A 115,343-nucleotide genomic window follows, 5' to 3' on the forward strand; every position below is an offset into this window, starting at 1 on the left:
CTGTACCTGGACACCGAGGCCGGCTCCGCGGCGGAAGAGTTCTACCGCGCCTTGGGCTATACCCGGGTCGGCGAACTGCCCAACTACTGCCAGAGCCCGGACGGCACCTATACCGCCACCGCCATCTACTTCAAGACCCTGGGACAACCCCTATGATTCCTGGCCAATACCAGATCCAGCCCGGCGAGATCGAACTCAACGCCGGGCGCCGCACCCTGCGCCTGAACGTATCCAACAGCGGCGACCGGCCAATCCAGGTCGGCTCCCACTACCACTTCTTCGAAACCAACGACGCCTTGACCTTCGACCGAGCCGCCAGCCGCGGCATGCGCCTGAACATCGCCGCCGGCACCGCGGTGCGCTTCGAACCGGGCCAGACCCGGGAAGTGGAACTGGTGGAACTGGCCGGCAAGCGCCGGGTATTCGGCTTCGCCGGGCGGATCATGGGCGACCTCTGATCCCTCGACCCTACGCACGTAGGAGCCAGCTTGCCGGCGAATGCGGTCTTTCGGGCCCCTTCGCCGGCAAGCCGGCTCCTGCAAGACCTGTTTTTGTAAGGAGCTGCGATGAAGATTTCCCGTGAAGCCTACGCCGACATGTTCGGCCCCACCGTGGGCGACAAGGTGCGGCTGGCCGACACCGAGCTGTGGATCGAAGTGGAGAAGGATTTCACCACCTACGGTGAAGAAGTGAAGTTCGGCGGCGGCAAGGTGATCCGTGACGGTATGGGCCAGAGCCAGTTGCTGGCCGCCGAGGTGGTGGACACCCTGATCACCAACGCCCTGATCATCGACCACTGGGGCATCGTCAAGGCCGACGTCGGCCTCAAGGACGGGCGCATCGCCGCCATCGGCAAGGCCGGCAATCCGGACATCCAGCCCGACGTGAACATCGCCATCGGCGCCAGCACCGAGGTCATCGCCGGTGAGGGCATGATCCTCACCGCCGGCGGCATCGACACCCATATCCACTTCATCTGCCCGCAGCAGATCGAAGAGGCGCTGATGAGCGGCGTCACCACCATGATCGGTGGCGGCACGGGACCTGCCACCGGGACCAACGCCACCACCTGCACCTCCGGACCCTGGCACATGGCGCGCATGCTCCAGGCGGCGGACGCCTTCGCCATGAACATCGGCTTTACCGGCAAGGGCAACGCCAGCCTGCCCGAGCCGCTGATCGAACAGGTCAAGGCCGGGGCCATCGGCCTCAAGCTGCACGAGGACTGGGGCAGCACCCCGGCCAGCATCGACAACTGCCTGAGCGTGGCCGATGAGTACGACGTGCAGGTGGCGATCCACACCGACACCCTCAATGAATCGGGCTTCGTCGAAACCACCCTGGGCGCCTTCAAGGGCCGCACCATCCACACCTACCACACCGAAGGCGCCGGCGGCGGCCATGCCCCGGACATCATCAAGGCCTGCGGCCTGGCCAACGTGCTGCCCAGCTCCACCAACCCGACCCGCCCCTTCACCCGCAACACCATCGACGAACACCTGGACATGCTGATGGTCTGCCATCACCTGGACCCGAGCATCGCCGAGGACGTGGCCTTCGCCGAAAGCCGCATCCGCCGGGAGACCATTGCCGCCGAGGACATCCTCCACGACCTCGGGGCCTTCTCCATGATCAGCTCCGACAGCCAGGCCATGGGCCGGGTCGGCGAAGTGGTGACCCGCACCTGGCAGACCGCCGACAAGATGCACAAGCAGCGCGGCCCGCTGCCGGGGGATGGCCCGGGCAACAGCAACTTCCGGGTCAAGCGCTACATTGCCAAGTACACCATCAACCCGGCGATCACCCACGGCATCAGCCATGAGGTGGGCTCCGTCGAAGTGGGCAAGTGGGCCGACCTGGTGCTCTGGCGCCCGGCGTTCTTCGGGGTCAAGCCGAGCCTGATCCTCAAGGGCGGGGCCATTGCCGCCAGCCTGATGGGCGACGCCAACGCCTCGATCCCGACCCCGCAGCCGGTGCACTACCGGCCGATGTTCGCCAGCTTCGGCGGTAGCCGTCACGCCACCAGCCTGACCTTCATCAGCCAGGCCGCACTGGAGGCCGGGGTGCCGGAGCAGTTGGGGCTGAAAAAACGCATCGCCGTGGTCAAGGGCTGTCGCAACGTGCAGAAAACCGACCTGATCCACAACGACTACCTGCCGGATATCGAAGTCGACCCGCAGACCTATCAGGTCAAGGCTGATGGCGTTCTGCTGTGGTGCGAACCGGCGGACGTGCTGCCCATGGCCCAGCGCTACTTCCTGTTCTAGGACCGGCCCACCACTGGGCAGAGTGGCTGCTGAAATGTTCGATTAGGCGCTAAGATGCGTCTCGGTTTTCCACTCACTGCCCAGTAAGGTGCCCGGCTATGCGCCTGTCCGATTTTATCGTGCAGCACGTTGATCGAATCGTTGATGAATGGGAACAATTTGCCAGGAGCCTCGCCCAGGACTCCCTGACCCGCACGGACCTGCGTGACCACGCGCGCTCCATCCTGCTGGCCGCCGCTCGGGATATGTGCACTGCCCAGAGCCCCGGGGAACAACGGGCCAAGGCCAAGGGCGAAGGCCCGGAAAAAACCCCCAGCCTGGATGCCGCGGCCGCCAGCCATGGCGAGCTGCGCCATCACGTGGGTTTTGACCTGGTGCAGATGACCTCGGAATTCCGCCACCTGCGAGCCTGCGTGATCCGCCTGTGGGTGGCCAGCCTGCAGACACCGGACCTGGCCTACCTGCAGGACATGATCCGTTTCAACGAAGCCATTGATGAAGCCCTGGCCGAGTCCACCGCGGCCTATGCCGAACAGGTCAGCCGCTCGCGGGATATCTTCCTGGCAATTCTTGGCCACGACCTGCGGGCGCCGTTGCAGGCAGTGAGCATGTCCACTGAAATGCTGGCACGCAAAGTCGCCCTGGACGGCGACGCCCAGGCCTTCGTTTCACGTATCAAGAGCGGCACCCGGCACATGGGCGCCATGGTCAGCGACCTGCTGGAGTTCGTGCGCAGCCGCCTGGGCAGCAGCCTGCCCATCGAACCTGCGCCCATGGACCTGGCCAGCGCGGCCAAGGCGGCCATGGACGAAGCCTGCGCCGGGCAGCCCGATTGCACCCCGCTGATGAGCTTCGAGGGCGACAGCCATGGCATCTGGGACCGCGGGCGCATCGAGCAGATGCTGCAGAACCTGATCGGCAACGCCCTGCAGCACGGCAACAACCGCCGCACCGTGACCGTGACCATCACCGGTGGCGCGGAACAGGTGCTGTTGACCGTGCACAACTACGGCACGCCGATCCCCCCGGAGGCCCTGGGCACCCTGTTCGACCCGTTGGTGCGCAGCGTCGACGAAGAACTGGGCAACCCCAGCACCAGCCTTGGCCTGGGGTTGTTCATCGTCAAGGAAGTGGTGGTTGCCCACCAGGGCAGCATCGAAGTCAGCTCCAACGCCAGCGATGGCACCACCTTCACCGTGGTCCTGCCGCGCGTCTCCCGCGCCAGTGCCTGAGGCGCTTTGTAACCGCTGGTGCGTTTGTATCGTTTGTGCCGTTTGTATCGTTTTGTAGCCGCTGCTGAGCGCCAGCGAAGCTGCGAACGAGGACGCAGTCCTCGCAACCCGCATTTTCCTGACACACCGCAGTCGCCTGTTTATACGGGCGCTGCGCGCCCGGTCGCTGCCTCGCTAGCGCTCGGCAGCGGCTACAGGCCCACCCTCAGTCCACCAGCAGGCGGCCCAGGCGCTGCTTGAGCATCTGGTTCTCGGCGCGCAGTTGCCGCACTTCGTCCAGCAGGTCCAGGGCCAGGGCCACGCCTTCCCATTCCAGGTCCAGGTCGCGGCGCAACTTCGCCGCGCGCTTGGCCAGGGACAGCTCATAGTCGTTGAAACGCCAGTCCTTGGGCGCCCGGCCCTGAGGTTCGAGGATGCCGTGCTCGACGATTTCGATCACGTAGGCCGCCGACAGGTCGGCCACTTCACAGAACTCTTCCATGTCCAGCTGAACGATCAGGGTGCTCATGATCAGCGCCTCCTAGTGTCGAATCAGAAATTTTCCCGGGGGTCGAACGCCGCCTTCTTCGCCAGCTCCTGCCACAAGGCCTTGACGTCGTCGCCCGCCTGCTTGGGCATGACCGCCTTGAGTTGCACGAACAGGTAGCCGCGCTGGCCGGCCTTGTTCAGCAGGCCATGGCCCTTGGCGCGCATGCGCTGGCCATTCTGGCTGCCGGCCGGAACCTTGAGGTTGATCTTGCCGGTCAGGGTCGGTACCGCGACCTCGGTCCCCAGCGCCAGCTCCCAGGGGGCCAGTGGCAGGGTGATGATCAGGTTCTCGCCTTCGACATCGAACTTGGGATGCGGCGCGAAGCGAATGGTCAGGTACAGGTCGCCATTCGCGCCGCCGCCCACGCCCGGCGCGCCCTGGCCCTTGAGGCGGATGCGCTCGCCGTCGGTGACACCTGCCGGAATCTTCACGTTCAGGCTCTTGCTGGTGTTGCTGACGTGTTGTCCATTGGCGTTGTACTGCGGCACCTGGAAGCTGATCTTCTTCGACTCGGTGGACAGGGTTTCTTCAAGAAAGATCGGCAGTTCCATTTCCACATCCTGTCCACGACGACCGCTGCTGCGGCGCTGCTCCGGGCCGCCGAATCCTGGCCCCCGGTTACCAAAGATCGAACTGAAGAAGTCCGAGAAATCGCCACCGTTCTCGCCGCCGCCAAAACCGCCACGGCTCTGCCAGCCCGGCGGGCCCTGGAAGGGCTGGCCATGCTGGCCGTACTTGCGCAGGTCATCGTACTCGGCGCGCTTGTCGGCGCTTTTCAGCGCTTCATAGGCTTCCGAGGCGTCCTTGAACTTGGCCTCGGCATCCTTTTCCTTACTGACGTCGGGGTGGTACTTGCGCGCCAGCTTGCGATAGGCGGCCTTGATCGCCTTGTCGTCCGCTGTCGGCTCCACACCGAGAATCTTGTAATAGTCTTTGAAGTCCATCGAGGGAATCACCATCCGTTATCAAAGTCGCGCGGCGTGCAGCACAGCATGCTCGGTCTGGCAGCATGAGAATTGATCAATCTCAATTCTCTGACTGAACGGCGCATCAGAAGTTTATCGGCAGCCTCGGGCGGATCTTGTGACCCCAGGTGGCTGCGCGGCCCATGCCTGCAAGTTTGGGGGTCAAGGATAGTCTTTCAAGGCACGACAGGGGGTGATTTAGCAGATAGTCGGCCTTTGCAAGGCGCGAGGACTGGCGTACGCTGCGCGGCCGTTTTTTTCACCGGATCCAAAGACATGAACAACGCCACCCCGGCCCGTGCCTGCGGCATTGACTTCGGTACCTCCAACTCCACCGTCGGCTGGCTGCGCCCCGGCGAGGAGACGCTGATCACCCTGGAGGACGACAAGATCACCCTGCCTTCGGTGGTGTTCTTCAATATCGAGGAACGCCGTCCGGTGTACGGCCGCCTGGCGCTGCACGAATACCTGGAAGGCTACGAAGGCCGGCTGATGCGCTCGCTGAAAAGCCTGCTGGGTTCCAAGCTGATCAAGCACGACACCAGCGTGCTGGGTACTGCCATGCCGTTCAAGGACCTCTTGGGGCTGTTCATCGGCCAGCTGAAGAGCCGCGCCGAAGCCGCCGCCGGTCGGGAATTCGAAGAAGTGGTGCTGGGGCGCCCGGTGTTCTTCGTCGATGACGACGCCGCCGCCGACCAGGAAGCCGAAGACACCCTGGTGGAAGTGGCCCGCAAGATCGGCTTCAAGCACGTGTCCTTCCAGTACGAACCCATCGCCGCGGCCTTCGACTACGAATCCACCATCGAGCGCGAAGAGCTGGTGCTGATCGTCGACATCGGCGGTGGTACCTCGGACTTCTCCCTGGTGCGCCTGTCCCCCGAGCGCCGTGGCGTCGATAACCGGCATGACGACATCCTCGCCACCGGCGGCGTGCACGTCGGCGGTACCGACTTCGACAAGCAACTGAGCCTCCAGGGCGTGATGCCGCTGTTCGGCTACGGCAGCCGGATGAAGAGCGGCGCCTACATGCCCACCAGCCACCACATGAACCTGGCGACCTGGCACACCATCAACTCGGTGTACTCGCAGAAATCCCAGCTGGCCCTGGGCAGCATGCGCTATGACATCGAGGACACCGGCGGCATCGACCGCCTGTTCAAGCTGATCGAACAGCGCGCCGGGCACTGGCTGGCCATGGAAGTGGAAGAGACCAAGATCCAGCTGACCCACGCAGAGAACCGCCTGGTGGCCCTGGACCGGATCGAGCGCGACCTCAGCGTGGACCTGAGCCGAGCCCTGTTCGAATCCTCCATCGACGGTTTGCTGGAGCGCATCCGCACCAGCGTCACCCAGTTGCTGAGCGACGCCAATGTCGGTGTGGGCCAGGTCGATACGGTGTTCTTCACCGGTGGTTCCAGCGGCATTCCGGCGCTGCGCCAGAGCGTGGCGGCGATGCTGCCCAATGCCCGGCATGTGGAAGGCAATATCTTCGGCAGCATCGGCAGCGGCCTGGCCATCGAGGCCAAGAAGCGTTACGGCTGAAACAACTTCGCCGGCCCGCCGGCTCCTACAAGGTTCTGTAGGAGCCCACGGGCCGGCGAACAAGATTCACACCAATCCCGCCAGCTTCAACTCGCTCTTCAGGTACGCGTAATAGATCGGCCCCGCCACCACCCCGGGCAGGCCGAAGGCGGCCTCGAACACCAGCATCGCCAGCAGCAGCTCCCAGGACTTGGCACTGATCTGCCCGCCAACGATCCGCGCGTTGAGGAAGTATTCCAGCTTGTGGATAAAGATCAGGTAGCCCAGCGCCGCCACCGCCACCCAGATCGACAGCGACAGGCCGACGATGGTGATCAGTGTGTTGGAAATCAGGTTGCCGATCACCGGCAGCAGGCCCAACAGGAAGGTCAGCACGATCAGGGTCTTGGTCAGCGGCAGCTTGACCCCGAACAGCGGCAGGATCAGCGCCAGGAAGATCCCGGTGAAGAAGGTGTTGAGCAGGGAGATCTTGATCTGGGCGAAGACGATGTTGCGAAACGCCTGGACCAGCAGGTGCAGACGGTCGAACAGCGCCGCCGCCAGAGGCTTGCGCTTGGTCAGGTCGGGGACCCGCTGCAGGGCAATGATCGCCCCCAGGACCATGCCGATCAGCAGGGTCACGAACATGTGCGCCGCGTCCTTGCCCACCAGTTGCAACTCGCTCAGGTGCTTGCTGGCCCAGGCGCCGATGGCGGCCTGGAACTCGGCGGCGCTGGCCGGCAGGTAGGAATCGAGGAACGGCGGCAACTGGCCCCGGGCCTTGTCCACCACCACCATGAACTTGCCCAGCGAGGCGCCCGGGTTCTCCGCTTCATGCAACAGGAAGCTGATGGCCCCGGCGAACAGTAGGGTCAGCAGGCTGACCACCAGGGTGCCCAGCAGGGCCACCGCCAGCCAGCGCGCACGCCGGCCTTCGATCAGCCGCTGCAGTTGCGGGGTGAGCATGTTGACCAGCTCGAACACCAGCAGACCGGCCAGCAGGCTGGGCAGCAGACGCAGGGGCAAGGCCAGCAACAGGCCACCGAAGATGATGATCCAACTGATGAACAACAGATGACGCTGTGAAAACGCTGGCATATAGCCTCAAGACAGACAGCGGGGAAAAGACCGGCAGTCTGCCAGCCTTCACCCCTGAGGAATAGTGGCAGGCGCCGTGAGGACGCGGACTTACAGGGTACTGGAGTGTTGTGACAGGCGAAGGTTCAGTCGGCTTTGGCCCCGGCCGGCGGGGCCGAAAGGTCGGGCAGCGGCACGTCGTAGCCGCAGTAGTGCAAGCGGGTCAGGGTCAGGCGCTTGTCGGGGTAGTCGCTGCCCCAGGCACTTCCCCGGTCATAACGAGCCTTGCCGCGGGCACAAGCAGCCTGGAGCCGGTTTTGTGCCTGAGCCAGAGCCGAAGGTGCCAGACGCTTGATCTGCAAGCTGGCAAAGAACGGCAGGATAAAGGTCCGATCCAGATCGTAACCCTTGGCGCCCAAAGCCAGACGTTGCCCGGCATGTACATAGAACGGTTGAGTAAGGCCGCTTTCCCCTTCCCAGCACCAATACCTGACCTCATCCTCCCAGAGCCCCACTGCAGCCCCCTGCCAGTGCTCATAGAAGCGCAGGCACTGGTAGCCACCCCGGGTGACCCAATCCACTTCACGGGGTTTGGCACCACTGCCGGGCAAAGCCAATGCAGCCAGCTTGCCCTGGAGAAAGGCGTCGTGGGGATACATCAGCCCATAACCCTCACCGTCGAGAAAACTGCTGACCTTCATGTACAGCGAAGACGCCGATACCTGGACATCGCCATAGGCGAAGGTCCCCTCGGTAGCGACAGACAGGCTGTCGCTGATTCTGTCGTAGTAGAAACCGCCCATGAGCGTACCGCATTCTGTGTGCCGGAACGGTTCAGGCAGGTCGAAGGAGAAACGCTGGGGCAAGGTCACCCGCTTGGCCCCTTCGCTACACAACATGCGCTGCTCGGTGCGTCGCTCCTGCGGCTTGGCGGGGAGGTTCAGGCATCCCCCGAGCAGCAATGCCAGCCCCACCACCACACTTGGACTCCCCCTCATCTGCGGATAGTGTCCTTGCCATTGGCATCGATGAACGTAGGTTCAATGTACCGGGGATTCTTCTTGAACTGGTCCTGCAGCGCATTGGGCGCATCACCGCACATGCCCTTGGCAACACACAGGTAGTTCGAGTGCGGGCTATCCACCCCCATCAACGAGGTGCTGGTCGCCAGCGAACCGAAGAAACGAGCCACCGGGTCGGACGAGTGCGTGAAGTTCTGCCCCAGCAGATCCGACACGGTATCGGTGACCGGCAACATGCCGAAAAAGGTCTTCGACCCCGGACGGTTGACCTGGAAGAAGGCGCCGTTGCCGATATCGAATCCGGCGGCATCGGCGGCTTCAAAGAAGCTCTTGGAACCCACTGGGGCGCCCGACAACTGGATGCTCCCGACCTGGCCATTGAGGTTGAAATCCAGGCCGGAAATCGCCCGGTAGGTCAACAGACCGCCCTGGCTGTGGCCGGCAACGTCCAGCTTGTACTCATCCTTGATCCCGGCCTGGAAGAAATCGTGCAGCTGCTGGGCGTTACCAGAGCGTACCGTCCCGCCCAGCGCCACATCCCACAGCGACTCGACCAAGTCGCCGAGAATCCCGTGCTCGGGGTTGTAGGCCTGCATGAAGGAATCGGAGCCGGTCTGCATCGCACCGTTGACCAATGCCGCCATCAGCGAGTTCTGGATGCCGTTGGTGAACACTGCACCATCACCATCGGGACGCTCGATCTCCATCAGCTTCTGCACGTTCTCGATCATCGGTTTGCCGGACAACGGGTCCACCTTGATGGTCTTGCCGTCGGACTCGTACTGGTACTTGGTCTCAACCCGATAGAAGCGCATGTCACCCGTGATCAAGGCCGGCACCTGGGTGATCAGGCCACCATGGTTCTCGACGCCGGGCATGATGCCACCGGTGTACTTGCCAGCCTTGTCGAGCACGGTTTCCAGGAGCCCGGGAATCCAGGCCAGCGGCAGCAACGACGGGTTGTCGGCCACCACCTGGTCCGCCGCCTTACTCAGGTCGCCAAACTGGGTGAAGATACCCGAGGCATTCTTGCCATAGTTCTTCATCCCCTCCTTCCACTGGTTCAGGGTCTGAATCGGGTGGTTCACCGACTCCAGGGACGACTGCGAGACATACAGGTCGGTACGCTTTTCCTTGTCCTTGGTGATTTCATAGGCCAGGGACACATCGCGGTTCAGGCCCGCAGTGGAGTCGGCGCCAGTCTTGGCGTCGTTGCGCACGGTGATGGTGCCCGCGCCCACTGTGGCGCGCACTTCCTGCTCACGCTCCTTGCGGTAGTCATAGCCGCTGACGCTCCAGCCGGACGCCCCGGTCTTGCCCTTGCCTTCCTGGCTCTTGTCCGTGGTGAAAGCCACGTCCTTGCCGCCGGTGGCCTTGGCGCCATCGCCGCCGCCCCAGCCAAAGGTGCCGCCCGCATTGACGTAGTAGCTGTGCTCCTTGTCCTGGCCGGAGATATCGCGGAAGCCCAGGGTGCCGGTGTCCAGCTTGAGGTTGCCGTTGTCGGCGGCGACCAGCGCGCCGTCGAGCTGGGTGTGGTTCTCGGTGCGGATGTCCACCCCGTTCTTGCCGGTGATGCTGGTCTGCTCCTGGACCCAGTTGGTCTTGCCGGTGGTCTTGCCCATGCCCAGGGAACCGCTGACACTGCCACCGCCGCCCAGGCCGATGCTCACGGTGACACTGGCATCCATTTCCTTACCGCTGACCTTGCCGGTGTCCGGCACCGAGGACACGGTCAGGTCACCGCCAACCCGGCCGATGACCTCACCGCCGCGCAGGGTGGCGCCGGCGATGGTGGTGTCCTTGCCACTGCTGAAGCGCAGCTGGTCGCCGGCTACCAGATTGGCGTTCTGTTGCCGCTGGTTGTCCCGGTCCAACTGGCCCTTGCCCATGTCGACGCTGGCGTAGACCGAGATGAAGTCCTTGCCGCCCACGGCCAGGCCCACTTCACCACCGCCGCTGTGGCGGTTGGACTCGCTGCTGGAATCGTTCTGCGCGGCGCGGATGGTCAGGTCGTTACCGGCGCCCAGGTCGATATCGCGCCCGGCCTGGACCTGGGTTCCGATCAGGGTCAGGTTGTTGCGCGCCTCAAGGCTGACATCACGCCCGGCGAGGAATACCGACGGGGTGTTGGTGCCCTGGTTCATCTGCTCGCTGGCCACACCGTTGCTGCCGCCGATACCGGCACGGGCGCTGCCACCGCCGCTCTGGCCATTGATGCCGCCCTGGCTGCGGGCGGTCTTGCTCTCTTCGGAAACCGAACCGCGGGCCACATCCACATTGATGTCACGGCCCACCAGGGTGATGTCGCGCCCGGCGTCGAACTGCCCACCGCGAATGTTGATGTCATTGCCGGCCACGGCGCTGATATCCCGCCCGGCTCCCAGGCTGGCAGGGCTGTTGCTGTGCACTTCCTGGCGCGAGCTGCTGGACTGGCTGGCCGTACCGAAATGGGTCGCGGCGGTCGGGCCCGAGGTGAACTGGTTGATCGCATCCACGGTGCTCAGCACGCTGGAGGCCTTGCTGGTGTTGTCCTCGCCTTTGCCGGTGCCCTTGAGGGCGTCCATGGTGTTGCCGTAGTTGTGGCTGACATTGACCGTCAGGCCATTGCGGTCACGGCTTTTGCTACGTTCCTCGATCGAGGTTTCCTTGCCCGCGTCGATGCTGATATCGCGCCCGGCCTGCAGGTTGATATCACGCCCGGCATCCACTCGCGAGCCTTCCAGGGTCAGGTCACGTCCGGCCTTGATGGTTGCATCCTGCCCGGCCAGCAACTGGCTCGGCGCCACGGTCTGCTCGGCATTGCGCGATTTCTGCTTGAGGCCTTCGCTGCCCAGGAACGCGGTGACGCCATTGCGATCGCTCTCCAGGGACAGCCCCACATGCTTCTCGGACTTCCAGTTGCTCTGGTCCGAGCTATTGCTGCCGGCCAGGACGTTGATGTCGCGTCCCGCCCCCACATTCAGGTTGCGCTCGGCCGCGGCCGTGCTGCCGATCATGTTGACGTCACGAGATGCCTGCAGGGTGGTGTCACGCCCGCCACTGACCACGCTGCCGACACTCTGGGATTGAATGTTTTCCTGGCCGGATTTCTTCGAGGAGGCAATCGAAGTGAAACTGCCGGAACTGGAGAACCCCACCTTGCTCTTGTACTTGTCGCTCTGGCTGCTGGAGGTGTTGGCCGCGTCCATCAGGTTGATGTCGCCGTTCTTGTCGATCAGCCCGGCGCGCACTTCGGCATCGCGCTTGGCTTCGATGGAACTGGCCGAGAGGTTGACGTTGGTCCCGGATATCACCACGGCGTCATTGCCGGCACTCAGCTCGCTGCCCACCTGGGTGGTGGTGCTGGAGGTGCGGCTGTTGCCGCTCTTGCTCAGGCCGAAGCTGCCTTTCTTCTTCTGGCTGTAGGCGCTGTCCTGCTGCTCCTGGGCAGAGACCAGGCTGACGTCCCGGGTAGCGCCCACCAGCAGGTCGTTGCCGGCCTTGAGCTGGCTGCCGACCACGGTGACGTCGCGTCCGCCGTTGAGGCTGATACGGCCGTCCTTGTCCTGGCTGACGTTGACCATCAGGTCGTGCCCGGCGCTGATCTCGGAGGCCACGTTGGTGGTGGAGGAATCGGCGCTGCGGGTGGTCTTGCTCTTGCCCCAGGAACCCTTCTTCTTCTGGTAGAAGGTCGAGGACTGCTCGTCCTGGGCCGAAGCGATGACGATGTCGCGCTTGGCATTGAGGGACAGGTCGTTGCCGGCGCTGACCTGGCTCGCTACCACCGCCAGGTCGCGCCCGGCATTGAGTTCCAGGTTGCCGCCGGTGGTCACGCTGGAGCCAAGGGTCTGCACCGTGTCGTTGGTCACCAGGCCGCGACGGATCGCGCTCTGGGTGAAGGTGTGGTCCTGCACCGCCAGCAGGTCGATGTCGCGACCGGCGCTGAGCTTGGCATCGCCGGCACTGGCGAGCTGGCCGAGGTTGGTCAGGTCGCGACCGGCGCTGAGGTCCAGCTGCTGGCGCGCGGTGATCTGGCTGCCCTGGTCGAGGATGGTGCGATTGCCCGAGCCGTAGCCGACGGCCACTGCGGTGCGGTCGTTGATGATGTCGCCCTTGATCGAGGTGACGCTGACCTGGTTGCCGCGGATTTCCCCGGCCAGGGCGTTGCGCACGCTGTCCTGGGCCATCAGGCTGACCCGCTCGTTGGCCTCGATCAGGCCGCCCTGGTAGAGGCTGCCGCCAGCATTCACGCTCAGGTCGTTGCTGGCCCGCAGGGTACCGACGTTGGTCAGGTCGCCGCCGGCGATCAGGGTCATGTCGCGCCCCTGTATCAGGCTGCCGCCGCGCAGGTTGCGGGTTTCCGCCTGGGCCAGGTAGAGCACCGGCACCAGCACTTTCTCACCCTGCACTTCGCGGGTTTCCATCCACACGATGTCATGGGTCAGCGAGGCCACCTGGGCCGGGGTCAGGGACACGCCGATGCTCAGGTTCAACTGGTCCTTGGAAGCGATGGCGTTGTCCATCAGGTAGCGGTACTGGTCGTAGTCGCTGGTCAGCCCGGCCGCCAGGAAGCGCTGGCCGGTCTGGGCCAGCACCGCGTCGCGAATCAGCCGGGTCTCGTACAGGCCGTCGCCCAGGCGGCGCCAGGTCTGGTCGGTGTTGTAGTTGAGGTTGCCGAGCATGTAGTCCGAGCTCATGAAGCGCGACAGGTCGGTGAAGGTCGGGTTGGTCTCGATCAGGTAGCGGCCCTGGGGGTTCTGGCTCTTGACGAACAGGCCGTACTCGCCCTGAGGCACGCGGAAGCTCGACAGCGAGGTCGGGTCCACGGCGGCGAACGGCACGCCGGAGAAATCCACCGGGACGAAGCTGACCTGGGTGGTGCCGTCGGCACCGACCTTCTCGATGCGTTGCACATCCTTGGCCACCTGGTTGGCCGCCGCGGAGCTCTGGGCATTGACCGTGATCACCTGGCCGCCCACCTGGGCCAGGTTGTTCTGCAGCGTCTGCCCGGTGAGCTGGGCGCGGCTCTGTTCGCTCTGCACGCCGTTTTCAAGGGTGCCGCTGACCTGCAGGTGCAGGCGCTGGCCGGCCTGCAGGGTGGAGGCGTAGGCAGTCTGGGAGCCCGGGGTGATCACCGTGTGGCTGGCGGGTTCGTAGATCGGGTACTGGGTCACCACGGTCGGCAGCGGGTCCTGCTGGCCCGGCGCGCGATTGGCGTTGGCGGCGTTCCAGGCGATGGTGGCGCGCTCGGCGGCGCGGAACGCGCCCTTGGAAACCCCGTGCAGGAAATAGCTGATGCTCTCGACCCGCTTGTTCAGGGTCAGGCCCCGGTTGTACAGGTTGTTGGCGGTGATGGTGACATCACGGTTGGCGGCGATCAGGCTCTGGTCGTTTTCCACCGTATCGGCATTGATGGTCAGGTCACGGTTGGACACCAGGCGGGCGCCAGCGGAGTGCTCGCCCATGGTGCCTTCGTAGGTGGTGTTAACGATGTAAGTGGCGGTGTGGTAATCGCCGGAACAGTCGGTGCAGTTGATCACGATATTGCGCTGGGTGATGGTTTCGCCGACCTGGTACTGGTCCATGGCGTTTTGCAGCAACGCCACGTTGAGGTTCATGTCGCCCTCGCTTTCGATGGTTCCGGAGCGGTTGCTCAGCAGGGCCGCGCGGCCCCCGTCGAGGGCGGCGAAGCTGAGGTTGCCGGCGCTGTAGATATCGCCGTAGCTGTTGGCCAGGCCGTTGCCCCGCAGGAGCATGTCGCCGCCGCTGTAGATCAGGGTGTCGGCCGAGGTGGTGATGCCGTTGCTGGAGCGCAGCTGCAACTGCCCCAGGGCGCCCAGGGTGCCGCGGTTGTTGATCTGCCCCGCCGACACGTAGAGGTTCTGGCTGGCGATCAGCCGGCCCAGGTTGTCCAGGGTGCCGCGCAGGTTCAGCTCAGTGTCGCCGCCGCTGGCGATACGACCGCCGTTCTGGTTGAGGTCGCTGGCGCCCACCGTGAGCTTGCCCCGGGACGACAGCAGGCCGCTGTTGTTCAGGTTGCCCCCCAGGTCCAGGGTCAGGTAGCCGTCACTGGCCAGTTCCCCGGCGTTGTTCAGGGTTGCGGCGCCCACCCGCAGGCCGCTGGCGCTGGCGATACGGTCGCCGGCACTGAGGTTGAGATCGCCGCCGGTGCTCAGGTCCAGGGCGCCGTTGAGCTGCATCAGCCCGCTGCGGTCCACCCAGCCGATGTCCCAGTCGCCACGGCCCAGGCCGGTGATGCGCCCCTGGAGGCCCGAGAGCCCGCCCAGGTCGAGTTTGAACAGGCCGTTGCCAGCGTGCTCGATGCTGCCGCCGACGTTGTTCAGGTTGCCCGCATTCAGGCTGAAGGCGTTGGAGCCCAGGGCCAGGCTACCGCCCTGGTTGTACAGGCTGCCGCCCAGGCTGATCCGGCTTTGCTCCCCGCCTACGGCGCGGATCCGCCCGCCGGCGCTGTTGTCCAGGTTGCCGCCCACCAGCAGCAGCGAACCGGCCGACTCCACCAGGCCGCCCTGGTTGTAGAGGTTGGCCGCGGTGGTCAGGTCCAACTGCTGGGCGCTGATTTCGCCGCCCCAGCGGTTGTCCAGGGTCTGTCCGGAAGCGCTGAGCAGGCCGTTGGCGTAGAGCTTGCCTGCCTGGTTGGTGAGGCGGTCCACCACCAGCTTCAGGTTGCCGGCCTGGCTGCTGATCAAGCCGGCCTTGCCGTTCAGGGCACTGTTATCCACAGCCCCGGCCGTCACCGCCAGGGTCGCGCCCTGCAGGGTGCCGCCACGGTTGTCCAGGCTGCCCTGGCCCAGGGTGACTTCACCATGGCCGCCCTGGGCCAGGATCATCCCTTCGGCGTTGTTCAGGCCCCCGGCCACCAGGTTCAGGCCGTCGCTGCCAGCGAGCAGTTGCCCCTGGCGGTTGTCCAGCGCGCCGCCATCGACCTCCAGGCGCTTGCCCTTGAGGGTGCCGCCCTGGTTGTCGAGACGGGCCAGCTGGGTGACCTTGAGTGCCTGGTCACCGGCGTCGATGACCCCGGCGCTGTTGTTCAATACGCCGTTGTTTAGGGCCACATGCAGCCCCCCGGCCTTGGCCACCACTGCGCCCCTGGCGCTGTTGTCCAGGCCCGCGGCGTTGATCCCGACGCTCTCGCCGAGGATCACCCCGCCACTGTTGTTCAGTTGGCCGCCGTTGACTTGCAGATGCCCGTCGCTTTGCAGGCGCCCCTGGCTGTTGAGCAACTGCCCCGGGGTGGCGCCGTCGGCAGTCAAGGTCAGCAGCAAGCCGTCGCTGCCCGCCGCCAGCAAGCCTGCGCCCTGGTTGTCCAGGCGCTGGGTGCTCAGGCTCAGGCGGTCGCCCACCAGTTGCCCGCCACGGTTGTCCAAAAGGCCGTTGTTGGTCAGCAGCAATTGATTGCCCACCACCACGCCGCCCTGGTTGTTCAGGCTGCCGGAGCCGATCTGCACATCGCCGTTCTTGGCCTGCAAATGGCCCAGGGCGTTGTTCAGATGCTGCTTGACCGTCAGGGTCAGCTGGCCGGCTTCGGCGCTGAGTACCCCGCCCTGGTTCTGGCTGAGGCTGTCGAGGTTGGCGGTCAGTACGTTGCCGATCACCTGGCCCTGGTTGTTGGCCAGGTCCCGGGCTTCCAGCAGCAGGTTGTCCTTGCCTTGCAGCAGGCCGCCCTGGTTGTCGATGTCCGCGGTGTGCAGCTCAAGCCCGGTGGCATCCACCGTGCCGCCCTGGTTGTCGAGCTTGCCACTGCTGGTGAGGGTCAGCTGCGGAGCAACCAGGGTGCCAGCGCGGTTATCCACGCTGGCGGACTTGAGGCTGAGCAGCGATGTGGCCTGGAGCTTGCCACCCGCATTGATCAGGTCCTGGGCGAGGTTCACGTGCAACTCGCCCTTCTCGGCGCTGACCAGGCCCTTCTGGCTGTTGTCCAGGCGCGTGCCAGTGATCTTGATCTGGTCGGCCAGCAGCTTGCCGCCCTGGTTGAGCAACTCTGCGCCCTTGGTTTCCAGCAGGGTCTGGGCCTGGAGCTGGCCACCGTTGTTGTTCAACTGCTCGCTGACCTTGAAGGTGGCGCTGCCCTGGCTGGCCCCGATCAGGCCCTGCTGGTTGTCCAGCCGCCCGGCGCTGATCTCTACCCGGTCGGCAATCATCGAGCCTTTCTGGTTGCTCACTTCGCGGGCCTTGAGGGTCAGGTCGGCGCCCGCCACTTCCAGGCGCCCGCCGTTGTTATTCAGGCTATCCAGAGTGAGGGTTGCGGCCTGCTGCTCGCCAAAGCGGATCAGGCCGCCCAGGTTGGCGATGGCCGGGGTGGTCAGCACCAGCTCGTGCTGTGCCAGCACCCGGGCCTGTGCGCCCTGGTTGACCAGGCGCGCGGTCTTGACCTCGACCTTGGGCCCCTGAATCACCCCGTTCTGGTTGTTCAGGGCCTGGCGCGCGGTCAGCTCCAGGTTGCGGCTGGCCAGTACGTTGCCGCGGTTCTCCAGGGTGTCGGCGGTCAGCTTGACCTCGCCGTGATCGTTGCGGCTGTTGTCGGTGTTGACTCCGGCTTCGATGATGCCGTGGTTGACCAATTGCGCGGCGTCCACCACCTGGACCCGGTCCCGGGCCGCCAGGCTGGTCTGCACCTGGATCTGCTCGGCGGCCTGCAGGGTCGCTTCGGTGCCGGCGTAGGCCTTGCCCTTGAGCTCGATGCTCTGGGCCTTGATGGCGATGGCCTGGTTGGCGCCCATGCCGGCGACCGTAACCTTGCCGTTGGCGTCGATCTGGATATCACCGGTGCTGGCCGCCATTTCCCCGGACATGTTCACCCCCACGCCCTTTTCCGTGCCCACCAGGCGGATCGCCCCGGCGTACATGCCGCCCAGGGCCGAGCTGTCGATGGCCAGTTCCGGCTTGGCGCTGGCGTCGGCATCCCGGGCCGTGACACTCAGGTCATCGGCCTTGACGTCGTTGCGCCCGGTGATGACGTTGAGCTTCTTGGCGTACAGGTCGGCATTGAGCTTGGTACTGCGGGTGATCAGGTCGAACTGGTCGATGTTGCTGGCGTTGAGGCCGGCGCCTTCGATGCTGATGTCGCCGCCATCGACCTGGAAGCGATCGAGTTTCTGCCCTTCGATCACCGGCTTGCCGGTGGTCAGGGTGGCCCGTGGGGTGTTGATGAAGCCGCAGCCGTTGCAGGTGATGCCATGGGGGTTGGCGACGATCACCCGGGCCGACTGCCCGGCCACTTCGGTATAGCCCGCCAGCTTGCTGCGATTGCTGCCGGTGACTTCGTTGAGAATGACCTGGGCCGCCTGCCCCTTGAGGTTGGGGTTGCCCATGATGTAGCCGCCCAGCTGAGTGTTCTGGGTCGAGCCGGTACCGTTATTGAGGATCAGGCCGTTGCTGCCGACGTTGTATTCGCTGAACTTGTTGTGGGACAAGCCGGCGCCGTTGGCGGCGTTGATGTTGACGATGGGTACGCCATTGCCGGCCGCGCCGATGGTGGCGTTGCCCCCCGCGGCCGGGTCCAGGGCCAGGCCTGCGGCCACGCTGACGATCGGGTTGAGAAACAGGATCCCCGACAACGACAGGGCAATGCATTGGGCAAAAGGCTTGCGTACGTCCATGTGCGAATCATCCATTCAATAACGTTGCGGGCGAGTCAGAAGAACAGGTCTACCCGGAAGTACACCGGGTGCTCTCGCCTCTCGATAATTGCCGGTCGCTCCAGGGAGCGTGCGAAGCTGACGGATGCAGCCAGGTACTGGCCGCGGGCATTGAGTTCCAGGGCATTGCCGCTCATGCGGCCGCGGGCATCGTGGTTGTAGCGATCGCCCTTGATCACCCCCACGTCATACGCAAAGGCCATGCCGTATTCCTGGACAAAAGGCTGCAACGCCGGCCAGGTCACCGCACGGCGCCAGCGCAGTTGGTTGCGCCAGTAGCCGCCGCTGTTGCCGGACAGGGTCTGGTCCTGGAAGCCACGCACCGAGTTGAGGCCGCCGAGGCTGATGCGCTGGGGGCTGAAGAGCACGTCCTCGCTGCGCTGCCCGGTGGCCAGGCTGTCGAAGCTGAAGTTTTCGTTCCACAGGCGAAAGGGCTGCAGGTAGCTCAGGGTCAGGCTGTATTTGTTGTAACGGGCCACCGGCTCGCTGCCATGGGGATTGCCGCTGCCCTGGGCATCCAGGGCGCCGATGCCCTGCTGCCAGCCAATGTCGGCGTTGACCAGGGCATTGCCGATGCGCCGCCCATGGTTGAAGCCCAGCTGGCTTTCGGTGATGCGGTTGCTGGACACGTCGATCAGGTTGTCATCGATGTAGTTGCGCGTGCGCAACTGGCTCAGGCCCAGGCTCATGCCGGTCTTGCTCAGGTTGTCGCGGTGCAGCACCCGTTCGGCGCGCAACTGCTGGTTCTTGCTTTCGCCGTCCATGGTGAAGTCGAAGCCGGTGCTGTCATTGCGGGTGCGGTAGTAGCTCTGGCTGTAGGAATAACTGAGGGTCCACCAGCCCCAGGGCAGGCTGTAGAACAGGCTCTGGTTGTCGGAGTGGCGCCAGCGGTCGCTGACCGTGTCCTGGTTGGCCCGCAGGCTGAGCTGGTCTGCCAGGCCCAGGGGGCTGTCCCAGTCCAGGCCGAGGCCGGCCTGCTGCTCGCCGGTGCTCTTGTCGCCGCTGTTGTTGCGGGTGGCCGATACCCGCCAGGGTTTCAGACGCTGGCCCTTGAGCCCGACACGGCTGTCGCCCAGTTTCTCTCCCGGGGCCAGTTCCAGTTCCACCTGGCGCGAAGGCAGGCGAGTCAGCTGGTCCACCAGTTGCTCCAGCTCCCGCAGGTTGAGCACCTCGCCGGTGGTGCCGGGAAAGGCCATGGCCAGTTCCCGCGAGCTGGCCAGGGCGGAACTGTCCAGGCTCTCCAGGCGGCCTTCGACCACCACGATGGTCAGTTGCCCCGAGGCCAGTTCCTGGGCCGGCAGGTAGGCCCGGGTGGTGACATAGCCCTGCTGCAGGTAGTGATGGGTGATGGCCTTGAGCAGGGTGTTGATCTGCGTCACCGACAGGCACTGGTCGCGATAGGGCGCCACCAGGCGCTCGCGATCGGCGGCGGAAAGATGATCGGCACCCTTGAGAATCACGGTCTTGATGGTGAAGCAGCGCTGCTCGCCCGGTTGCGGGGCAGGCTCGGGGGGCAAGGTCTTGCCGGGGAGTTGCTGGAGTTCGTCGAGGCGCTTCTGCTGCTCTTGCAGCAACTGCTGCTGGCGATCCCGAATCAGGTCGCGATCACCCGGCGTCTGCAGCGGCGCGGCACTGAGCGCGAGCGAAGCAGACAAAGCACAAAACGCTACTACAGGCCTGAACAAGCCAAAACGCGACATGCTTTCCATTCCCTAGAATCACGGATTTTGGCTGGCCAAACGTCCGCGTGGTGCGTCCCGGCACCTGTTTTCGAAGGGAATAAAGTGTAAATGTAAAAAAATTTACATAATAAAAAAGCGACGAGCGGTAGCTTCCAGACCTATCTCATTGAAAGCTAATGGTTTATGTGCTGCGAAACTCTGAAAAACCGATGCAGGCCAAGGTCCTGTAGTGCGCGCGATACCTCGGCCCCATCGATTCAGGCTCATTTCTTCTTCAGGCAATCACTCATGAACGCCTTGCGCGCATCGCCCTTGAGCGCCTGGGTGGTGGCCGTGGCGTTGCAGGTCTTCATTCTTTCCTGAGGCGTGGACGGGGTAGCCGCAGCTGCCGGGGCCGCCTTGAGGCAAGTGCTCATGAAGGCTTTGCGCTCATCGCCCTTTAGGGTCTTGGCGGTGGCCTCGGCATTGCAGGTGGTCATCTTGTTCTGCTGGGCGGTGGCGGCAAAACCCTGGGAGCACAGCAGCAGGCCCACCATCAACAACGGAATACGCAACATCTTCATGGAGTTTTCTCCTTGTCACCGCACCGACGGGCACGGCCTCCAGCGCAGTGTAGACAAAGCCTGTTACACCTTCACCTGTTCTGCAGGCCGGCCCGGCGATACTGCTCCGGCGTGCTGCCAGCCTGGCGCTGGAACATCGCGATAAACGCCGAGGCGCTGCTGTAGCCCATGTCGAAGGCGATTTCCTGGATGCTGCGCGAGCTCTCCAGGGCCTCGATGGAGGCCAGGAAACGCTGGCGCTGGCGCCATTCGCCAAAACTCATGCCCAATTCGCGCACGAACTGCCGGGCCAGGGTCCGCTCGCTGACATGGGCCAGCCCCGCCCAGTGGGCCAAAGGCTGGTTGTTGCCCGGTTCGGCCTGCAGGGCCTGGAGCACCCGCAGCAGGTCGGGGCTGCTGGCGTAGGGCAGGTAACAGGTATGCACCGGCGCCTGGCGCAACTGGTCCAGCAGCACCTGGGCCAGGCGCTGGTCGGCCTCACCCTCGGGGATCTGCACGTCACGGGCGGCGAAGTCCTTGAGGATCGCCTTGAGGATCTCGCTGATGGCCAGGGTACTGCCCCCGGCCGGCAACTCGGCACACAGCTCCGGGGCCAGCAGTACGGCGCGGTAGTTGATCGGCTGCGCGGTGTAGAAACTGTGGGGCGTCTGTGGCGGCACCCACACCGCATATTGCGGCGGCGACATGAAACGCTGGCCGGCAATCTCCATGTGCATCACGCCGTGGGCCGAATACTCCAGGCAGCCCCAGGGGTGGCGATGCTCCAGGGCATGGCTGTGGGCGGCGAAGTCGGCATAGCGGAAGTACACCGGCGCGGGCAGCCCGTGGAAATCCAGGAGATCGATGTGTTTTTTGCTCATGCTGTCCGGATGTCGGGGCGGGTTGTCCGGTTCGCAGTATAGGCATTGATCCGGACAAGAGGATAATCAGCCTTCATCAACTGTCTGGTTGTCTCCATGCAATACGCTTATCCACTGCTGGCCATCTTTATCTGGGCCGGCAATACCGTGATCAACAAACTCGCCGTGGGCGCGATCTTTCCCGCGGAGATCGGCTTCTATCGCTGGTTGCTGGCGGGCCTGCTGTTCACCCCCTTCATGCTCAAGCCAGTGATCAAGCACTGGCCAGAGGTCCGCCCCAACCTCTGGCGCATCGCCATTCTCGGCGTGCTGGGCATGGCGGTGTACCAGAGCCTGGCCTACTTCGCCGCCAGCCTGACCTCGGCCACCAACATGGGCATCATCCTTTCGCTGATGCCGCTGATGTCCCTGGCCATGGCCATCGCGGCCCTGGGCCAGCGCCTGACTGCCGGAGCCCTGGTGGGCGCCGTGCTGTCCTTCGCCGGAGTGCTGGTGGTGGTGTCCTCCGGCAGCCTGGCCGCGCTGCTGCAACACGGGGTCAACCTGGGGGACGCGATGATGCTGGTGGCCACCCTGGCCTACGCCATCTACAGCACCCTGCTGAAGAAATGGCAGCTGCGCCTGCCGCCGCTGGTGCTGTTGTATCTGCAGGTGCTGGTGGCGGTCGTGGTGCTGCTACCGTTGTTCCTGGCTTCGCCGAAGGTAGGCCCGACTCTGCAGAACATTCCGCTGGTGCTCTATGCCTGCCTGCTGGCTTCGATGCTCGCGCCCTTGGCCTGGATGCAGGCGGTGGTGCGCCTGGGGCCAAGCCGGACCACGCTATTTTTCAATCTGCTGCCGTTGATCACGGCGCTGATTGCGGCAGTGGTGCTGCATGAGCAGTTGGCCTGGTTCCATTTGGTGGGTGGCTTGCTGACCTTGGGCGGGGTGATTCTCTCGGAACGCTGGACCACCGTGCTGGGACCGCTCGCCGGCAAGCCGGCTTCTGCCGGGCAACGCTGAGATCAGAGGCCGGCGGCCTTGAGGCGCCGGGCATGTTCGACGAACAGGCGGATCGGCTCCGCGCCCTTGCCCACCAGCCCCAGGGACTGATTGACGATATCGAAATGGTCCAGCGGGTAATCATCGCCAATGACCTGCCCCAGGTGCGAGCTGTAGCGCCCCACCATGCCGTCGCACTGGCCGGCTTCACGGACGAAGGTGCGGGCGAACAGCCGGCAACTGCGGTTGGTGCCGTCGAACAGGTTACGCCCGCGGTTGGTCTTGCCCGGCTGCAAAATGCCGGACCAGGAGTAGTAGTGCACACCGTCGACCTGCGCCGCCCCTTGCCCACCCCATTCCTGCGGCAACCCCTGGGGGTACTGGCGGTTGAACAGGGCCACGCCCTCGGTGGTCAGGGACTGGTGCGAAGCATGGATATCCACCGGCTGCTTCGGTCCGCGATAGCCGGTTTCCAGCAACCGCATCAGGCTTGAAATCCCCCTTAGCAGCAGGCTCAGCACTCGCCCCCGCAGGCTATGGGCGGGTGAATGCCGTTGCAGATAATCCGCCAGCTCGGAGCCATGGTTGGGCCCCGCCACCGACGTTACCGAGGCCACCCAGTCCGGGCGCTTGGCGGCGGCATAACGCGCGGTGAGCGCGCCCTGGCTGTGGCCGATCAGGTTGACTCGGGCGGCGCCGGTCTCGGCCATGATCCGCTGGATCTGCGCCAGCAACTGCTCACCGCGCACCTCGCTGGAATTGAGCGGCGAGACCTGCACCGCGATCACCTGCGCCCCGCCCCGGCGCAAGGCCGGAATGATCCCGTACCAGTAGGGGTACAGCAGCAGGCGGACAAAGCCGAGCATGCCGGGCACCAGGACCAGGGGGTAACGGGTGGCAAGCTCTTGGGACATGCGGCGACATCCTTGTGCGAAGGCAGCGGGGCTGGCTGAAAGCTAGACCATAACCGGGGCCGTCGTCAGCCCCCATGACGCTTTGGCGACAAACCGGTGACAGCCCGTTTCTCCCGGCAGCTACTTCAGCCCGGCCACCCCCGCCACGATCAGCCCCACCGACACCAGCTTGACCGCCGTCAGGCTTTCTCCCAGCAGCAGGCAGCCCAGCAGCACCGTACCCAGGGAACCGATGGCAGTCCAGATCGGGTAGGCCACGCTCACCGGCAACTCGCGCATGGCCAGGGTCAGGAAATAGATCCCGCCCACCGCCGCGACCACCGTCAGCAGCGACGGCCAGGGCCGGGTAAAGCCCTCGGCGTACTTCATGCCCATGGCGAACGTGACCTCGAAGGCCGCCGCCAGCAGCAGGAACATCCAGGCCATGGCGCCGCCCCTCAGAAACTCTGCGCCAGGGCCAGCAGGCGCTGCTGGGCTTCGCCACAGGACTGCGCGAAACGCTCGGGCGCCGACTCCTCGCCTTCCGCCGCAACCACGGTGACGTCTTCGATACCGATAAAACCCAGGGCCGTGCGCAACCAGCGGTCCGCGTGGTTCATCGCTTCATGCTCGCCCCCCGGGCCAAAGCCGCCCCCGCCGCGGCTGGTAACGATCAACACCTTCTTGCCCTGCACCAGGGGCTGGTACTGGGCCACGCCGTTGTCCTGCTGGGTGTTGAAGGTCAGCCCCAGGCGCACGATGTGATCGACCCAGGCCTTGATCCCGCTGGGCACGCTGAAGTTGTGCATTGGCGCCGAGATCACCAGGCGCTGATGGCCAAGCAACTCCGCCACCAGTTCGTCGCTCAGGGCCAGGTCGGCCTGCATCGACAGAGGCCGCGCCTCGGGCTGTGGATAAAACGCGGCGGCGATAAAGGCTTCGCTGACGTGGGGCAAGGCACCCCGGCCAACCTCGCGCCGGGTCAACCGCCCCTGGGGATTGGCCGCTTGCCAGGCCTGGAGGAAGGCGTCGGCCAAGCGCCGGCTGTGAGAGCGCTCGCCCCGTGGGCTACCGTGGATCGCAAGAACTGTACTCATCTCATCTGCCTCAGACGGGTTGCTGATGGAGGCCTTGAAACCAAGGCCGGTCCGCGCTAAAGCTAAGAGCACAGCCGCACTGCAACAAATGAACAGAATTTCTTCCAGATGAATTTATCTCAGCCATGGAGCACTCGATGTTCGCCCACCTGCCCCTCACCTCCCTGCGCACATTCGAGTCCGCCGCGCGCCTGCTGAGTTTCAAGGCCGCCGCCGAGGACCTGTCGGTGACGCCCACCGCGGTGTCGCACCAGATCCGCAGCCTGGAGCACTGGCTGGGGGTGGCGCTGTTCGAACGACTGCCGCGCCAGGTGCGCCTGACCGAGCCCGGCCAGCGCTTGTTTCACAGCTTGCACGGTGCTCTTTTGGAAGTGACCCAGAGTGTCGATACGCTGCGGCCCACGCCCAGCAATGCCCAACTGACCGTTTCCACCACCGCGGCCTTTGCCGCCCTGTGGCTGGTGCCGCGGCTGGGGCGCTTCTATGCCCGGCACCCCGGCATCAGCCTGCGCCTGGATACCCAGTGCGAGGTGGTGGACCTGCAACAGGACGCCAGCATCGACGTGGCGATCCGCTATAGCCAGGAGGGCTACCTGGACCTGCACGGCCTGTGCCTGTTCGACGAACGTTTCGCAGTCTACGGCTCGCCCCAGCAGGTGGCCCTGGCCCGCCAGCAGGCGCCGACCCTGATCAGCGTGCACTGGCGCAACTCCCGGCTGTATGCCGACGGTTGGCAGGCCTGGTGCGCCCAGGCCGGGGAAAGCTGGTTCGATGACGCGCCGCTGATCCGCTCCTACGACGAGGAACAGTACGCCCTGCAAGCGGCCATTGCCGGCCAGGGCCTGGTACTGGCCAGCGACATCCTGGTGTCCCAGAGCGTGGCCAGCGGCCTGCTGCAACCCTACCGACCCGAAGTCCAGGTGGACGGCGCCGGCTACAGCGCCCTGTGCGTGCCCGGCCGCGAGCGCCATCCGCCGGTGCGCGCCTTTCTTCAATGGCTGCAGCAGGAATCATTGCTGGCCGGGCACCCGCCCCTGGCACGCAGTTGACCGCCGGGCACATCCGATAAAACTTTTTGCCGCCGCCGCGACTCACAACCAAGGTAGCGATCAGGCCAACAGAGCCTGGCGTAAATCGGATTAGCCTCCAGGAGATCGAGATGAGCGACATGCATTTGTCTGATGTGAACACCCTGCGCGAACGGGCCCGCCAACACGTGGAAAACGGAGCCGTGACCGAGGGCTACAACGCCGATCGCGAGGAGATACTGCGCCTGCTCAACGAGTCGCTGGCCACCGAGCTGGTCTGTGTGTTGCGCTACAAGCGCCACTACTTCATGGCCAACGGGATCAAGGCCAGCGTCGCCGCCAGCGAGTTCCTCGAGCACGCCACCCAGGAAGCCGAGCACGCCGACAAACTGGCCGAGCGCATCGTCCAGCTCGGTGGCGAACCGGAGTTCAACCCCGACCTGCTGTCCAAGCACTCCCATGCCCAGTACGTGGCCGGCAACACCTTGAAGGAAATGGTCTACGAGGACCTGGTGGCGGAGCGCATCGCGGTCGACAGCTACCGCGAGATCATCCAGTACATCGGTGACAAGGACCCCACCACTCGCCGCCTGTTCGAAGAGATCCTGGCCCAGGAAGAAGAACACGCCGACGACATGGCTGACATCCTCAACGACCTGTAACGCCCTCTCCCCCAAGCCCGCCCTGCCTGCAGCGGCGGGCTTTTTTCTGGCCGCGCGCACTGGCCCTTAATGAGTCGGTTTCACCGTCACCGGTGCCTTGCCCGAGCGCATCTGCTGCAACAGTGGCGCGCACTGGTTGGGCTCATCGCCGCTGGGCGCCACCAGCGCCAGCAGGCCCGCCGCCGGCCCGGCGATCACCCCCAGGGCCACCATGCCGGCACCGCGCAGTACCAGGGGCACGGCCTTGACCCCGGCACTGGGCTGGATGAACTTGCCCTGTACATAAAGCGGCGAGCGCAGGGAGAACAGGCGCAGGCCCTTGGATTCCGGAGTGATGGTCAGGTCCAGTTGCTCGCTGGCCATATTGGCGGTGCCATCGATGTAGATGATGGCGTTCTCGGTGTCGAAGACGAACAGCCGGGAAGTCGCCAGGCCGCTCTTGATGCCGAAGTCGGCCGCCGCGCAATTGATCTTCACTTCCTTGTCGCCAAACATCTTGCCGACCACATAGTTGCCGACGTTGAGCCCGGCGATTTCCATCAGGCTGCGGCTGATGGCGCCATCGTTGATCAGCATCTTCAGGTCACCGTTGGCGCTGCCCAGCAGGGCCGCCACCGAGTTGCCGCGACCGGCGATGTCGGCATCGCCATTGAGCTCGCCAAAGCTGGTCTTCATCGGTTCGAAGGTGGGGAACAGTTGCTTGAGCTTGAAATTGCGCGCCGTCAGCCTGGCCCGGCCCTCCAGCGGCGTGGTGTGGCCGTTGAGGCGGATCTGGGCGTCGAGCTTGCCGCCGGCCACGCCGAAGCGCAGGGGCTCCAGGCTGAGCTGGCCGTCGTTGAGCACCAGGTGGGTGTACAGATCGGTGAACGGCAGCTCGGCGCTGTGGACGATGCGCTTGCCGGTGAATTCCACATCGGCGTCCATGTCCCGCCAGCGCTCGGTGCGGAACTCTTCCACCGGCAGTACCTTGTCCGCCGGCTGCTTGCTCTCGCCGCCCCGGGCCTTCTGCTTGGCGTTGGAGTCGGCGCCGATCAGCGGCGCCAGGTCGCTCATCAGCAACTGGTTGGACACCAGCGCGCCACTGAGCTTGGGCCGTGGCTGGCTGGCCACGTAGGTCAGGTTGCCGTGGATGTCGCTGTCGCCGATCTTGCCGTTGAAGTCCTGGTAACTGAAGGTCGCGCCCGCCGGATCGTGCAGCTTGGCGGTCAGGTGGCCGTCGGTGGAATAGGGCGGCGAATCCGGCAGGGTCACCCCGGTCAGCGGGTAGAGGTTGCCCAGGCTGGTGCCCGCCAGCTTCAGGCGCAGGTCCAGGGCGCCGAGGTTCAGCGGGTCGGTCAGGCTGCCGCGCAGCTCCACCTTGGTGTCGCCGATCTGCGCCTGGGCCTGCAGCGGAAACGGCTTGCGGGAATCCTGCAAGGCCAGCAGGCCGCCGATCTTGCCGGTGCCGGCGAGCTTCTGCCCGTGATACTGGCCCTTGACCTTGAGGGCGAAGGCATAGGCCTGGGCCTCGGCGCCTTTCTCGGCCACCTTCTTCGCTTCACTTTCACCGACGATATCGCTGAACGGGATCGGCTTGCCGAGCAATTCCACCTGCAGATCCAGCTGGGTCTTCAGGCTCTGGTCATCGAGGGTCACGTGGCCCTTGTCGAAACCGATGGCACCGATGTCCACCGTCCAGTTGGACGGTTCGGCGTTCGGGTCCTTGGGGTCGAACTTGAAAGTCCAGTTGGCGCGCCCATCGGCCAGGCGCTGCAACGCGGCGGCGGGCTCGGTGAGGTCGATGCGCGGAATGCTCACTCGTTGCGCCAGCAGGGCCAGAGGCGAAATGCGCAGCTCAACCCGCTTGAGGCTGACCATCTGCGGCGCCTTGGACCAGTCCGGGTTGCCCAGGGTCAGGTCCTGGGCCACCACGTGAGGCCAGGGCACCCAGGCCCGCCAGCCACCTTCGTCAGGTTCGCGTTGCCAGACCACCGACAAATCGCCATTGATCGCGAAGGGCCGGTGCAACTCCTCGGAGACCTTGGCATTGAGCGTGGGTTTGATCCGGTTCCAATCGAAGAACGCGATCACCAGTACCAGCACCGCCAGTAGCAGGATCAGGCCAGTGATGGACCAGGCGAGAATTTTACGAGTGCGCGTCATTGCACGAGGCTCCTGAAGACAACTGAGCGCCCAACCACGACGCATCGATGAACTGCCGATGGAAAAATCACCGGCCATGAAAACTACGACTGACAAAGCCCGCGCAGGTTTAATCCGGCTACCCGATCCGCTGAAAAAACCTGCTTTCCTGATCACTCGGACAGCTTTGTGTTACCTCGAGCTGCCCCTCCCTGAAGCGGCAGTGAGTCGAAAATACCCACCCCGGTGCAAAAGCAATCGGCGTTAACGCCCGAGCTAGAGCCTTCGCGGCAAACAATCAATTCCGTTGATTATTACCATTGTGTTTATGAACTTTTATATCGATTTAGCGGCGGTAACATTAGCTCCGTACCCAATTTATCGCCCTACCAAGGAGCAACCCATCATGAAACGCCAACTTTTACTGAGCCTCGCCTTATCTGTTCTGGCTGCCAACGCCTTCGCCCTGCCAGCCGCTGAACAAGCCACCCCACAGGTCAAGGCCAGCCACAGCGTGTTCACCCAGACCCTGGCCGAAGGCGGTTCGGATCGCCTGATCGAACGCAACAAAGTCGCTGCCGACGGTTATGACCGTACTCCACAAGGCCAGAGCGTTGCCGAAGACGGCTATGATCGCACCCCTCAAGGCCAGAACGTTGCCGAAGATGGCTACGACCGTACACCTCAAGGCCAGAACGTCGCCGAAGATGGCTACGACCGCACCCCACAAGGTCAAAACGTAGCTGAAGGCGGCCGTGATCGCCTGGAAGAGAAAGGCCTGGTGGAAGATGGCTACAGCCGTACGCCTCAAGGTCAGACCGTTGCCGAAGGCGGTGCTGATCGCCTGGCCGAACGTCATCAAGCTGCGAGCTGAGGCCATGGTGGCCCTGGAAAAAAGCCCGATCCCTGGATCGGGCTTTGACTTTTATAGCAGCTGCATTTTTCCCCCTGCCTCTCCCTCCTGTCTCTGACAGCAGTTCGACTCCGGCAAAGTGGATTTGCTAGAGTGCGCCGCTCCCATTGAGCAAAGAACGCCCCGCCGATGCTGCCCCGCGCCGAACAGAAGCAACAGACCCGCAACGCCCTGATGGATGCCGCCCGGCACCTGATGGAGTGTGGCCGTGGGTTTGGCAGCCTGAGCCTGCGGGAAGTGGCGAAAGCCGCGGGTATCGTGCCCACCGGGTTCTACCGGCACTTCAGCGACATGGACCAACTGGGCCTGGAACTGGTCAGCGAAGTCGGCCAGACCTTTCGCGAAACCATCCGCTTGGTGCGCCACAATGAATTCGTCATGGGCGGCATCATCGATGCCTCGGTACGCATCTTCCTCGATGTGGTGGAAGCCAAGCGCTCGCAGTTCCTGTTTCTGGCCCGAGAGCAGTACGGCGGCTCGCTGCCGGTTCGCCAGGCCATCGCCACCTTGCGCGAGAACATCAGTTCGGACCTCGCCGCCGACCTCACCCTGATGCCCAAGCTCCAGCACCTGGACGCCGCCGATCTCAGCGTCATGGCCGATCTGATCGTCAAAAGCGTGTTCGCCACCCTGCCCGACATCATCGATCCCCCGGCCCAGGCCCTGCCCGAACACCTCACGCCCCAGGCCAAGATCACCCAGCAACTGCGCTTCATCTTCATCGGCCTCAAGCACTGGCAAGGCCTGGGCAGCACCGAGTAACTCGCCCGCACCACTCCCCCTTCACACTATGCGCCCCGCTCTGGGCTGCGCGTTTGCGCCTGCCCGCCCGCCGGGCACCGGATTGCAGCAAAAACATTTCCCGCGCACCAACTCAGTGCTATAAATCAGCTCAGTGCATCAATTTGTAACAAGATGAAACAAGGTTTTGCCCCTTTTTCAGGCGCAGTTCCGGCATCGAGAAAGGGTTTTCCCTCTCCACCGAGTGATTGGCAAGGCCCTTGCTCTGGCTTGTGCATCGCTCATAGCTGGAAGCTTTCCGATGCTGGTGATCCACCGCAGAACCGCCCCCCAAGCCACCTGGTCCGCCGAACTGCACCTGACTTACGAGGCCCGCAGCAAAAGCCGCCTGCGCTGTTTCAGTGCCGCCGGTGAAGACGTCGGCCTGTTTCTGGAGCGGGGCCAGCCACCGCTGCACGATGGGGAGTTCCTGGAGGCCGAGGACGGGCGCATCGTCAAGGTCTGCGCCCGCCCGGAAGCCCTGCTGCACGTCACCTGCCGCAACGCCTTCGAACTGACCCGCGCCGCCTATCACCTGGGCAACCGCCACGTGGCCCTGCAGGTGGGTGACGGCTGGCTGCGCCTGCTGGACGACTATGTGCTCAAGGCCATGCTCGAACAGCTGGGGGCCAGCACCGCGCCCCTTGAGGCACCGTTCCAGCCCGAGCATGGCGCCTATGGCGGCGGCCACCATCATTCGCGCCACGGCGATGAAGACTTCAACTATCCGCCGCGCCTGCACCAGTTCGGCGTCCGCCCATGAACCCAGCCTGGGCCCTGCTGCGCCTGGCCAGCCCGCAGTTGCCGATTGGCGGCTACAGCTATTCCCAGGGCCTGGAAATGGCCGTGGAGCAGCAGCGGGTGAATGATCAGGCCAGCGCCCGCCGCTGGATCAGCGATCAACTGCTGCTGAACCTGGCACGCTTCGAAGCACCGCTGCTGCTCGCCCACTGCCAGGCCGCAGCCGACCAGGACTGGGCCCGCTTGCAGCAGTTGAGCGAGGAACATCGGGCCAGCCGCGAAACCCGCGAGCTTTACCAGGAAAGCCGGCAGATGGGTTATTCCCTCAAGCAACTGCTGGAGGGTTTGCCGGAACTGGACAGCGATGCCAGGGAACTGCTGACGCACCAGAACGAACCACACCTGGCCCTGGGCTGGGCCCTGGCGGCACGGGCCTGGGGCATCAGCCCGGCGGACGCCCTGGCCGCCTGGCTGTGGAGCTGGCTGGAGAACCAGCTGGCGGTGCTGATGAAGACCCTGCCCCTGGGCCAGCAGGCCGCCCAGCGCCTGACCAGCGAGCTGCTGCCACTGTTGCAGCAAGCCCAGCACCACGCTGCGAACCTTGACCCCAACCATCATGGCAGCGCCGCTTTCGGCCTGTCCCTGGCGAGCATGGCCCACGAGCGCCAGTACAGCCGCCTGTTCCGTTCCTAGGAGAAACTCATGAACGCACAACCTCTGCGCGTCGGCATCGGCGGCCCGGTGGGCTCCGGTAAAACCGCCCTGACCCTGGCCCTGTGCCTGGCCCTGCGCGAGCGCTACAACCTGGCGGTGGTGACCAACGATATCTATACCCGCGAAGACGCCGACTTCCTGGTACGCAATGAGGCCCTGGCGCCGGAACGGATCATCGGCGTGGAAACCGGCGGCTGCCCGCACACCGCGATCCGCGAAGACGCCTCGATCAATCTGGAAGCGGTGGACCAGTTGAACCGGCGCTTTCCCGGGCTCGACCTGATCCTGGTGGAGTCAGGCGGCGACAACCTCTCGGCCACCTTCAGCCCCGAACTCTCCGATCTGACCATCTATGTGATCGACGTTTCCGCCGGTGACAAGCTGCCGCGCAAGGGCGGTCCGGGCATCTGCAAATCCGACCTGCTGGTGATCAACAAGATCGACCTGGCGCCGCTGGTGGGGGCCTCCCTGGAGATGATGAACAGCGATACCCAGCGCATGCGCGGCGGCAAGCCGTTCGTCTTCAGCAACCAGAAAACCGGCCAGGGCCTGGCGGACATCATCGCCTTCATCGAACGCCAGGGCCTGCTCACCGCGGCCTGATCCCCGAACCCAATCCGCTCAACAAGGAAAGCCACTCCATGACCCTAAAACGCATCCTCGGGGCCCTGGCCCTGCTGCTGACCCCGGCCCTGGCCTTCGCCCACCCGGGCCATGGCGACAACGGCCTGATGGCCGGTATCAGCCACCCCATCAGCGGCCTCGACCACCTGCTGGCCATGCTCGCTGTCGGCCTGTGGGCCGCCCAGCAGCAAGGCGCCGCGCGCTGGGCGCTGCCTTGCACCTTCGTCGGCACCATGCTGATCGGTGGCGTGCTGGGCTTCGAGGGCCTGGAGTTGCCGGCCCTGGAAAGCGGCATCGCCGCTTCGGTATTGGCCCTGGGCCTGGCCGTGGCCCTGGCCGTGCGCCCGCCCCTGAGCCTGGCGATTGCCGCCACCGCGCTGTTTGCCCTGTTCCATGGCGTGGCCCACGGCCTGGAACTGCCGGACATGTCCAGCCCCTGGGCCTATGCCATGGGTTTCGTGGCCGCTACCGCTGCCTTGCATGCCGCCGGTTATGCCGTGGTACGGGTACTGCCTCAGGCGGCAGCGCCGCTGGTGCGTCTGGCCGGTGCGGCCTCGGCCGCTACGGGCGTCTGGTTGCTGGCAGGCTGATCCCTGCTTCATCTGCAGGAGCCGGCGTGCCGGCGAAGGCGGTCCTGCGGGCCGCCTTCGCTGGCAAGCCAGTTCCTGCCAGCAGGTCGTGCTCGGCGGGCAAGCCGCCTTGTGGGGCTTCTCTGGTAACATGTCGCGCATTCAAAACTGCCGTGACGACGCCAGCCAATGCCTGATGTATCCCGTTCCGCCGCCTCGCCTGAATCGAGCGCTCTGTTCAACGCCATGCAGCAGCATTTCCACAAGGTGATAGTGCCGCTATGGCAGGGCCCGGGCTGGAACCCGCAGTTGGCGTTGCCCTATGAGGCGCTGGACGCCGAGCATCGGCCGCTGCCACCGCAGCGCTATCGGGCCATGGCTTGCGCCCGGCAGTTGTATCTGTTCTCCCAATTGATCGGCGATGCCGCCGCGCCCTTCGCCCAGGAGCGCGCCGCCGCACTGTTCCGCTCGCTGCAGCGGCACTTTCACGACGCCGAGCACGGCGGCTGGTTCTACAGCATCGACCCCGAAGGCGCGCCGCTGGATAGGCGCAAGGACCTCTACACCCACGCCTTCATCCTCTTCGCCTGCGCTCACTACTGGGCCAAGGTCCGCGAGCCGCTGGTGGAGTCGGTGCTCAACGCCGCCCTGGAAGTGGTAGCCCAGCGCTTCGCCCGCGGCGACGGGCTCTACGAAGCCAGCCTCGCCGAGGACTGGTGCATATTGGGTTCGGGGCCGCTGCAGAATCCACTGATGCACCTGGCCGAAGCCTTTCTCGCGATCCTGGCCGTACGCGAGGACGCTGCGGTCCAAGCCGCGTTGCTGGAACTGTGCCAGGCCATGCAGCAGCAGTTCATCGACCCCCAGCACGGGGTGATGATGGAGAAGCCCCTGGGAGCTGTGGATAACTGGTTCGAGCCGGGGCACCAGTTCGAGTGGTACTTCCTGCTGGCCTCATCACAGTTACTGCGCGGCAGCGCCCTGCACGCTTGCGTGGAACGAGCCTTCGCCTTTACCGAGCAACTGGGTGTCGAGCCCGAGAGCGGCGCCGTGTGCGCCATGCTCGAACTGCCGCCCCGAGCCGGCGTCAAGGACGCCACCCAGCGCATCTGGGCCCAGGCCGAATACCTGCGTGCCCTGACCTTGCGCCCGGCCGGCCAGGCGCCCTTGCTGCGTCAGCTAAAGGCGCTGCAAGCGCATTTCCTGCATGCAGGGGGCTGGAATGAATGCCTGGATGCCAGCGGCGCGGTCAGCCGGCGGGATATGCCCTCGACCACGCCTTATCACCTGGCGACCTGCTATCGCGGGTTGGCGGAATATTTTGCCTGAGGCCCTTGGCCGGCAAGCCGGCTCCTACGCGGTGTTGTAGGAGCCGGCTTGCCGGCGAAACAGGCGCCGCCCCTCAAGCGATCCACTTGCGGTCCCCGGTAAAGCTGATGGTCAGCCAGCGCGCTGCGTCGGCCTCTCCCAACTGGCTGGAAATCTCCTCGCGCAAGCGGTCCAGAGTCGCCACATCCTGCAGCGGATAGTGCGCCGGCAGGACGATATGGATCTCGATGAACCGCGCCCGACCGTGCTTCTGCACGTAGCTGATGTAGTCGTCGAAACCATGGGCGGCCTTGGCCTGCTCCATCACGTTGCGGACCTTTTCGTCCAACTGGTCCGGGGCGATCCCCAGCACATCACGCAGGGCCGGGCGCAGGATCTTCAGCGCCGGCGGCAACATGCTCAGGGCCAGCAGGATCAGGATCGCCGGGTCGACATACACCGCCCACTGGCCGTGCCCGTACTGCTTGAGCAGCAAGGCGATGATGAAGCTCACCAGCAGCCCCACCGATAGCATCGCGTCCACCAGCCAGCTGATGTTGTCGAACTGGATCAGCGACGACTTGAGCTTGCGGTTACGCCGGCGCACGTAGAAGAAGTAGGCGAACTCCGCCACGGCGAAAAACGCCGCATAGAAAATCACCAGCCCCAGCTCGACCTCGCGGCCACCATTGATGATGCCGAACACCCCATTGAGGAAGGCGTAGATGGCGATGAGCATCAGGAAGCTGCCTTCGATCAGCAGCACCATGGGTTCCAGGTGCCAGAAGCCGAACTGGAAACGGTGGTTGCTTTCCTTGGCGATCAGCTTGGCGGTGATCAGCATCAGGACCTTGATGAAGGTGGCGATCAGCGAAAAAAATCCATCGAACAGGATGGATTGGGCGCCAGAAACAAAACCCGTGACGATACCGGCGATCGCCACGGCGAACATCAGTACGGTCGATTGTTTGAGCAGAGCCTGCTCACCTCGGTTACTCACAATTCCTCCTATCGAACTTCAAAAACGCCGCCTCGTGTGAGGCAGCGGCGAAATTTCCGGCGGGAATTCTAACCTGTCAGGGCTGACCACAAGCTGAAACGAATCAGCTTATGTGTATCCGAGTACAACTGTAGCCGCTGCCGAGCGATGGCGAGGCTGCGACCGCCTCCGCAAGAGGCGCAAGATCTTGCGGGCGCCGGAGGGCACTACGGCCCTGTCGCAGCCTGCGGCAGCGGCTACAGGAGACTCATGACTTGGCATTGCGTTCGATGGCGAAACCGGCCCAGGTCTGGCTCACAGGCATCAGCTCCAGGCTGTTGATGTTGACGTGTGCCGGGGTATTGAGCACCCAGAAAATGGTGTCGGCGATGTCCTCGGGCTGGATCGGCTCGGCCCCGGCGTAGGTGGCGTCGTAGCGTGCCTGGTCACCGGCGAAGCGCACCAGGGAGAACTCGCTTTCGCACAGCCCCGGCTCGATGTTGGTGACGCGCACGCCGGTGCCCTGCAGGTCGCAGCGCAGGTTCAGGGAGAACTGCTTGACGAAGGCCTTGCTCGCGCCATAGACGTGGCTGCCCGGGTACGGGTAGTTACCGGCGATGGAGCCCAGGTTGACGATGCCTGCGCCGCGACCGTGGGCGATCAACCGTGGCAGCAGCAGGCGGGTGCTGTACATCAGGCCCTTGATGTTGGTGTCGACCATGGTGTCCCAGTCATCCAGGTCGCACTTGGGCGCCGGGTCCACGCCCAGGGCCAGGCCGGCGTTGTTGATCAGCCCGCGCAGCTTGCTGAACGAGGGCGGTAACTGGGCGATGGCCTCTTCCATGGCCTTGCGGTCGCGCACATCGAGCACCAGGCCATGCACCTCGGTCTGTTTGGACAGCTCCGCGCACAGGGCGCTGAGGCGCTCCTCGCGGCGCCCGGTCAGTACCAGGGACCAGCCGGCTGCGGCAAAGCGCCGGGCGCAGGCTTCGCCAAAACCGGAAGTCGCGCCCGTAATGAACAGTGTGGAAGTCATGGTGTTCTCCTTGCTGGGTGGCGAGCCGCCGTTTCGATAAAAAACGCTTCGCAGCATGCCCGGGCCGGCTCCTACCGGCAACCGCGCCGTTGGCCGTAAAGAGCCGCAAGCGGTGAGCGCGCCCGACGCTCGCTGTACAAAAAACACTCACCTGGCGCCAAGCCGCGGGTTACGTGGCCTGCAGCCATGTGCACGCACCTTATCCACAGGCCGGTCCACAGTCTTTGGGGGCAAGTGCAAAGGGCTGAAAGCCGCTATCCACAGGGCTTGCGTGGGTTCAGCAGAAGTTTTTTGCTTGACCCGGACCGCGGGTCCATGCAGCCGGCCCGGGCAAAGATGACCGCACGGTCAAGGTTGACAAGGCCAGAGGCCAGTAACTACGCCGCTCAGAGCCGTCTTTCCAGAGTTTAATCACAGACTTATCCACAGGCTTATCCCGACCCTTTTCCAGGTACGGCTGCGACAATAAAAAGGTTGACAAGCGCACCTTCAGCTCCCACAAAAAGCACCGATCAAAAAACAACCAATCGCCTGCAAGCCACGTGGTTAAAGGCCTGCAGCCAGCTACACCCACGTTACCCACAGCCCGCTCCACAGCAAACGGGGACAAGTCAAAACAGTGGAAAAACAACTGTTTGCAGCGTCTTTATGCCGCGTTAAAGCAGCTTGCCAGGAATGTTTTCCACAATTACCGGACACAGGCTTGGTGCAGGCGCAAAGCGCCAGTCGGCGCTCGGTGAAATCAGAAAGGCGGTCAGGCGGCCCCCTTCGCTGGCAAGCCAGCGCCTACAGGGGAAGACGGGATGGGGTGGGCATAACAATGCCCCGGCGGCGCGGGCCGGCGGGGCATGCTTTATCACAGAGCGGACGGTCAGTGGCCGCCCAGGTAAGCGTTGCGCACCTCCTCGTTGACCAGCAGTTCCTTGCCGGTGCCGCTCAAGCGGATCTCGCCGTTGACCATCACGTAGGCGCGGTCCGAGAGCTTCAGCGCGTGGTTGGCGTTCTGCTCCACCAGGAAGATGGTCATGCCGGTGGCCGCCAACTCCCTCAGGGTGGCGAAGATCTGCTTCACCACGATCGGCGCCAGGCCCAGGCTCGGCTCATCCAGCAGCAGCAACTTGGGCCGGCTCATCAATGCCCGGGCAATGGCCAGCATCTGCTGCTCGCCGCCAGACATGGTCATGGCCCGCTGGGTACGCCGTTCCTTGAGCCTGGGAAACAGCTCGAACATGCGCTGCATGTCCTCATTGGCGTACTTGTCGCCAATGGGGATGGTGCCCATCAGCAGGTTTTCCTCCACGGTCATGTCGGGGAACACCCGGCGCCCTTCCGGGGACTGGGCGATGCCGTTGGAGGCGATGTAGTGGGACGATTTGTGGGTGATGTCCACACCGCGATAGAGAATCTGCCCGGACTCCGCCCGGGGCTGGCCGAAGATCGACATCAGCAGGGTCGACTTGCCGGCGCCGTTGGAGCCGATCAGGCTCACGGTTTCCCCTTCGTTGATGTGCAGCGAGACTTTCTTCAGGGCCTGGATCGGGCCGTAGTACACGTCCAGGTCCTTGAGTTCGAGGATAGGTTGAGTCATGCCAGCTCCTCTTCGTCGGCACCCAGGTAGGCGGCAATCACTTTCGGATCATTGCGGATCGCCTCCGGCCCGCCCTCGGCGATCACGTTGCCGTGGTCGAGCACCACGATGTGGTCGGAAATACTCATCACCATGCCCATGTCGTGTTCGATCAGCACCACAGTCAGGTCGTGCTCGTCGCGCAGCAGCCGGATCATTGCGCTCAGCGCCTCGGTTTCCTGGGGGTTGAGGCCGGCGGCCGGTTCGTCGAGGCAGATGATCTGCGGCCGGGTGCACATGGCCCGGGCGATCTCCAGGCGTCGTTGCTGGCCGTAGGACAACTCGCCGGCTAGGCGGTTGGCGCAGTCCACCAGGTCCACCACTTCCAGCCAGTAGAAAGCATGGTCCAGGGCGGCGCTTTCCGCCTTGCGGTAGCCCTTGGTGTTGAGGATGCCGGCCAGCAGGTTGCGGTTGACCCACATGTGCTGGGCCACCAGCAGGTTTTCCACCACGGACATTTCCTTGAACAGGCGAATGTTCTGGAAGGTCCGCGCCAGCCCGGCGCGGTTCACCAGGTGGGTGCCGCCGAACATCTTGTAGTACAGGCGGCTGGCGAAGCTTTTCGGCGAGACGAAGTCGGTGGCGCGAAAGGGCTCGCCCAGGAGCTTGATGACGTTGGTCTGCCGGCCCCGGGTATTGAGCTCGATGCGCCCGCCGGAGGCCTTGTAGAAGCCGGTCAGGCAGTTGAACACCGTGGTCTTGCCGGCGCCGTTGGGGCCGATCAGGGCGAAGATCGAGTTGCGCTTGACCTTCAGGCTGACGTCGCTGAGGGCCTTGATGCCACCGAAGTGCATCATCAGGTTTTCGACCGAAAGAATGTATTCGCTCATGGCGCGTTCCCCTCAGTCAGAGCACCTTTGCGTGGAGTGACGCCGGTGCGGCTGATGCGGATCAGCCCTCGCGGTCGCCAGATCATCATCAACACCATGAGAATGCCGAACAGCAGCACCCGGTACTCGGAGAAACTGCGCAGCAGCTCCGGAGCCACGGTCAGCACGAAGGCTGCGATCACCACGCCGACAGTCGAGCCCATGCCGCCCAGGACCACGATGGCGAGGATCAGCGCCGACTCGAAGAAGGTGAACGAGGACGGGTTGACGAAGCCCTGGTAGCTGGCGAAGAACACCCCGGCCAGGCCCGCGGTGGAGGCACCGATGGTGAAGGCCGAGAGTTTGACCAGCACATGGTTCAGGCCCATGGCGCGGCAGGCGATCTCGTCTTCACGCAGGGCTTCCCAGGCCCGCCCCACGGGCATGCGGGTCAGCCGGTGCTTGATGTAGAGCACCAGCAGCACCACCAGGAACAGCACGATGTAGATGAACAGGAATTTCAGGTTGGGGTTGTATTCCAGGCCGAAGAACTCATGAAACGGCACCCCGCCGTCCTTGGCCTTGCGGCCGAACTCCAGGCCCAGGAAAGTCGGCGACGGCACCGGCATGCCGTTGGGGCCACCGGTGAAGGACAGCCAGTTATTGAGCACCAGGCGGATGATCTCGCCGAAGCCCAGGGTCACGATGGCCAGGTAGTCGCCGTGCATCCTCAGCACCGGGAAGCCCAATATGCACCCCGCCAGGGCCGCGGCAATCGCCGCCAGGGGCAGCACGGTCCAGAAGCCCAAGCCCAGGTACTGGTAGCCCAGGGCCAGGCCGTAGGCGCCGATGGCGTAGAACGCCACGTAACCCAGGTCCAGCAGGCCCGCCAGCCCCACCACGATGTTCAGCCCCAGGCCCAGCAGTACGTAGATCAACCCGAGAATGACCACGGTCAGCAGGTACTTGTTGGCGAAGAACGGAAACACGATGGCGATCACGATCAGGGCCGGGATGATCCAGCGCAGCCGCGACTTGTAGTCCGGCGCCAGCACATGCACGCCGGAGCCGGTGCTTTCAAAGCCCTGGAGAATCTTCAGGCCCTTGGGGGTTTGCAGGAACAGGCTCAGGGCCAGCCGGCCGGCCATGACAATGGCTACCAGCCAGGCCACGCGAGTCGGCTGCAGGTTGAAACTGTAGCCATCGAGCACCACACCCACGATGGGGCCAAACACGATCAGCGAGATCAGCCCGGCCAGCACGGCGTCGATGACGCTCTTTTTGATATCAATCGGTTTATTGGCAGCAGACATACTTACACCTTCGCCACGAGTGGGCGACCCAGCAGGCCTTGGGGACGGAAGATCAGGATCAGCACCAGCAGCGAGAAACTGAACACGTCTTTGTAGTCGGAGTTGATCAAGCCGGAGAACAGCGACTCGGAGATGCCGAGGATGATCCCGCCGAGCATCGCCCCAGGCAGCGAGCCGATGCCGCCGAGTACCGCCGCGGTGAACGCCTTGATGCCGATGACGAAGCCGGCATAGAAGTCGAACGTGCCGTAGTTCATGGTGATCAGCACCCCGGCCAGGGCCGCCATGGCCGCGCCGATGACGAACACGTAGGAGATCACCCGGTCGGTGTTGATGCCGAGGATCGAGGCCATCTTGCGGTCTTGCTGGGTGGCCCGGCACATACGCCCGAGCTTGGTGTACTTGATGATGTAGGTGAGCAGTGCCATGCCGGCGAACGCCGCCACCAGGATGAAGATCTTGGTGTAGGTGAGCTGCACGAAGCCTGTGCCGATATCGACTTTCCAGGCCCCGGCCAGCAGGGTCGGAACCCCTTGCTGCTTGGCACCCTGGCTGATCTGCGCGTAGTTCTGCAGGATCAGCGAAATGCCGATGGCGCTGATCAGCGGCGCCAGGCGGGTGGAGTTGCGCAGGGGTTTGTAGGCCACGCGCTCGATGACCCAGCCATAGATCCCCGTCACCACGACGGTGAAGATCAGCGTGCCGAGAATGAGTAGCGGGAAGGATTCAATGCCGAAATAGGCCAGCAGAGCCAGACTGATTGCCGCGAGGTAGGCGGAAATCATGTAAACCTCGCCGTGGGCGAAGTTGATCATGCCGATGATGCCATAGACCATTGTGTAGCCGATGGCGATCAGACCGTAGACGGACCCGAGGGTCAGCCCATTGATCAGTTGCTGCAGGAAAATACCATCCATAACGCAATCTCACGGACTTGAGAGACTGCACAGGCCGTCGACGCCGGACAGGGATCACCCGTCTGCGCAACACGTCCGTTGTGCAGCTCTACGAGAAAAGGCAAGTACTGCACGAGCAGGGACCGGTACCAGGGGGTGGTACCGGCCCGTTCGGACTCATGTCACTTCTGTTTTTCCAGCTGGTGGTACTTGCCGTCCTTGTCCCACTGATAGACCACGTAGTCGGAAACCTTGAGGTCACCCTTGGCGTCCCAGGACTTCTCGCCCATCACGGTTTTCACCGGATTGGCCTTGAGCCATTTGGCCGCATCTTCGCCCTTGTTGGACTTGGCGCCGCCGAAGCCGGCCGCCAGGGCCTGGATCGAGGCATAAGCGTACAGGGTATAGCCCTCTGGCTCGGTGCCGGCCTTGCGGAAGGCATCCACCACGGCCTTGCTGTCTGGCAGCAGGCGCGGGTCGGCGCCGAAGGTCATGTACACGCCGTCAACGTATTGCGGGCCACCGGCGGTGGTCACCAATTCGTCGGTAACGATGCCGTCGTCGGACATGAACTTGACGTCCTTCAGGCCCTGCTCGCGCAGTTGGCGTACCAGCGGACCGGCTTCCGGATGCAGGCCGCCGAAGTACACCACGTCGGCGCCGGCGGCGCGGATCTTGGTCACCACGGCGCTGAAGTCTTTCTCGCCACGGGTCAGGCCCTCGTACAGCACCGGGGTCACGCCGCGCTTGGTCAACTGTGCCTTGGTGGCATCCGCCAGGCCCTGGCCGTAGGTGTCCTTGTCGTGCAGCACCACGACTTTCTTGCCCTTGAGCACATCGATGATGTAGTCACCGGCGACGATGCCCTGCTGGTCGTCACGCCCGCACATGCGGAACATCGCGGAGAGGCCACGCTCGGTGACCTGGGGGTTGGTGGAGCCCGGGGTGATGGCAATCACACCGGCGTCGCTGTACACCTCGGAAGCCGGAATGGTCGACGAGGAGCAGAAGTGCCCGACCACGCCGGCCACCTTGTCCTGGTCCACCAGGCGGTTGGCCACTGCCACCGCCTGCTTGGGTTCACAGGCGTCATCGCCCTTGACCAGGACGATCTTCTCGCCGTTGACCCCGCCCTTGGCGTTGATCTCGTCAGCCGCTGCCTGTGCACCCTTCATGTACTGCTCGCCAAATGCCGCGTTGGCGCCTGTCATGGGACCCGCTACACCGATCTTCAGGTCGGCTTGAGCAAACGCAGAAACACCCAGCGCAGTTGCCACTGCGAGGGCCAGAAAGCCTTTCTTGTAAAACGTCTGGGACATGAGGTGGTGCTCCAAGGTTTTTTTAGTTGGCACTGCGACTTCACTAAGGTTGCTCAGAGCAAGCGCCGTGCCAGTGGTTTTTTATTCTGAAAAAAGTCGCTGTCTTATTGTTATTTCGACTGTTTCGAGCCCTTTTTTATTGGGCGTGCAACCGTCTAAACCGCGGAAGGTAAAACCCTGCTTTTTAATGGGCGCAACCCATGCGTGCCATCATTGCAACCGCGACACAATTCAACGTGCAACCCTGCTGTAACAGCTCGCGTCACCGAACTGCACACTGCTGGTGCGAGACTGCTACGAGCCGCACCATTACAGGCTAGTCGCTGCATCGAAAAGCGTCGTCGGCCGCCCACTATTTCCTTGTTCAGATCACAATTCGCAGGCACTGGCCCGCGTGGTAGAGGGAGAAGCCGGCTTCGTACAGGCAACTGCGCAAGCCCACGCCGGCCAGGGGCTGCATGGCTGCGAAGGGGATCGGCAGGGCCTGGGGGTCGCCGTTGCACAGGTAGTCGGCGAAGGCCTTGCCCACCACGGTTCCGGTGGTCACGCCACGGCCGTTGTAACCGGTGACAGCCACCAGGCCCGGGGCCGGCTCGAACAGGCGCATCAGGTGGTCGGGGGTGAAGGCGATGCAGCCGGTCCAGGTGCATTCCCACTCCACCGGCTTGAGGTACGGGAAGTAATGCTGCTGTACGCGGTCGGCCCAGGCCTTGAGGAACCACAAGGGCTTCTGGCTGCCATTGCCCAGGCTGCCCAGCAACAGGCGGCCCTCGGCATCCCGGCGGATGCTGCTGAGCACCTGTCGGGTATCCCAGGAGCCCTGGCCCCCGGGCAGGATCTGCCGGGCCGCTTCTTCGGTCAGGGGCGCGGAAGCCACCTGGTAGTAGTAGCCGGGGAAGAAGTTGCGCCGCAGCTCGGTCCAGTCGCCTTCGGTGTAGGCGTTGGAGGCGATCACCACCTGCTCGGCCAGCACCGAGCCCTGTTCGGTCTGCACCGACCAGCGCTGGCCCTGGCGCTCCAGGCGGGTGACCGGGGAATGGTCGAACAGACGCCCGCCCAATTCCGTCGCCGCCCTGGCCAGGCCGCTGACGTAAGCCATGGGGTTGAGGGTTCCCGCCCGCCGGTCGAGCAGGGCCGCGGCAATCTTGCGAGTGCCGGTGGCCGCCTCGCACGCCGCGCCGGTCAGCAGCTCCACGGGGGCCCCGCGACGTTTCCACTGTTCTTCACGGCTGCGCAGATCAGCCTCGCCCCGGGCGTTGTGGGCCATGTGCAAAGTGCCTTCGCGGCGCAGCTGGCAATCGATGTGGTACTTGTCCACCAGGCTGAACACCAATGACGGCGCCGCGCCGAGCATGCGGTTGAGCTGGCTGCCCACCTGCTCGCCGAAACCGGCCTCGATCTCGTCCGGCGGGATCCACATGCCGGCGTTCACCAGCCCGACGTTGCGCCCTGAACCGCCGTGCCCCGCGCGGTGGGCTTCGACCACACAGACCCGCTTGCCCTGCTCCAGCAAATGCACGGCGGCCGACAGCCCGGTGAAGCCGGCGCCGATGATGCACACATCCGCCGTCAGCTCGCCCTTGAGCGGCGCCCTGTCAGGCCGTAGCGGAGTGAGTGTTTCCCACAGACATTGTTCTTGTAGCGCCATTGCCAGACTCCGAAATCAACGAACCACAGACGCTGAAACGCACTTGCCGCTGTTCGCCAGCAAGCTGGCTCCTACAAACCTCCCCGTAGGAGCGAGCGTGCTCGCGAAAAGACTCAATCGAAGGTGATGCCCTGGGCCAGCGGCAGTTCCCGGGAGTAGTTGACGGTGTTGGTCTGGCGCCGCATGTAGCCGCGCCAGGCATCGGAGCCGGATTCGCGACCGCCGCCGGTTTCCTTCTCGCCGCCGAAGGCGCCGCCGATCTCTGCGCCGCTGGGGCCGATGTTGACGTTGGCGATGCCGCAGTCGCTGCCCACCGCCGACATGAACTGCTCGGCCTCACGCACGTCGGTGGTGAAGATGCAGGACGACAGGCCCTGAGGCACGGCGTTGTTCAGGCGCAGCGCTTCTTCGAAGTCGTTGTAGCCGATCACATAGAGGATCGGCGCGAAGGTTTCGCTGCACACCACCTCGCTCTGCTCGGGCATTTCGACGATGGCCGGCGACACGTAGTAGGCGTTGGGGAACTGGTCCTGCAACTGGCGCTGGCCGCCGAAGACCCGGCCGCCCTCGCTCAGGGCCTGCTCCAGGGCATCCTGCATGGCCTCGAAACTGTGCTTGTCGATCAGCGGGCCGATCAGGTTGCCTTCCAGCGGGTGGCCGATGCGCACCTTGGAATAGGCCGTCTTGAGGCGGCTGATGATTTCCTCTTTCACCGACTCGTGGGCAATCAGGCGACGCAGGGTGGTGCAACGCTGGCCGGCGGTACCCACGGCGCTGAACAGGATGGCGCGCACCGCCATGTCCAGGTCGGCGCTGGGGCCGAGGATCATGGCATTGTTGCCCCCCAGTTCGAGGATGCTGCGGGCAAAGCGCGCGGCCACTTTCGGCGCCACTTCGCGGCCCATGCGGGTGCTGCCGGTGGCACTGATCAGGGCCACCCGCGGATCGTCCACCAGGGCGGCGCCGGCATCACGGCCGCCGATGATCACCTGGCTCAGGTATTCGGGAGCATCCTGGAAGTTCTTCAACACGCGCTCCAGCAGCGCCTGGCAGGCCAGGGCGGTGAGCGGGGTCTTTTCCGAGGGTTTCCAGATCACCGGGTTGCCGCAGACCAGCGCCAGGGTGGTGTTCCAGGCCCAGACCGCTACCGGGAAGTTGAAGGCGCTGATCACCCCGACAACCCCCAGGGGATGCCAGGTTTCACGCATGTGGTGGCCCGGGCGCTCGGAGGCGATGGTCAGGCCGTAGAGCTGGCGCGACAGGCCGACAGCGAAGTCGCAGATGTCGATCATTTCCTGCACTTCCCCCAGGCCTTCCTGGGTGATCTTGCCAGCTTCCCAGGACACCAGCTCCCCCAGGTCGGCCTTGTACTCGCGCAGCACCTCGCCGAATTGCCGCACCAGCTCGCCGCGACGGGGTGCCGGCACCTTGCGCCACAGGGCGAATGCATGCTCTGCGCGACTGACCTGCTGCTCCACCTCGGCGGCGCCCTGCCAGTTCACCGCGGCGATCCGGCTGCCGTCGATGGGCGAATGCACAGGCTGGGTGCCCGACTGGTACAGGGCCGGGTTGACACCCAGACGATCAAGCAATGCGGCAACCATGGGGTTACTCCTTACAGATGAAAGCGAAAGAACCAGGCCGCTGCGACGGCCATCAAGGCTAGTAGTTGTAGCTGGCCCGAGACTTGCCAACAAACGACCTTTAAGCGAGATATCATTCCGTTTATTCATGCTGAGCCGCTCGCTGGCACCCATAAGAACAAGGAACACCCATGCTCAACAAACGCTACTTGCCGTCGATCACCGCCCTGCAGTGCTTCGAGGCCGTGACCCGGCACCTGAGCTTCACCCGTGCGGCCGAAGAGCTCAACCTGACCCAGAGCGCGGTGAGCAAGCAAGTGGCGCAACTGGAAGAGCTGCTGCAACACCTGCTGTTTCGTCGGGTACGGCGGCGCCTGCAACTGACTCCGGCCGGCGACCTGTACCTGGTGGAGGTGCGCAAGATCCTCACCCAGGTGGAGATGTCTACCCATTACCTGCGTTCCTACGGCGGCGAGACCGAAGTCCTACGAGTCTCCACGCCCTACACTTTTGGCGCCCGCTGGCTGGTGCCGCGCCTCAAGGGCTGGCGACTGCGCCACCCGCACATCCACCTGGACCTGTGCAATGAGCAAGAGCCTGACGAACTGCTCCAGGGCCATGCCGACCTGGCCTTCTACTTTGGCCAGGGCTCACGCCCCGGCACCGAGAGCCTGAAGCTGTTCAGCGAAGAGCTGGTGGCGGTCTGCGCCCCTGACAGCCTGCCCGCCGAGCCCTTGACCGACCCCAGGCAACTCACTGAACTGGTGCTGTTGCAAAACGCTTCACGGCCCCAGGGCTGGCACGAATGGTTCGACCAACAGGGCTACCAGACCGAGCACAGCTACCACGGCCCACGCTTCGAAACCTTCTATATGTGCATCCGTGCGGCCCAGGTCGGCTGCGGGGTCGCCCTGCTGCCACGTTTTCTGGTGGAAGAAGAACTGGCTGAAGGCAAGCTGGTGATCGCCTGGGAATACGCCATGCCCAGCCAGGACGCCTATTACCTGGCCTACCCCGAACACTCGGCGGAAGTGCCCAAGGTCCGGGACTTCGTGCGCTGGATGCTCGAACACAACGACTCGCCCCTGCCGTAGGAACCGGCTTGCCGGCGATGGGGCCCTTGAGCCCTGCTCAAGACTGAAGATCCGTTCGCTGGCAAGCCAGCTCCTACGGCCGGAGAATGGCCCGCCACAAAAAACACTGGCAAAGCGCTGCGCGTCTATGCGCCACTAGCGCCTTCATTGAAAGAGCTGAATGCCGCACTTGTCCGTCGCGGCCAGCATGGAGATTCCCGTTATGAGCGAGAGTGTATTTGCCGATCGCATCGTGCAGAACCTGCTCGACACCGACTTCTACAAACTGACCATGATGCAGGCGGTGCTGCACAACTACCCCAACGTCGAGGTGGAATGGGAGTTTCGTTGCCGTAACAGCGAGGACCTGCGGCCCTATCTGGCAGAGATCCGCTACCAGTTCGAGCGCCTGGCGGAACTGAGCCTGAGCGCCGACCAGTTGGGCTTTCTCGAACGGATCAGCTTCCTCAAGCCGGATTTCCTGCGCTTTCTCGGGCTGTTTCGCTTCAACCTGCGCTACGTGCATACCGGCATCGAGGACGGCGAGCTGTTTATCCGCCTGCGCGGCCCCTGGCTGCACGTGATCCTGTTCGAAGTGCCGATGCTGGCCATCATCAGCGAGGTGCGCAACCGCTACCGCTATCGCGAGATCCAGCTGGTCCAGGCCCGCGAGCAGCTGTACCGCAAGTTCGACTGGCTGACCGCCAACGCCAGCAGCGAAGAACTTTCCGAGCTGCAAGTGGCGGATTTCGGCACCCGCCGACGCTTTTCCTACCGGGTCCAGGAAGAAGTAGTGAACGTGCTCAAGCACGATTTCCCCGGACGTTTTGTCGGCACCAGCAACGTGCACCTGTCCCGGGAACTGAACATGAAACCCCTGGGCACCATGGCCCACGAATGGATCATGGCCCACCAGCAACTGGGGCCGCGGCTGATCGACAGCCAGATCGCCGCCCTCGACTGCTGGGTCCGCGAATACCGTGGCTTGCTGGGCATCGCTCTGACGGATTGCATCACCACCGATGCCTTCCTCGGCGATTTCGACCTGTTCTTCGCCAAGCTGTTCGACGGCCTGCGCCACGACTCCGGCGACCCGATCCTCTGGGCGGAAAAGGCCATCGCCCACTACCACAAGCTGGGCATCGATCCGATGAGCAAGACCCTGGTGTTCTCCGACAGCCTGAGCCTGCCGCGCGCCCTGGAAATATTCCGTGCGCTGCGGGGGCGGATCAATGTCAGCTTCGGCATCGGCACCAACCTGACCTGTGACATTCCCGGTGTCGAGCCGATGAGCATCGTGCTTAAAATGGCTGCCTGCAATGGCCAGCCCGTCGCCAAGATCTCCGATGAAGCGGGCAAGACCCATTGCAAGGATCCGAACTTCGTCGCTTACTTGCGCCACGTTTTCCAAGTACCTGCCCAACCTGGCAAGGAGTGAATCATGCAAGCCGTACAGCGTGAGATTGCGCAGCAGCTCAAGGTCCAAGCACCTTTTCCCGACCACGCCGCCCTTGAGGCAGAAATCGCCCGGCGCATCCGCTTCATCCAGGACTGCCTGGTCAATTCCGGGCTCAAGTCCCTGGTCCTGGGCATCAGCGGCGGCGTCGACTCCCTGACCGCCGGCCTGCTGGCCCAACGGGCGATGCGTGAATTGCGCGAACGCAGCGGGGACGATGGCTACCGCTTCATTGCCGTGCGCCTGCCCTATGAGACCCAGTTCGACGAACACGATGCCCAGGCCTCGGTGGACTTCATCAACCCTGACGAACGCCACACCGTGAACATCGGCCCGGCGGTCAGGGCCCTGGCCAACGAAGTCGCGGCCTTCGAGGGGCAGCACGCGGTGTCCCGGGATTTCGTCCTCGGCAACACCAAGGCGCGGATGCGCATGGTGGCCCAGTACACCATCGCCGGCGCCGCCCATGGCCTGGTGATAGGTACCGACCACGCCGCCGAAGCGGTGATGGGTTTCTTTACCAAGTTCGGTGACGGCGCCTGCGACCTGGCGCCCCTGAGCGGCCTGGTGAAAAACCAGGTGCGCTCCATTGCCCGCTATTTCGGCGCGCCGGAGTCCCTGGTGGAAAAAGTCCCTACCGCCGACCTCGAAGACCTGTCGCCGGGCAAGCCGGACGAAGCGTCCCACGGCGTCACCTACGCCGAGATCGACGCCTTCCTGCATGGCCAGCCGGTACGTGAGGAAGCCTTCAAGATCATCTGCGACACCTACCGCAAGACCCATCACAAACGCGTCATGCCCTTCGCCCCATGACCCGCCTCGCTCTGTAGGTGCCGGCTTGCCGGCGAAAGGGCCGCTTGTACTGCACAAGGCTCGAGGGCCTCTTCGCGGGCAAGCCCGCTCCTACGGATGCACACAAAAAAAGCGCCCCTGGGGGCGCTTTCTTGTTGCAGCCGGGCCTGATGCTTACTTCAGGACCACAGCGCCTTTCATCATCGAGTTGTGGCCCGGGAACGAGCAGAAGAACTGGTAGCTTTCGCCAGCGGTCAGCTTCGATACGTCGAAGGTCACCGAATCTTTCTCGCCGGCACCGATGATCTTGGTGTGGGCGATGACGCGGGTGTCGCCTTCCTTCAGGTAGCTCTTGTCGATGCCGGCGGCCATGCCGTCGGTGGCGATGCCAGCCATGTCTGCGGTCTTGCTCAGTACCCAGTTGTGGCCCATGACGTTCTTCGGCAGGCTGCCGGAGTGGGTCAGGTTCACGGTGAAGGTCTTGCAGCTCTTGTCGATGGTGATTTCCTTAGTGTTGAAGGACATCTGGTCGGTAGAGTCGACATCGACCTTGCATTCGGCGGCCATCAGTTGGCTGCTGGCCAGTGTCAACAGGGATACCGCAACGAGTTTGGCAAACATGGTGAATCTCCAAGGCAGGGTTAACAAAATCCATCTGAATCCATGGGACGGAAGACTGCCTGAATTTCTCGCAAGTTCCTATGATTTGCATCAAAAAATTGTATACAACTCTCTGCTATCGACCTGATCAAGACAATCAACCGGCCAGCGGCATGGCACGCTTCTAGAATCACGCCATCGTCCCTGATCGGAGTCACCCTCATGCCGTTGAACAGCCTGTTTCGCAGCTTGCTCGCCGCCTACGCCTGTGGCGCCAGCGGTACCCATGAAACCCCGCAACGGGAGGTTTAATACTTGGAGCGAGGCCGGCGAGCCTTTACTCTGAGGCCATCAATGACCTCGGAGTAAGTCATGTCGTTAACTTCTGTCTGTGTATTCTGTGGCGCCAGCACCGGCGCCAACCCTCTCTATCGTGAAGCCGCCCAGGCCCTGGGCCGGGCCATCGCCGAGCGCAAGCTGACCCTGGTGTATGGCGGCGGCGCGGTAGGGCTGATGGGCATCGTCGCCGACGCGGCCCTGGCGGCCGGGGGCGAAGTCATCGGGATCATTCCGCAAAGCCTGAAGGACAAGGAAATCGGCCATCGCGGCCTGACCCGCCTGGAAGTGGTGGACGGCATGCACGCCCGCAAGGCGCGCATGGCCGAGCTCAGCGACGCCTTCATCGCCCTGCCCGGCGGCCTGGGAACCCTGGAAGAACTGTTCGAAGTCTGGACCTGGGGCCAGTTGGGCTACCACCACAAGCCGCTCGGCCTGCTGGAAGTGAATGGCTTCTACGAAAAACTCAGCGGTTTTCTCGATCATATCGTCGGCGAAGGCTTCGTCCGTGCCCCGCACCGTGACATGCTGCAAATGAGCGAGTCGCCGGCCGGCCTGCTGGATGCGCTGGACGCCTGGCAACCGACGGTCCCGGACAAATGGGCCGAAGGCAAACCCAGTTAACCACCCGGCCCCGATAACAGGCAGAATACGCGCCGCTCAACCTCACCTTCGACCCCAGAGGATCGCCCATGGCCAAACCCAACTACTCCTTCGCCAAACGTCAACGTGACTTGGCCAAGGAACAGAAGAAAGAGGAAAAGCTGCAACGCAAGAAAGCCGCCGCTGAAGAAACCAGCGCACTGAACCCGGATGCAGAAGGTGAAGTGAGCGTCGACGACGCCGAGCCCGAGGCCCCCCAGGCCTGACCTGCCCCGTAGGAGCTGGCTGGCCAGCGAAAGCGCTCTCCAGCCCTACGCAATATCCGCCGGCCCCATCGCTGGCAAGCCGGCTCCTGCAAGGTCGGAGATGGCCGTGTCATGCCAGGGGCATGACGGTGACCCGAACATCCGGGTCATGGCTGCCCCCTCCCAGAATCACCCCACGCAACGGCGACACATCGGAAAAATCCCGGCCCCAGGCCAGGGTGATGTGCTCCAGCGCCGGCTGCACGTTGTTGGTCGGGTCGAAATCCACCCAGCCCAGCACCGGGCAAAACACTGAAACCCAGGCATGGGAAGCATCGGCGCCGATCAGCCGCGGCTGCCCCGGCGGTGGCTGGGTCAGCAAGTAGCCACTGACATAGCGCGCCGCCAGCCCTCGCGAGCGCAGGCAGGCCAGCATCAGGTGGGCGAAGTCCTGGCACACCCCGCGCCGACGTTCCAGCACCTCCACCAGCGGCGTCGCCACCTGGGTGGCTTCGGCGTCGAAAGTGAACTCACTGAAGATCTTCTCCATCAACGCCTGGGCGCCCTGCAACAGCGGCCGCCCCGGTACGAAGCAACTGGCGCAGAACTCGACAAAACTCTGCTTCAGATGCACATAAGGCGATTCGAAACGGTAGCGACAGGCTTCCAGCAACGCCTCGGGCAAGGGCTGGCCGCTGTAGGTCAGGGCGCCGCGGGCGGCATCCCAGGGCAGTGACGCGGCAAAATCCAGCGCCGGCCGCTCCAGCACCTCGACACTGAGCTGGGCATTGACCAGCAATTCGTCATGGGGGCGCTCGAAGGCCAGGCGGGTCAGCGGGTTGCCGAATACATCCTTCTCGTCACGACGGCTGGTAGGGTCGGGGCTGATCAGCAATTGCCGCTCGCTGCACAGTTGCCAGGCACAGGCCCGAGGCCACAGGTGCGCCAGTTGCTGGGCCAGGGATACCGGGCTGTCGTAGCGGTAGTGGGTGTCGTGGAACACCTGGTAGCGCGCGCTCATCAGACCGACACCGTTTGCTGGCTGACATCATCCACATGGGCGAAATGCCGCAGCGCCAGGCGGTCCGAAACCTGCCCGCTGACCTCGGCGATCTCCTGCAGCAGGTCCGCCAGGCCCTCCACTGCGGCGTGCACACTGGCCTCGCCGAACAGCGAGTTCTCCAGGCAGCCCAGGTCGAAATGCGCCAGGCGCTCCACCAGCCGCGGCAGCGCCAGCTCGCGGGGCACGCCGAAATCATCGTTGAGGCGCTTGAGGGTGCGGGTCACCAGCTTGAGCTGGAACAACACGGCGTGGGGGTTCTGTTCATCCAGCAGCAACAGGTCGAGGACCGGAATCAACTGCGCCACCGCCAGGTAGCGCGACCGGTAGGTGATGCTGCTGTTACCCAGCTCCAGCAGCCAGTCCAGGCCGGCCTGGTCGAAGGCCGCGGTGCCCCGCAGGAAGGCCGCGAGGCTGCTGCTGAGGAACTGCAGGCGCTCGATGCGCCGGCCAATCATCAGGAAGCGCCAGCCTTCGTCGCGGGTCATGTCGTCTAGGGCGAAGCCGGAGAGCGCCGCCAGGGACATCACCAGGCGGTTGAGAAAATCCAGCAGTTCGGCGAAATCCGGCTCCGGAGTGTCCAGCTCCTGGGCCTCGCGCTGCAGCTCCACCAGGGCCTGCCAGTTTTCCCGGGACAGCTTGCCGCGTACCTGGGAAGCCGCCCACTGCAAGCGTTGCAGGTTGGAGCGCAAGCTGAAGGACCAGTCCTCACCCAACAGGGCCGCCAGCAGGCGCTCGGGCAGCTCGCCCTCATCCGGCAGCAGCATCAGGCTTTCTCCCAGGTCCACCGCGGCCAGCAAGGCTTGCGGGTCATCGCCGTCGACATAGCGCGCCAGCATGATCCGCAGCAGCCGCGCACTGTCGTCACAGCGCTCGCAATAACGGCCGAACCAGAACAGGTTTTCCACCACCCGCGACGGCAGGTAGGGATCGCGGCGCACCAGGTCATATACGCCGATGGTGCGCTGGGCCTTCCACTGCTCGCCGCTGGGCGCCCGCTCACCCAGCACCCAGGTGTCCTTGCTGGCGCCACCGCGCTGCATCGACACCACTTCGGCACCGGCCTGGGCAGCGACCCGGGTCAGTCCTCCGGGCAGCACCCGGTAGCCGTCCTCGCTGGCCACCGCATACACCCGCATGCCGATGGCACGGGGCTGCAACTGCCCGTTCTCGGCCTGCCAGACCGGCGCCTGGGACAGTTGCGGCAATTCCTGGGCGACATAGGCATAGGGCCGCGCCCGCATGCGCTCAGCCAATCGCCGGCGTTGCTCGGCGTTCAGATCGCGGCCCAGCACCGGGGTGAAGCTCTGGGAAGCGAAGGCCGGCTTGACCAGCAGATCCGGGAGTTTTTCCAGGGCCTGCTGCAGCACCGGGGCCTCGCCGCACCACCAGGTAGCGATGGACGGCAGAAGCAGTTCCTCGCCCAGCAGAAACTGGCTGATCTTCGGCAGGAAGCCCAGCAGGCCGGGGGATTCCAGCACCCCGCTGCCCAGGGCGTTGGCCACCAGCACCCGGCCCTGGCGCACCGCGTCCAGCAGCCCGGGAACCCCCAGGGCCGAGTCGGTGCGCAACTCCAGCGGATCGCAGAAATCGTCGTCCAGGCGACGCATGATGGCGTGCACCCGGCGCAGGCCGCTGAGAGTTTTGAGGTACACCGTGGCATCACGCACGGTCAGGTCGCCGCCCTCCACCAGCGGGTAGCCAAGCTGTCGCGCCAGGTACAGGTGCTCGAAATAGCTCTCGTTGAACCGCCCTGGCGTCAGCAGCACCACCAGTGGCGCTTCGCTGTCCCGGGGTGCCTGGCGGGCCAGGGTTTCCTGCAGGGTGCGGAAGAACCCGGCCAGGTGCTGCACTTGCAGGTCGCGGTACAGGTCGGGGAACGCCCGGGACACGCTCATGCGGTTCTCCAGGGCATAGCCGGCCCCGGAGGGCGCCTGGGTACGGTCGGCGGTGACCCACCAACGCCCGTCCGGGCTGCGGGCCAGGTCCACGGCATACAGGTGCAGGAAGGTCTGTTCCGGCGGGCAGATGCCCTGGCATGGCCAGAGGAAATTGTTGTGGCCGAACACCAGTTCCGCCGGCAACAGCCCTTCGCGGATCAACCGCTGCGGGCCATACAGGTCCGCCAGCACGGCATTGAGCAGGCGAGCGCGCTGGGCGATTCCGGTGGACAGCAACTGCCATTCATCCGCCGCGATCACATGGGGCAACAGGTCCAGTTCCCAGGGCCGGTCGGCGCCCTTGGGGTCGGCATAGACGTTGTAGGTGACGCCGTTCTCGTGGATCTGCCGGGTCAGCAGCGCCTGGCGCTGGGCCAGTTGACCGGGGCTGCTGCGCTGCAACTGTTCCAGCAGCCGCTGCCAGTGCGCCCGGACCTGGCCCTGGTCATCCAGCAACTCGTGGTAGGTACCCGCCGTCAGCGGGTAACGGTCTAGCAAGTCAGGCATGGAACACTCGGCAGACGGCAGGGAAAGTCAGATTAACGCACCGCCATGACGCCCGGATATGGCTATCTCACAGGCGTCGCAGGTGGATTAGAAACGTCGTAAATCCAGGGTCAGCGGCAGCTCGGCATTGATCACCACTGGCGGCACCTCCAGGCTTCCCGGGCTATGGCCCAGGCGGAAGAAGCGCGCCATGCGCCGGCTTTCCGCCTCGTTGGCATTCACCGGCAGGCTGTCGTAATTGCGCCCGCCGGGGTGGGCCACATGGTATTGGCAGCCGCCCAGGGAGCGCTGCATCCAGGTATCCAGCAGGTCGAACACCAAAGGTGCATGCACCGGGATAGTGGGTTGCAGGCAATTGGCCGGCTGCCAGGCGCGGTAACGTACCCCGGCGACAAACTCGCCGACCCGCCCGGTGGGATGCAGGGGCAGCGCCACGCCATTGCAGGTCAACACATGGCGCTCGGGTACCAGGCCGCCGACCTTGACCTGCAGGCGCTCCAGGGAAGAGTCGACATAACGCACCGTGCCACCCGCCGCGCCCTCCTCCCCCAGCACATGCCAGGGCTCCAGGGCCTGGCGCAGTTCCAGCTCGATGCCACTGACGGCGTAATCGCCGACCTTGGGAAAGCGGAACTCCAGGTGCGCGGCAAACCATTCGGCCCGCAGCGGGTAGCCGGCGGCATTCAGCTCCACCAATACATCAGCGAAATCCTGTTCGATAAAGTGCGGCAACAGAAAACGATCGTGCAGTTCGGTGCCCCAGCGCGCCAACCGGGCCGGCGCGTAAGGCTCGCGCCAGAAGCGCGCCACCAGCGCCCGCAGCAGCAACTGCTGGGCCAGGCTCATGCGCGCATGGGGCGGCATTTCAAAGGCCCGCAGCTCCAGCAGGCCAAGGCGCCCGGTGGCGCCATCCGGCGAATACAGCTTATCGATGCAGAACTCGGCGCGATGGGTGTTGCCGGTGACATCGATCAGCAGGTTGCGCAGCAGGCGGTCCACCAACCAGGGCGCGCACTCCTGGCCGGGAGCCGGCATCTGCGCGAAGGCAATCTCCAGCTCGTACAGCGCGTCATTGCGTGCCTCGTCGACCCTCGGTGCCTGGGACGTGGGGCCGATGAACAACCCGGAAAACAGGTAGGACAGCGACGGGTGGTTGTGCCAGTAACTGATCAGGCTGCGCAGCAGGTCGGGGCGCCGCAGGAACGGCGAGTCGGCCGGGGTGGCTCCGCCAAGGACAAAATGGTTGCCGCCACCGGTGCCGGTGTGGCGCCCATCGATCATGAACTTCTCGCTGGTCAGGCGCGTCTGCCGGGCCTGCTCATAGAGAAACTCGGTGCGCTCCACCAACTCGTCCCAACTGACCGAGGGCTGCACGTTGACTTCAATCACCCCCGGGTCCGGGGTCACCCGGAAGTTGCACAGGCGCGGGTCCGCCGGCGGCTCGTAGCCCTCCAGCAAGACCGGGCAGCGCAGCTCCTCGGCCGTGGCCTCGATCACGCTGACCAGTTGCAGGTAATCCTCCAGACGCTCCAGGGGCGGCATGAACAGATACAACCGTCCCTCGCGCGCCTCGGCGCAGAGCGCGGTACGGGTCAGCCAGTCGGCGGACTCGTCCACCTGGGGCACCCGCTCGTCGGCCACTGCCGGCTCATCAATCGCTGCCAGCTGAGCCGCGCCCCCCAGTTCGGGAAAATCCTGGTTCGGATCGGTGGCATGAATGAACGGATACTCCGCCGCCGTCACCCAGGGCTGGGACGCCAGGGGCAAGCGATAGCCCAGGGGCGAATCACCCGGTACCAGCCGGCAATGGTTATCGCGCAGGTACCAGCGCCCGCTCTGCCACTGGTCGCCCTTGGCGGTACGGGCCAAGGGCAGGACCTGGCCGATGACCTTGTCCAGCCCCTGGCTGAAAACCTTGCGCAGGCGCTCCCGCTCCAGGGCATCCTCCAGCCGCGAATCCTCGGCGCTGACATTCAGCGGCAGGCTGCCTTCGCGCCACAGGTAGTAGAAATTGTCCTCGTAGGCGGGAAACACAAAACGCGCAGGCAGCTTCAGACGCTCGGCGACACTGGCCAGAAAACGTCCGGCCAACAACGCATCGGCGGCGTAATCTTCATGCTCATCGGCAATCAGCGCGTTGTTGCGCCACACCGGTACACCGTCGCGACGCCAGTGGCAATTCAGCGACCAGCGCGGCAGCTGCTCCCCCGGGTACCACTTGCCCTGGCCGAAGTGCAGCAGGCCCTGGGGCGCATAGTGCTGGCGCAGGCGCTGGAACAGCTCGCCGGCCAGGCGGCGCTTGTTCGTCCCCAGGGCTGCCGTGTTCCACTCCGGGCCATCGGGATCGTCGATGGCGACGAAAGTCGGTTCGCCGCCCATGGTCAGGCGCACATCCGCCTCCAGCAGGTCGACATCGATCTGCCGGCCCAGGGCCTGGATCGCCAGCCATTGCTCGTCGGTGTAGGGCTTGGTCACCCGGGGCGCTTCCCAGATGCGCTCCACACTCATCTCATGGCTGAATTCGCATTCGCAGGGCTCCACCAGCCCGGTGATGGGCGCCGCTGAAGAGGGGTCGGGGCTGCAGGCCAGGGGAATATGCCCTTCCCCGGCGAACAGCCCGGACGTGGCATCCAGGCCGATCCAGCCGGCGCCCGGCAGGTACACCTCGCACCAGGCATGCAGGTCGGTGAAGTCCACCTCGGTGCCGGAGGGGCCATCCAGGGATTTGACGTCCGCCGTCAGCTGGATCAGGTAGCCGGAGACAAAGCGCGCCGCCAACCCCAGGTTGCGCAGCAATTGCACCAGCAGCCAGGCCGAGTCCCGGCAGGAGCCGGAGGCGTTGAGCAGGGTCTGCTCCGGAGTCTGCACCCCGGGCTCCATGCGGATCAGGTAGGCGATGTCGGTACTCAACCGCTGGTTCAGGCCCACCAGGAAATCCACCGCCGGCAGCGGTGTACGCGAAATGGCGTCCAGGTAAGCCTGGAACCTCGGCGTCAGGGGCAGGGTTTCCAGGTAGGGCGCCAGCTCACGCTGTTCATCTGCGGCATAAGCGAAGGGAATCTGCTCGGCGTAGGGCTCGAGGAAGAAATCGAACGGGTTGAACACCGCCATTTCCGCCAGCAGGTCGACTTCGATCCGCAGCTCGCTGGTTTTTTCCGGGAACACCAGACGCGCCAGGTAATTGCCCTGCGGGTCCTGCTGCCAATTGATGAAATGCTGCTCGGGCTGGACCTTCAGCGCATAGGAAAGAATTCGCGTGCGGCTGTGGGCCGCCGGGCGCAGGCGGACGATCTGCGGGCCCAGTTCGACGGCGCGGTCGTAGCGATAGTGCGTGACATGGTGCAATGCGACATGAATCGACACGGCGTGCCTCCTGCGAGCCTGAGCGGTGGGTGAACCCGCGCAAGACTTGTGCCAGCGCCCAAGTCCCGGGAGTTGTTCAACGACTCAGGGCAGTACAGCACCAAAACCGCGCAACCGGTGTGTCCCTGTGCAGGCCGTTGCACATAAATGTGCCAGACGGCGCCCAATGGCCAGGCATATGGACACCCGCGCAGGCAAGAAAACCCATCACCCTAAAAGCAAAACGCCAGCTCCGTGGCTGGCGTCTTGCGGTGCGGGTTAGCGCGGTACTACCGGCTTGCGGGTCGGCTTCTTGCCTTTGCCCTTGGCCGCGTCGGCACGCTCCTTGGCCGCCTGCTTGTTGCGGGCAAACGCCGCAGCCTTGGCCTGTTCACGCTTGTCCCAGGCATTGCCGCCGTCGCTGCCGCGAGGAGGCAGCCCGGTGTGCTGGGTAAGGATCTTGGTTTCCTTGGCCACCTTGTGGCTGCCGGCCGGTGTCGAATTCTTGCGACGGGCACTCTGGTAGCTGTCGGTAGCCGGCTGATGGGTCGGAATCAGCTGGTTCTTGCCCGGACCGATCAGGTCGCCACGGCCCATGCGCAGCAGAGCCTCGCGTAGCATCGGCCAGCCCTTCGGGTCGTGGTAGCGCAGGAACGCCTTGTGCAGGCGGCGCTGCTCCTCGCTCTTGACGATGGTCACGCCGTCGCTCTTGTAGGTGACCTTGCGCAGCGGGTTCTTGCCCGAGTGGTACATGGCCGTGGCGGTGGCCATCGGCGACGGGTAGAACGCCTGTACCTGGTCCGCGCGAAAGCCGTTGCCCTTGAGCCACAGGGCCAGGTTCATCATGTCTTCATCGGTGGTGCCCGGGTGGGCGGCGATGAAGTACGGAATCAGGTACTGCTCCTTGCCCGCTTCCTTGGAGTATTTCTCGAACATCCGCTTGAAGCGATCGTAGGTGCCAATGCCCGGCTTCATCATCTGATTGAGCGGACCTTCCTCGGTGTGTTCCGGGGCGATCTTCAAGTAGCCGCCCACGTGGTGGGTCACCAGCTCCTTGACGTACTCCGGCGATTCCACCGCCAGGTCGTAGCGCAGGCCGGAGGCGATGAGGATCTTCTTCACCCCGGGCAAGGCACGGGCGCTGCGATACAGCTGGATCAGCGACGAATGGTCGGTATTCAGGTTCGGACAGATGCCCGGGAACACGCAGGACGGCTTGCGGCACGCGGATTCGATTTCCGGGCTCTTGCAGGCGATGCGGTACATGTTCGCGGTCGGGCCGCCGAGGTCGGAAATGACCCCGGTAAAACCTGGAACCTTGTCGCGAATTTCTTCGATCTCGCGAATGATCGACTCTTCGGAACGGTTCTGGATGATCCGCCCTTCGTGCTCGGTGATGGAGCAGAAAGTACAACCGCCGAAGCAGCCGCGCATGATGTTCACCGAGAAACGGATCATGTCGTAGGCCGGGATCTTTTCCTTGCCATAGGCCGGGTGCGGAATGCGCTGATAAGGCATGCCGAACACGTAGTCCATTTCCTCGGTGGTCATCGGGATGGGCGGCGGGTTGAACCAGACATCGATCTCGCCATGCTTCTGCACCAGGGCGCGGGCGTTGCCCGGGTTGGTTTCCAGGTGCAGCACGCGGTTGGCGTGAGCGTACAGGACCGGGTCGTTGCGCACCTTCTCCATGGACGGCAGGCGGATCACGGTCTTGTCCCGGGTCATCTTCGGGCTGGCCAGGATCTGCACCACCTTGGCTTCCTGGGGATCTTCGACCGGGCCTTTTTCCTGCTCGATGGCACAGGCCTGGGTGTCCTGGGTGTTGACGTACGGGTTGATGATCTTGTCGATCTTGCCCGGGCGGTCGATACGGGTGGAGTCCACTTCGTACCAGTCCTTGGGCGTGTCGCGGCGGATGAAGGCGGTGCCGCGCACGTCGGTGATGTCTTCGATCTTGTGGCCGTAGGACAGGCGCTGGGCCACTTCGACAATCGCCCGCTCGGCGTTGCCGTAGAGCAGGATGTCGGCGCTGGCGTCGATCAGGATCGAGTTGCGCACCCGGTCCTGCCAGTAGTCGTAGTGGGCGATGCGGCGCAGGGAGGCTTCGATGCCGCCCAGGACGATCGGCACGTGCTTGTAGGCTTCCTTGCAGCGCTGGCTGTAGACCAGGCTCGCACGATCCGGGCGTTTGCCCGCCAGGCCACCGGGGGTGTAGGCGTCGTCGGAGCGGATTTTCTTGTCGGCGGTGTAGCGGTTGATCATCGAGTCCATGTTGCCGGCAGCGACACCGAAGAACAGGTTCGGCTCGCCGAGCTTCATGAAGTCGTCTTTGGACTGCCAGTTGGGCTGGGCGATGATCCCGACGCGAAAGCCCTGGGACTCCAGCAGCCGGCCGATGATCGCCATGCCGAACGACGGGTGATCGACGTAGGCATCACCGGTGACGATGATGATGTCGCAGGAATCCCAGCCGAGCTGATCCATCTCCTCCCTGCTCATGGGCAGGAAGGGTGCTGGCCCGAAACATTCGGCCCAGTACTTGGGATAGTCAAATAACGGCTTGGCTGCTTGCATGTCGATGACCGGTGTTGGCTTGGATAGGGACGCGTTGATTCACAGGGAAATTCGCGGGCGCGGAATATAGCACAAAAAATAACCAATTCCGACCAAAAGGGTCGGAATTCATTGTCACGTCACGCGCCCCGTGGCGAGGGCGCTTACTCCCACTCGCCTGCGCAGCAGACGCAGAGTCGGTGGCGACAATATATCTGGAGCAAGACGCCGATCGGCCTTGGGGCCGCAGCTTGCTCCAGCGGGAGCACGCTGCCCCACCAGAGCCGGCCAACCACCATGGCTGGCGCCGTTATTCGTCGTCGTCGAAGTTGTAGCTGCCCGGGGCGAGGTTCTCGAAGCGGGTGTACTTGCCGATGAACGCCAGGCGGATAAAGCCGATGGGGCCGTTCCGCTGCTTGCCGATGATGATCTCGGCAATGCCCTTGTGCTCGGTTTCCGGGTGATACACCTCGTCCCGGTAGACGAACATGATCACGTCGGCGTCCTGCTCGATCGCTCCGGATTCCCGCAAGTCGGAGTTCACCGGGCGCTTGTTGGGACGTTGCTCCAGGGAGCGGTTGAGCTGGGACAGGGCCACTACCGGGCAGTTGAACTCCTTGGCCAGGGCCTTCAGGGACCGGGAAATCTCGGAAATCTCGTTGGTCCGGTTGTCGCCGCTGGAGCCTGGAATCTGCATGAGCTGCAGGTAGTCGATCATGATCAGGGCGATATCGCCGTGCTCACGCACCAGACGCCGGGTCCGCGCACGCATCTCCGAGGGGCTGATGCCCGCGGTGTCGTCGATGAACAGCTTGCGGTCGTTGAGCAGGTTGACCGCCGAGGTCAGGCGTGGCCAGTCGTCGTCTTCCAGCTGGCCGGAACGGACCTTGGTCTGGTCGATGCGGCCCAGGGAGGAGAGCATACGCATGATCAGCGATTCACCTGGCATCTCCAGGGAGTACACCAGCACCGCCTTGTCGCTGCGCAGTACCGCGTTCTCCACCAGGTTCATGGCGAAGGTGGTCTTACCCATGGACGGACGGCCGGCGACGATGATCAAGTCGGCCGGCTGCAGGCCGCTGGTCTTCTCGTCGAGATCGGTATAGCCGGTGGACAGGCCGGTGATGGCGTTGTCCGTATTGAACAGGGTATCGATGCGGTCGATGGCCTTGGTCAGCAGTTCGTTGACCCCCACCGGGCCGCCGGTCTTGGGCCGCGCTTCGGCGATCTGGAAGATTTGCCGCTCGGCCTCGTCGAGAATCTCTTCGGCGGTGCGCCCTTCCGGGTTGAAGGCACTGTCGGCGATCTCCGTGCTGATGCCGATCAGCTGGCGCAGGGTTGCCCGCTGGCGAACGATCTGCGCATAGGCCTTGATGTTGGCCACCGACGGAGTGTTCTTCGCCAGCTCGCCCAGGTAGCCCAGACCGCCGACCTGTGAAGTCTGGCCTTCCTTGTCCAGTTGCTCGGACAGGGTGACCACGTCGATGGGCATGTTCTGGTCGGCCAGCTTGGCGATGGCGCGGAAGATCAAACGGTGGTCATGCCGGTAGAAATCGCCGTCGGACACTTGATCCAACACACGTTCCCAGGCGTTGTTGTCCAGCATCAGACCACCGAGCACGGCCTGTTCGGCCTCGATGGAGTGCGGCGGCACCTTCAGGGCAGCGGTTTGCAGATCGTATTGCTCGGGAGCGGAGATATCGTTCATGGCCACTTGGAATTCGGGGGATGAAAATCAGGATCAGCAGAAAGACAAAGGGCACGACCTGTAAACAGGATCGTGCCCGATGTTAACCGTCAGCCACACAAGGTGCCAGACGATTTGGTACTGCTTAAGCAGCCACCACGACAACGCGTACGGTTGCTTCAACTTCAGCGTGCAGGTGCACGGCTACGTCGAATTCACCTACGTTGCGGATGGTGCCGTTCGGCAGACGAACTTCGCTTTTTGCCACTTCAACGCCCGAGGCGGTCAGTGCATCAGCGATGTCGTGGGTGCCGATCGAACCGAACAGCTTGCCTTCGTCACCGGCGGTGGCAGTGATGGTCACTTCCAGCTCAGCCAGTTGCGCAGCGCGAGTTTCGGCAGAAGCCTTCTTCTCTGCAGCCAGTTTTTCCAGCTCGGCACGACGCGCTTCGAACGCAGCCAGGTTGGCAGCGGTAGCAGCGGTGGCTTTGCCGAAAGGCAGCAGGTAGTTACGGCCGTAACCAGCCTTAACGTTTACCTTATCGCCCAGGTTGCCCAGGTTGGCGATTTTTTCCAGCAGGATCAGTTCCATTTGGTAATAACCTCTTAACTTTTAACCTTCACCGTTCGCAGAGCCGTTATCAGCGTCTTTCGGCGCCAAACGACCGCGAAAATCAACCAGACTGTCGACAATGGCCAGGACCACGAGCAACGGATAGATCAGCTGCATGAATGGCAACAGCGTGACGTACAACCCCACCAGCCAGAACCTGGCCAGTCGCCCTTGTGCCACCAGCCCGTGAATCAGGGCCAGCCCGGCAAAAGCCAGCGGGACACTGCACATTGGCGTCAGCATGGCCAGTTGAGGTCCGAAGTTCGGCCCCACCAGCATGCACGCCAGCAGCAACATCGCTGGCCCAAGAGGGATTCTGATGGCGCGAAACTCGCGACCAAAACCACCCGGGTTATACAACACAGCCTGCCAGTAACGCCCAAGAATCAGGCTCAGCACGCTGATGGCTTGCAACAGTGCCGCTATCAGGCCGGTCAGGATCGGTGCAATCAGCGTGGCAAGACGAGCTCGCTCTTCAACCGATAGCTGCTGGTAGACCTCACCCAAGGCCATCGGCAGGATTTTTATCAATTCCTGTGACAGCGCTTCGATCTGAGGGCGGAAAGCCGCACCCAGGACTCCAGCAAACACCAACCCCATCGCTATGCTGACCAGCAGCACGCGGCTCCAGGACTCGCTTGCGCGCAAAACCAACGCAAGACTCGAAGAACCCAGCAGCACCAGAAGTGCCCGCGGGTCATCGAACGTCAGCCACCAGAGCAAAGCTGGCAGCACTCCCAGAGCGAGGACGCCAAGGGCATCCTTCAATCCGCGCCGCAGAAGCACCAGGCTTCCGGCGGCAGCACCCAACCAATACAACAACGGCAATGCCGAACAGCCAGCCACTACCAGAGTGGCCTGCATACGACCGCGCATGATGAACTCAGCTAAGGCGCGCATGCATTCAATCCCTTACTACTTGTCGACTGCCCGATCTCAGCGGCCGTGGCTGTCGGTGTAGGCCAGCAGGGCCAGGAAGCGGGCGCGCTTGATAGCGGTGGCCAGCTGACGCTGATAACGAGCTTTGGTACCGGTGATGCGGCTTGGAACGATTTTGCCGGTCTCGGATACGTAGGCTTTCAGAGTGTTGAGATCTTTGTAATCGATCTCTTTCACGTCTTCAGCGGTGAAGCGGCAGAATTTACGACGACGGAAGAAACGTGCCATGTAATTGGCTCCTCAAAAGGTCCGTGGATTACTCGTCAGCGTTATCGCTGGCGTCGCTGTTGTCGCTGTCATCGCCATCGGCGCTGTCAGCATGCTCAGGACGGTCACGACGCTCACGGCGCTCACTGCGGTTTTCTTCAGCCTTGAGCATCTCGGATTGGCCAGTGATGGCTTCTTCGCGACGGATGACCAGGTTACGGATCACAGCATCGTTGTAACGGAAGTTGTCTTCCAGCTCAGCCAGGGCTTTACCGGTGCACTCAACGTTCAGCATCACGTAGTGAGCCTTGTGAACATTGTTGATTGCGTAGGCCAGTTGACGACGGCCCCAGTCTTCCAGACGGTGGATTTTGCCGCCGTCTTCTTCGATCAGCTTGGTGTAACGCTCAACCATGCCGCCGACTTGCTCGCTTTGATCCGGGTGGACCAAAAAGATGATTTCGTAATGACGCATGAATGCTCCTTACGGGTTGTAGCCTGCCGCCTATAAGCGGTCAGACAAGGAGTGAATGACACTGGTGTGTCTTGCCTGGTAGTAGGCACATATGCGCCTGCCGTCACGGCAAGGGGCGCAATTGTAGAGAAGGGGGAACAGCGGCGCAAGGCAATTGGTGATTATTTGAACAACCACCTGCGGGAGCCGGCATGCCGACGATGGACGGCAGCATGCGCCTCGCCGGCAGACCGGCTCCTACAACTGTGGGTCAGGCTTTCTTGGCGCCGGCCTTGGCCTTGGCACCGCGCTGGCGCATGGCTTCGAACAGGCATACGCCCGTGGCCACGGAGACGTTGAGGCTGCTGACGCTGCCGGCCATCGGCAGGCGTACCAGGTAGTCGCAGTGCTCGCGGGTCAGGCGACGCATGCCCTTGCCTTCGGCCCCCATGATGATGATGGTCGGGCCGGTCAGGTCCTGGTCGTACAGTTCCTGTTCGGCCTCGCCGGCGGTGCCGACGATCCACAGCCCACGCTGCTGGAGCTTCTCCAGGGTGCGGGCCAGGTTGGTCACGGCTACCAGCGGAATCACTTCGGCGGCGCCGCAGGCCACTTTGCGCACGGTCGGAGTCAGGGTCGCCGACTTGTCCTTGGGCACCAGCACTGCCAGGGCACCGGCCGCATCGGCAGTACGCAGGCAGGCCCCGAGGTTATGCGGGTCGGTCACACCGTCCAGCACCAGCAGCAACGGCGCGCCTTCGGTACGGTCCAGCAGCTCGTCGAGCATGGCCTCGCCCCACACCTGGCTCGGGCTGACTTCCGCCACTACGCCCTGGTGCACGCCTTCAACCCATGCGTCCATCTCACGACGCTCGGCCTGGCCAACCGAAACACGGTTCTGCGCAGCCAGGTCCACCAGAACCTGAACCCGTGGATCACTGCGCCCTTCAGCCAACCAGATCTGCTTGACCCGCTTGGGATGGTGACGCAGCAACGCTTCTACGGCATGCACGCCGTAGATCTTTTCCAACTGACTCATGACTTGGCCTTAGGTTTGCGCGCCCCGCCGCTTTTAGCGCCGGAAGCGGAGCCCGCCTTGGGCGGACCTTTACGATGTTTGCTCGGCTTGGCGGGCTTTTCGCCAGCGCGCGAGGGCGCCGGCTTACCGGACTTTCCCGCAGACGTCGCTTTACCACCGCCCTTGGCTTCGGCCAGCAGCGCCCGCTTCATTTCGCGGCTTTTGCGCACTTCGGCGTTTTTCGCTGCAGCATCGCTTGGGCGATAAGCCTCGACCGCCTTTTCCTTGGCGGAGCTGCGACGCCCCGCCTTGGCTGGAGCCGGCTCTTCCACGACCTTGCTGGCAGGTGCGTCCGCGGCGCCACGCTTCTTGCGGCCGATCGGTGCGTTGATGGTCTTCTCGGCCATTTCGAAATCGATCTTGCGCTCGTCCAGGTCGACGCGCATGACCCGCACTTCCACGGTATCGCCCAGGCGGAAGCTGCGACCGGTGCGCTCGCCCGCCAGGCGGTGATGCACAGGGTCGAAGTGGTAGTAGTCCCCCGGCAAGGCGGTGACGTGCACCAGGCCCTCGACGTAGATGTCGGTCAACTCGACGAACAGGCCGAAACCGGTCACCGCGGTGATCACACCCGGGAAGGACTCGCCCACACGATCCTTCATGAACTCGCACTTGAGCCAGTTCACTACGTCCCGCGTAGCCTCATCGGCACGACGCTCGCTCATCGAGCACTGCTCGCCGAGCTGCTCCAGGGTCGCTTCGTCGTACGGATAGATACGCGCCTTCGGAATGGTCATCGCCCCGGCGCGACGCACGTGCGGCGTGTCCTGCTTGGAGTGGATGACGCTGCGGATGGCCCGATGGGTCAACAGGTCCGGGTAGCGACGGATCGGCGAAGTGAAGTGGGTATAGGCTTCGTAATTCAGGCCGAAGTGGCCCTGGTTATCAGCGCTGTACACCGCCTGGCTCAGGGAGCGCAGCATCACGGTCTGGATCAGGTGGTAATCCGGACGGTCCTTGATGGTTTCCAGCAATGCCTGGTAGTCCTTCGGCGTCGGGCCATCCTTGCCCTTATGCAGGGACAGGCCCAGTTCGCCGAGGAAGGCGCGCAGTTTTTCCAGACGCTCCGGCGGCGGACCATCGTGCACCCGGTACAGGGCCGGAATCTCGTGCTTCTTGAGGAACTCGGCGGTGGCCACGTTGGCCGCCAGCATGCATTCCTCGATCAGCTTGTGCGCATCATTGCGGGTAGTCGGACGAATTTCGGCGATCTTGCGCTCGGAACCGAAGATGATCCGGGTTTCCTGGGTCTCGAAGTCGATGGCGCCCCGGGTATGACGAGCCCCCAGCAAGACCTTGTACAGCGCATACAGCTGCTTCAGGTGCGGCAGGACATCGCCGTATTCACCGCGCAACTGCTTGGCTTCGCTGGTTTTCGGCTGCTCGAGCATGGTGCTGACCTTGTTGTAGGTCAGACGCGCCTTGGAGTGGATCACCGCTTCGTAGAACTGGTAATCGGTCATCTCGCCGGACTTGGAGATGGTCATCTCGCAAACCATGGCCAGGCGATCGACTTTCGGGTTCAGCGAGCACAGGCCGTTGGACAGTTGCTCGGGCAGCATCGGGATCACCCGCTCGGGGAAGTACACCGAGTTGCCGCGCACCTGGGCTTCGGCATCCAGAGCCGAACCGATCTTCACGTAACTGGAGACGTCGGCAATCGCCACATACAGCTTCCAGCCACCACCGAACAGGCGCAGCTTGCCGGGCTTGGCTTCGCAGAAAACAGCGTCGTCGAAGTCGCGGGCGTCTTCGCCGTCGATGGTGACAAAAGGCAGATCACGCAGGTCGATGCGCTTCTCTTTGTCCTTCTCTTCCACTTCGGGCTTGAGCTTGCCGGCTTCCTTGAGCACCGCCTCTGGCCAGACATGAGGAATATCGTAGGTGCGCAGGGCAACGTCGATTTCCATGCCCGGTGCCATGTAGTTGCCCACCACTTCCACCACATCGCCTTGCGGCTGGAAGCGCGGCGTCGGCCAGTGAGTGATCTTCACTTCGACGAACTGACCGATCTTGGCATTGGCATTGCGCCCCGGCGTTACCAGCACTTCCTGCTGGATCTTCGGGTTGTCTGCCACCACGAAACCAATGCCACCTTCTTCGAAGTAGCGACCGACGATGCTTTCGTGGGCACGGGACACCACTTCGACGATCACGCCTTCGCGACGGCCACGACGATCCAGGCCGGAAACCCGCGCCAGGGCGCGGTCGCCATCGAATACCAGGCGCATTTGCGCCGGGCTCATGAACAGGTCGTCGCTGCCATCATCCGGCACCAGGAAGCCGAAGCCGTCGCGGTGACCGCTGATACGGCCGAGAATCAGGTCGAGCTTGTCCACCGGCGCATAGGTGCCGCGGCGGGTATAGATCAGTTGAGCGTCGCGCTCCATGGCGCGCAGGCGGCGGCGCAGGGCTTCCAGCTGGTCTTCCGTGGTCAGACCGAACTCTTCTACCAACTGCTCGCGACTAGCAGGCGAACCCCGGTCAGCAAGATGCTGAAGGATGAGTTCGCGGCTAGGAATAGGGTTTTCGTATTTTTCCGCTTCACGAGCGGCCTCGGGATCGAGGGACTGCCAATCGGCCATTAGATAAATTTCACCTTGTCTATATGCGGGTTAGTTTGGCATACGCGTATTGAAACGGGAAATTTCAGGCTCAGACAACCTGGGAATAATCCTCGCCATCGCCTCAGAAACATCGTCACGCATACCGCCGGAGACTTTTTTCAATCTTTTTTGAAATCTGGGGTTTACAGCTTAAAAGAGCCTCCGTATAGTGCGCGCCATCGACGACGGAGACGTCAGCGATACTGCCCAGATGGTGAAATTGGTAGACACGCCAGCTTCAGGTGCTGGTGGCCGCAAGGCCGTGGAAGTTCGAGTCTTCTTCTGGGCACCAATTCAAGAGCTTGAGATTAGATCAGTTTCAAGGCTCGAACAAAAACCCGCGAAAGCGGGTTTTTGCATTCTAAGTGTTTGATTTAATAAAACCAAAACAGGGGTTTACAGATCAAAACGCTGTCCGTATAGTGCGCTCCATCGACACGGCGACGACGTCGATACTGCCCAGATGGTGAAATTGGTAGACACGCCAGCTTCAGGTGCTGGTGACCGCAAGGTCGTGGAAGTTCGAGTCTTCTTCTGGGCACCAATTCAAAACTTGAGAGCATCGCTTTCAAGTCTAACAAAAACCCGCGAAAGCGGGTTTTTGCGTTTCTGCCCCCTGATATTTCCCCGCGCCATCACCTTCCTCCGCATCCGCAAAGCGCACATGAGAAACGATATCGTTTATGATTGTTACAAGTTTTTGCGACACTACAGTGAGGAAACCTGCGAATGATGTTCAGAAATACCCTCCTTCCAACATCCCTTCTGCGTGGCTTGACCATCACTTTGCTGGGGCTGACCCTGGCATCCCCCTTCACCCAGGCAGCCGATCCGGTTTCCCTGACCCTGTACAACGGTCAGCACAAGGAAGTCGGCGACGCGGTAGCCAAGGCTTTCGAAGCCAAGACCGGCATCCATGTGAATGTCCGCAAGGGCAGCAGCAATCAACTGGCCAGCCAGGTTGTCGAAGAAGGCGACCGCTCCCCAGCTGACGTGATCTACACCGAAGAATCCCCTCCCCTGAACAAACTCGGCGAGCAGGGCCTGCTGGCCCAGACCGACGCCACGACCCTGGCCGTGCTGCCCAAGGAATATGTTGCGGGCAACGGTACCTGGATCGGTGTCACCGCGCGCGTACGAGTCGTCGCCTTCAACCCGAAACTGATCGACGAAAAAGACCTGCCCAAGTCGGTGATGGAATTCTCCCAGCCGCAGTGGCAAGGCAAGGTTGGCTTCGTGCCCACCAGCGGCGCCTTCCAGGAACAGGCCGTGGCCATCATCAAGATGCACGGCAAGGATGCTGCCGAAGAATGGCTGACCGGCCTGCGGGCTTTCGGCAAGGTCTACAGCAACAACATGGTGGCCCTCAAAGCCGTGGAAAACGGCGAAGTGGCCACGGTCCTTGTGAACAACTACTACTGGTTTGCCCTGCAACGGGAAAAAGGCCAGCTCGACTCAAAACTGCACTACTTCACGGGCGGCGACGTCGGCGGCCTGATCACCGTGTCCAGCGCAGCCGTACTCAAGTCCAGCAAGCATCCGAAAGAGGCCCAGCAGCTTCTGGCCTACATGGCCAGCGAAGAAGGCCAGCGGGTGATTACCCAGACCACGGCCGAGTACCCGCTGCATAAAGGCATGCAGTCCGATCGCGGACTCAAGCCCTTCAATGAACTGGAAGCCCCGAAGGTGACCCCAGCCGATCTCGGCAATGCCGAGGAAGCCCTGGACCTGGAACGTGACGTCGGCCTGAACTGATGAATCCATCGCCATCCGCTTCCGCCTTGCGCACCACCTTTGTGCCGAGGCGCAAGCGGCCTTCGATCTGGCTACTGCTGCCAGTCCTGCTACTGGTCTGCCTGAGCCTGTTGCCACTGTTATATGTCGGCCTCAAGGCCTGGCAGGCCGGCTGGGCTGAAGCCCTGCACCTGCTGTGGCGCCCCTATGTGTTGCGCCTGCTGAGCAATACCCTGCTGCTGATGCTCGGGGTGACCCTTGCCTGCGCCGTGCTCGGCCTGTCCCTGGCCTGGCTGCTGGAACGCAGCGATTTGCCGGGAAGGCGGATCTGGGGCGTGGTGCTGTGCTTGCCCTTCGCCGTACCGGCCTTTGTCAGCAGCTTCACTTGGGTATCCCTGAGCGCCGGGTTCGAAGGACTGGGCGGCGCGATCCTGGTGATGACCCTGTCCAAATACCCGCTGGTGTTCCTGCCGGTGGCGGCCACCCTGCGCAATCTCGACCCCTCCCTGGAGGAATCGGCACGGACCCTGGGGCAAAATCGCTGGGGCGTGTTCTTCAAGATCACCTTGCCCTTGCTCTGGCCTTCATTGCTGGCCGGCTCGCTGCTGATTGCCCTGCATATGCTGGTGGAATTCGGTGCCCTGTCGATCATCGGCCTGCAGACCTTCACCACCGCCATCTACCAGCAATTCGAGCTGGAGTTCAGCAATGCCAACGCCGCCATGCTGTCGGCCGTGTTGTTGGCGCTGTGCCTGCTGCTGCTGGGGCTGGAACTGCGCGTCCGCGGCAAGGGCCGCCATGTACGCACCGGCCAGGGCGCAGCCAGGCACGCCGAACAGGTACGCCTGGGACGCTGGAGCATAGGCGGACAGCTTTACTGCCTGATGCTGGCGCTGATCGGCAGCGGTGTACCCCTGGGCATGCTTGCCTATTGGCTGGCCGTCGGTTCATCGGCAGCATTCCCCGTCGCGGCAATCAGCGAAGCATTGCTGTCTTCACTGGCCCTGTCCCTGGGCGGCGCCGGCCTGTGCCTGGTGCTGGCAGTGCCGGTGGGCCTGCTGGTGGTGCGCTACAAGGGGCGCCTGGCCATCTGGGCAGAGCGCCTGCCCTATCTGCTGCACGCCCTGCCAGGGCTGGTGATCGCCCTGACCCTGGTGTATTTCGCGCTGCACTATGTGCCGGTGCTGTACCAGACCTCGGCGCTGCTGCTGATTGCCTATGCCCTGCTGTTCCTGCCCCTGGCCCAGGCGCCGATCCGCACCGCGCTGAACAAGGCCGCGCCACAGCTGGAAGAAGCAGCAAGAACCCTCGGCGCATCGTCGTTCAGCGCCTTTTGCCGAGTGACCCTGCCGATCATCTTCCCGGCGCTGGGCGCGGCATTCGCCCTGGTCTTTCTGGATGCGATGAAGGAACTGACAGCGACCCTGCTGCTCAGCCCAACCGGGCTCAACACCCTGGCCACAGAAGTGTGGGCGCATACGGCGAATGTGGAGTTTGCAGCGGCGGCACCTTATGCGGCGCTGTTGATACTGGTGTCAGGGCTACCGGTCTATCTGCTGACAACGCGGATGTATTTGAGTCGCTGAGAGGTGGCAAGCCGGCTCCTGCAGTAAGGCGGCAGGAGCCGGCTTGCCGGCCAGGCATCAGGCGCGGAACTGACCGAGGCTGGCCTTGAGCTGCGCCGCCAGGCTGTCCAGTACCTTGCCGCTGGCGGTGGTTTCTACCACGGCCTGAGCCGCCCGCTCGGCCTGGGCATGGATGGTTTCCACCCGCCCACGCACCGCCTGCGCGCCCTGCGCCTGATGAGCCGCAGCCTGCGTGGCCAGGCCAATCGCGGCGTGCACCTGCTCTACCGAAGACTGCACCGATTGTTGCAGGCGAGCACTGTCGCGCAGCACCAGCAAGCCCTCGCTGGCCTGACGCCCGGCCTGACCGATAGCCGCTACGGCCTCCCGCGCGCCCTGCTGCAGGGCACCGATATGGGCCTGGATATCGCCAGTGGAGCTTTGCGTCTTGCTGGCCAGGGCCCGCACCTCATCCGCCACCACGGCAAATCCGCGCCCGGTCTCGCCGGCGCGCGCGGCCTCGATCGCAGCGTTCAATGCCAGCAGGTTGGTTTGCTCGGCAATGCCATGGATCACCGTCAGCACCACCTCGATCTGCTCGCTCTGCTGGGCCAGGCGTTCGATCACCTTGGCCCCGGTATCCACTTGCCCCGCCAGGGCCTCGATCAGGCTGCCGACCTGCTCAGAGGTGCGGGTAGTCTCGTCCGTCGCCTGACGAATCTCCACCACCTGCTGCAGTGCGGCCTGCATCGCCTGGCTTTCCGCCTGGGCTTCATCGGCCATCTGCGACAACGCCCGCAGGCTCTCTGCCACCTCATCACGCTGCGCTTCGGCTGCGGCATCAGCCCCGGCATTACGCTGGCTCATGGCGCCGATCTCGACGCCTGTGCGCTGGGCCACATCCCCCGCTTCCCGCACGATGGGCTGCAACTTATCCACAAAGCGATTCACCGCCGAGGCCATGTCGCCAATCTCATCATTGCTGTTGAGCGGCACACGCTTGGTCAGGTCACCTTCGCCCGCTGCCAGGTCATTGAGCGCAGCGATCAGCAAATGCAGCTTGCTCACCACCCGACGCCCCAGCACCACTGCCAGCAACAGCAGCAGGGCCAGGCCAACCAGCGCCAGGCCGACGCCGATCTGCCAGCGCAAGGTGGCCGCCGCCTCCTGCACCGTGCTCGCGGTATTGGCCTGCATCTGTGCCGCCGTTCCCTGGGCCGACTGCAAGCGCGAGCGCATGGCCGCCGAGCTGTCCGCAGAAGCTCCCTTGAGGCTGTCGCCAACCAACTGATCGCTGCTGGCAATCAAGGCACTGAAGCGCTGATCCAGGGCGGCAATATCGGCCTCCACCGACGCGGTGGAGACTCCCATCAGCACCTTGCCGATTTCCACGCCATTGGGATTGATCGAGGCTTCAAGGTAGTACACCGAAGGATCGTTCTTCGCTGCATCCAGGACCTTGTCCAGCGCCCGGTCGCCCTTGCCCTTTTCCAGCAGCGCCTTGTTGATCGGGTTTTCACGATTCAGGTAGCGGGTCAGGTGCTCTCCCGCCGCATCGTCATAAACCACGAACAACACATTGGGGTTGCGCTGAGCCCGTCGGGCGAACTCGGACAAGGTCGGCACATCACTGTCCCACATGGCGCGAGGCGCCACGGAGGCCAGCAATTGAGCCATGTCATTGGCAGAGTCCTTCAGGTCCTTCTCCAGCGCCGCACGCAGCTGTACCTGTTCTTCCTTGAGACGCGAAGACAGGCCGGCCGTGAGGCGTTGGCGGGTACTGCTGGAAAGACTCTCCAGACTGGAGGTGACTTCTTTGCCCGCCTGCTCGAGCTCGCCAGCCAATTTCTGGCTGTCGCCGCCCAGGCGCGAAGCCAGATCCGCCTCGAGAGCAGTCACTGTGCTCCGAGTCAGGGCAACCGCTACCAGCACTTGCACCAAAAGGGCGATACCGAGGGTAACGAACACAGGCCGTAGTAAACGGCTTTGTAACAGTGAGAGAACGGCCGACACAGGAAATCCCTCTACTTTTGACGCCATTATTCTGATGGCACTCTAGAAGTGGATTTCACAGCAAGGGTCGTGCCGCGTGGCAGGCAGAAACGACAAAGGGCCCGATTAAGGGCCCTTTGTTTTTTACATCAACGACTTATCAAGCGAACGGATGACGCAGAACGATGGTCTCGTTGCGGTCCGGGCCTGTCGAAATAATGTCGATCGGCGCGCCGACCAACTCTTCGATGCGCTTGATGTAGGCCTGGGCGGCGGCAGGCAGCTCTTCCAGGGTCTTGGCACCCAGGGTCGACTCGCTCCAGCCCGGCATCTGCTCGTACACCGGCTCCAGGCCGATGTAGCTGTCGGCGTCGGTTGGCGCGTCGATGACTGCACCATCCTGGTTCTTGTAGCCGACACAGATATTGATGGTTTCCAGGCCGTCCAGAACGTCCAGCTTGGTCAGGCACAGGCCCGAGATGCTGTTGACGTCGATGGCGCGACGCAGGATCACGGCATCGAACCAGCCGCAGCGACGAGCGCGGCCGGTGGTGGCGCCGAACTCATGACCACGCTTGGCCAGGAAAGCGCCGATGTCGTCGAACAGCTCGGTCGGGAACGGGCCCGAGCCTACGCGAGTGGTATAGGCCTTGGTGATGCCCAGGATGTAGTCCAGGTACATCGGACCCACGCCCGAACCGGTGGCGATACCACCAGCAGTGGTGTTGGAGCTGGTGACGTACGGATAGGTGCCGTGGTCGATGTCCAGCAACGAACCCTGGGCGCCTTCGAACATGATGTCCTTGCCGGCGCGGCGCAACTGGTGCAGCTCGGCAGTCACGTCGAGCATCATCGGCTTGAGCAGTTCGGCGTATTCCATGCACTCGTCCAGGGTCTTCTGGAAGTCGATGGCCGGCTCTTTGTAGTAATTCACCAGAACGAAGTTGTGGTAGTCCAGCAGCTCGCCCAGCTTGGCGGCGAAACGCTCGCGGTGGAACAGATCGCCGATGCGCAGGCCACGACGTGCAACCTTGTCTTCGTAAGCCGGGCCAATGCCGCGGCCGGTGGTACCGATCTTCTGCTCGCCACGGGCTTTCTCGCGGGCCTGGTCCAGGGCCACGTGATAGGACAGGATCAGCGGGCAGGACGGGCTGATACGCAGGCGCTCGCGCACCGGCACACCCTTCTCTTCCAGCTTGACGATTTCACGCATCAAGGCATCCGGAGCTACCACCACACCGTTACCGATCAGGCACTGCACGCCTTCGCGCAGCACACCGGACGGAATCAGGTGCAGGACGGTCTTCTCACCGTCGATCACCAGGGTGTGGCCAGCGTTGTGGCCACCTTGGTAGCGCACTACGGCAGCGGCATGTTCGGTCAGCAGATCAACGATCTTGCCTTTGCCCTCATCACCCCATTGGGTGCCCAGGACTACGACATTCTTACCCATAACACTTGTCCTCATTCGCGCAAACTTGGTGCCGGCAGCCGCCGGCAGGAAAACTCAAGAAGCCAGCGGCAATACTTGCCAAAGCCCATTCTGCTGAATCAATTGCCGGTCGCAGTCCGCTTCACGGGCGGCGGCCAAAGGCTGCCCAGGCAAGGCCTGAACCACACGCTGACCCTCACTGCGCAAGCGGCAGACGGTCTGCCAGAGTGCCGCGTCAGTGTTGTCTGGCATCCAGATACCGCCAGACGGTAGCTCGACTTCAGCACGCCCCAGGGTCACCAGGGTTTTCAAATCGGTGGAGAAACCAGTCGCGGGACGGGCACGCCCGAAATCCGCGCCGATGTCATCGTAGCGCCCGCCCTGGGCGATGGATTGGCCCACGCCTGGAACAAATACCGCGAACACCACACCGGTGTGGTAGTGATAGCCGCGCAACTCGCCAAGGTCGAAATACAGCGGCAAGTCCGGGAACCGCACGGACAGGCGCTCGGCAATGGTCAGCAATTCATCCAGCGCCAGCAGCACAGACGTCGGCGCACCGGCCAGGCGACGACGGGCATCACCCAGCACTTCGCGGCTGCCGCACAGGTCCACCAGGGAGCGCAGCATGTCCGCCAGGTCGGCCGGCAGGCCTTCCGTCAGGCTGATGACCTCGTCGATCGCCTTGCGTTGCAGGGCATCGAACAGTTGCTGTTCAACAGCGCCGGACAAGCCGGCGGCCTGTGCCAGGCCACGGTAGATGCCAACATGTCCCAGATCCATGTGCACATCGGGCACGTCGGCCAGTTGCAGCATGGCCAGCATCAGGCTGATGACTTCAACATCGCTGCTCGGGCTGGCATCGCCATACAACTCGGCCCCCAGCTGGATCGGGCTGCGCGAGGACGACAAGGCCCGCGGCTGCGCATGCAGCACACTGCCGGCGTAGCACAGGCGGCTCGGCCCTTCGCGGCGCAGGGTGTGGGCATCAATACGCGCTACCTGCGGCGTGATGTCGGCCCGAAACCCCATCTGCCGGCCCGACTGTGGGTCGATGACCTTGAAGGTACGCAGATCCAGATCCTGGCCTGCACCTGTCAACAGGGATTCCAGGTATTCGATATGGGGAGTGACGACGAACTCGTAACCCCAACTCTGAAACAGATCCAACACCTGACGACGCGCCACTTCGATGCGCGCCGCTTCCGGCGGCAATACTTCTTCGATGCCATCTGGCAGCAGCCAGCGGTCTACCGTTGCCATTACGCCATTCCCCTATGGTCCGGGCGGCAAGCCTGGGGCCAGCCTTAGAGTGAAGCAGAAAACAGTCGCATCCGACGCGAGCTCAGCCGGACAGGCAGCCAGAAATCAGCTGTACAGACCATTTTCCTCGAAAAATCTTGCCGGACTCTTGAACGAGCCACGGCCAATCAAAGATGCAGACGCAAAAAAGCCGGGAATTTCCCGGCTGCCGCATCATACACCCGTTTTCCCAAAGGATCACCCCGCGAGGCGTTTTAGCCGCCCGGCGGGGTGCTCCAGGGTCAGGGCCTGATCAAGGCTTGGACTTTTCCAGGTAGTGGAAGAAGTCGCTGCTTGGGTCCAGAACCATGACGTCGGATTTGTTCGCGAAGCTTTCACGGTAGGCACGCAGGCTACGGTAGAACGCGTAGAACTCCTGGTCCTGGCCGTAGGCCTTGGCGTAAATCGCCGCTGCCTGGGCATCACCGTCACCGCGAGCCTCTTCAGACTCCCGATAGGCTTCAGCCAACAGCACGCGACGCTGACGATCGGCATCGGCACGGATGCCTTCCGCCAGTTCGTTACCCTTGGCCCGGTGCTCGCGAGCCTCACGCTCACGCTCGGTGCTCATGCGCTCGAACACGCTGCGGTTCACTTCCTTGGGCAGGTCGATGGCCTTGACCCGGACATCGACCACCTCGATACCCAGCTCCTTTTCCGCCATCTTGTTCAGCGACGCCGTGATATCCGCCATCAGCGCGTCACGCTCACCGGAAACCACTTCGTGCAGGGTGCGCTTACCGAACTGGTCACGCAGGCCCGACTCCAGGCGACGGGAAAGACGCTCGTCGGCAATCTGCTTGAGGCCGGAAGTCGCGGTGTAGAAACGCTCGGCATCCTTCACCCGCCACTTGGCGTAGGCATCCACCATCACGGCTTTCTTTTCCAGGGTCAGGAAGCGCTGCGTCGGTGCATCCAAGGTCATCAGGCGTGCGTCGAACTTACGCACCTGGTTCACGTAGGGCACTTTCACATGCAGGCCAGGCTGGACATCCGCCTGAACCACACGACCGAACTGCAGCAACACCGCACGCTCGGTCTGAGCGACGATGTAGAAGCTGTTCCAGGCAACCACCGCCACGACAACGCCCACGATCAGGGCGATCAGCGATTTATTGCTCATCAGCGAGTCTCCCTAGAACGCGTCTGCTGCTGTTGCTGCATATGGTCAGCCGCGGCGCGCGCATTCGCTTCATTGCTGGCCGCCGACGCTGCGCCCGTTACCGGAGCACTGCCGCTACGACCACTGTCGATCATCTTGTCCAGCGGCAGATAGAGCAGATTGTTCTGCCCGCCCTTGCTGCCAGTCACCAACACCTTGCTGGTGTTGCTGAAGACTTCCTGCATGGTGTCCAGGTACAGGCGCTGACGGGTGACTTCAGGAGCCTTGCGGTACTCGGCAACCAGTTTGGTGAAGCGATCTGCCTCACCCTTGGCCCGGGATACCACTTCGTCACGGTAACCGTTGGCATCCTCGAGGATGCGCTGGGCCTGACCACGGGCTTCCGGCACAACGCCGTTGGCATAGGTTTCAGCCTGGTTGCGCGAACGCTGTTCATCTTCACGAGCACGGATCACGTCATCGAAGGCTTCCTGTACTTCACGCGGTGCCGCTGCGCTCTGTACGTTCACCTGGGTCACGGTGATACCGGTGCGATAGTTGTCCAGGAAGCGTTGCAGACGCTCCTTGATCTCACTGGCCATCAATTCACGACCTTCGGTCAGCACCTGGTCCATGGCGGTGGAACCCACCACGTGGCGCAGGGCGCTGTCGGTCGCATGCTGCAGGCTGATTTCCGGCTGATCGACGTTCAGCACGAAATCCTGCAGGTTGCTGATCTTGTACTGCACGGTCAGCGGCACTTCGACGATGTTCTCGTCCTCGGTGAGCATCTGGCCCTGCTTGGTGTAGGCACGCTCACGCGTGACGTTTTCCATGTACTTGCGATCGATCGGCGGGAAGTAGATGTTCAGACCCGGGCCGACGGTTTCGTAGTATTTGCCGAAGCGCAGCACTACGGCCTGCTCCTGCTCGTCTACTACATACACCGCGCTGTACAGCCACACGGCAGCCAGCACGACAAGACCGATACCCAGCAGGCCGAAACCACCGCCCTTGCCGGAACTACCGCCGTCATCACCACGTTTCTTACCACCACCGAACAACCCATTCAGGCTTTCCTGCAGCTTACGGAAGGCCTCGTCGAGATCTGGTGGCCCCTTGCGATCGCCATTATTGCGGCGCTTACCACCCCAAGGGTCCTGATTATTCGAGTTGCCACCCGGCTCATTCCAAGCCATAGCGCTCTCCATCTGATAAAGCAAAGACGCACCCACGGCGCGCCGACCAATGCTACAGAATGCCTGCTACAGCGGCACAACCGCTTGCCCAGGCTTTTATTGCAAAGTGTGTTGCTCGATGAATTCCGACGGCTGCATGCCTTCGCGACTGACCAGCCGGTTCAACTCGGCCCGTGGCAGGCGAACAGCAAGCAGGCTGACACCTTCGTCGTCGTGATCTTCTTTCTGCACAGCGTTCAACTGGAAAAACTGTGCTCGCAGTCGAGCAAAACGCTGAGGCAAGCGCAAGGTGCCTACAAACAAATCTTCACCCAGCAACTCGGCGATGGCCTGCTTGAGCAGATCCAGCCCCTGGCCATTACGGGCCGACAGCCAGACCCGCTGCGGCTTGCCGTCAGGGTCGCGCTGGATCTGCGGCTCCACACCCTCGAGCAAATCGAGTTTGTTATAGACCTCCAGGATCGGCAAGTCTTGAGCCCCGATCTCCCCCAGCACCACCATCACCTGCTCGATCTGCGCCATGCGCTCGGGCTCATGGGCATCGATCACATGCAGCAGCAAATCGGAGTTGCTCGATTCTTCGAGGGTAGCCCGAAACGCCTCCACCAACTTGTGCGGCAGGTGGCGGATGAACCCCACGGTATCGGCCAGCACAATCGGCCCCAGGTCATCCAGCTCAAGCCGGCGCAGGGTGGGGTCGAGGGTGGCGAACAATTGGTCGGCAGCGAAAACATCGGACGCAGTGACCGCATTGAACAGCGTGGACTTGCCGGCGTTGGTGTAGCCCACCAGGGACACTGAAGGGATATCCGCACGCTTGCGGCCACGACGGGCCTGCTCACGCTGGCTGCGAACCTTCTCCAGGCGCGCCTTGATCTGCCGCAGACGCACTCGCAACAGGCGCCGGTCGGTTTCCAGCTGGGTTTCACCGGGCCCGCGCAGACCGATACCGCCTTTCTGCCGTTCAAGGTGAGTCCAGCCACGAACCAGACGGGTGCTCATGTGCTCAAGCTGGGCCAGTTCAACCTGGAGCTTGCCTTCATGGGTGCGCGCGCGCTGAGCGAAGATATCGAGAATCAGACCCGTGCGGTCGATCACGCGACACTCGAATACACGTTCGAGGTTACGTTCCTGACTGGGTGTGAGGATGTGATTGAAAATCACCAGGTCTACCTGTTCGGCTTTGACCAGGTCGCGTAACTCCTCGACCTTGCCGCTGCCAACCAGGTATTTGGCGGTTGGCCGATGACGCGGCACGCTAACAAACGCGACGGTCTCGGCGCCGGCCGATAATGCCAGCTCCTGAAACTCCTGCGGATCTTCGCGCGCCTCAGGGTCCTGACCATCCAAGTGAACGAGAATGGCCCGTTCACCACCACCGTGGCGCTCAAAGAACAAAGGAGACTCCTATCAGGCGTTACCTGGCTCAGCGTCACCCTGTTCGGATTCGGAAGCGCTAGGCAGGCGAATCGGGCGAACTGGAACCACTGTCGAGATAGCGTGCTTGTAAACCATTTGGCTGACGGTGTTTTTCAGCAGGATGACGAACTGGTCGAAAGACTCGATCGTACCTTGCAGCTTGATCCCGTTGACCAGATAGATGGAAACCCCAACCTTCTCTTTACGCAATGTATTCAAGTAAGGGTCTTGTAGCGAATGCCCTTTTGACATGTGCCGCACTCCTTTAAGGATCAATAATAAAAATCAGAAAACAGATGGCCAAAGCCGTCACACCCCCAAGGATAGACGGCAATTGCAAGGACTCAGCTCAATATGGAGATCGTCCCCAAGTATTTCAAGGCGCGTGGCAGATTGTCGCAATCCAGGCTGTCCAACCATTGCAGGTCAGCCCAACTACGTAACCAGGTGAACTGGCGTTTCGCCAATTGGCGCGTGGCAATGATGCCCCGCTCCTGCATTTCGGCTGACGTCAGCTTGCCATCCAGATGATCCCAGACTTGGCGGTAGCCCACTGCACGTATAGACGGCAACCCGGCATGCAGGTCACTTCTGGAACGCAGAGCTACGACCTCGTCAATGAATCCCTGTTCCAACATTTGTGTGAATCTTTGTGCAATACGCTGGTGCAGTACCTGACGATTCGCCGGAGCGATGGCCAGATTGGCGACAGTATAGGGCAATTGACTGCGTCCCGATGCGCCTGCTTCAGTACTTTGCGCCAATTGACGCTGGCGATGGGCGGTCATTGTCAGGCCACTGACCCGATAGACCTCAAGCGCTCGGGTCAGACGCTGGGGGTCGTTGGGGTGGATCCGCGCCGCCGACTCGGGGTCCACCGCCGCCAGCTGGTCGTGCAGGGCCTGCCAGCCAAGGCGTGCAGCCTCGTCCTCCAGCTCGGCACGTACCTGCGGATCCGCCGCGGGCATGTCCGCCAGGCCTTCAAGCAGCGCCTTGTAATACAGCATGGTGCCGCCCACCAACAGCGGGATCTTGCCCCGGGCGGTGATATCGGCCATGGCCGCCAGCGCATCGGTACGGAAATCCGCCGCCGAGTAGCTCTCGGCAGGGTCGAGAATATCGATCAGGCGATGGGGAAACTCCGCCAGCAGTTCCCTGGAAGGCTTCGCGGTGCCAATGTCCATGCCGCGGTAGACCAGCGCCGAGTCGACACTGATCAGCTCGCAAGGCAGCACCTTGGTCAGTTCGATGGCCAGATCGGTCTTGCCCGCAGCGGTCGGGCCCATCAGGAAAATCGCTGGAGGAAGCTGGGTCATCAACGGCCGCGCAGAAAGAGTTTGTCCAAATCGTCCAGGCCCATTTGGGTCCAGGTCGGTCGACCGTGGTTGCATTGGCCACTGCGCTCGGTGTTTTCCATGTCCCGCAGCAAGGCGTTCATTTCCGGCAGGGCCAGGCGTCGATTGGCGCGGATCGCGCCGTGGCAGGCCATGGTGCCGAGCAACTCATTGAGGTGGGCCTGGATCCGGTCACTGGTGCCGTACTCCATCAGGTCCGCCAGTACGTCATGCACCAGGCGATTGGCTTCCGCCTGCTTCAACAATGCCGGGATCTGGCGGATAGCCAGGGATTCCGGGCCCAGGCGCTGCAGCTCGAAGCCCAGGCGCTGGAACCAGCTCATATGTTCTTCCGCGCAATCGGCCTCACGCTGGCTGACGGCAATCGACTCCGGCACCAGCAGCGGCTGGCCGCTCAGGCCTTCGCTGGCCATGGCCACCTTCAAGCGCTCGTACATGATCCGCTCGTGAGCCGCGTGCATGTCCACCAGCACCAGACCCAGGGCGTTTTCCGCCAGGATGTAGATCCCCTTGAGCTGGGCCAGGGCATAGCCCAGGGGCGGAATGTCCTCCTGGCCGTCCGGCAAGGCCGCCGCTGGCGCCCCCGGCAACGGGGCAAAGAACTCGCGGTACACGCCCTGGCTCTCGGCGGCCGGCAACACTGGCTGTGGCCGTGGCGTGTACTGATATTGATAGCCACTGCCGGCTCCCGCGCCCGGTGCATTGAAGCTCGGCTGGGATTGGGGCTGCTCCAGAGCCAGGTTCGCGGCCAGGCGCATCTCACCCTGAGGCCCGAACTCACCGGCCTCGATACCTGTCGGGCGCACGATGCCGGCGACCGCCGCCGGCGCCGCCAACTGATCCTCGGGCCGCACATCACCCAGGGCCCGGTGCAAGGTGCCATAAAGGAAGTCGTGCACCATGCGCCCGTCACGAAAACGCACTTCGTGCTTGGTCGGGTGCACGTTGACATCGACCACCGACGGGTCGACTTCGAAAAACAGTACAAAGGTCGGGTGTCGACCGTTGAACAGAACATCGCGATAAGCCTGGCGTACCGCGTGAGCCACCAGCTTGTCCCGTACTGCGCGACCGTTGACGTAGAAGTACTGCAGGTCCGCCTGGCTGCGGGAGAAGGTCGGCAAGCCCACCCAGCCCCACAGATGCAAGCCGTTGCGCTCGACCTCGATGGGCAACGCCTGCTCCAGGAAGCCCGAACCGCACACCGCCGCCACACGACGGGCACGAGCGGCGTCGTCCTTGGCCTCGTGCAGGCTGAGGATGCTCTTGCCGTTGTGCCGCAAGTGGAAGGCCACGTCGAAACGCGCCAGGGCCAGGCGCTTGATCACTTCCTGCAGATGATCGAACTCGGTCTTTTCAGCCTTGAGGAACTTGCGTCGTGCCGGCGTATTGAAGAACAGGTCGCGGACTTCCACCGAAGTGCCTACCGGGTGCGCCGCCGGCTGCACCCTTGGTGCCATGTCCCGGCCTTCGGTTTCCACCTGCCAGGCCTGCTCGGCATCCCGGGTACGGGACGTGAGGGTCAGGCGCGCCACGGAGCTGATGGAAGCCAGGGCCTCGCCGCGGAACCCCAGGCTCATCACCCGCTCCAGGTCCTCCAGGTCGCGGATCTTGCTGGTGGCGTGCCGGGCCAGGGCCAGCGGCAAGTCGTCGGAGGAAATGCCGCTACCGTCGTCACGTACCCGCAGCAGCTTGACCCCGGCCTGCTCCACATCCACATCGATGCGCTTGGCGCCGGAGTCCAGGCTGTTTTCCAACAGCTCCTTGATCACCGAAGCCGGGCGCTCGACCACCTCGCCCGCGGCAATCTGGTTGGCCAGGCGCGGGCTGAGCAGCTCGATGCGCGCGCTACTGATTACCGATTCACTCATTCCTTGGCCGCCAGTTCTGTACCGGGGATGGTCAACACCTGCCCCACTTTCAATTCATCGCTTTTCAGGTTGTTGGCACTGCGTAGCGTGGCCGCGGAGACCTGATAGCGCACGGCGATCATGGCCAGGGTTTCCCCCGGATTGACCCGGTGATCACGCGGACCCTGGGCGATCTTCCCGGAATCGCGCAGCCAGGCAATATAGGTGCCCGGTGGCGGGTTCTGCTGGAAGAACTGCCGCACGCCGCTGCTGATGGAGCGCGCCAGGGCCTGCTGATGGCTGGCGGTGGCCAGCTTCGAGGCCTCGTTGGAGTTGGAGATAAAGCCGGTTTCCACCAGGATCGACGGAATATCCGGGGATTTGAGCACCATGAACCCGGCCTGTTCCACCCGCTGCTTGTGCAACGGAGTAACCCGGCCGATGTTGTTCAGGACTTTCTGCCCGACATTCAGACTGGAGGTCAGGGACGCTGTCATCGACAGGTCCAGCAGCACCCCGGCCAGCATCCGGTCCTTGTCATCCAGGCTGACGTTGCCAGCCCCGCCGATCAGGTCGGAACGGTTCTCGCTGTCCGCCAGCCAGCGCGCGGTTTCCGACGTGGCACCACGTTCAGACAAGGCAAACACCGACGCGCCAAAGGCCGCGGCCGAAGGCGCAGCGTCGGCGTGGATCGAGACGAACAGGTCGGCGCCCTTCTTGCGGGCGATCTCGGTACGACCGCGCAATGGAATGAAGTAGTCGCCGGTACGGGTCAATTCGGCGCGGAAACCCTTGAGGCCATTGACCTGACGCTGCAATTCGCGAGCAATGGCCAGCACCACGTCTTTTTCATGCTGCCCGCGGGAGCCGGAGGCACCCGGGTCTTCGCCGCCGTGGCCGGCATCGATCACCACAATGATGTCGCGCTTGCCCGCCGGGGCTGGCGGCAGCTTGATCGCCGGCTCCGCCGGAGTGACGGGCACTGCTGGGACAGTGGCCACAGTAGGTGGCGGCGCAGCAGGCGGCGCGGCGTCAGCCGGGTTGTCGAACAGATCGACCACCAGGCGATTGCCGTACTGAGCGTTGGGCGCCAGGGTGAAACTCTTCGGCGTGACGGCCTTTTTCAGGTCGATGACCACCCGCAGGTCACTGGGCGTGCGCTGTGCCGAGCGCATGGCGGTAATCGGTGTATTGGCCGTGGCAACGTTCAGCGGACCGCCTAGGGTCGCGCCATTGATATCGATCACCAGACGATCCGGGGCCGTCAGGGTAAAGACGCTGTGCTGAACCGGGCCGGACAGATCGAATACCAGTCGCGTGTTATCCGGTGCCCGCCACAGGCGGACGCTGCGAACCTGTGTAGCGGCCACAGCATCGACGGCCAATGCCGTAAGCAACAGTCCTACGACAGCAACCAACGCGCGAATGCGCATACCTAACCCCATCAATTATTTGAATTCCAACGCCAAAGCGGCACACCAGGACTCGCCACGCGAGCCTTGAGACAACAGATGCACAGAACGCCCATTGTTATGCGGGGTAATGGTAATGGTCAGGTCAGGCTTTGGCAAAAAGCCTGCACCACGCTGGGGCCACTCCAGCAGGCACAGAGCATCGCCCTCGAAGTAGTCGCGAATCCCCAGGAACTCCAGCTCTTCAGGATCCACCAGGCGGTACAGGTCGAAGTGGAAAGCCCGCACCGAGCCGATCTCGTACGGTTCGACCAGGGTAAAGGTCGGGCTCTTCACTGCCCCCGCGTGCCCCAGGCCACGGATGATCCCTCGCGACAAGGTGGTTTTGCCCGCTCCCAGGTCGCCCTCGAGGAAGATCACCCCCACGCCTTGGGTCACCTGGGCAATACGTGCACCAAATTCCACCATGGCCTGTTCGTCGGCCAGAAAAAGGGTTAACTCAGACACGGTGATTGTTCCTCCAACAACTGACGAATGGCTGGAATCAGATCACTGGCCGCCAGCCCTCGGCCCAATTTGCCTTGCTGCTCGCCCGCGCTGGCATGCAGCCAGACCGCCAGGCAGGCGGCATCGAATGCCGACAAGCCTTGCGCCAGCAAGGCGCCGATCAGGCCAGCCAGCACATCACCCAAGCCTGCCGTGGCCATCGCCGGATGCCCTACGTCACAGCGGGCCAGCCGCCCATCGGCAGTGGCGATCAGGCTACCGGCCCCCTTGAGTACCGCAACCGCTGCGTATTTTTTGCTCAACGCCAGGGCCGCTGCAGGGCGATCCGCCTGCACCTCGGCGCTGGAGATACCCAGCAGCCGCGCCGCCTCTCCCGGATGGGGAGTGATGACACTCGCGGCAGGCAGTTGCAGCCCGCCCTCGGCCAGCAGGTTCAAGGCATCGGCATCCCACACCTGGGGCAACGGCGCATTGGCCGCCGCCGACAGCAGACTGCGCCCCCAGGCGCCCTGCCCCAACCCCGGCCCGACCACCAGCACCGTGGCCCGAGCCAGCAACCCCATCAACTGGTTGGCCGAATGAGTGCCCTGGGTCATGACCTCCGGCAAGCGCGCCGCAGCGGCAGCCACATGCTCACTGCGGGTCGCCAGGGACACCAGCCCCGCGCCACTGCGCAAGGCACTTTCCGCACTCAGCAGGGCGGCGCCGGCAAAACCTCGATCGCCTCCAATCAGCAACAGGTGGCCGAACTGGCCCTTGTGGGCATCGCGAAGTCGTCCATTCAGATGCGGCAAATGGCCAGAAGTCAGCAACTGAACGTCAGGTAGAGGGTGTTTTGTCTGCGGCATGCGTCTTCGAGCTCCGATGTCTGGCAGAATTATACGCACCTCAGCCCCGGTTTCTCTCGCCTCATGCCCGCTATTACCCAGGATCTTCCCGCTCTCGCCCAATCGATCAAGGACTGGGGCCGCGAACTGGGCTTTCAACAAGTCGGCATCAGCGGCCTGGACCTGGCCGAGCATGAGCAGCACCTGGAACGCTGGCTCGCCGCCGGCTACCACGGCGAGATGGAATACATGGGCGCCCACGGCAGCAAACGCTCCCATCCCGACCAGTTGGTGCCTGGCACCCTGCGGGTGGTTTCGCTGCGCATGGACTACCTGCCCGGCGACACCCAGATGGCCCAGCGCCTGGCCCAGCCTTCCAAGGCCTATGTTTCGCGCTATGCCCTGGGGCGCGATTATCACAAGCTGATCCGCAAGCGCGTACAGCAACTGGCCGAGCGCATCCAGCAAGCCATCGGCCCCTTTGGCTACCGCGCCTTCGTCGATAGCGCTCCGGTGCTGGAAAAAGCCATCGCCGAACAGGCCGGGCTCGGCTGGATCGGCAAGAACACCCTGGTGCTGAATCGCAAAGCCGGCAGCTACTTCTTCCTCAGCGAACTGTTCGTCGACCTGCCCCTGCCGGTGGACGCGCCCCACGCCACGGAACACTGCGGCCGCTGCACCGCTTGCCTGGACATCTGCCCGACCAACGCCTTCGTCGGCCCCTATGTGCTGGATGCCCGACGCTGCATTTCCTACCTGACCATCGAGCTCAAAAGCGCCATCCCCGAAGACCTGCGCCCGCTGATCGGCAACCGGGTATTCGGCTGCGATGACTGCCAGATCGTCTGCCCCTGGAATCGCTTCGCCCGCTCAACGGCCGAGGGCGACTTCAAGCCCCGGCACAACCTGGACAATGCCGAACTGGCAGAGCTGTTCATGTGGGACGAGGACAAATTCCTCAGCAATACCGAAGGTTCACCCTTGCGCCGCGCCGGCTACGAGCGCTGGCTACGCAACCTGGCGGTGGGCCTGGGCAACGCACCCTCTAGCATTCCGGTGCTGGAAGCCCTCAAGGCCCGCCAGGACTACCCCTCGGAACTGGTTCGCGAACATGTGCAATGGGCCCTGGACCAGCACGCCAACCGTCAGTGTTCGTCGTTGTAGACGAACTTGGGCATTTCCCAGTGAAAACGGATCGCCAGCAGGCGTAATAGAAAGCCGCCGAACAGGGTGACCAGGATCGACTGCTCGCTGGGCAGTTGCAAGTAGATGCACAGCATGTAGCACCAGGCCGCGGCGAAGGACACGCTGGCGTACAGCTCGCGGCGAAAGATCAGCGGGATATCGTTGCAGAAGATGTCCCTGAGGATGCCGCCAAAGACCCCGGTGATCACCCCACTGACTGAAGCCACCAGCATGCCGTGGCCCATTTCCAGGGCAGTCATGCAGCCGATCAGGGTAAAGGCCACCAGGCCCACGGCGTCGAGCACCAGAAACAGCGAGCGCAGGTGACGCATCAAGGGCGCGATGAAGATCGTCACCAATGCCGCCACCGAGGTCAGCACCAGGTATTCCGGGTGCTTGACCCAGGTCAGCGGGTAGTGGCCCAGCAGCACATCACGCACCGAACCGCCGCCGAGTGCGGTGACGCAGGCAATCAGCACCACACCGAACCAGTCCATGCCGCGCCGGCCGGCAGACAGGGCGCCGGTCATGGCTTCGGCGGTAATGGCAATCAGATAAAGCATCAACAGCATGATGGCGGTCCTTGCAGGAAGGCGCGCAGTCTACTCAGTTGAAGCGGGCACCAAAAGGGGGCGGGTACGGGCGCCGAGTCGCAGCGGGCGCCCGTTCGCCGGCAAGCCGGCGCCTGCGGGTCAGAACTTGATGAAGTGCTTGCGGTAGTGCTGGAGCTCGGCGATGGACTCGCGAATATCGTCCAGGGCCAGGTGGGTGCTGCCTTTCTTGAAGCTGTCGCGCACGTCCGGCGCCCAGCGGGCGGCCAGTTCCTTGAGGGTCGAGACGTCCAGGTTGCGGTAGTGGAAGTAGCTTTCCAGAGCCTTCATGTGGCGGTACAGGAAGCGCCGGTCCTGGCAGATGCTGTTGCCGCAGATCGGCGATTTGCCCTTGGGTACCCACTGCTCCAGGAAGGCAATGGTCTGGGCTTCTGCTTCGGCCATGCTGATGCGGCTTTCGCGAACCCGCTGGGTCAGACCGGAACCACCGTGCTGGCGGGTGTTCCATTCATCCATGCCGGCGAGAATCTCGTCGCTCTGGTGGATGGCGATGACCGGTCCTTCAGCCAAGGTGTTGAGGTTGCTGTCAGTGACAATGGTGGCCATCTCGATGATGACGTCGGTGTCAGGGTTCAGACCGGTCATTTCCAAGTCGATCCAAATCAGGTTCTGCGGGTTTTGCATGGGTGGGCTCCTCGGCGTAGTTGCGCAGTTTAGCCTAGAGGGCCTGCCCGGCGTGCTAAACTCGCCGCCGTTTTACCTATCCGCCGTAATCATCGACACGGAACACCAATGGCCAAACGCCAGCTCAATCGCCGCCAAAACTGGCGCATCGAAAAGATCCAGGGTGAGCGCGCCGCCCGCGCCGCCAAACGCGAGTCCTCTGCCGTCGAGGCGCTGGAAGGTGGCGACCTGGGCCCGGAACAGACCGGCCTGGTCATCGCCCACTTCGGCGTCCAGGTCGAAGTCGAGGCTCGCGAAGGCGAAACGGCCGGCCAGGTGTTCCGCTGCTACCTGCGGGCCAACCTGCCGGCCCTGGTGACCGGCGACCAGGTGGTCTGGCGCGCCGGCAACCAGGGCATCGGGGTGATCGTCGCGCAACTGCCGCGCAGCACCGAGCTGTGCCGCCCGGACAGCCGCGGCCAACTCAAGCCGGTGGCCGCCAACGTCGACATGATCGTGATCGTGTTTGCACCCATGCCCGAGCCCCACGCCAACCTGATCGACCGCTACCTGGTAGCCGCCGAGCATGCTGGAATCCGGCCGTTGCTGCTGCTGAACAAGGCCGACCTGATCGATGAGCAGAACGCCCCTGCGCTCAACGCCCTGCTCGCGGTCTACCGCCAGCTGGGCTACCCGCTGCTGGAGGTCTCGGCTCATCACGGCGACGGCATGGAGCAGTTGCAAGCCCTGCTGGACGGGCGCATCAGTGTATTCGTCGGCCAGTCGGGGGTGGGCAAGTCTTCCCTGGTCAACAGCCTGCTGCCGGAAGTCGAAACCCGCGTCGGCCCGCTGTCGGAGTTCTCCGGCCAGGGCACTCACACCACCACGACCGCGCGCCTGTTCCACTTCCCCGGTGGCGGTGAGCTGATCGACTCTCCCGGTATCCGTGAGTTCGGCCTCGGCCATGTCAGCCGCGCCGATGTCGAGGCCGGGTTCATCGAGTTCAATGACCTGCTGGGCACTTGCCGCTTCCGCGATTGCAAGCACGATCGCGAGCCGGGCTGTGCCTTGCTCAAGGCCCTGGAAGATGGGCGCATCCAGCAGCAACGGATGAACAGCTACCGCTCGATCCTCGCCAGCCTGCCAGACAACAGTTACTGATTGACCTGACCCAGATACGACAAGGCCGCGATCTTCGCGGCCTTGTCGTTTGTCACTTCGCCGTGCCCGGCGTAGCGGGCGGCGTCACCGGAGCAGTGGGAGCTGGAGCTGGAGCTGGAGCTGGAGCTGGAGCTGGAGCGGAAGACTGGCCCGCCGCACCCTGCTCGTCCATCTTCAGCACACCGTCCTCGAAGATATTCATACGTTGACGCACCTCGTGCGCTGGCAGCGGCTCGCTACCGGGCGGCAAGGCATTCGGGTCGGCTGCCGCCCCCGGTACTTCACCGGGCGCACCGCTACCCTGGGTCGGTACCGGAGCATTGGGGTCGGTCTGCTCACCCTCGATGGCACGCTGGGCCTTCTTGGTCAGCACGACGATATCGATGCGCCGGTTGACCGGGTTGAACGGGTCCTTGCGATCGAATAGAGCCGACGAAGCAAAGCCCACCACACGCGCGACTTGCGGATCAGGATAACCACCCGCCACCAGCGCCCGACGCGCAGCGTTGGCCCGGTTGGCCGACAGCTCCCAGTTGCCGAAGTCGCCAGTGCCCGAATAGGGCTTGGCGTCGGTGTGACCGCTGATGCTGATCTTGTTCGGCACGGTCTTGATGGTGTCGGCCATGGCCAGCAGGATGTCTTCGAAATACGGCTTCAGACGTGCACTGCCAGAGTCGAACATCGGCCGGTTCTCGGCGTCCATGATCTGGATCCGCAGGCCGTCCGGGGTGATCTCGAAGAGGATCTGGTCCTTGAACTTCTGCAGTTGCGGGTTCTCGTCAACCTTGTTCTGCAACTCTTGCAACAGCAACTCGAGACGCTCGCGCTCGACCTGCTCGGCCATGCCCTCCACCTGATCGGCATCCACCGTGACCTTGTCCGGTTGTGGCTGGGACTTGATCTCGGGGTTGAGGGTGTTGTCCGGCGCCAGCTCAGGGGAGCCGCCCAGGTCGATGATGTAGGGCGTACCGCTTTCCGAGAAGCCGATCGGGTCCTTGAAGTAACCGGCGATGGCGATCTTCTGTTCCGGGGTGGCCGTGGACAGCAGCCACAACACCAGGAAGAACGCCATCATCGCCGTGGCGAAGTCGGCGAAGGCGATTTTCCAGGCGCCCCCGTGATGTCCGCCAGCGAAGCGCTTGACGCGCTTGATGATAATCGGCTGATTATTTTCCATGACTTAGCGACCGCGAACCGCTTGTTCCAGCTCGGCGAAGCTAGGACGGTGCGCCGGGTACAGAACCTTGCGCCCGAACTCCACGGCCAGGGACGGCGGCATGCCGGAAGCCGAGGCCACCAGCGACGCCTTGATGGCTTCGTAGACGTTCAGTTCTTCCTTGGCGTCGTGGGCCAGGGAGTGGGCCAGCGGGCCGAAGAAACCATAGGCCGCGAGAATACCGAAGAAAGTACCCACCAGTGCCGCACCTACGTGCAGGCCGATGGACTTCTGGTCGCCATCGCCCAGGGAAGCCATGGTCACCACGATCCCCAATACCGCCGCGACGATACCGAAACCGGGCATGCCGTCGGCAATCCCGTTGACCGCATGGGATGGATGCTCAAGGTCTTCCTTGAGGCTGAACAGCTCCATGTCGAACAGGCCTTCCAGCTCGTGGGGAGCCATGTTGCCGGAGGACATGATGCGCAGATAGTCACAGACGAAGGCGGTCATGCGTTCATCTTTGAGCACCGCCGGGTACTTGGCGAAAATCGGGCTGGCCGCGGCGTCCTCGATATCACCTTCGATGGCCATCATGCCTTCGCGACGACTCTTGTTGAGGATCTCGTAGATCAGGCCCAGCACTTCCAGGTAGAAGGTGTGGGTGAAGCGCGAACTGAACATGCCCAGGGATTTCTTGACGACGTGCATCGTCATATAGCCCGGGTTGGCCTGGAGGAATGCGCCAAAGGCTGCGCCACCGATGATCAGCACTTCGAAAGGCTGGATCAACGCCGCGATTTTGCCGTGGGAAAGCACGTATCCGCCGAGCACGCTCGCGAATACGACGATGATGCCGATAATTTTAGCCATAGGTAGGGGAGTACTTATTGAGTCGGGTTCAAGGTCATATTCGGAAGTTCTTAAAACTCTTCTTCTACTTATCGGCAAAACTGCGCCAGACTATAGCCAGTTAAGGCGAAAAGCCAGTTTGGCCCGCTCTGGGCGTGTTCACAGCAGACGATGATTGCGCCCGACCATGTCTAATGAAACCAGCGTCCCACATTCTCCGCCCGCCTCTCTCGACGCCTGGGTAAAGCTCCTCAATGGCGTGCGCCTGCCGGTGCCCCAGGCCAGCCATGACCGGGTCTGCCGCGCCATTGCCAACAACCGCAGCTCGCTGCGGGAGATTGTCGATCTGATGCAAAACAGCCCGGCACTGGCCTTGAGCGTGATCCGCGAAGCCAACCGGCATTCCCACGGCAGCATGAGTGAACCGGCGGAAAACCTGGAGATCGCAGTCAACCGCCTGGGCCTCAAGCGTACCGAGGAGTTGCTCGAGCAACTGCCGACGCTGCCTGAAGAGCAGATCCCCCAGGCATTGCGCCAGTTCCAACTGATCAGCCAGCACGCCAGCCAGCAAGCCAACGGCTTCTTTGCCGGACGCCTGGCGCGACTCTGGCAGGACATCCACTGGGGCAGCCTGCTGTTTCTCTCGCCGCTGTGGGCCATGGCCCTGGTCTATCCCAAGCTGCTGGAAGAGTGGGAACTGCGGGTCATCTACAAGCACGAATCCGCACACGACGTTGAACTGCAACTGTTCGGAGTGCGGCTGATGGAAATGTGCCAGGCCCTGGTCCTGGCCTGGCACCTGCCGATCTGGGTCCAGCAGGGCTATCGCCTGCTGACCCAGGAGCAGCACCTGCTGGCCAAGGTCATGCTGATTGCCCGCGACAGCGACAACCCGCTGCGCCAGCAACAACGCCTGGACGCTGAACCGGACCTGCGGCGCTGGCTGAACCAGCCGGCCAACACCGTGTTGCTGGCCAACGGCCTGGCGCTGGCGGCGCAACAGTCCTGGAACAGCCCCCATGGCCGGCGCTGGCAGAACCTTACCGCTCTTTATCTGCAGATCCCCCTGGACCAGGTCCAGCAACAGTTGCACCAACAGGCCGTACAAAGCGCCCGCAACGACACCCAGCCCGACCTCTGGCACCCGGCCCAGGCCCTGCTCTGGCCCTGGGATGCCCGACGCCTGCATCACGGCGAGCAACCAGCCCCGGCGCCCACCGCACTGGAACTGGCCAAGTGGCGCAAGCTCTGCGGCGAACTGTTGCTGGACCCCAGCCCCTTTACCAACGCCGTGCACCTTACCGGCTTTGCCCGGGATGCCCTGGCGGCGTGCGGCATGCACCGGGTCATGCTGCTGATGGTCGATCGCAGCCTGAGCCACCTGCGAGTGCAACAGCTTTACGGCCTGCCCGGGGAAGCGGCCAGCCTGACCCTGCAGGCCAAGCAGAGCCCCCTGTTGCAACGCCTGCTGGAAAAATCCGCGCAGATCCGCCTGACCCCGGCCAACCGGGCCCAGTTCGCCCCTCACCTGCCAAGCTCGCTGCGCCAGCTGTTTCGCGGCGAACACCTGCTGATCCGCTCACTGTCGTGCAATGGCCGGGTACTGATGCTGGCGATCGCCGACCAGGGCGGCGTGCCGTTCTCGGAAATCAGCGTCCAGGCCTTCGGCAAGACCGCCCAGTGCATCGAAAAAGCCTTGCACAGCTTTACCAACCGCAGCCAATGACGCTTGCGCTACAATCCTTCCCTTTGCGCCCTGGGGACCTGACATGTCTGACTTCTCTGGCTTGCCGCTGGTCATTGAACCGAGCGACCTGCTCGCCCGCCTGAACGCCCGCGAACTGATCCTCGTCGACCTGACCAGCGCTGCCCGCTATGCCACCGGGCATATTCCCGGGGCACGCTTCATCGACCCCAAGCGCACTCAGCTGGGCCAGGCGCCGGCTCCCGGGCTGCTGCCACCGCAAGCGGCGCTTGAAACGCTGTTCGGCGAACTCGGGCACAACCCGGACGCGGTCTATGTGGTCTACGACGATGAAGGCGGCGGCTGGGCCGGGCGCTTCATCTGGCTGCTGGACGTGATCGGCCACCACCGCTACCACTACCTCGACGGCGGCTTGCAGGCCTGGCTGGCGGAAGGCCTGCCCGTGTCTACCGAAGTGCCGGCCGCGGTCGGCGGCCCCGTGGCGCTGGCCCTGCATGACGAGCCCACTGCCACCCGCGAATACCTGCAAAGCCGTCTCGGCGCGGCGGACCTGGTGATCTGGGACGCCCGCGGACCGCTGGAGTACTCCGGCGAAAAAGTCCTGGCAGCCAAGGGCGGGCATATCCCCGGCGCGGTGAATTTCGAATGGACCGCCGGTATGGATCAGGCACGCCACCTGCGCATCCGCCGCGACATGCCACAGATCCTTGCGGACCTGGGCATCAGCAAAGACAAAGAAGTGATCACCCACTGCCAGACCCACCATCGCTCCGGCTTCACCTATCTGGTGGCCAAGGCGCTGGGCTACCCACGGGTCAAGGGCTACGCCGGTTCCTGGGGCGAATGGGGCAATCATCCCGATACGCCCGTAGAGATTTAAGGTTTTTAAGGACACCCAATGAAAAAGCGTTTGTTCATCATCAGCCAGTACCTGCTGCCTCATCACCTGCTGTCGCGCCTGGCCGGCTGCATTGCCGAGTGCCGCGTGCGCTGGTTCAAGAATGCCTTCACCCGCTGGTTCGCCAAGCAGTATCAAGTGGATATGTCCGAGGCCCAGGTCGAGGACGTGACCGCCTACGAGCATTTCAACGCCTTCTTCACCCGCGCCCTCAAAGACGGCGCGCGGCCGCTGGACCCGACCCCGGGCGCGGTGCTCAGCCCTGCCGACGGCGCGGTCAGCCAACTGGGCCCGATCGAACACGGTCGAGTGTTCCAGGCCAAGGGCCACAGCTACAGCGTGCTGGAACTGCTGGGCGGTGACCCGACCCTGGCACAGCCGTTCATGGGCGGCGACTTTGCCACCATCTACCTCTCCCCCAAGGACTACCACCGGGTGCACATGCCCCTGGCCGGCACCCTGCGGGAAATGGTCTATGTGCCGGGCCGGATCTTCTCGGTCAACCAGACTACCGCTGAAAACGTACCCGAGCTGTTCGCCCGCAACGAGCGCGTGGTGTGCATCTTCGATACCGAGCGCGGCCCGATGGCGCTGGTGCTGGTGGGCGCAATGATCGTCGCTTCGATCGAAACCGTCTGGGCCGGCCTGGTAACGCCGCCCAAGCGCGAACTCAAGACCGTGTGCTACGACGAAGCAGCCCGCGCTCCGATCCACCTGGAGAAAGGCGCCGAAATGGGCCGCTTCAAGCTGGGCTCCACGGCCATCGTGCTGTTTGGCCCGGACCAGGTTAAGTGGGCCCAAGAGCTGGCTGCCGGCTCGCCCGTGCGGATGGGCCAGGGCCTGGGCCTGCCCAAGGCTTGAGGCCTGAATGCCGGACATAAAAAAACGCCGCTGATCAGCGGCGTTTTTTTTGGGCGGGGATTTTCCGGCGGCTCAGAGCTGCCCGTCGCGGTCACGGAACCCCAGCAGGTACAGCACGCCATCCAGGCCCAGGGTCGAGATCGCCTGCTTGGCCGACTGCTTGACCAGCGGCTTGGCGCGGAATGCCACGCCCAGGCCGGCAATGCCGAGCATCGGCAGATCGTTGGCGCCATCGCCGACAGCGATGGTCTGCTCCAGGCGCAGGCCTTCCTTGTGCGCCAGCTCACGTAGCAGATCGGCCTTGCGCTGGGCGTCGACAATCGGCTCCACCGCCACGCCGGTGACCTTGCCGTCCACCACTTCCAGCTCGTTGGCGAACACGTAGTCGATACCCAGCTTGGCTTGCAGCTGCTTGGCAAAGTAGGTGAAGCCGCCGGAGAGGATCGCGGTCTTGTAGCCCAGGCGCTTGAGCTCGGCGAACAGGGTTTCGGCGCCCTCGGTCAGGCGCAGGGAGGCGCCGATGGCGTCCAGCACATTGACGTCCAGGCCCTTGAGCAACGCCAGGCGCTCCTTGAAACTGGCGCGGAAGTCCAGCTCGCCGGCCATCGCCCGCTCGGTGATTTCCGCGACCCGATCGCCGACACCGGCCGCCTTGGCCAGCTCGTCGATGACTTCGGCCTCGATCAGCGTCGAATCCATGTCGAACACCGCCAGGCGCCGGTTACGGCGGAACAGCGAATCTTCCTGGAAGGCGATATCCACGTTCAGCTCCTGGGCCACGCTGAGGAACTCGGCCCGCAGGGCTTGCGGATCGGCGGCTTCGCCACGTACCGAGAACTCGATGCAGCCCTTGCCCTGGTCGGCAGGCATATCCAGGGGCATGCGCCCGGACAGGCGATCGATATGGTCGATGTTCAGGCCGTACTTGGCGGTGATGGAACTCACGCGCTGCAACTGTTCGGCGGTAACCTTGCGCGTCAGCAGGGTCACGATATGGCGCTTCTTGCCCTGCCCGGCGACCCACTGCTGGTAATCCTCCTCGGACACCGGCGTGAAGCGCACCTGCTGGTCGAGCTTGTAGGCGGTGAACAGGATGTCCTTGAGCACCGACGAGCTCTGCTCGTTGCTGGGAATTTCAACCAGGATGCCGAACGACAAGGTGTCGTGGATCACCGCCTGACCGATGTCGAGAATGTTCACACCACCCTGGGCCAGAACGCCGGTAATGGCCGCAGTCAGACCGGGACGATCTTCGCCGGTGATGTTTATCAGGACAATTTCGCGCAAGGCGCACCCCCGAGGTGGAAAAAAAGCGCATTCTACCCACTTTCGGTGACCATCGGGCACAGCCAGCGCTTTGCCGGTCTAGGGCCTGTCGCTATACTGCGCGTCAACTTCACGGACAAAAGAGCCGAGCTCAGTGAACCGGCCCACGCCAGTTAAAACCGATAACTTCTTCCTGCTGATCTTCCGTGCACTGCGCCACCGCCGTGTGCCGATTGCATTGCGCATTGCCAGCCATAACGTGATCCTGGTCGCCCTGGCCCTGGTGATCTATGCCGGCGTGATGGGCCTGCAGTTCAAGCAAGCCATGCACGAACAAGCCGACGCCCTGGGTCAGAGCCTGACCACCCAGACCGCCACCTCGGCCACCGAGCTGCTGGTGTCCAACGACATTCTCAGCCTCAATGTCCTGCTCAACAATCTGACCAAGAACCCGCTGGTGGCCCACGCGGCCATCTACAGCGTGGACAACCGCATCCTCGCCGAGGCCGGCCAGCGCCCCAAGAGCAGCCTGCTGGGTGAAACCGAGGGCGTGTACCAGACCAAGATCACCTTCCAGGACGTGACCGCGGGCAACCTGCGAATCAGCCTGGACATGGCGCAATTCCAGCAGCCGATGACCATCAGCCTGCAAAGCATGGGCATCCTCAGCGCCATCCTGCTGGCCCTGGCCCTGGCCTTGAGCCTGCGCCTGGGGCGGCACATCTCGACTCCGCTGCTGCAACTGAGGGTCTGGCTGCGTGACCTGGACGAACACACTCCCGCCACCCAGCGCCAGGACGAAATCGGCGATCTGGCGCGTCAGCTGCATGCCCGCCTGGTGCCGGAGAAGCCCGAACCGGCACCGCAGCCCGAGGCTGAAGTGCAAGACGACGAGGACGATGAGCCGGCATTCGAAGTGCGCAACCTGCGGGACCCGAGCTTCGACGAAAGCGCTCCGGTAGCAGGCCTGAAGCCTGCACCCCGGCACCTGGTTCACGCCGAAGAAGATGAACTGGACGAGGAAGACCCCTTCGCCGACCTGCGGGACAGCTCATCGACGCCTGCTGCCAAGCCACAACCGCAACCACAGGTTCCGGCCCAGCCCCAGCACAGTGCGGTACTGGCGGTGCAACTCGGTGCCCAGGAGCAACTGCGACGCCTGCCCCGCGCACGCCTGATGGAACTCCTGGAACGCTACCGCGATTGCCTCGACCAGGCCGCCTCGCTGTACCAGAGCGAACTGCATACCCTGAACGATGGCAGCACGCTGATGCTGTTCCACAGCGAAGACAGCGGTGACGACTACCTGACCAACGCCATCTGCTGCGGCGAGTTGCTGCGCGCCCTGGGCCATGCCTTGCAGATCGAAGTGGCGGACAGCGGCATCACCCTGCAACTGCAACTGGGCCTGACCCTGGGCGACGAACTGTTCGGCCTGAGCCAGATCGACCTGCTGCTCACCGAAACCGCCCAGGATGCCCTGGCCCTGTCCCAGCACAGCCGCAACCTGCTGCTGGTGGAGCGCAAGGTCAATGACGACCCGCTGCTGCGCCAGCGGGCACGTATCCGCCCGATCGCCAGCCCGGAAGGTGCCTGCTGCGTGGAACGCCTGATGGAGCCCTACCCGTCGATGCTGGAGCGGCAACTGGCACGCATGCATGAAACACGGGCCAAGCTGTAAGGCTGACCCGCCAAAAGAAGCCCGCCCAGTGCGGGCTTTTTCATGAGCTTCGTGTAGCCGCTGGCACAACCTGCGACAAGCCCCGCAGGGGCTTCAACGCTGGTGATATCGCTGCGTGCCTGCGGCCCGCTCGCAGCCTTCGGCAACGGCTACAGGAGATTGCGTTGGCCAGAGCCAGAAACGACAAGGCCCGCTGTTGGGCGGGCCTTGTCTCGCGGCATGTCAACTCAGAACCTGAACACTTCCATATCCGTGCGGATCGGCGTGGCCATCGGGATCTTCGGTTGCTTTTCCTGCTCGGCAGGCTTGGGCGCAGGAGCCGGGGCCGCCTTGCGTGGCACCTCCGCCACCGCCGGCTGATTGGCCAGAGGCTTGAGGGCACCCGACAACTGTTCCGCCAGACGCTGCAACAGCACGCCCTGGGCCTGGACCTGGGACGCCGTGGTTCCCGCGTGCTGCTCCTGCAGATGAACGATGCGGTTGTCCCGCACCTGGCCACGACGGTCGATCAGGCGCCATTGCGCATCCAGCACCGCCGGCTGCGACTTGCCTGAATCCAGGCGAGTGATCGACAGCAGCACCTGGACATCCGGAGTGAAGCCGCTGGTGGCCGGAGCCAATACAACCCGCTGGCTGTCGAGATGACCGGCCACCTGGCGCAACAGCAACTGGTCGATGTCCGAAGACAGGCTGCCGGCCCAGCGACCATCAGTGGAGGCCTGCAGGCTGCCATCATCCTGACGCTGCAGGAGGGTTTCACGTTGCAGATAGTCGGCAATCAACACCGGCCCCAGCAATACCGACATGCCGGCACTGGCCGGCTGAGCTGGACTTCCGCTGTCCAGCTGATACAGCGACACCGGCTGGTGTACGCTGCAACCCGCCAGGCCAAGAACGCCGGCGAGCAAGAAAACAAGAGGAAGGCGCAGAGCAGTCATCATCCCATCCAGGTGGCGGCCACAAGGCTAGCCACAGTGTAAATACTCAAAAAAACCTGAATAACGCCCGGTCACGCCAGCGTTTGAAAGCGCATATCATCCGTGAATATGCGCCCTGACTCCAGTGTTGTAGCGTCGATCCTGCGCTTAAATCGCAGATCGAACGCTCTAGCCCGCCCTTAACTGAGAGGCTCTACCAACAACGCATCCACCCGCTGGAAGCCGCGAGGCAGTTTGTTGCCACGGCGCCCGCGCTCGCCTTTGTAGTGCTCCAGATCGTCAGCCTTGAGCGACAAGGTGCGCTTGCCAGCCTGCAGCACCAGGGTCGCGCCGTCCGGCAGCACCGCGATATCGGTGACGTACTCTTCGCGGCTGGCCACGCGCTCACCGGGAATGCCGATGATCTTGTTGCCCTTGCCCTTGCCCAGCTGCGGCAGGTCGCTGATCTTGAACACCAGCAGGCGCCCTTCGGTGGTCACCGAAGCCAGCCAGTTCTGTTCGCGATCGGCCACTGGCCGCGGCGCCAGCACCTTGGCATTGTTCGGCAGGCTCAACAGCGCCTTGCCCGCCTTGTTCTTGGCCTGCAGGTCCTCGCCCTTAACCACGAAGCCGTAGCCAGCGTCAGAAGCGATCACATACAAGGCATCGTCATCCGGCAGCAGCACGCATTCAAACGTCGCACCCGGCGGCGGCGTCAGACGGCCGGTCAGCGGCTCGCCCTGACCCCGGGCCGATGGCAGCGTATGGGCCGCCACCGAGTAACTGCGCCCGGTGGAGTCGATGAACACCGCGAACTGGTTGGAACGCCCGGGCGCGGCGGTCTTGTAGCCATCGCCGGCCTTGTAGGACAGACCAGTGGCGTCAATATCATGCCCCTTGGCGCAACGCACCCAGCCTTTTTCCGACAGAACGATAGTCACCGGCTCGGTAGGCATCAGCTCGTTTTCCGACAGCGCCTTGGCCTCGGCCCGGGCGACGATCGGCGAACGGCGGTCATCGCCGTAGGTTTCTGCGTCTTGCAGCAACTCAGTGCGCACCAGCTTCTTCAGTTTGGCTTCGCTGTTGAGCAAGGCTTGCAGCTTGGCCTGCTCCTTGAGCAACTCATCCTGTTCGGCCCGCAGCTTCATCTCTTCCAGACGCGCCAATTGGCGCAGGCGCGTGTCGAGGATGTAGTCGGCCTGGATTTCACTCAGGGCGAAACGCTCGATCAGCTTGGCCCGTGGATGCTCCTCGGTACGGATGATGTGGATCACTTCATCCAGGTTGAGGTAGGCAATCAGCAAACCGTCCAACAGATGCAGGCGACGCTCGACCTTGTCCAGGCGGAACTGCAGCCGGCGACGCACGGTGGTGACCCGGAACTCCAGCCACTCCACCAGCAGGGCCCGCAGGTTCTTCAACTGCGGCTTGCCGTCCAGGCCAATGATGTTGATGTTGACCCGATAGGTGGATTCCAGCTCGGTGGTGGCGAACAGGTGCTGCATCAACTCATCGGCGTCGACCCGGTTGGAGCGCGGGATGATCACGATGCGGCACGGGTTCTCATGGTCCGACTCGTCACGCAGGTCGGCCACCATCGGCAGCTTCTTGGCCTGCATCTGGCCAGCTATCTGTTCCAGCACCTTGGCCCCGGAGACCTGGTGCGGCAGCGCGGTGACGATGATGTCGCCGTCCTCGACCCGGTACACAGCGCGCATGCGCACCGAGCCACGGCCGGTTTCGTAGATCTTCAGCAGGTCGGCACGCGGGGTGATGATCTCGGCTTCGGTGGGGTAGTCCGGGCCCTGGATATGCTCGCAGAGCTGCTCGACCGTGGCCTTGGGCTCATCCAGCAAACGCACGCAGGCCGAAGCCACTTCCCGCAGGTTGTGCGGCGGCACATCGGTGGCCATGCCCACGGCGATGCCGGTGGTGCCGTTGAGCAGGATGTTCGGCAGGCGTGCCGGCAGTACCAGCGGCTCCTGCAGCGTGCCGTCGAAGTTCGGCCCCCAGTCCGCAGTGCCCTGGCCCAGTTCGCTGAGCAGCACTTCGGAATAGCGCGACAGGCGCGCCTCGGTGTAACGCATGGCAGCGAAGGACTTGGGATCGTCCGGCGCACCCCAGTTGCCCTGGCCGTCCACCAGCGTGTAGCGGTAACTGAAAGGCTGGGCCATCAGCACCATGGCCTCATAGCAGGCCGAATCGCCGTGCGGGTGGAACTTGCCGAGCACGTCACCCACGGTACGCGCGGATTTCTTGTGCTTGGAATCGGCATCCAGCCCCAGCTCACTCATGGCGTAGACGATACGCCGCTGTACCGGTTTCAGGCCGTCGCCGATATGCGGCAGAGCACGGTCCATGATCACGTACATGGAGTAGTTGAGGTAGGCATTTTCGGTGAAGTCAGCCAGTGACCGGCGTTCTACGCCATCCAGGCTGAGATCAAGGGAGTCGCTCATGCGGGCCTCATTGGTTCGTAGTCTGGCGCAGCAGCATGCTGCCGCCGCGCTGAGTAAATTCAAGTTTTTTCAAAGCGCTCATGCCCAGCAGAACCTGGTCGCCGTCGAGCCCCGGCGCCACCAGCGCGGCCACGTCCCGCAGCACGATATCCCCCAGCTGCAGGAGTTCGATACGGGTCCGATAACCCTCGCTGCGCCCATTGGCCGTGCTCAGGGTGACCGGCGCACCGCGCTCCAGGCCCAGACGTTCAGCGAGATCCGCAGGTACCGAGACATCGGTGGCCCCGGTGTCGAGCATGAATTGCACCGGCCGCCCGTTGATATGGCCGCTGGCGACGAAATGCCCCTGGCGATTGCCCGCCAGTTGCACTTCGATGTAACCCTCATGTTGTTGCGAACTGACGACAGTGTTGGGGTTCTCCTGGTGCGCTTCCCAGTCGGCAAAGAACCGCGTGGCCAGGAACAGCGCCGCCGCCCAGGCCATGATCAGCATCACCCGCCCGGCACTCTTGCCCGGTTGCTGGCTCACGGCTTGGCACTCCAGCCGCCTTCGGGAGCTGCAAAACGCCAGACGATCGGTCGGGCCTCGCCGTCGGCGCGAGCACCGTTGTTGTTGTCCAGGCCAATCCAGGCGCCCTTGGCGTCCACCACCAGGGCTTCCGCCAACCCATAGGGCTGTGGATAACGCCGATGCTCCACCAGTGCTTCGCCAGCATACGACCAGCACTGCTCGACCTTGGCGCTCAGCGCGTCACGGCGACAGATCTGATAGGCGTTGCGCTCCAGGGTGAACAGCTTGCCGTCAAACAGCGACAGGTCGGCGAAGTCACGGGATACGGCCTTGGCGTTGGGCACCTGCTCAGGCTGCATTAGCGCCCCTGCTTCACTGAGCAGCACGCAACCGCCATCGCAGTCCCAGGCGGTCTGGCCACGCTTGATCAACAGCAGCCCGCGCCGCTCGCGTTCCGCCGCCAGCCAGATCCGATCCCCGGCAGGGTTGACCGCCAGCCCTTCGAACAGGGCATTGAAGTGCAGCAGCATGCCGCTGGCACGGGCTTCGCGCACCATGATCGGGGAAATCTTCAACCAGGCCGGCGCGCCTTGCGCCGGAACCTGCAGCACCGCGGCATGGGCTTCGCTGACCACATATTTGTTGCCGGCGGCATCACAGGTGATGCCCTCGAAATCCAGGTCGCCGCCACGCACGAAGGACGCCGCCCAGGTCCGCACCTTCAAGCCCCAGGGCAAGCCGGAATCCGGCACCGCAGGCACCTCGATCCCGACGGTCTCGGCCTGCCAGACAGTGTTCCGGGTATCGAGCCTGTAGATCTGCTCGTCGTCGCGATCGGAGACGGTCCAGAGTTCCTGACCACACAGCGCCAGCCCGGACAGATTGCCGCCGCGCATGCCTTGCACAGGATGCTCGGACAGCAGTTTCAGTTCGGGCGCCGGCGCGGCCACCACCGAGGTTGCCAATAGCGCCAGGGCCAGGGCAAAACCTCTGTGCATCAGGCCAGCACCTCGGCCAGGTTGCCCTTGGACTCCAGCCAGGACTTGCGATCACCGGCGCGCTTCTTGGCCAGCAGCATGTCCATGATTTCCGCGGTGGCCTCGACGTCGTCCAGGGTCAACTGCACCAGGCGCCGCGTGTTCGGGTCCATGGTGGTCTCGCGCAGTTGCGGCGGGTTCATTTCACCCAGCCCCTTGAATCGAGTGACCTGTGGCTTGCCGCGCTTCTTCTCGGCCACCAGGCGGTCGAGAATGCCGTCGCGCTCGGCTTCATCCAGGGCGTAGTAGATCTCCTTGCCCAGGTCGATGCGGTACAGTGGCGGCATGGCCACGTAGACGTGACCGGCATCCACCAGCGGACGGAAATGCTGGACGAACAAGGCACACAGCAAGGTAGCGATGTGCAAGCCGTCGGAGTCGGCGTCGGCGAGGATGCAGATCTTGCCGTAGCGCAGCTGGCTCATGTCCTCGGCGCCCGGATCGACCCCGATGGCCACGGCGATGTTGTGCACTTCCTGGCTGGCCAGGACCTCGCTGCCGTCCACTTCCCAGGTGTTGAGGATCTTGCCGCGCAACGGCAGGATCGCCTGGAATTCCTTGTCCCGCGCCTGCTTGGCCGAACCGCCGGCGGAGTCACCCTCCACCAGGAACAGCTCGGAGCGCATCGGGTCCTGGCCGGCGCAGTCCGCCAGCTTGCCTGGCAGTGCCGGGCCCTGGGTAATGCGCTTGCGCTCGACCTTCTTGCTGGCCTTCAAGCGGCGCCCGGCGTTGCTGATGGCCAGCTCCGCCAGTTGCATGCCCAGCTCGGGGTTGGCGTTGAGCCACAGGCTGAAGGCGTCCTTGACCACACCGGAAACGAACGCCGCCGCCTCGCGGGATGACAGGCGCTCCTTGGTCTGGCCGGAGAACTGCGCATCCTGCATTTTCATCGACAGGACAAAGGCAATGCGCTCCCAGACGTCTTCCGGGGCCAGCTTCAGGCCGCGGGGCAGCAGGTTGCGGAACTCGCAGAACTCGCGCATGGCATCCAGCAGGCCCTGGCGCAGGCCGTTGACATGGGTGCCGCCCTGGGCCGTGGGGATCAAGTTGACGTAGCTTTCCTGGACGCTGTCGCCGCCTTCGGGCAGCCACAACAGGGCCCAGTCCACCGCTTCCTTGTTCCCTGCCAGGCTGCCGCAGAACGGCTCGGCCGGCAGGCGTTCGAATTCACTGACCGCATCCACCAGGTAGGAGCGCAGGCCATCTTCGTAGTGCCACTCGACCTTCTCGCCGCTGGACTTGTCCTCGAAGCTCACCAGCAGCCCCGGGCAGAGTACGGCCTTGGCCTTGAGCACGTGCTTGAGACGGCTGACGGAGAATTTCGGCGAGTCGAAGTATTTTGGGTCCGGAGCGAAGTACACGCTGGTGCCGGTGTTGCGCTTGCCCACGGTGCCGACCACTTCCAGCTCGGTGGCCTTGTAGCCGTCGGCGAAAGTCATCTGGTATTCGTTGCCGTCGCGCTTGACCCGCACCCGCACCTGGTTCGACAAGGCGTTGACCACGGAGATGCCCACCCCGTGCAGACCGCCGGAGAACTGGTAGTTCTTGTTGGAGAACTTGCCGCCGGCGTGGAGCTTGGTGAGGATCAGCTCGATCCCGGACACGCCCTCTTCCGGGTGGATGTCCACGGGCATGCCGCGGCCGTCGTCGGACACTTCCAGGGAATGGTCGGCGTGCAGGATGACCTGTATCGACTTCGCATGGCCGGCCAGGGCTTCGTCGACGCTGTTGTCGATGACTTCCTGGGCCAAATGGTTGGGCCGCGTGGTGTCGGTGTACATGCCCGGGCGTTTGCGCACCGGGTCGAGTCCCGAGAGGACTTCGATGGCGTCTGCGTTATAAGAGCTAGCGCTGGGAGTGGCCATGGGTTCTCGTCGTTAGTCGTTCAATGAATATGGGGCGAAGGCTCACAGTGCAGTGAAGTCGATCGCCTGGTACTGATCGGCAGTGATGCCGGCAAAATTCAACATCGCCGGCAATTGTCCGGCAAAACCTTGGAAACTATGATCGCCGCCGGCCTGTATGCGCAAGGCACAGGCGCGGTAGTAGCGCTCGGCGCTGCGATAGTCCAGCGTCTCGTCCCCGGTCTGCAACCACACCTGATAACGCTCAGGGTCCTGGGGTGGCGCCACTTCCAGCGCTGCCAGGGCCGCGACATGGTCGTGGGTCAGCTCCCAGGTCTCGTCGGTGTACAGGTTCTTCTGCGTGCCCAGATAACCGTCGAACATCCGGTGCGGGCTGACAGCAGGGTTGATCAGCAGGGCCTTCAGACCATAGCGCTCGGCAAGGTGAGTCGCATAGTAGCCGCCGAGCGAGCTGCCGACCAGCAATGGACGACCGAGTTCGGCAATCGCCTGTTCCAGCTGGCCAATGGCCTGGCGCGGATGGTGATGCAGGGCCGGCACCCGCAGTTGCCCGGCCAGGCCGAGCTGCTCCATGACCTGGCGCAGCTGGGTGGCCTTGGTCGATGCCGGAGCACTGTTGAAGCCGTGGATATAGAGGATCGAACCGGACATGCGAGCTCCCTGTGCACCTGGGCAAAAGCCGCAGTTTACAGGGATGGGGCCAGGTTACGCAGCCGCTTCAGTAGCCTTCGCTACCGTAGTCGATAGTGAATTCATAGCCTTCGACCCGCTGCACGCCGGTTTCCAGCCGTCCATCGGGCTGCAGCCGCAACCAACGGTAGCCCGGCACCTGCTCCTCGACCTTGAAGTCGTCGCTCAAGGGCTCGAACTGGATGCAGGTGGAAGGTGAGGCCAATAGCCGCACGTCGCCCCGCAGGCGATCGATCTCCTGGTGAACATGCCCCCAGAGCACGGCGCGCACCTGGGGGAAAGCGTCGATCACGGCAAACAGCGCCTGGGCATTGCGCAGGCCGATGGGCTCCATCCAGGCGCAATCGATGGACACCGGATGGTGATGCAGGCAGACCAGGTGGTGCCGCTCTGGTGCTTCGCTCAGGGAGCGGGTCAGCAGTTGCAACTGCTCATCCTGCAGATAACCCGGTACCGAACCCGGCACCGCCGAGTCCAGCAGGGTGATGCGCCAGTTACCGATGTCCACCACCGGGTCCAGCAAGTCACTGCCGCTGGCGGCCTGCTCCATGACCTGCGGCTCGTCGTGGTTGCCCGGCAGCCAGCGGCCTGGGGCGGCAATCTGCCGGGTCAGTTGGCGAAAGCGTTGATAGGACTCCAGCGTGCCGTCCTGGGACAGGTCGCCGGTGGCCAGCATCAGGTCGATCCGTGGCTGCTGCGCCAGCACCAGGTCGATGACCCGTTGCAGGCTGTCGGCGGTGTTCATGCCCAAGAGCGTGCCGTCCGTCTCGGCAAACAGATGGCTATCGGACAGCTGCACCAGCAACACGGGGTCGGCGGCAGTCAGTGCGGATACGCTTGGCACGGCGTTCTCCCGGAGCAAGATCACAAAGCGTGAAGAAGGGGGCAATTATGCTGGGGGAAGTGAAAAAGAGGAAACCTGGGAAGCGGACCCAGTTCACATCTAGCGCACGGCTTCGAACTCGTGACCGCAGGCCAGGCAGTGGCTCAGCCACTCGCCGAGGAACACGTTCAGTTGGGCCTTTTCATCAGGCTGGTGCATGAAGGCATTGGGATAGGGATAGATGCTGCGAAAACGCCGGGCATGTTCGGCACTGATGACTTCCGCCATGCGCGCGTCGTGATAGACCTGCACTTCCAGCTGCGGCACAGGCAGCCAGGGCAGGCTGTGCTCCTGGCGCACCTGCAAGGTGGTGGTGTACGGGCAGGCCAGAACCACCTCCAGGGCCAGTACGCCGAGCATCTGGTCGCCCTGGGTCACGGCGATGCGCCGCGCCACAGGCTGGTTGCGCATGTCGGGCAGCAGTCGCATCAGCCGGGCGTAGTTGGCCTCGCAGGAAGCTTGCAGCCCCGCGAGATCCACCCGATAGCGGTCGCGTACCTTGTTTACGACCATAACCCCCTCACTTCCGCGCGATTGAGCGCCAGCCACTGCAAGGCAATGATGCTGGCGGCATTGCAAATCCGCCCGTCGCGCATGGCCTGCAAGGCATCCTCATAGGCCATCACGCACACCCGAATGTCTTCCGCCTCTTCCTCCAGCCCATGCAGCCCACCGGCGGCGCTGCTGTCGCAACGCCCCAGGTACAGATGGACGAATTCGGTGCTGCCACCGGGCGACGGGAAGTACTGGGTCATCGGCCACAGCGCCGAGATGTCCAGGCCAGCTTCCTCCTGCGCCTCGCGGCGGGCAACCTGTTCCGGCTGCTCGTCCTTGTCGATCAGCCCGGCCACCAGTTCCACCAGCCAAGGCGAAGCCGTCTTGCCCATGGCACCGACGCGGAACTGTTCGATCAGCACCACCTCATCGCGCTGCGGGTCGTACGGCAGTACGCAGACCGCATCGTGACGAACAAAGACTTCACGATTGATTTCACGCCCCATGCCACCGGCGAACAGCTCATGACGCAGTTGCAGGCGATCGAGCCGGTAGAAACCCTGGAAACAGTTTTCGCGCCGGATGATCTCGACGGCACTCGGCGTGGAGTTGGCAAAGTCAGTCATAACAATCCTCGTGTACAGCACGTTCAATCCGAGGATCCCCCTCGACTTCGCGCCATCCTAACGCGCTCGCAGCTGATCATGCAGCCCTTTACCCTCAGCGGGATAGACGGCGAGGGGCTAAACCTACTCTAATTGCCTCTATTGAGCTTAGTGGCGAACCGACTGCCTCGCAGGCAGTCGAAGCCGGTAACTTTTGCCTCCCCCTGGTTTATGAAGGACGCCCATGTCGCTTGTCAAAATCGCCTCCGTGGCCTGTATCGCCCTGACCCTGGGTGCCTGCCAAAGCCTGTTTCAACCCAGCTACATGACCCCGCTGGAAACCACCCGGGACAAGTCCGAACAACTCAAGCCCGGCTGCAGCGGCGCCGACTGCCCGCTGGTCAACCTCGACACCGTGCACTTCCCCGCCGAACCGCAGCTGGATGCCATCATTGAAAAGCGCCTGCTGCAAATGACCCGCACCAGCCCCAATGCTGCGCTGCCGGCCAGCCTTGCGGCCTATCGCGAGCAGTTCCTGCGCAGCGCGCCGGACCGCCACGGCATGTACCTGCAATCCAAGCTACGCGAGCAGCATGACGGCCTGGTGATCATCGAACTGGCCAGTTACCTGGACACCGGCGCCGCCAATGGCACCCCGGGCCGTGGCTTCGTCAACTATTCACGCCAGCAGCACAAGGCCCTGAACCTGGCGGACATGCTCCTGCCCGGCCAGGAAGAGATGTTCTGGAAGGCCGCGCGGGTCGCCCACAACAACTGGCTGATCAGCACTCACCTGGATCGCGAGGCCGAGTTCGTGAAGACCTGGCCCTTCCAGAAGACCCAGAACGTAGCGCTGACCCGCAACGCCGTGACCCTCAAGTACGACGTCACCACCATCGCGCCCTCGGTCCTGGGCCACATCGAACTGCAGATCCCCTACGACCGCCTCAAGGGCGTGCTCAAGCCCGAGCTGTTTCCTGGCGGTAACTGAAAGCCCGGCCCAACAGCCATTGCAGCAGCCCTGCCAGCACCAGTGACGGCAGGGTTGCGCCGATATCCGGGTACAGATTGGCCAACAGATGATAGGTGCTCACCCCACCCAGCCAGGCCAGCAGCGCCGGCCAGCGCAAGGCTGACGCCGGGTTCTGCCCCGAGCGCCGACGCAGGATGAAGTGATCCACCAGCACCACGCCAAACAGCGGCGCGAATACCGAGCCGATCAGCAACAGGAAGTTCTGGTACTGGGCCAACGGCGCCAGGCAGGCGATCAGGGTGCAGAGCACGCCTATGGCCAGCGCCAGGTGCTCGACCTTGAGGCGCAGCAGGACGCCGCTGGAAACCGCCGCCGAATGGATATCGGCAAAGGCATTCTCCGATTCGTCCAGCAGAATCAGCAGCAACGGAATCCCCAGCCCGGCCCCGGCCAGCGCCAGCAGCAAGGCATTCACTTCACCACTGGGAGCGAAGGCCAGGGTGTAGGCGACGCCCAGGCTCATCAACCAGAAATTGCCGATGAAAAAGCCCAGGGCCGTGCCGCCGAACACGCTCTTGGCGCGCTTGCCGAACCGCGAGTAGTCGGCGATCAGCGGCAACCAGGACAAGGGCATGGCGATGGCGATATCGAAGCCCACGGCGAACGGCATCGAGCCGTCCCCGGCCTGGGCCCAGAGCGCCGCCAGGTCGGCTCGGGCGAAGAGGTTCCAGGTCAGCCACAGGCAGGCGGCCAACAACAACCAGATTCCCCATTTGCGCAGGATCTGCCGGACGAAGGTCAAGGGCCCGCTGACCGCCAGCAAGGTGGCCAGGGCACCGAAAAACAGGGTCCAGAGCAACGGGTTGGCCAGTAGGCTGCCTTCGCTGAAGGCCCGGCTGCCCAGGAGGCTCGCGGCATCGCGCATGACGATGATTTCAAACGAGCCCCAGCCCACCAGTTGCAACAGGTTCAACAGCGCCGGCAGGCTGGCGCCGCGCCGGCCCAGGCTGAGCTTGAGCGCAGCCATGGACGACAGGCCGGTGTCGCTGCCGATCACCCCCACCGCCGCCAGCAGCAGAACGCCGACCGCGGTGCCGAGTAGGATCGCCAGCAGCGAATGGGCCAGCCCCAGGCCTGGCGCCAGCAAGGCGCCGGTCTGCAGCACCATCAGGCCGATACCGAGGGAAAACCACAGGGAAAACAGATCGCGGGCGCCAAACACGCGCTTGTCGGCCGGTACCGCGAGATTGGGAGAGTAGGTACTGATTGGACTGCTCAAGGTTGATATCTCGAAGGAATAAGGTCTGCAGGAGCCGGGTTGCCGGCGAAAGCGCCACCTTGTCGAGAGCGCGGCGCCAGGTTCGCGGGCAAGCCCGCTCCTGCAGAGAGGGGTCAGACTTTCTTGTACAACTGGCTGCCTTCCTGCTTGAAGCGCTCGGCCTGTTCCGCCAGGCCCTTGGCGACATCCACATCCACCGCTTCGATACGCTGGTTGGCTGCGTACTCACGCACTTCCTGGGTGATCTTCATCGAGCAGAACTTCGGCCCGCACATGGAGCAGAAATGCGCGACCTTGGCCGAATCCTTGGGCAGGGTCTCGTCGTGGTACGAACGGGCGGTGTCCGGGTCCAGGCCGAGGTTGAACTGGTCTTCCCAGCGGAACTCGAAACGCGCCTTGGACAAGGCGTTGTCGCGGATCTGCGCGCCCGGATGACCTTTCGCCAGATCCGCAGCATGCGCGGCGATCTTGTAGGTGATGATCCCGGTCTTCACGTCATCCTTGTTCGGCAGGCCAAGGTGTTCCTTGGGCGTGACGTAGCAGAGCATGGCGCAGCCGAACCAGCCGATCATCGCCGCACCGATACCGGAGGTGATGTGGTCGTAGCCGGGGGCAATGTCGGTAGTCAGCGGGCCGAGGGTGTAGAACGGCGCCTCGTCGCAGCACTCCAGCTGCTTGTCCATGTTCTCCTTGATCAACTGCATCGGCACGTGGCCCGGACCTTCGATCATGCACTGCACGTCATGCTTCCAGGCGATCTTGGTCAGCTCGCCGAGGGTCTCCAGTTCGCCGAACTGGGCTTCGTCGTTGGCGTCGGCAATCGACCCCGGGCGCAGGCCATCTCCCAGGGAGAAGCTGACGTCGTAGGCCTTCATGATTTCGCAGATTTCGTCGAAGTGGGTGTAGAGGAAGTTCTCCTTGTGGTGCGCCAGGCACCACTTGGCCATGATCGAGCCACCCCGGGACACGATGCCGGTGACCCGCTTGGCGGTCAGCGGCACGTAACGCAGCAAGACGCCTGCGTGGATGGTGAAGTAGTCCACGCCCTGCTCGGCCTGCTCGATCAGGGTGTCGCGGAACAGCTCCCAGGTCAGGTCCTCGGCCACGCCGTTGACCTTTTCCAGGGCCTGGTAGATCGGTACGGTACCGATCGGCACCGGCGAGTTGCGGATGATCCACTCGCGGGTTTCATGGATGTGCTTGCCGGTGGACAGGTCCATCACCGTGTCCGAACCCCAGCGGATGCCCCAGGTCAGTTTCGCCACTTCTTCCTCGATCGAGGAACCCAGGGCACTGTTGCCGATGTTGCCGTTGATCTTCACCAGGAAGTTGCGGCCGATGATCATCGGTTCCAGTTCGACGTGGTTGATGTTGGCCGGGATGATCGCGCGGCCACGGGCGATTTCCTCGCGGACGAACTCTGGGGTGATTTCTTTCGGAATGCTGGCGCCGAAGCTGTGGCCGGCGTGTTGCTGCTTCAGCAGGCCGGCGGCACGGGCCTCCTGCAGCTTCATGTTTTCGCGGATGGCGACGTATTCCATCTCGGCGGTGATGATGCCTTTGCGCGCGTAGTGCATCTGGCTGACGTTGGCCCCGGCCTTGGCCCGGCGCGGGTTGTTGACGTGGGCGAAGCGCAGCTTGGTCAGCTCCGGGTCGGCCAGGCGCTGCTGGCCGAAGTTGGAGCTCAGGCCGGCCAGGCGCTCGGTGTCGCCACGGTCTTCGATCCAGGCCGAACGCACATCGCCCAGGCCCTTGCGCACATCGATCACCACGTTCGGATCGGTGTAGGGGCCGGAGGTGTCGTACACGGTCACCGGGGCGTTGATCTCGCCGCCGAAGTCGGTGGGGGTCACGTCCAGGGTGATTTCGCGCATGGGCACGCGGATGTCCGGGCGCGAACCCTGGACATAGACTTTTTGCGAGCGGGTAAAGGGCTGAACCGATTGTTGGTCGACTTGGGCCGACTCACTGAGGTTGCTAGCGTTTTTTAATTTTGTAGTCATCACGGGCTCTCCAGACAGCATCCAGGCAGTGGATTTTTGTCGGAGCGAACCTGTAACGGACGGACGCACCCTGGCTAGGCAACTAGTTGAGTGCAGTGCTTGGTACTCGAGGGGTGTTCGATTGTCGAACAACATCCCGGACGAAGCACAAGAGGACTCGCCGGGTGACGAGAAATCTTGTTCCCTACGCAGGCGCTAACCTGATCAGGTTCAACGGGATCCGGATTATCCGATCTCAGCCTCATAGCAAGGCACCCCGACAAGAACCGGGCCAGTCTAGACAAAGCCACAGCAGAACGCCAACCCCCCGTACGATCAGCATGATGAATGGCGTAATTGCAGGATTGTTGCCACCCCCCAGCGCATCTACACTCGTTGCCCTGTGTCGAACCTTGACGCTCCGTGGGTCGCGCCTTAGCCTTGGCGCCTGAATTATTGCCGTAATATCAACTCTAGGGATCGCCGAATGCTGCGCAAACTCTCACTGGCTGTTGCCGTGTCTTGTGCGTCCAATGGAATGGCCTGGGCAGCAGAAGCGCCTTTGACCACCAAGACCGATCTGGTCAGCGTCTACCAGGAAGCGGTGGACAACAACGCCGATCTGGCCGCTGCGCGCGCCCAGTACGGTGCCCAGAAGGAAGTGGTGCCCCAGGCTCGTGCCGGGTTGCTGCCTAACCTTTCGGCCGGCGCGGACATGAACAACACCCGCACCAAGTTCGACGAACCGTCGATGACCTCTACCCGCAGCGGCAACGTCTACCAGGCGACCCTGGCCCAGCCACTGTTCCGGGCCGACCGCTGGTTCCAGCTGCAGGCGGCCAAGGACATCAACGAACAGGCTTCCCTGCAACTCTCGGCCACCGAGCAGAACCTGATCCTGCAGAGCGCGGAGAACTACTTCGCGGTGTTGCGCGCCCAGGACAACCTGGCCTCGACCAAGGCCGAGGAAGCGGCCTTCAAGCGTCAGCTGGACCAATCCAACGAACGCTTCGACGTGGGCCTGTCGGACAAGACCGACGTCCTGCAATCCCAGGCCAGCTACGACACCGCCCGGGCCAACCGGATCCTTGCCCAGCGCCAGGTGGATGATGCCTTCGAGGCCCTGATCACCCTGACCAACCGCGAGTACAACTCGATCCAGGGCATCGTCCATACCCTGCCAGTGCTGGCGCCGACCCCCAACGACGCCAAGGCCTGGGTGGACACCGCCGCCAAGCAGAACCTCAACCTGCTGGCCAGCAACTACGCAGTCAGCGCCGCCGAGGAAACCCTCAAGCAGCGCAAGGCCGGGCATGCCCCGACCCTGGACGCGGTGGCGCAGTACAAGAAAGGCGACAACGATGCTTTGGGCTTCAGCAACCCCAACCCGCTGACGCGCTATGGCAGCGACGTCGAACAGCGCTCCATCGGCCTGCAACTGAACATTCCGATCTACAGCGGCGGCCTGACCAGCTCCCAGGTGCGCGAATCCTACTCGCGCCTGAGCCAGACCGAGCAACAGCGTGAATCCCTGCGCCGCCAGGTGGTGGAAAACACCCGCAACCTGCACCGCGCGGTGAACACCGATGTCGAGCAGGTCCAGGCCCGGCGCCAGTCGATCATTTCCAACCAGAGCGCAGTGGAGGCCACGGAGATCGGCTACCAGGTGGGCACGCGCAATATCGTCGATGTGCTCGACGCCCAGCGCCAGCTGTACACCTCGGTGCGCAACTACAACAACAGCCGCTACGACTACATCCTCGACAACCTGCGCCTGAAACAGGCGGCCGGCACCCTCAACCCGGGGGACCTGCAGGACCTGTCGCGCTATCTCAAGGCCGACTACAACCCGGATCGCGACTTCCTGCCGCCAGATCTGGCCAAGGCCGCCCAGGAGCAGCTCAGGGCCCGCCCCTGAAGGTCGCAGGCATGAAAAAGGCCACCATTGCGGTGGCCTTTTTCATGGCGGTGTAACGGCCTTTTACGGCCACTGCGCAGCCTGCGACAGCGGCTACAGAAGGCGACGATCAGTGCCTGCCCAGGAGGCGGCCAAGGCCGTCGAGCAGCCGTTGCAAGGCGCCCTGGTTGGCCTTGAGCACCTTGAGCCCGGCGTCGGCCATCTTGTGCGCATCCTGGGGTAGCTCGAACAGACGCTGCACCGCCACCGCGAGCCCCTCGGCATCGTCCACTTCCTGCAAGGCTCCGGCCTCACGCAGCATCGCGGCGATTTCCAGGAAGTTGAACAGATGCGGCCCGCTGATCACCGGCTTGGCCAGGGCTGCCGGCTCCAGCAGGTTGTGCCCACCGTTGGGCACCAGGCTGCCGCCGACAAAGGCGCTGTCGGCCAGGGCATAGAGGAACAGCAATTCGCCCATGGTGTCCCCCAGCAGCACCGAGGTGGTGGCAAGCACCGGCTCGGCTGCAGAACGGCGCACCGTGGCAAAACCCTGCTGCCGGCACAGCTCATGCACCGAGTCGAAGCGCTCCGGGTGCCGCGGCACCAGGATCAGCAAGGCATTGGGGTAACTGCCCAGCAGTTGCCGATGGGCATCGAGCACCACCGCGTCTTCGCCCTCGTGGGTACTGGCGGCGATCCACACCGGGCGCTCCATGGCCTGCCATTGCTGGCGCAGCTCAGTGGCCCGCTGCAGCAACTGCGGGTCGATGCTCAGGTCGAACTTGATCGATCCGGTCACTTGCACAGTCTCTGGGCGGGCCCCAAGCCGGAGGAAACGCTGGGCCTCGGCTTCGGTCTGCACCGCGAACAGGCTCATCTGCGCCAGCATCGGTGCGGTCAGCCGAGCAAAACGCCCATAGCCCTTGGCCGAACGCTCGGACAACCGGGCATTGGCCAGGGCCACCGGAATCCCGCGCCGGGCACACTGGTCGATATGGTTGGGCCACAGTTCGGTTTCCATGATCACCGCCAACTTGGGCCGCACCCGATCGAGAAACCGCGCCGCGGCGCAAGGCAAGTCGTAGGGCAGGTAGCAGTGCTGGATCCGCGGCTCGTTGGCAAACAGCGCGTGGATGCGCTCGGAGCCGGTGGGAGTCATGCAGGTCACGGTAATCGGCAGCTGTGGATAACGCGCCAGCAGCGCCCGGATCATCGGCGCGGCAGCGATGCTCTCGCCCACCGACACCGCATGCACCCAGATGCCACCGGGCTGCATGGTCGGCAAGCCGAGAGAGAAACGCTCGCCAATGCGCTTGGCATAAGCCGGCGCCTTGCGCGAGCGCAGCCACAGGCGGATCGCTACCAACGGCAGCCCCAGGTAAAACAATGCGGTATAGAGAGTTCTATTCATGGCGGCGGAGTTTATCGGTTTTTTAGCCGATCGCCTTCAGGTGCACGGCAAAACGTTCTGCCAGCCAGTGTGCCGCGGGGCCCAGAGGTTCGTCACGGCGCCAGGCCAGCTCCACCACCAGTGCCGGGGGCGTCCACTGGCTGGCCAGCTCCACCATCTGGTTCTGATAGGCCGGGTACTGCACCACATGCCGTGGCAGCCAGGCCCAGCCCAGCCCGCGCATCAGCCATTCGGCCAGGACGTAGAAGCTGTCAGCCCGCCAGACCTGGGGGCTGACCTGCTCACCACCGGGGTAGCCACTGGCTTGCGGAGCGATGAGCAACTGCCGGTGTAGCGCCAGCAACTGGCGGTTGACCCTTTTTTCATGGGCCAGCGGATGCCCCACGGCGCAGACAGTGACCATCTCCACACTGCCCAGGGCCCGGCGCTCCAAAGTTTCCGGCATCTGTTCATGGTGAAACAGCAACCCCAGGTCGGCCCGGCGCTCCACCAGTTTGCGCGCTACGTCGCCCTGGGCCCCGCTGGCCAGTTGCACCTCCAGGCTGGGAAAGTGTTCCGCGAGGGCCTCCAGGCTGTCGAGCACCGGCTGATAGGGCATCGCCTCGTCCTGGGCCAGGCGCAACCGCGCTTCCTGGCCGCGCATCAAGGCCAGCGCCCGGCCATTGAGGCGGTCGCACTGGCGCAGGATCTCCCGCGCTTCCTGCAACAGTGCACTGCCCGCCTCCGTCAGCCTTGGCTGGCGGCCACTGCTGCGTTCGAACAGGCTCACTCCCAGGTCATCCTCCAGCTGGGCGATGGCACTGCTGATGGCCGATTGCGCCTTGCGCTGATGGCGGGCCACGGCAGAAAACGAACGCAGTTCGGCGACCCCGACAAACAGGCGCAACTGCTCCAGGTTCCATTGCATGTTCACGGCACAACCTATCTAGCATCCAGATAGGTAATGACTTTACCCCATCTGAACTTTCTCTAGAATGCCGACCTCATAAAGCAGTCCCAGCCCCGAGGAACCCTCCCATGAACGCTTACTACTACCTGGCTATCGCCATCTGCGCGGAAGTGATCGCCACTGTTTCAATGAAAGCGGTCAAGGGCCTGAGCACTCCGCTGCCCCTGGCATTGATCATCGTCGGCTACGGCGTGGCCTTCTGGATGCTGACCCTGGTGGTGCGTACGGTGCCGGTGGGCGTGGCCTACGCGGTATGGGCCGGCATGGGCATCGTCATGGTGAGCATCGCCGCGCTGTTTCTGTACGGCCAGAAGCTGGATATCCCGGCGATGCTGGGCATGGCGCTGATCGTCCTCGGCGTGGTGGTGATCCAGTTGTTCTCGAAAACCGCCGGGCACTAGAAAGCAGCCTCACGCCACACGCCTCAAGCGGCCAGAGTGAGCGCCAAGCTTGCAGCTTGAGGCCTGAGGCTTGAAACTTGCGGCTTCGTTTTACTTACCGAGGTCGCTGCATGCCATCCGCTATTTCCACCGATGTGCTGATTGTCGGCGCAGGCGTCGCCGGTCTCTGGCTCAACGCTCGCCTGCAACGCCTGGGTTTTTCCACCGTGCTGGTGGAAAGCGC

General features: G+C 63.5%; 95 protein-coding genes, 2 tRNA genes and 1 riboswitch (2 of these 98 cut by a window edge). Of the genes, 34 read left to right on the forward strand and 63 right to left on the reverse strand.

The window, feature by feature from the left end; genetic code table 11:
• From BLS75_RS25430 to BLS75_RS25445, 4 genes are all read left to right on the forward strand, one after another.
• Positions 1 to 156, forward strand: partial view of a GNAT family N-acetyltransferase gene (locus tag BLS75_RS25430; protein ID WP_011059001.1) — the final stretch only. It extends 378 nt beyond the left edge of the window; the window shows 156 of its 534 coding nt (coding positions 379-534); its start codon lies beyond the left edge, outside the window; the stop codon is at positions 154 to 156.
• Positions 153 to 458, forward strand: a complete 306-nt coding sequence (locus tag BLS75_RS25435) for an urease subunit beta (protein WP_011059000.1) — start codon at positions 153 to 155, stop codon at positions 456 to 458. The genes BLS75_RS25430 and BLS75_RS25435 overlap by 4 nt, the downstream gene beginning before the upstream one ends.
• 108 nt (positions 459 to 566) lie before the next feature.
• A complete protein-coding gene (gene ureC, locus BLS75_RS25440) occupies positions 567 to 2,267 on the forward strand; it encodes an urease subunit alpha (RefSeq protein ID WP_041115656.1) in 1,701 nt (566 codons plus the stop codon).
• Between the two features lie 98 nt (positions 2,268 to 2,365).
• Complete coding sequence (locus tag BLS75_RS25445) at positions 2,366 to 3,499, forward strand: sensor histidine kinase (RefSeq protein WP_011058998.1); 1,134 nt, start codon at positions 2,366 to 2,368, stop codon at positions 3,497 to 3,499.
• Positions 3,500 to 3,704: 205 nt separating this feature from the next.
• On the opposite strand, the gene BLS75_RS25450 is transcribed toward BLS75_RS25445, so the two are convergent.
• The gene (locus BLS75_RS25450) at positions 3,705 to 4,007 is read right to left on the reverse strand and encodes a chaperone modulator CbpM (RefSeq protein WP_011058997.1); all 303 of its coding nucleotides are present in this window, start codon (positions 4,005 to 4,007) and stop codon (positions 3,705 to 3,707) included.
• A 23-nt stretch (positions 4,008 to 4,030) separates the two neighbouring features.
• The gene (locus BLS75_RS25455; protein ID WP_072452198.1) at positions 4,031 to 4,972 is read right to left on the reverse strand and encodes a DnaJ C-terminal domain-containing protein; all 942 of its coding nucleotides are present in this window, start codon (positions 4,970 to 4,972) and stop codon (positions 4,031 to 4,033) included.
• Positions 4,973 to 5,269: 297 nt separating this feature from the next.
• On the opposite strand from BLS75_RS25455, the gene BLS75_RS25460 reads away from it, so the two are divergent.
• Entirely contained in the window at positions 5,270 to 6,535 is a 1,266-nt protein-coding gene (locus tag BLS75_RS25460; protein WP_011058995.1) for an Hsp70 family protein, read from the forward strand.
• A 66-nt stretch (positions 6,536 to 6,601) separates the two neighbouring features.
• Here BLS75_RS25460 and BLS75_RS25465 read toward each other — a convergent pair whose 3' ends face one another.
• The 6 genes from BLS75_RS25465 to BLS75_RS25490 form a co-directional block, all read right to left on the reverse strand.
• A complete protein-coding gene (locus tag BLS75_RS25465) occupies positions 6,602 to 7,612 on the reverse strand; it encodes an AI-2E family transporter (RefSeq protein WP_011058994.1) in 1,011 nt (336 codons plus the stop codon).
• A 125-nt stretch (positions 7,613 to 7,737) separates the two neighbouring features.
• Positions 7,738 to 8,589, reverse strand: coding sequence for a hypothetical protein (locus BLS75_RS25470; protein WP_176876771.1), 852 nt, complete (start codon positions 8,587 to 8,589; stop codon positions 7,738 to 7,740).
• Positions 8,586 to 18,224 (reverse strand): hemagglutinin repeat-containing protein, encoded by a 9,639-nt coding sequence (locus tag BLS75_RS25475; RefSeq protein WP_239690689.1) that lies wholly within the window; start codon positions 18,222 to 18,224, stop codon positions 8,586 to 8,588. Before BLS75_RS25475 ends, BLS75_RS25470 begins: the two co-directional genes overlap by 4 nt.
• A gap of 20 nt (positions 18,225 to 18,244) precedes the next feature.
• Positions 18,245 to 19,948 (reverse strand): ShlB/FhaC/HecB family hemolysin secretion/activation protein, encoded by a 1,704-nt coding sequence (locus tag BLS75_RS25480; RefSeq protein WP_041120529.1) that lies wholly within the window; start codon positions 19,946 to 19,948, stop codon positions 18,245 to 18,247.
• A 245-nt stretch (positions 19,949 to 20,193) separates the two neighbouring features.
• On the reverse strand, positions 20,194 to 20,493 hold the full coding sequence (locus BLS75_RS25485; protein WP_011058988.1) for a PsiF family protein: 300 nt from the start codon (positions 20,491 to 20,493) through the stop codon (positions 20,194 to 20,196).
• Between the two features lie 71 nt (positions 20,494 to 20,564).
• Entirely contained in the window at positions 20,565 to 21,353 is a 789-nt protein-coding gene (locus BLS75_RS25490) for an AraC family transcriptional regulator (RefSeq protein WP_011058987.1), read from the reverse strand.
• Positions 21,354 to 21,449: 96 nt separating this feature from the next.
• On the opposite strand from BLS75_RS25490, the gene BLS75_RS25495 reads away from it, so the two are divergent.
• Positions 21,450 to 22,355 carry a DMT family transporter gene (locus tag BLS75_RS25495; protein WP_011058986.1) on the forward strand — a complete coding sequence of 302 codons (906 nt, stop codon included), beginning with the start codon at positions 21,450 to 21,452 and terminating at the stop codon, positions 22,353 to 22,355.
• Positions 22,356 to 22,357: 2 nt separating this feature from the next.
• Here BLS75_RS25495 and BLS75_RS25500 read toward each other — a convergent pair whose 3' ends face one another.
• The 3 genes from BLS75_RS25500 to BLS75_RS25510 all read right to left on the reverse strand — a co-directional run bounded on the left by BLS75_RS25500 (position 22,358) and on the right by BLS75_RS25510 (position 24,324).
• Complete coding sequence (locus BLS75_RS25500; RefSeq protein WP_072452015.1) at positions 22,358 to 23,248, reverse strand: esterase/lipase family protein; 891 nt, start codon at positions 23,246 to 23,248, stop codon at positions 22,358 to 22,360.
• A 120-nt stretch (positions 23,249 to 23,368) separates the two neighbouring features.
• Positions 23,369 to 23,674 carry a DMT family transporter gene (locus BLS75_RS25505; protein WP_011058984.1) on the reverse strand — a complete coding sequence of 102 codons (306 nt, stop codon included), beginning with the start codon at positions 23,672 to 23,674 and terminating at the stop codon, positions 23,369 to 23,371.
• An 11-nt stretch (positions 23,675 to 23,685) separates the two neighbouring features.
• Positions 23,686 to 24,324: an FMN-dependent NADH-azoreductase gene (locus BLS75_RS25510; RefSeq protein WP_072452016.1), complete on the reverse strand. Its 639-nt coding sequence runs from the start codon at positions 24,322 to 24,324 to the stop codon at positions 23,686 to 23,688.
• A 125-nt stretch (positions 24,325 to 24,449) separates the two neighbouring features.
• Here BLS75_RS25510 and BLS75_RS25515 point away from each other — a divergent pair, with 125 nt between their 5' ends.
• A complete protein-coding gene (locus tag BLS75_RS25515) occupies positions 24,450 to 25,373 on the forward strand; it encodes a LysR substrate-binding domain-containing protein (protein WP_176876772.1) in 924 nt (307 codons plus the stop codon).
• Positions 25,374 to 25,483: 110 nt separating this feature from the next.
• Positions 25,484 to 26,014, forward strand: a complete 531-nt coding sequence (locus BLS75_RS25520; protein WP_015633957.1) for a ferritin-like domain-containing protein — start codon at positions 25,484 to 25,486, stop codon at positions 26,012 to 26,014.
• Positions 26,015 to 26,080: 66 nt separating this feature from the next.
• Here the strand turns inward: BLS75_RS25520 and BLS75_RS25525 are convergent, their stop codons facing one another.
• A complete protein-coding gene (locus tag BLS75_RS25525; RefSeq protein ID WP_072452018.1) occupies positions 26,081 to 28,156 on the reverse strand; it encodes an AsmA family protein in 2,076 nt (691 codons plus the stop codon).
• Positions 28,157 to 28,541: 385 nt separating this feature from the next.
• On the opposite strand from BLS75_RS25525, the gene BLS75_RS25530 reads away from it, so the two are divergent.
• The 7 genes from BLS75_RS25530 to BLS75_RS25560 all read left to right on the forward strand — a co-directional run bounded on the left by BLS75_RS25530 (position 28,542) and on the right by BLS75_RS25560 (position 33,805).
• Positions 28,542 to 29,009 (forward strand): hypothetical protein, encoded by a 468-nt coding sequence (locus tag BLS75_RS25530; protein WP_011058979.1) that lies wholly within the window; start codon positions 28,542 to 28,544, stop codon positions 29,007 to 29,009.
• Positions 29,010 to 29,177: 168 nt separating this feature from the next.
• Positions 29,178 to 29,810, forward strand: a complete 633-nt coding sequence (locus BLS75_RS25535) for a TetR family transcriptional regulator (protein WP_011058978.1) — start codon at positions 29,178 to 29,180, stop codon at positions 29,808 to 29,810.
• A gap of 280 nt (positions 29,811 to 30,090) precedes the next feature.
• Positions 30,091 to 30,591: an urease accessory protein UreE gene (gene ureE, locus BLS75_RS25540; RefSeq protein WP_015633955.1), complete on the forward strand. Its 501-nt coding sequence runs from the start codon at positions 30,091 to 30,093 to the stop codon at positions 30,589 to 30,591.
• Complete coding sequence (locus BLS75_RS25545) at positions 30,588 to 31,262, forward strand: urease accessory protein UreF (RefSeq protein ID WP_072452019.1); 675 nt, start codon at positions 30,588 to 30,590, stop codon at positions 31,260 to 31,262. The genes ureE and BLS75_RS25545 overlap by 4 nt, the downstream gene beginning before the upstream one ends.
• A 9-nt stretch (positions 31,263 to 31,271) precedes the next feature.
• On the forward strand, positions 31,272 to 31,886 hold the full coding sequence (gene ureG, locus BLS75_RS25550; RefSeq protein WP_011058975.1) for an urease accessory protein UreG: 615 nt from the start codon (positions 31,272 to 31,274) through the stop codon (positions 31,884 to 31,886).
• Between the two features lie 38 nt (positions 31,887 to 31,924).
• Complete coding sequence (locus tag BLS75_RS25555) at positions 31,925 to 32,497, forward strand: HupE/UreJ family protein (protein WP_041115486.1); 573 nt, start codon at positions 31,925 to 31,927, stop codon at positions 32,495 to 32,497.
• Positions 32,498 to 32,665: 168 nt separating this feature from the next.
• Positions 32,666 to 33,805, forward strand: a complete 1,140-nt coding sequence (locus tag BLS75_RS25560; protein ID WP_072452020.1) for an AGE family epimerase/isomerase — start codon at positions 32,666 to 32,668, stop codon at positions 33,803 to 33,805.
• 73 nt (positions 33,806 to 33,878) lie between these two features.
• Here the strand turns inward: BLS75_RS25560 and BLS75_RS25565 are convergent, their stop codons facing one another.
• From BLS75_RS25565 to BLS75_RS25610, 9 genes are all read right to left on the reverse strand, one after another.
• The gene (locus BLS75_RS25565) at positions 33,879 to 34,784 is read right to left on the reverse strand and encodes a cation diffusion facilitator family transporter (RefSeq protein WP_011058972.1); all 906 of its coding nucleotides are present in this window, start codon (positions 34,782 to 34,784) and stop codon (positions 33,879 to 33,881) included.
• 247 nt (positions 34,785 to 35,031) lie between these two features.
• A complete protein-coding gene (locus tag BLS75_RS25570; protein ID WP_041115482.1) occupies positions 35,032 to 35,799 on the reverse strand; it encodes an SDR family oxidoreductase in 768 nt (255 codons plus the stop codon).
• A gap of 871 nt (positions 35,800 to 36,670) precedes the next feature.
• Positions 36,671 to 37,387, reverse strand: coding sequence for an ABC transporter ATP-binding protein (locus BLS75_RS25580; RefSeq protein WP_011058970.1), 717 nt, complete (start codon positions 37,385 to 37,387; stop codon positions 36,671 to 36,673).
• Positions 37,384 to 38,256 (reverse strand): ATP-binding cassette domain-containing protein, encoded by an 873-nt coding sequence (locus BLS75_RS25585; protein WP_011058969.1) that lies wholly within the window; start codon positions 38,254 to 38,256, stop codon positions 37,384 to 37,386. The genes BLS75_RS25580 and BLS75_RS25585 overlap by 4 nt, the downstream gene beginning before the upstream one ends.
• Positions 38,253 to 39,548: a high-affinity branched-chain amino acid ABC transporter permease LivM gene (livM, locus tag BLS75_RS25590; protein ID WP_011058968.1), complete on the reverse strand. Its 1,296-nt coding sequence runs from the start codon at positions 39,546 to 39,548 to the stop codon at positions 38,253 to 38,255. The genes BLS75_RS25585 and livM overlap by 4 nt, the downstream gene beginning before the upstream one ends.
• 2 nt (positions 39,549 to 39,550) lie before the next feature.
• Entirely contained in the window at positions 39,551 to 40,465 is a 915-nt protein-coding gene (locus tag BLS75_RS25595; RefSeq protein WP_011058967.1) for an ABC transporter permease subunit, read from the reverse strand.
• A 161-nt stretch (positions 40,466 to 40,626) separates the two neighbouring features.
• The gene (locus tag BLS75_RS25600; RefSeq protein ID WP_011058966.1) at positions 40,627 to 41,763 is read right to left on the reverse strand and encodes a branched-chain amino acid ABC transporter substrate-binding protein; all 1,137 of its coding nucleotides are present in this window, start codon (positions 41,761 to 41,763) and stop codon (positions 40,627 to 40,629) included.
• A gap of 364 nt (positions 41,764 to 42,127) precedes the next feature.
• Entirely contained in the window at positions 42,128 to 43,411 is a 1,284-nt protein-coding gene (locus tag BLS75_RS25605; RefSeq protein WP_072452022.1) for an L-pipecolate oxidase, read from the reverse strand.
• Between the two features lie 113 nt (positions 43,412 to 43,524).
• On the reverse strand, positions 43,525 to 45,015 hold the full coding sequence (locus BLS75_RS25610) for an L-piperidine-6-carboxylate dehydrogenase (protein ID WP_011058964.1): 1,491 nt from the start codon (positions 45,013 to 45,015) through the stop codon (positions 43,525 to 43,527).
• A 170-nt stretch (positions 45,016 to 45,185) separates the two neighbouring features.
• On the opposite strand from BLS75_RS25610, the gene BLS75_RS25615 reads away from it, so the two are divergent.
• The 3 genes from BLS75_RS25615 to nadE all read left to right on the forward strand — a co-directional run bounded on the left by BLS75_RS25615 (position 45,186) and on the right by nadE (position 48,336).
• Entirely contained in the window at positions 45,186 to 46,088 is a 903-nt protein-coding gene (locus BLS75_RS25615; RefSeq protein WP_015633948.1) for a LysR family transcriptional regulator, read from the forward strand.
• A gap of 202 nt (positions 46,089 to 46,290) precedes the next feature.
• The gene (gene pncB, locus BLS75_RS25620; protein ID WP_015633947.1) at positions 46,291 to 47,505 is read left to right on the forward strand and encodes a nicotinate phosphoribosyltransferase; all 1,215 of its coding nucleotides are present in this window, start codon (positions 46,291 to 46,293) and stop codon (positions 47,503 to 47,505) included.
• A 3-nt stretch (positions 47,506 to 47,508) separates the two neighbouring features.
• A complete protein-coding gene (gene nadE, locus BLS75_RS25625) occupies positions 47,509 to 48,336 on the forward strand; it encodes an ammonia-dependent NAD(+) synthetase (RefSeq protein WP_053148788.1) in 828 nt (275 codons plus the stop codon).
• Between the two features lie 153 nt (positions 48,337 to 48,489).
• Here nadE and azu read toward each other — a convergent pair whose 3' ends face one another.
• Positions 48,490 to 48,936: an azurin gene (gene azu, locus BLS75_RS25630; protein ID WP_011058960.1), complete on the reverse strand. Its 447-nt coding sequence runs from the start codon at positions 48,934 to 48,936 to the stop codon at positions 48,490 to 48,492.
• Positions 48,937 to 49,287: 351 nt separating this feature from the next.
• On the opposite strand from azu, the gene BLS75_RS25635 reads away from it, so the two are divergent.
• Together BLS75_RS25635 and BLS75_RS32445 are read left to right on the forward strand one after the other, a co-directional pair.
• The gene (locus tag BLS75_RS25635; RefSeq protein ID WP_019096143.1) at positions 49,288 to 49,875 is read left to right on the forward strand and encodes an LOG family protein; all 588 of its coding nucleotides are present in this window, start codon (positions 49,288 to 49,290) and stop codon (positions 49,873 to 49,875) included.
• 68 nt (positions 49,876 to 49,943) lie between these two features.
• A complete protein-coding gene (locus BLS75_RS32445; RefSeq protein WP_011058958.1) occupies positions 49,944 to 50,120 on the forward strand; it encodes a hypothetical protein in 177 nt (58 codons plus the stop codon).
• Between the two features lie 109 nt (positions 50,121 to 50,229).
• On the opposite strand, the gene BLS75_RS25640 is transcribed toward BLS75_RS32445, so the two are convergent.
• The 11 genes from BLS75_RS25640 to rnr form a co-directional block, all read right to left on the reverse strand.
• On the reverse strand, positions 50,230 to 51,120 hold the full coding sequence (locus BLS75_RS25640) for a transglutaminase family protein (RefSeq protein ID WP_072452023.1): 891 nt from the start codon (positions 51,118 to 51,120) through the stop codon (positions 50,230 to 50,232).
• Positions 51,120 to 53,606, reverse strand: a complete 2,487-nt coding sequence (locus BLS75_RS25645; protein WP_072452024.1) for a circularly permuted type 2 ATP-grasp protein — start codon at positions 53,604 to 53,606, stop codon at positions 51,120 to 51,122. The genes BLS75_RS25640 and BLS75_RS25645 overlap by 1 nt, the downstream gene beginning before the upstream one ends.
• 87 nt (positions 53,607 to 53,693) lie before the next feature.
• Positions 53,694 to 56,969, reverse strand: a complete 3,276-nt coding sequence (locus tag BLS75_RS25650) for a transglutaminase family protein (RefSeq protein WP_072452025.1) — start codon at positions 56,967 to 56,969, stop codon at positions 53,694 to 53,696.
• A gap of 258 nt (positions 56,970 to 57,227) precedes the next feature.
• Positions 57,228 to 59,525, reverse strand: a complete 2,298-nt coding sequence (locus tag BLS75_RS25655) for a YgiQ family radical SAM protein (protein ID WP_072452026.1) — start codon at positions 59,523 to 59,525, stop codon at positions 57,228 to 57,230.
• Positions 59,526 to 59,814: 289 nt separating this feature from the next.
• Complete coding sequence (gene dnaB, locus BLS75_RS25660) at positions 59,815 to 61,212, reverse strand: replicative DNA helicase (RefSeq protein WP_007921486.1); 1,398 nt, start codon at positions 61,210 to 61,212, stop codon at positions 59,815 to 59,817.
• Between the two features lie 124 nt (positions 61,213 to 61,336).
• Positions 61,337 to 61,783 carry a 50S ribosomal protein L9 gene (gene rplI / locus BLS75_RS25665; protein WP_007921484.1) on the reverse strand — a complete coding sequence of 149 codons (447 nt, stop codon included), beginning with the start codon at positions 61,781 to 61,783 and terminating at the stop codon, positions 61,337 to 61,339.
• A 21-nt stretch (positions 61,784 to 61,804) separates the two neighbouring features.
• Complete coding sequence (locus BLS75_RS25670) at positions 61,805 to 62,704, reverse strand: hypothetical protein (protein ID WP_011058950.1); 900 nt, start codon at positions 62,702 to 62,704, stop codon at positions 61,805 to 61,807.
• A 36-nt stretch (positions 62,705 to 62,740) separates the two neighbouring features.
• The gene (gene rpsR, locus BLS75_RS25675) at positions 62,741 to 62,971 is read right to left on the reverse strand and encodes a 30S ribosomal protein S18 (RefSeq protein ID WP_002551829.1); all 231 of its coding nucleotides are present in this window, start codon (positions 62,969 to 62,971) and stop codon (positions 62,741 to 62,743) included.
• A 28-nt stretch (positions 62,972 to 62,999) separates the two neighbouring features.
• Positions 63,000 to 63,425 carry a 30S ribosomal protein S6 gene (gene rpsF / locus BLS75_RS25680; protein ID WP_011058949.1) on the reverse strand — a complete coding sequence of 142 codons (426 nt, stop codon included), beginning with the start codon at positions 63,423 to 63,425 and terminating at the stop codon, positions 63,000 to 63,002.
• Positions 63,426 to 63,675: 250 nt separating this feature from the next.
• On the reverse strand, positions 63,676 to 64,443 hold the full coding sequence (gene rlmB, locus BLS75_RS25685; protein WP_015633942.1) for a 23S rRNA (guanosine(2251)-2'-O)-methyltransferase RlmB: 768 nt from the start codon (positions 64,441 to 64,443) through the stop codon (positions 63,676 to 63,678).
• Positions 64,440 to 67,067 carry a ribonuclease R gene (gene rnr / locus BLS75_RS25690; protein ID WP_011058947.1) on the reverse strand — a complete coding sequence of 876 codons (2,628 nt, stop codon included), beginning with the start codon at positions 67,065 to 67,067 and terminating at the stop codon, positions 64,440 to 64,442. Before rnr ends, rlmB begins: the two co-directional genes overlap by 4 nt.
• Positions 67,068 to 67,293: 226 nt before the next feature.
• Between rnr and BLS75_RS25695 the strand changes: the two genes are divergently transcribed.
• The 4 genes from BLS75_RS25695 (at position 67,294) to BLS75_RS25710 (ending at position 70,408) form a co-directional block, all read left to right on the forward strand.
• Positions 67,294 to 67,380, forward strand: a tRNA-Leu gene (locus BLS75_RS25695).
• 165 nt (positions 67,381 to 67,545) lie between these two features.
• Positions 67,546 to 67,632: transfer RNA gene (locus BLS75_RS25700), tRNA-Leu, on the forward strand.
• Between the two features lie 185 nt (positions 67,633 to 67,817).
• Positions 67,818 to 68,843, forward strand: a complete 1,026-nt coding sequence (locus BLS75_RS25705) for an extracellular solute-binding protein (protein WP_072452027.1) — start codon at positions 67,818 to 67,820, stop codon at positions 68,841 to 68,843.
• Positions 68,843 to 70,408: an ABC transporter permease gene (locus BLS75_RS25710; RefSeq protein WP_011058945.1), complete on the forward strand. Its 1,566-nt coding sequence runs from the start codon at positions 68,843 to 68,845 to the stop codon at positions 70,406 to 70,408. The genes BLS75_RS25705 and BLS75_RS25710 overlap by 1 nt, the downstream gene beginning before the upstream one ends.
• A 57-nt stretch (positions 70,409 to 70,465) precedes the next feature.
• Here the strand turns inward: BLS75_RS25710 and BLS75_RS25715 are convergent, their stop codons facing one another.
• The 12 genes from BLS75_RS25715 to BLS75_RS25770 all read right to left on the reverse strand — a co-directional run bounded on the left by BLS75_RS25715 (position 70,466) and on the right by BLS75_RS25770 (position 84,805).
• Positions 70,466 to 72,400, reverse strand: coding sequence for a methyl-accepting chemotaxis protein (locus tag BLS75_RS25715; RefSeq protein WP_011058944.1), 1,935 nt, complete (start codon positions 72,398 to 72,400; stop codon positions 70,466 to 70,468).
• Positions 72,401 to 72,539: 139 nt separating this feature from the next.
• On the reverse strand, positions 72,540 to 73,832 hold the full coding sequence (locus tag BLS75_RS25720) for an adenylosuccinate synthase (RefSeq protein ID WP_011058943.1): 1,293 nt from the start codon (positions 73,830 to 73,832) through the stop codon (positions 72,540 to 72,542).
• A gap of 54 nt (positions 73,833 to 73,886) precedes the next feature.
• On the reverse strand, positions 73,887 to 75,074 hold the full coding sequence (locus BLS75_RS25725) for an ATP phosphoribosyltransferase regulatory subunit (RefSeq protein ID WP_011058942.1): 1,188 nt from the start codon (positions 75,072 to 75,074) through the stop codon (positions 73,887 to 73,889).
• A gap of 292 nt (positions 75,075 to 75,366) precedes the next feature.
• Positions 75,367 to 76,236 (reverse strand): protease modulator HflC, encoded by an 870-nt coding sequence (hflC, locus tag BLS75_RS25730; RefSeq protein ID WP_011058941.1) that lies wholly within the window; start codon positions 76,234 to 76,236, stop codon positions 75,367 to 75,369.
• On the reverse strand, positions 76,236 to 77,414 hold the full coding sequence (hflK, locus tag BLS75_RS25735; protein ID WP_011058940.1) for an FtsH protease activity modulator HflK: 1,179 nt from the start codon (positions 77,412 to 77,414) through the stop codon (positions 76,236 to 76,238). The genes hflC and hflK overlap by 1 nt, the downstream gene beginning before the upstream one ends.
• 96 nt (positions 77,415 to 77,510) lie before the next feature.
• Complete coding sequence (gene hflX, locus BLS75_RS25740; RefSeq protein WP_072452028.1) at positions 77,511 to 78,812, reverse strand: ribosome rescue GTPase HflX; 1,302 nt, start codon at positions 78,810 to 78,812, stop codon at positions 77,511 to 77,513.
• A gap of 12 nt (positions 78,813 to 78,824) precedes the next feature.
• Positions 78,825 to 79,085 carry an RNA chaperone Hfq gene (gene hfq / locus BLS75_RS25745; RefSeq protein WP_007921378.1) on the reverse strand — a complete coding sequence of 87 codons (261 nt, stop codon included), beginning with the start codon at positions 79,083 to 79,085 and terminating at the stop codon, positions 78,825 to 78,827.
• Positions 79,086 to 79,177: 92 nt separating this feature from the next.
• Positions 79,178 to 80,149: a tRNA (adenosine(37)-N6)-dimethylallyltransferase MiaA gene (gene miaA / locus BLS75_RS25750; protein ID WP_072452029.1), complete on the reverse strand. Its 972-nt coding sequence runs from the start codon at positions 80,147 to 80,149 to the stop codon at positions 79,178 to 79,180.
• Positions 80,149 to 82,059, reverse strand: a complete 1,911-nt coding sequence (mutL, locus tag BLS75_RS25755) for a DNA mismatch repair endonuclease MutL (RefSeq protein ID WP_011058937.1) — start codon at positions 82,057 to 82,059, stop codon at positions 80,149 to 80,151. Before mutL ends, miaA begins: the two co-directional genes overlap by 1 nt.
• Positions 82,056 to 83,483: an N-acetylmuramoyl-L-alanine amidase gene (locus tag BLS75_RS25760; protein ID WP_198409248.1), complete on the reverse strand. Its 1,428-nt coding sequence runs from the start codon at positions 83,481 to 83,483 to the stop codon at positions 82,056 to 82,058. Before BLS75_RS25760 ends, mutL begins: the two co-directional genes overlap by 4 nt.
• Positions 83,484 to 83,486: 3 nt before the next feature.
• Positions 83,487 to 83,957: a tRNA (adenosine(37)-N6)-threonylcarbamoyltransferase complex ATPase subunit type 1 TsaE gene (gene tsaE / locus BLS75_RS25765; protein ID WP_015633937.1), complete on the reverse strand. Its 471-nt coding sequence runs from the start codon at positions 83,955 to 83,957 to the stop codon at positions 83,487 to 83,489.
• Complete coding sequence (locus BLS75_RS25770) at positions 83,945 to 84,805, reverse strand: NAD(P)H-hydrate dehydratase (protein WP_011058934.1); 861 nt, start codon at positions 84,803 to 84,805, stop codon at positions 83,945 to 83,947. The genes tsaE and BLS75_RS25770 overlap by 13 nt, the downstream gene beginning before the upstream one ends.
• Before the next feature lie 63 nt (positions 84,806 to 84,868).
• Between BLS75_RS25770 and queG the strand changes: the two genes are divergently transcribed.
• Entirely contained in the window at positions 84,869 to 85,948 is a 1,080-nt protein-coding gene (gene queG, locus BLS75_RS25775) for a tRNA epoxyqueuosine(34) reductase QueG (protein WP_011058933.1), read from the forward strand.
• On the opposite strand, the gene BLS75_RS25780 is transcribed toward queG, so the two are convergent.
• Both BLS75_RS25780 and orn read right to left on the reverse strand, forming a co-directional pair.
• Positions 85,930 to 86,544, reverse strand: coding sequence for a trimeric intracellular cation channel family protein (locus BLS75_RS25780; RefSeq protein WP_169893104.1), 615 nt, complete (start codon positions 86,542 to 86,544; stop codon positions 85,930 to 85,932). The genes queG and BLS75_RS25780 overlap by 19 nt on opposite strands.
• Before the next feature lie 117 nt (positions 86,545 to 86,661).
• Positions 86,662 to 87,204, reverse strand: a complete 543-nt coding sequence (orn, locus tag BLS75_RS25785) for an oligoribonuclease (protein ID WP_011058931.1) — start codon at positions 87,202 to 87,204, stop codon at positions 86,662 to 86,664.
• A 108-nt stretch (positions 87,205 to 87,312) separates the two neighbouring features.
• Here orn and rsgA point away from each other — a divergent pair, with 108 nt between their 5' ends.
• On the forward strand, positions 87,313 to 88,344 hold the full coding sequence (rsgA, locus tag BLS75_RS25790) for a small ribosomal subunit biogenesis GTPase RsgA (RefSeq protein ID WP_011058930.1): 1,032 nt from the start codon (positions 87,313 to 87,315) through the stop codon (positions 88,342 to 88,344).
• A gap of 52 nt (positions 88,345 to 88,396) precedes the next feature.
• Here rsgA and motB read toward each other — a convergent pair whose 3' ends face one another.
• Positions 88,397 to 89,521: a flagellar motor protein MotB gene (motB, locus tag BLS75_RS25795; protein WP_072452030.1), complete on the reverse strand. Its 1,125-nt coding sequence runs from the start codon at positions 89,519 to 89,521 to the stop codon at positions 88,397 to 88,399.
• A gap of 3 nt (positions 89,522 to 89,524) precedes the next feature.
• Positions 89,525 to 90,376 carry a flagellar motor stator protein MotA gene (gene motA, locus BLS75_RS25800; protein ID WP_011058928.1) on the reverse strand — a complete coding sequence of 284 codons (852 nt, stop codon included), beginning with the start codon at positions 90,374 to 90,376 and terminating at the stop codon, positions 89,525 to 89,527.
• A 166-nt stretch (positions 90,377 to 90,542) separates the two neighbouring features.
• Here motA and BLS75_RS25805 point away from each other — a divergent pair, with 166 nt between their 5' ends.
• Genes BLS75_RS25805 through asd form a run of 3 tightly spaced genes read left to right on the forward strand, consistent with a single transcriptional unit; the run spans position 90,543 to position 93,819 of the window.
• Positions 90,543 to 92,081 carry an HDOD domain-containing protein gene (locus BLS75_RS25805; RefSeq protein WP_041115449.1) on the forward strand — a complete coding sequence of 513 codons (1,539 nt, stop codon included), beginning with the start codon at positions 90,543 to 90,545 and terminating at the stop codon, positions 92,079 to 92,081.
• Positions 92,082 to 92,124: 43 nt separating this feature from the next.
• On the forward strand, positions 92,125 to 92,940 hold the full coding sequence (rhdA, locus tag BLS75_RS25810) for a thiosulfate sulfurtransferase (protein ID WP_072452031.1): 816 nt from the start codon (positions 92,125 to 92,127) through the stop codon (positions 92,938 to 92,940).
• 18 nt (positions 92,941 to 92,958) lie between these two features.
• Entirely contained in the window at positions 92,959 to 93,819 is an 861-nt protein-coding gene (gene asd / locus BLS75_RS25815) for an archaetidylserine decarboxylase (RefSeq protein ID WP_072452032.1), read from the forward strand.
• A gap of 72 nt (positions 93,820 to 93,891) precedes the next feature.
• Here the strand turns inward: asd and serB are convergent, their stop codons facing one another.
• Positions 93,892 to 95,106 (reverse strand): phosphoserine phosphatase SerB, encoded by a 1,215-nt coding sequence (gene serB, locus BLS75_RS25820; protein ID WP_011058924.1) that lies wholly within the window; start codon positions 95,104 to 95,106, stop codon positions 93,892 to 93,894.
• Positions 95,107 to 95,239: 133 nt separating this feature from the next.
• Here serB and BLS75_RS25825 point away from each other — a divergent pair, with 133 nt between their 5' ends.
• A complete protein-coding gene (locus BLS75_RS25825; RefSeq protein ID WP_015633930.1) occupies positions 95,240 to 96,766 on the forward strand; it encodes an AhpA/YtjB family protein in 1,527 nt (508 codons plus the stop codon).
• A gap of 227 nt (positions 96,767 to 96,993) precedes the next feature.
• Here the strand turns inward: BLS75_RS25825 and BLS75_RS25830 are convergent, their stop codons facing one another.
• The 9 genes from BLS75_RS25830 to BLS75_RS25870 all read right to left on the reverse strand — a co-directional run bounded on the left by BLS75_RS25830 (position 96,994) and on the right by BLS75_RS25870 (position 106,249).
• Entirely contained in the window at positions 96,994 to 97,704 is a 711-nt protein-coding gene (locus BLS75_RS25830; RefSeq protein ID WP_026019966.1) for a PqiC family protein, read from the reverse strand.
• 179 nt (positions 97,705 to 97,883) lie between these two features.
• Complete coding sequence (gene parC, locus BLS75_RS25835; RefSeq protein ID WP_011058921.1) at positions 97,884 to 100,142, reverse strand: DNA topoisomerase IV subunit A; 2,259 nt, start codon at positions 100,140 to 100,142, stop codon at positions 97,884 to 97,886.
• A 7-nt stretch (positions 100,143 to 100,149) separates the two neighbouring features.
• The gene (locus BLS75_RS25840; protein WP_011058920.1) at positions 100,150 to 100,671 is read right to left on the reverse strand and encodes a retropepsin-like aspartic protease family protein; all 522 of its coding nucleotides are present in this window, start codon (positions 100,669 to 100,671) and stop codon (positions 100,150 to 100,152) included.
• Positions 100,668 to 101,651, reverse strand: a complete 984-nt coding sequence (locus BLS75_RS25845) for an esterase-like activity of phytase family protein (protein ID WP_072452033.1) — start codon at positions 101,649 to 101,651, stop codon at positions 100,668 to 100,670. Before BLS75_RS25845 ends, BLS75_RS25840 begins: the two co-directional genes overlap by 4 nt.
• Complete coding sequence (gene parE, locus BLS75_RS25850) at positions 101,651 to 103,555, reverse strand: DNA topoisomerase IV subunit B (protein WP_011058918.1); 1,905 nt, start codon at positions 103,553 to 103,555, stop codon at positions 101,651 to 101,653. Before parE ends, BLS75_RS25845 begins: the two co-directional genes overlap by 1 nt.
• A 42-nt stretch (positions 103,556 to 103,597) precedes the next feature.
• Positions 103,598 to 104,206 (reverse strand): YqiA/YcfP family alpha/beta fold hydrolase, encoded by a 609-nt coding sequence (locus BLS75_RS25855; RefSeq protein ID WP_072452034.1) that lies wholly within the window; start codon positions 104,204 to 104,206, stop codon positions 103,598 to 103,600.
• Positions 104,207 to 104,273: 67 nt separating this feature from the next.
• Complete coding sequence (gene cpdA / locus BLS75_RS25860; RefSeq protein WP_072452035.1) at positions 104,274 to 105,089, reverse strand: 3',5'-cyclic-AMP phosphodiesterase; 816 nt, start codon at positions 105,087 to 105,089, stop codon at positions 104,274 to 104,276.
• Between the two features lie 99 nt (positions 105,090 to 105,188).
• Complete coding sequence (locus tag BLS75_RS25865; protein ID WP_011058915.1) at positions 105,189 to 105,641, reverse strand: DUF1249 domain-containing protein; 453 nt, start codon at positions 105,639 to 105,641, stop codon at positions 105,189 to 105,191.
• A complete protein-coding gene (locus BLS75_RS25870; protein ID WP_011058914.1) occupies positions 105,632 to 106,249 on the reverse strand; it encodes an NUDIX domain-containing protein in 618 nt (205 codons plus the stop codon). The genes BLS75_RS25865 and BLS75_RS25870 overlap by 10 nt, the downstream gene beginning before the upstream one ends.
• Positions 106,250 to 106,472: 223 nt before the next feature.
• Here BLS75_RS25870 and BLS75_RS25875 point away from each other — a divergent pair, with 223 nt between their 5' ends.
• Positions 106,473 to 107,219, forward strand: a complete 747-nt coding sequence (locus tag BLS75_RS25875) for an RsiV family protein (protein ID WP_072452036.1) — start codon at positions 106,473 to 106,475, stop codon at positions 107,217 to 107,219.
• Here BLS75_RS25875 and cytX read toward each other — a convergent pair.
• Together cytX and thiC are read right to left on the reverse strand one after the other, a co-directional pair.
• The gene (gene cytX, locus BLS75_RS25880) at positions 107,188 to 108,480 is read right to left on the reverse strand and encodes a putative hydroxymethylpyrimidine transporter CytX (protein ID WP_072452037.1); all 1,293 of its coding nucleotides are present in this window, start codon (positions 108,478 to 108,480) and stop codon (positions 107,188 to 107,190) included. The two genes, BLS75_RS25875 and cytX, sit on opposite strands and share 32 nt — an antisense overlap.
• A 113-nt stretch (positions 108,481 to 108,593) precedes the next feature.
• A complete protein-coding gene (gene thiC, locus BLS75_RS25885) occupies positions 108,594 to 110,483 on the reverse strand; it encodes a phosphomethylpyrimidine synthase ThiC (protein WP_011058911.1) in 1,890 nt (629 codons plus the stop codon).
• A 164-nt stretch (positions 110,484 to 110,647) separates the two neighbouring features.
• Positions 110,648 to 110,752, reverse strand: a riboswitch (TPP riboswitch).
• Between the two features lie 197 nt (positions 110,753 to 110,949).
• Between thiC and BLS75_RS25890 the strand changes: the two genes are divergently transcribed.
• Positions 110,950 to 112,380, forward strand: a complete 1,431-nt coding sequence (locus tag BLS75_RS25890; RefSeq protein WP_011058910.1) for a TolC family outer membrane protein — start codon at positions 110,950 to 110,952, stop codon at positions 112,378 to 112,380.
• Between the two features lie 109 nt (positions 112,381 to 112,489).
• Here BLS75_RS25890 and waaA read toward each other — a convergent pair whose 3' ends face one another.
• Together waaA and BLS75_RS25900 are read right to left on the reverse strand one after the other, a co-directional pair.
• Entirely contained in the window at positions 112,490 to 113,770 is a 1,281-nt protein-coding gene (gene waaA / locus BLS75_RS25895) for a lipid IV(A) 3-deoxy-D-manno-octulosonic acid transferase (protein WP_072452038.1), read from the reverse strand.
• A 22-nt stretch (positions 113,771 to 113,792) separates the two neighbouring features.
• On the reverse strand, positions 113,793 to 114,677 hold the full coding sequence (locus BLS75_RS25900) for a LysR family transcriptional regulator (protein WP_176876776.1): 885 nt from the start codon (positions 114,675 to 114,677) through the stop codon (positions 113,793 to 113,795).
• Positions 114,678 to 114,787: 110 nt separating this feature from the next.
• On the opposite strand from BLS75_RS25900, the gene BLS75_RS25905 reads away from it, so the two are divergent.
• Positions 114,788 to 115,120, forward strand: coding sequence for a DMT family transporter (locus BLS75_RS25905; RefSeq protein WP_011058907.1), 333 nt, complete (start codon positions 114,788 to 114,790; stop codon positions 115,118 to 115,120).
• Positions 115,121 to 115,230: 110 nt separating this feature from the next.
• Positions 115,231 to 115,343 carry the start of an NAD(P)/FAD-dependent oxidoreductase gene (locus BLS75_RS25910; RefSeq protein ID WP_072452040.1) on the forward strand. It continues 1,063 nt past the right edge of the window, so 113 of the gene's 1,176 nt are visible here — the first part of the coding sequence; its start codon is at positions 115,231 to 115,233; the stop codon falls past the right edge of the window.

Origin of the sequence: Pseudomonas sp. NFPP12 (genome assembly GCF_900103205.1) — a bacterium.
Taxonomy (GTDB): domain Bacteria; phylum Pseudomonadota; class Gammaproteobacteria; order Pseudomonadales; family Pseudomonadaceae; genus Aquipseudomonas; species Aquipseudomonas protegens.

Coding starts and splice junctions, on each gene's coding strand:
- BLS75_RS25595 (WP_011058967.1), bottom strand. CDS start 40,465: ATGGATGGTATTTTCCTGCAGCAACTGATCAATGGGCTGACCCTCGGG.
- dnaB (WP_007921486.1), bottom strand. CDS start 61,212: ATGAACGATATCTCCGCTCCCGAGCAATACGATCTGCAAACCGCTGCC.
- BLS75_RS25490 (WP_011058987.1), bottom strand. CDS start 21,353: ATGAGCAAAAAACACATCGATCTCCTGGATTTCCACGGGCTGCCCGCG.
- BLS75_RS25555 (WP_041115486.1), top strand. CDS start 31,925: ATGACCCTAAAACGCATCCTCGGGGCCCTGGCCCTGCTGCTGACCCCG.
- rlmB (WP_015633942.1), bottom strand. CDS start 64,443: ATGAGTCAGTTGGAAAAGATCTACGGCGTGCATGCCGTAGAAGCGTTG.
- BLS75_RS25475 (WP_239690689.1), bottom strand. CDS start 18,224: ATGGATGATTCGCACATGGACGTACGCAAGCCTTTTGCCCAATGCATT.
- BLS75_RS25480 (WP_041120529.1), bottom strand. CDS start 19,948: ATGTCGCGTTTTGGCTTGTTCAGGCCTGTAGTAGCGTTTTGTGCTTTG.
- BLS75_RS25505 (WP_011058984.1), bottom strand. CDS start 23,674: ATGGCCTGGATGTTCCTGCTGCTGGCGGCGGCCTTCGAGGTCACGTTC.
- BLS75_RS25760 (WP_198409248.1), bottom strand. CDS start 83,483: ATGGGGTTAGGTATGCGCATTCGCGCGTTGGTTGCTGTCGTAGGACTG.
- BLS75_RS25515 (WP_176876772.1), top strand. CDS start 24,450: ATGGAGCACTCGATGTTCGCCCACCTGCCCCTCACCTCCCTGCGCACA.
- BLS75_RS25855 (WP_072452034.1), bottom strand. CDS start 104,206: ATGTCCGGTTCGATCCTCTATATCCACGGCTTCAACAGTGCTCCGGCA.
- ureG (WP_011058975.1), top strand. CDS start 31,272: ATGAACGCACAACCTCTGCGCGTCGGCATCGGCGGCCCGGTGGGCTCC.
- BLS75_RS25500 (WP_072452015.1), bottom strand. CDS start 23,248: ATGTCCCAAGAGCTTGCCACCCGTTACCCCCTGGTCCTGGTGCCCGGC.
- BLS75_RS25435 (WP_011059000.1), top strand. CDS start 153: ATGATTCCTGGCCAATACCAGATCCAGCCCGGCGAGATCGAACTCAAC.
- BLS75_RS25705 (WP_072452027.1), top strand. CDS start 67,818: ATGATGTTCAGAAATACCCTCCTTCCAACATCCCTTCTGCGTGGCTTG.
- BLS75_RS32445 (WP_011058958.1), top strand. CDS start 49,944: ATGGCCAAACCCAACTACTCCTTCGCCAAACGTCAACGTGACTTGGCC.
- nadE (WP_053148788.1), top strand. CDS start 47,509: ATGCAAGCCGTACAGCGTGAGATTGCGCAGCAGCTCAAGGTCCAAGCA.
- BLS75_RS25725 (WP_011058942.1), bottom strand. CDS start 75,074: ATGGCAACGGTAGACCGCTGGCTGCTGCCAGATGGCATCGAAGAAGTA.
- ureC (WP_041115656.1), top strand. CDS start 567: ATGAAGATTTCCCGTGAAGCCTACGCCGACATGTTCGGCCCCACCGTG.
- rplI (WP_007921484.1), bottom strand. CDS start 61,783: ATGGAACTGATCCTGCTGGAAAAAATCGCCAACCTGGGCAACCTGGGC.
- BLS75_RS25830 (WP_026019966.1), bottom strand. CDS start 97,704: ATGACTGCTCTGCGCCTTCCTCTTGTTTTCTTGCTCGCCGGCGTTCTT.
- BLS75_RS25545 (WP_072452019.1), top strand. CDS start 30,588: ATGAACCCAGCCTGGGCCCTGCTGCGCCTGGCCAGCCCGCAGTTGCCG.
- BLS75_RS25485 (WP_011058988.1), bottom strand. CDS start 20,493: ATGAAGATGTTGCGTATTCCGTTGTTGATGGTGGGCCTGCTGCTGTGC.
- BLS75_RS25770 (WP_011058934.1), bottom strand. CDS start 84,805: ATGCCGCAGACAAAACACCCTCTACCTGACGTTCAGTTGCTGACTTCT.
- BLS75_RS25470 (WP_176876771.1), bottom strand. CDS start 8,589: ATGAGGGGGAGTCCAAGTGTGGTGGTGGGGCTGGCATTGCTGCTCGGG.
- BLS75_RS25655 (WP_072452026.1), bottom strand. CDS start 59,525: ATGCAAGCAGCCAAGCCGTTATTTGACTATCCCAAGTACTGGGCCGAA.
- BLS75_RS25805 (WP_041115449.1), top strand. CDS start 90,543: ATGTCTAATGAAACCAGCGTCCCACATTCTCCGCCCGCCTCTCTCGAC.
- hfq (WP_007921378.1), bottom strand. CDS start 79,085: ATGTCAAAAGGGCATTCGCTACAAGACCCTTACTTGAATACATTGCGT.
- BLS75_RS25455 (WP_072452198.1), bottom strand. CDS start 4,972: ATGGACTTCAAAGACTATTACAAGATTCTCGGTGTGGAGCCGACAGCG.
- rhdA (WP_072452031.1), top strand. CDS start 92,125: ATGTCTGACTTCTCTGGCTTGCCGCTGGTCATTGAACCGAGCGACCTG.
- BLS75_RS25870 (WP_011058914.1), bottom strand. CDS start 106,249: ATGACTGACTTTGCCAACTCCACGCCGAGTGCCGTCGAGATCATCCGG.
- BLS75_RS25670 (WP_011058950.1), bottom strand. CDS start 62,704: ATGCGCGCCTTAGCTGAGTTCATCATGCGCGGTCGTATGCAGGCCACT.
- mutL (WP_011058937.1), bottom strand. CDS start 82,059: ATGAGTGAATCGGTAATCAGTAGCGCGCGCATCGAGCTGCTCAGCCCG.
- hflC (WP_011058941.1), bottom strand. CDS start 76,236: ATGAGCAATAAATCGCTGATCGCCCTGATCGTGGGCGTTGTCGTGGCG.
- orn (WP_011058931.1), bottom strand. CDS start 87,204: ATGCAAAACCCGCAGAACCTGATTTGGATCGACTTGGAAATGACCGGT.
- BLS75_RS25710 (WP_011058945.1), top strand. CDS start 68,843: ATGAATCCATCGCCATCCGCTTCCGCCTTGCGCACCACCTTTGTGCCG.
- rpsR (WP_002551829.1), bottom strand. CDS start 62,971: ATGGCACGTTTCTTCCGTCGTCGTAAATTCTGCCGCTTCACCGCTGAA.
- BLS75_RS25845 (WP_072452033.1), bottom strand. CDS start 101,651: ATGCACAGAGGTTTTGCCCTGGCCCTGGCGCTATTGGCAACCTCGGTG.
- BLS75_RS25900 (WP_176876776.1), bottom strand. CDS start 114,677: ATGCAATGGAACCTGGAGCAGTTGCGCCTGTTTGTCGGGGTCGCCGAA.
- BLS75_RS25450 (WP_011058997.1), bottom strand. CDS start 4,007: ATGAGCACCCTGATCGTTCAGCTGGACATGGAAGAGTTCTGTGAAGTG.
- BLS75_RS25635 (WP_019096143.1), top strand. CDS start 49,288: ATGTCGTTAACTTCTGTCTGTGTATTCTGTGGCGCCAGCACCGGCGCC.
- rsgA (WP_011058930.1), top strand. CDS start 87,313: ATGGCCAAACGCCAGCTCAATCGCCGCCAAAACTGGCGCATCGAAAAG.
- BLS75_RS25905 (WP_011058907.1), top strand. CDS start 114,788: ATGAACGCTTACTACTACCTGGCTATCGCCATCTGCGCGGAAGTGATC.
- queG (WP_011058933.1), top strand. CDS start 84,869: ATGCCCGCTATTACCCAGGATCTTCCCGCTCTCGCCCAATCGATCAAG.
- BLS75_RS25720 (WP_011058943.1), bottom strand. CDS start 73,832: ATGGGTAAGAATGTCGTAGTCCTGGGCACCCAATGGGGTGATGAGGGC.
- ureE (WP_015633955.1), top strand. CDS start 30,091: ATGCTGGTGATCCACCGCAGAACCGCCCCCCAAGCCACCTGGTCCGCC.
- BLS75_RS25605 (WP_072452022.1), bottom strand. CDS start 43,411: ATGGCGCTACAAGAACAATGTCTGTGGGAAACACTCACTCCGCTACGG.
- BLS75_RS25535 (WP_011058978.1), top strand. CDS start 29,178: ATGCTGCCCCGCGCCGAACAGAAGCAACAGACCCGCAACGCCCTGATG.
- hflK (WP_011058940.1), bottom strand. CDS start 77,414: ATGGCTTGGAATGAGCCGGGTGGCAACTCGAATAATCAGGACCCTTGG.
- azu (WP_011058960.1), bottom strand. CDS start 48,936: ATGTTTGCCAAACTCGTTGCGGTATCCCTGTTGACACTGGCCAGCAGC.
- thiC (WP_011058911.1), bottom strand. CDS start 110,483: ATGACTACAAAATTAAAAAACGCTAGCAACCTCAGTGAGTCGGCCCAA.
- BLS75_RS25640 (WP_072452023.1), bottom strand. CDS start 51,120: ATGAGCGCGCGCTACCAGGTGTTCCACGACACCCACTACCGCTACGAC.
- BLS75_RS25520 (WP_015633957.1), top strand. CDS start 25,484: ATGAGCGACATGCATTTGTCTGATGTGAACACCCTGCGCGAACGGGCC.
- livM (WP_011058968.1), bottom strand. CDS start 39,548: ATGTCTGCTGCCAATAAACCGATTGATATCAAAAAGAGCGTCATCGAC.
- BLS75_RS25570 (WP_041115482.1), bottom strand. CDS start 35,799: ATGACTTCCACACTGTTCATTACGGGCGCGACTTCCGGTTTTGGCGAA.
- BLS75_RS25465 (WP_011058994.1), bottom strand. CDS start 7,612: ATGCCAGCGTTTTCACAGCGTCATCTGTTGTTCATCAGTTGGATCATC.
- BLS75_RS25890 (WP_011058910.1), top strand. CDS start 110,950: ATGCTGCGCAAACTCTCACTGGCTGTTGCCGTGTCTTGTGCGTCCAAT.
- BLS75_RS25495 (WP_011058986.1), top strand. CDS start 21,450: ATGCAATACGCTTATCCACTGCTGGCCATCTTTATCTGGGCCGGCAAT.
- BLS75_RS25615 (WP_015633948.1), top strand. CDS start 45,186: ATGCTCAACAAACGCTACTTGCCGTCGATCACCGCCCTGCAGTGCTTC.
- BLS75_RS25525 (WP_072452018.1), bottom strand. CDS start 28,156: ATGACGCGCACTCGTAAAATTCTCGCCTGGTCCATCACTGGCCTGATC.
- motB (WP_072452030.1), bottom strand. CDS start 89,521: ATGGAAAATAATCAGCCGATTATCATCAAGCGCGTCAAGCGCTTCGCT.
- BLS75_RS25460 (WP_011058995.1), top strand. CDS start 5,270: ATGAACAACGCCACCCCGGCCCGTGCCTGCGGCATTGACTTCGGTACC.
- BLS75_RS25865 (WP_011058915.1), bottom strand. CDS start 105,641: ATGGTCGTAAACAAGGTACGCGACCGCTATCGGGTGGATCTCGCGGGG.
- BLS75_RS25610 (WP_011058964.1), bottom strand. CDS start 45,015: ATGGTTGCCGCATTGCTTGATCGTCTGGGTGTCAACCCGGCCCTGTAC.
- BLS75_RS25875 (WP_072452036.1), top strand. CDS start 106,473: ATGTCGCTTGTCAAAATCGCCTCCGTGGCCTGTATCGCCCTGACCCTG.
- parC (WP_011058921.1), bottom strand. CDS start 100,142: ATGAGCGACTCCCTTGATCTCAGCCTGGATGGCGTAGAACGCCGGTCA.
- BLS75_RS25600 (WP_011058966.1), bottom strand. CDS start 41,763: ATGTCCCAGACGTTTTACAAGAAAGGCTTTCTGGCCCTCGCAGTGGCA.
- rnr (WP_011058947.1), bottom strand. CDS start 67,067: ATGGCCGATTGGCAGTCCCTCGATCCCGAGGCCGCTCGTGAAGCGGAA.
- rpsF (WP_011058949.1), bottom strand. CDS start 63,425: ATGCGTCATTACGAAATCATCTTTTTGGTCCACCCGGATCAAAGCGAG.
- BLS75_RS25530 (WP_011058979.1), top strand. CDS start 28,542: ATGAAACGCCAACTTTTACTGAGCCTCGCCTTATCTGTTCTGGCTGCC.
- BLS75_RS25445 (WP_011058998.1), top strand. CDS start 2,366: ATGCGCCTGTCCGATTTTATCGTGCAGCACGTTGATCGAATCGTTGAT.
- miaA (WP_072452029.1), bottom strand. CDS start 80,149: ATGACCCAGCTTCCTCCAGCGATTTTCCTGATGGGCCCGACCGCTGCG.
- waaA (WP_072452038.1), bottom strand. CDS start 113,770: ATGAATAGAACTCTCTATACCGCATTGTTTTACCTGGGGCTGCCGTTG.
- BLS75_RS25510 (WP_072452016.1), bottom strand. CDS start 24,324: ATGAGTACAGTTCTTGCGATCCACGGTAGCCCACGGGGCGAGCGCTCT.
- pncB (WP_015633947.1), top strand. CDS start 46,291: ATGAGCGAGAGTGTATTTGCCGATCGCATCGTGCAGAACCTGCTCGAC.
- BLS75_RS25585 (WP_011058969.1), bottom strand. CDS start 38,256: ATGAGCGAATACATTCTTTCGGTCGAAAACCTGATGATGCACTTCGGT.
- motA (WP_011058928.1), bottom strand. CDS start 90,376: ATGGCTAAAATTATCGGCATCATCGTCGTATTCGCGAGCGTGCTCGGC.
- BLS75_RS25560 (WP_072452020.1), top strand. CDS start 32,666: ATGCCTGATGTATCCCGTTCCGCCGCCTCGCCTGAATCGAGCGCTCTG.
- asd (WP_072452032.1), top strand. CDS start 92,959: ATGAAAAAGCGTTTGTTCATCATCAGCCAGTACCTGCTGCCTCATCAC.
- parE (WP_011058918.1), bottom strand. CDS start 103,555: ATGGCCACTCCCAGCGCTAGCTCTTATAACGCAGACGCCATCGAAGTC.
- BLS75_RS25580 (WP_011058970.1), bottom strand. CDS start 37,387: ATGACTCAACCTATCCTCGAACTCAAGGACCTGGACGTGTACTACGGC.
- BLS75_RS25645 (WP_072452024.1), bottom strand. CDS start 53,606: ATGCCTGACTTGCTAGACCGTTACCCGCTGACGGCGGGTACCTACCAC.